A 113,920-nucleotide genomic window follows, 5' to 3' on the forward strand; every position below is an offset into this window, starting at 1 on the left:
CAGTGCTGTCACCGTAATTCAGAACTTGCCGCGGTCATCGCGATACTCGCGATCCGAGCCACAGTCCCGCAGCAGCGCCGACACCACTGAGCAGTACGCCCGAATATGAGAGCATGTCGCCGCCCCACAGCTCGGGAATCAACCCGCCCATCGTCGAGCCGATAAAGATACCGATCCAAATGGGCGATCGCATGTGTGCAGTGTACCCCACCCCTCTACCTTTATTTGACTTCCATCGGAGAGGCAAAACTATCCGGAATTAGGGACAGCGCGCTCAATTGACGTTGTCCGCCAAGCGTGGACCGACGTGGGCCCCAGCAGGCCGAATTGCGAATGGGGATTACGGTGTGACTGCACCCAATTGCACGCTCGGGATTACGGTCACGCTCGGCTAGCCGCTCCCGTCGCCAAGGCAAGGCGCGACCACGCGCGCGTGATCGTCCGCTATGGCCTGCCCGGCGAACAGGGCAACCGCATATGGGAGCGTTTCCCCAGTGGCCATCCTTCGAGACGCCCGCCGTTGGCGGGCCCTCAGGATGAGGACCGAATGTGCGGCCGTCCCCTTTTCCGAGCACCGATGCCGCTTAGCCTCATCCTGAGGAGACCGCTAAGCGGTCGTCTCGAAGGACGAGGCGCGCACTCAGGTCGTGCAAAATGCCATGCGCGATCGTCCTGCGCCGGCGAGATGGCCGGCCTGATGAACCGGGATGCAGCGTGACGCGACGAATGCCTGGAAACGAGGTCTTTCGCCGTGAACTGGTTCAAACGATATGTCGTCGGCTGCCCGATCGCGGTGCTGTTCTTCGCCGCAGTCGATAGCCTAGAGCATCCGGACCAGGGCATGCGCTATGGCGCCATCCTGCTGGCGTCTGCCGGCTGGCCTGTCGTCGCCGCGATGGTCGTGGGCAGCACCATCGGCGACGTCGTGCATGACGTCCGTCAAGGCAAGGCAGGATGAGCGGCCATGTTTGACGCCTTGTTCAGCCTGGTGTTCGACATCGTCCTCAGTGCGGTCGGGACCGCCATCGTCAAATTGTTCGGTGTGGACAACGCCGCCGAAGTCGCGACTGTCATCATCGGCATCGGCTTGATCGCGATTGGCTTCGTGGCCGCTGTGTGGGGGCACTGAAGCGGGACGTTTCGGCAAGGTGCATCCGCGAGCTACCGTGACGCCGGTCTGCGTCCCGTGATGGATCGGGACACGAAATCGCCGCCTGCAACTAGGCTGCGATCCGTTGCACGACCGGCGCCGCCGTCGTCAGCAGCTTCAGCACTTCGGCATGCTCGAGGTCGGGAACCGCAATCGCCGTGTGGCTGTAGGCCGCGTACGTGCGTGATTTCGCGATTTTGTCGAGGATTTCTTTGCCCTTGATGACGTGGAGGCCCATGCCGTCTCCGGACGGGAAGATCGCCAGCACCACGTCATAGGCGCCGATCACGGCCCTGAGCGCCTCGGCCTTGTCTTCGGCGACATCGACAAACACGCGAACATCGGCTGCGAGTTCACGCAGCTCGTCAAAATCCAGCACTGTGGGGTACTCCAACGCAACGATACTGAATGGAGAGTGGATGCGTTGGGTTACCAGAGTCTGAACAATGTCTGTCGAGTCACAAGTTTCACGACGAGGTGACGAAGCTACCTCACGGGAAGGTAGCTCACTGGCTCAGTCACTTCGCTAAGTCACTTGGCGTAGCCCTGGGAGCGGAGCCACGCGATCTTGCGATCTCCGTTCATCCAGTCGTCGGCATCCGCCTTGCTGGTGAAGCCTGAGATTTCGCGCTGTTCGTGGTCGGGGTAATCCGCCAGAATTTTCCACTCGCCGTCTGCAATCCGGACGGCTCTGAAGGTCACTTTTGTTTTTGCCATGCAGCATTATGCAGGAAAAGGTTCGAAAAGAGAACCCATATTGCAGTCATCGTGCTAACCCGCCTCCCGCCAGCGTATCGGAAGCACGCCATCCTCCCTGAAGCTGCCGAGGAAGCCGAATCGATCGGCGTCCGGATTGCGGCGGGCTTCGATCGTGTTGCCGAGGATCTGCACGACATCGCTCTTATCATAAGCCGGCCAGGAGGGCAGGCCGGGCCCATTGGGATCGCCGCGCATCGCGAAGTTCACCCAATAGTCCATCATGGTCGCTGAGAGGGCGCGGTCGGCTTCGGCCGGCGGCGTGGTGCTGCCGATCACCCGCTGCGGCGTCAGCGTACCGAACACGAAGGGGATCTCGGTGACGTGCGAGGCGATCGGCGTATAGGGCGAGGTGTAATTGAAGTGGTAGCCGTAGACGGGCGCGCGATCGCTTGCCTGATGCAGCCGCAGCCACTGCCAGCATTGCTCGCCAACGACCATGTCGCCGGTGAGCGCGGCGGCCGACGCTTTTGCTCGTGCGTCGGTGTTGGCGGTGTAAAGCCTCAGGAAGTCCGTCAGTCGCTCCTTGCCGAACATGTTTTCGGCGGCAGCACGAAAGGCTCGAGCGGAGTGCGCGGGGAGGGATTGCGACATGAAGGGGAATCCTTCCGCGCTGTTCCAGCCGGCCAGCAGCGGGATGTGCATCTGATCGCCGCGCGAGAAGCGGCGCGCGGGCACATCAGGCACGACGTGATGATCGATGCTCGGCGAGAACGCCTCGGTGACGTGGTCGCGCTCGAAATTCCAGAGAGCTGCCGCATTCAACTGCTCGGCCGGCATCGCGCGCAAGGCTCTGATCGACGCTTCGCCTTGCCGGCGCGTGAAGGCGAGGCCGCGCGCGCGAGCTTCGTCAAAACTCTGCAGCGGCCCGTGCCGGCCATCCCAGAATGCGCCGCTCTCGCCGATCGCTTTGTGGAATAGCCCGCGTGCGAGCGGCGACGCCATCAGAATCCCGACAGCCATGGCGCCGGCGGATTCGCCGAACAAAGTGATGTTATCGGGGTCACCGCCGAACGCGGCGATATTGGATTGCACCCAGCGGAGTGCTGCGAGTTGATCCTGCAGGCCGTAATTGCCGGATGGCGCGTCGGCATCGAGATCGGGATGGGCGAGAAAGCCGAGGACGCCGAGGCGATAATTGAAGCTGACGACGACGACACCCTTGGCCGCCAGCAGACTTCCGTCGGTGGCGGGATTGGCCGACGAGCCGAACTGAAAGCCGCCGCCGTGGATCCACACCATCACGGGCCGCTTCTCGTCAGCCTCTCTCGCGGCGGTCAAAACGTTGAGAGTGAGGCAATCCTCATCGCGCGGTCCCGGTCTCGGATCATTCTCGAGCGACGAGAGCGACGCCGGGCCGAAGGCCAGCGCATCGCGCTCGCCAATCCACGGCATCGGCGGCTGTGGCGCGCGCCAGCGCAGAGGTCCAACCGGCGGTGCTGCGTAGGGGATGCCTTTGAACGCAAGCACGCCGCCGGCATCGCGTGGCTCGCCGCGCACCAGGCCGGCTTGCGTGCGAATGGTTCGGCCCGGTTGGGCTGCTGTTGGGATGATCGAGCCATGCACGGTCGCGTCTCCTTATCTAAGGGCGACCTGAGATCTATCGACTTTGCAGGTGGATGAATTTATACATAATTGCATCCGATCGCTAAAAACCGTCAATGATCAGGCAAAAGCTCCAATACCCCTGGCTCGAGCTGGATGTGGATGACCGCGCCGCGCCGGTCATTGCCGTGCGCGTCGATGCCGACGGGACCAAAGGGGAGGTGCCTGATCACAGGCATCGCAAGGGACAGCTCGTGGTGTCGCTCGGCGGCGGCGTGATCTGTCGCGTTCCGAGCGGGCTGTGGATGGTGCCGCCGCATTGCGCGGTCTGGATTCCAAGCGACATGCCGCACAGCAATCGCGCGACTGCGAATGCAAATCTGTTCTTCGTCTACATCGAGGCGGAACTGGTCGGTCTGCCGGGTCGCTGCTGCACGATCTCGATCTCGCCGTTGCTGCGCGAATTGATCGTCGAGCTGTCCGATGGCGCGCAGCATGACGAGGCGAGGCGGGAGCGCCTGATCGGCGTGCTGCTCGGCGAGCTGCCGCTGATGCCCGTGCAGCAATTGCATCTGCCGCTCTCGCGCGAGCCGCGATTGAAGCGCATTGCGATCGCGTTGGCGGACAATCCCGCGGATCGGCGCACGCTGGCGCAATGGGCCGATCACGTCGCGCTCAGCGAGAGCAGTCTTGCGCGTCTCGTCGCGAAGGAGACGGGGCTGACGTTCGGACGCTGGCGTCAGCAACTGCATCTGATCGTCGCGATCAGGGAGCTTGCTGCAGGTGCGAGCGTGCAGCAGGTGTCCGCCGATCTCGGCTATGAATCAGTCACGGCCTTCATCACGATGTTCAGGAAGGCACTGGGAAAGTCGCCGGCCAAATATCTCAGCAGTGTGTCTCGGGAGACCTAGTCGCGCGCGGGCGCGGATGCATCCCGCAAGGTTGGCGAACTCTCTAGGGATGCTGCGGAATTCGATTTGTCGCCGCTGCAGACGCCAGGATCCGGCGGAAACATTACGGAACCGAGTTCGAACTGCTGCTTGCGTTTTCGGCCTCAATGGGTTCTAAGCCCGGCTGCTTCGTGGCCGACAGGCATGAACAGACGCGCGGCCCGCGTGGTTTTACCGCTTCCCGGACAAAGCTACGTCGCAGTTCGCGCGCACCCAATTCAGAGGAAGTCCAGACATGGCAAAGATGACCAAGACCCAATTGATCGATGCAATTGCGGAAGGCACGCAGCTTGCGAAGAACGACGTGAAGTCGGTCATCGAATACATGGCGACCGTCGGCTACAAGGAGCTCAACGAGTCCGGTGAGTTCGTCATTCCCGGTTTCGTGAAGATGTCGGTCGTCAACAAGCCTGCGACCGAAGCCCGCATGGGCGTCAATCCCTTCACCAAGGAGCCGATGCAGTTTGCTGCGAAGCCGGCGAGCAAGTCGGTCAAGGCCTCGCCGCTGAAGGTCGCCAAGGACTCGGTCTGATCCCAGTCGACAAAAAGGGGAAAACCCCGCCTGGGGGAAGCGGGGTTTTCTGATGGGGGTGAAGCCTGGGGGAAGCTTCATTTATTAGACGCGCCAGCGCTGAAAAAGTTCATCGCGCAGAGACAAGATCGTGCGCGGCGATCCCCGCAAAATCATCGCCCGATCTCCAAAAAGAAAAACCCCGCGCTTGCGCACGGGGCTCTCTTGCTGACGGCGTTGGGATTTCAGCGCCTGGCCGTCAGCGATCTGCCTAACTTAAGGTTGAAAATCCAAAAAGCAACAGCGCCGCGGTGACGGAGTATGTTCGTCCATCGCGGCGCCGGCATGCGACTGGGCGCTGAAATCCCCAGCCTCCATGGGTCCCCGGCGCGCCGAAAAGGTTCAACGCGACATCACAGGAAATTTCGCGCGAGGACTGGACTTGTTGTTCTCATTTTGTTCTAGTGAGTCACCCGCTTTGGAGGTGACTCATGACCGTCGAGAAACAGCGCGAAGTGATCCGGCTCTGGAACCAGCTCAGGAAGGTCGAGGGCCCGGCCGCAGAAGAACTCCGCATCCAGATCCTGGAATGCTTTTCGGAGAAGGGCAGCGCAGAGAAGGGCCATGCGAAGCGCGCGGCTTGAGTGATTTCGTCGCGCGGTCATCGTCGTCTCTGACGGTGCTTCGTTTCATCGATCGTTAGGAATCGTTTCGCACGGTTTTCCTCGACTCCGATTCGTTCTTTGGGAACGAAATGGAGTCGAAGCCCGAACAAAGCCGGTCGCTGGACGGCGACTAGCTGCAGTTCGTTGTCTCGACGCTTCCCATGCGCCGCGCTATCGTAGCAGGCCACGGCGGTCGCATCGATGAAGAACGGGCTCTACTCCATCCACATCCACATGCTCGACGGCGTGAAGGGCCGCGACAGCGGCGTGTTGATCTTGCGCGATGGCGTGCTGCTCGGCGGCGGACCGTACTTCTGGTCGCGCGGCTCCTACACAGTCGGCAACGGCACCTGGAAGGGCGAACTCGCCACCAACCAGCATTCGCCGTTCGCCGATCCGCTTGTCAGGCCGCTTTTCGCCGGCACCGAGGCGACCAGCGGTTTTTCGGGAACGTTCAGCGAGGAGGGGGCCGAGGTGTTCGGCACGGTGCTGGTTGCCGGCCATCGCAGCCTCGGTTTCCGCGCGTCGCTGAAGTGGCTGGCGGAGATCTGAGGCGCCTGCAAATTCCTAACGGAAGCTTGCAGCGATCGCGATAACCCTATTCGGTTAGGTTAAAAGCCCAATCGCGTTGCGCTTGCTGTGCGTTGGGATAGGTGTCTGGCAAAGACAACAAGAAAACCGATTTTTGCCAATGACCCCGTTTTTAGAACCGTCATTTTATCAGGGCGACCGCCAGACCTATCGACGCGTCGCCGTCGTAGGCCTGCTGTTCTGTCTCGCTTTCGTGGTGATCAGTTTTTCGCTGCGGCCGCAGGACGAAGACACGCGCGTCGCGGTCAAGGCCGACCGTCTGGTGCGCACGGCGGGACAGCCGCCGCACGCGAACTGAACTCCCGTCACTGTAGATCGTCCGCACCCGTCTGCTGACACGAGGAACCGCGCGTTGCGAGGGCGACGAAGCCGGCATAGCCGGAGATATTAAGCAGGATATCGAGCCACACCGGCATGTTGAGCCTCCTGGTATCCGAAGGCGAGATCAACACGCAGTCCGCGTGCCCGTTCCCCGCGCGCCTATAATGTGCCGCTCAAAGCGGCGAGGTGGGATCGAGCCGCCGGCCCAGCGCTGCAACCGACTGCGCCGAGGGCGAGTCCTTGAGGAACTCGGCAATGGCGCGGGCGAGCTCGCCGTCGCTCATCGGCGTCGGCGGTGGGCGCAGCGCGCCGACACCGAAGTTGCGGACGATCTCGTCGTAATGCTGCGCGTTGGATTTGGGAACAAGCCTGCGAATGCGGGCCAGCAAAGCGGATAGCGGCAATCTCTCCTCCTCGACCTCCGCCCCGTTGGCAGCGCTTGAGTTCTGCTGCCATTTTGTCTTTTGAAACTGAAAACCCCGCCAGCACCGCGGAGATGCTGACGGGGTCTTCGTGCTGTCGCCTCAACCCGGATGGCGGAGGCTTCCGCACTTGCAGGTCCAATCCGCTCCTCCCGATATCGTTCCCCTCGCGACGCGATTTTTTTCGCGGTGCGCGGTTCCACGTCCGGCGAACCATCGCGCGCCGGCGACGTTGTTTCCCGGATATGAAGGAGGAGATCATGAAGAAGACTCTCGCAGTTCTTGCCACCGTCGCAGCCGTCGGCGCGACCGCGGTCGCAGCACCTGCGCAGGCGCGCGGCATCGGCCCGGGTCTGGCGTTCGGTCTGGCCGCCGGTGCGATTACCGCAGGCGCCATCGCAGCGTCCCATCCGTATGGCTATTACGGTCCGGGCTACGGCTATTATGGCGGCCCCGCTTATTACAGCCCCGGCCCGTACGCCTATTACGGCGGCCCGTACTACCATCGCCACTACTACCGTCACTGGTAACGGCTGAGGAATCGAAAAGCCCGGAGCGATGCTCCGGGCTTTTTTCGTGGGCGCAGGGCTTGCGCGATAGCTCACGGCCAGAGCGAGGGCCGTTCCACCTTGCGGGCGTTCTCGAGCGTCGAGACGAAATACTCGTCGCGCTCGCGCTTGAATTTTTCCTGCGTGGCACGGAAGGCGGCGACACGGGCGGCGATCTCTTCGCGTTCGCGGATCTTTCGTTGTTCGTCTTCGGTCATGTCAAATCTCCCCACTTGAATATGTGTCCACTTCTGAACTCAAGCACTGCCGCCGCAATCACGTTGAGTCGCGTCAACATATGCATTGGCGCTTCTGATTGGGGCGTCAATGGGGAGGAGGCATTGCAGGATTGTGATAAGCGAAGGTCGGAAAAAATTGCCGCCCCATCGCCGCTCCCGACTTGCGCGGCGGTGGATAACAGCGTCAACAATCTTGTCGCTTGCAGATGTTGCAGCGAGCGCGACGGCAAATCAGGAGGCGGCGAGTGATTGCATCAGACCTTCAGAGCGGTGTTGAACGGCTCGGCGACATGATCGCAAGCGCCAAGATCATCGTGCCGTTCACCGGCGCCGGCATCTCGACCGAATGCGGCATCCCCGACTTCCGCTCGCCGGGTGGAATTTGGACCCGCAACCGTCCGATCCAGTTCGACGAGTTCGTCGCGAGCCAGGAGGCGCGCGATGAATCCTGGCGCCGGCGCTTTGCGATGGAGGAGGTCTTTGCCGCAGCGAAACCCGGACGCGGCCATCGCGCGCTCGCCTCGCTGCATCGCGCCGGCAAGATTCCCGCGGTCATCACCCAGAACATCGACAATCTGCATCAGGCCTCGGGCTTCGCCGCCGATCGCGTGATTGAACTTCACGGCAATACTACTTACGCGCGCTGCATCGGATGTGGGCAGGCCTACCAGCTCGACTGGGTGAAGCAGCGCTTCGATCGGGACGGCGCCGCGCCCAACTGCACCGCATGCGACGAGCCGGTCAAAACCGCAACGATCTCGTTCGGTCAGGCGATGCCCGAGGATGAAATGCAGCGCGCAACCGAGCTGTCGCAGGCCTGCGATCTCTTCGTCGCGATCGGTTCCTCGCTGGTGGTGTGGCCGGCAGCGGGCTTTCCGATGATGGCGAAGAACGCCGGTGCACGTTTGGTGATCATCAATCGCGAGCCGACCGAGCAGGACGACATAGCCGACCTCGTCATTCGTCACGACATCGGCGAAGCACTCGGGCCCTTTGTCGGGAATTGAGGCATCAATTTGATTCGCGCCTGTGCAAGCTGTTCATAGGTTCCGGCGAATCTCTTTTTTGTCTATGCCTCGCAACCGGGAGTGTTATCTTTTGATTCGAAAGATTCGCGTCGATTGAGAAGATTCTCTGAAGGTTCTCTAAAGACGCGTGATTCGACGCCGCCATTGAGGCGGGTTGCATGGCATGTGTGGGGTCCGGGGTTATGGGGTCGTCGGACGGATTTGAGTCCAAGAAGCTGGGAGTTCCCGCAGCCGGCGAGCACGGCGGCGGTCGCGACAGCGCGCTCAGTCCCTTCACCGGGTTAGGTGAGGGCAGCGCCAACCTCGTCGAGGTTCATGGCGTCATCAAATGGTTTGACGCCTCAAAGGGCTACGGCTTCATCGTTCCCGACAATGGATGGCCCGACGTGCTCCTGCACGTTACCGTGCTTAGGCGCGACGGCTTCCAGACCGCGTACGAGGGCGCCCGGATCGTTGTCGAGTGCATCCAGCGCGCCAAGGGCTATCAGGCCTTCCGCGTCGTCTCGATGGACGAATCGACCGCGATCCATCCCGCGCAGATGCTGCCGCCGCGCACCCACGTCACGGTGACCGCGACCAGCGGGCTCGAGCGGGCCCAGGTGAAATGGTTCAACCGGCTGCGCGGCTTCGGCTTCCTGACCTGCGGCGAGGGCACCCCCGACATCTTCGTGCACATGGAGACGCTGCGCCGCTTCGGCATGACCGAGCTGCGGCCGGGTCAGTACGTGCTGGTCCGCTTTGGGCCGGGCTCCAAGGGCATGATGGCCGCCGAGATCCATCCCGAGACCGGATCGCCGGGTCTCCAGTCGCACTAGCGGCTTCCCATTTTCGTATTCGTGAGCAGACGCGCGCGGCCCCGGGGTCGCGCGCTTCTGGCTTTTGTCACGATCGCCGCGTATGGATTGTCGCAGTCCCACGCCTTTGCGCCCGTCCCGAGTGCCATCCCATGAAGCTTGATCGAAACATTGTCTGGTCCCTCGCCAGGGGCTGGCTTGCCGCCGTTCTCGTCGTTGTCGGCTTTGCCGTCGCAAGTGCGCCCGCCGGAGCCGCCAGCTTCCAGCCGCTCGAGATCGTCACCAAGAACGGCGTGCAGGTGTTCTCGGTGGAGATCGCGACCACGGACGAGGAGAAGCAGACCGGGCTGATGTACCGCAAGGAATTGGCCGACGGCAAAGGCATGCTGTTCGACTTCAATCCCGAACAGGAAGTCTCGATGTGGATGAAGAACACCTATGTCTCGCTCGACATGATCTTCATTCGTGCCGACGGGCGCATCCTGCGCATCGCAGAGAATACCGAGCCGCTCTCGACCAAAATCATTTCGTCGGGAGGTCCCGCCCGGGCCGTCCTCGAGGTGGTGGCGGGAACAGCGCAGAAATACGGCATCCGTCCCGGCGACCGCGTCGGCCACCCCCTGTTCGGCAGCAAATAGGTCCGGAAATGGGAGCTGGCGGCGGGGCGATTGCCGCCTTGCTGGCGCCTCCCGAAGCGTGTATCGACGGGGCTCGCCGGACATTCGGGGTATAGCGCAGCCTGGTAGCGCGGCAGTTTTGGGTACTGCAGGTCGTTGGTTCGAATCCAGCTGCCCCGACCAGTCCCGGGCTTGGACCCTCTTCATCCCCTAGAGATCTAAAAGCGCGGATGTCCGTACGCCGCCGCTGGCATTGGTCCGGCGGCCTGAGCATTACCGCGACAACTCGTCCACGACACAACCTCCGCGTCAGCCTCGCGTGATTTACCTCTGCGCGGGCAATGGGGAATGTTCGGACATGTTCAAAACTCTCTGGGTCGTGGCGCTTCTCGCTCTGGCTGCGACGACCGCATCTGCGGCTGATTATGCGCTGCAGGCGCCTCCGCTGGCGCCGCTCACCTTCAACTGGACCGGCTGCTACATCGGAGGTCATCTCGGCGGCGGTGCAAGCGAAGATCGCACGACGGTTGATTTCGGCGCGGCCGGCTTTATCGGCGGCGGGCAGGCTGGCTGCGACCATCAATTCGCATCGAACTGGGTGGTCGGCGCCGAAGGCCGGGCCGCATGGTCGAGCCTTTCGAGCCAACACGCCAGCAATGTCAGATTTCCTGCGCTCGGCAACCTCGTGGTGCCATCGCAGTTCGGCCTCAAGAACGATTTTCTCGCCTCGGTCACCGCACGGTTCGGCTACGCCTATGGCTCAGGCTGGCTGTTCTATGGGCGAGGTGGCGTCGCCTGGACTCACGAGAAGATCGATGATGCGTATATCAGTCCGGCCACTGGTTTTGCGGTCGATCCAAGCGCATCCGTCATGCGGACCGGCTGGACATTGGGTGCGGGTGTGGAATGGGCGTTTGCGTCAAGCTGGTCGGCCAACGTCGAATACAATTACCACGACTTCGGCACGAAGGGCCCGATACAGCTGATCAGCCCGGTCGAAGGCATCACCGTGGCCCATCTCAAGGACACGATCCATGCCGCGACGATCGGCCTGAACTACCACTACTGATGTGATCGGAAGCGGCCGGCATATTGCAGCCGGCCAGCTCAGGGGTCAGGACAGCAGCCACTCGCCCAGGCGCCAGGCCAGCCAGCCCAGCGCGCAGATCCATCCCACCATCGCGATCGCCGCGATCCCAAGCCCGCACAGTGCAAACAGCGACGTCCGGGGCTCCTCTGCCTCGGACAGTTTCTCGGTCGTCTCAACTTGGCTCACAGCATCCCCTTGGCCGACGGCCTGCTGTTCATTGGTCTCCGTTCGCTCGCGAAAATTCACCGGCCGCGCTCCAACTCACACGGACGTGAGACCATCCGGCCGTCCATGCCGGCGCGCTTACGTCCGCACCGGACAGTCGGGAAGCTCATGCAACTCGTTGCAGCAAAATAGGTTGCTGCTGTTCGGCCGGAAATCGATGTCGATCGGCGGGTACCCTTCTCGATGCACATGGGCACGCACACCTTTTGCGAGTGTGCCTCCCGGGTAACACCTCGAATCTGGAAAGAGTGGTAGTTTTTCCGCAACCATTCTTGGGGGACATCATTCAATGAAAAAATTGCCACTCGCGATCGCCATTCTGGCGATGAGCGCCAGCAGCGCGCTCTCTGCCGATCTTGCCGCGCGTCCGTACACCAAGGCGCCGCCGATGATCGCAGCGATATACGACTGGAGCGGCTTCTACATCGGTATCAACGGCGGCGGCGGTTCCGCGCACACCTGCTGGGACCTCGTGTTCCCCGGCGGCTCCATCCCCCAGGGGTGTCACAATTCCACCGGCGGCACCGTCGGCGGCCAGGTCGGCTATCGCTGGCAATCAGCCAATTGGGTCTTCGGTCTCGAAGGGCAGGGCAACTGGGCCGACTTCTCCGGCAGCAACATCACGCCGGTCGGTGGCAATCCCTTCGGTGGCGGAAGCATCCGGACCCGGATCGATGCGTTCGGGCTGATCACCGGCCAGGTTGGCTATGCCTGGAACAACGTCCTTGCCTACGTTAAGGGCGGCGCTGCGGTTGTGAGCGACAAATACGATGTGTTCTTCGCCGGTGCCGTGGCCGATACCGGCAAGGAGACGCGCTGGGGTGGCACGGTTGGTGCTGGCCTCGAGTTTGGCTTTGCGCCGAACTGGTCGGTGGGCGTCGAATACGACCACATCTTCCTGAACAGCAAGGACACCACGCTGGCGGCAGTCCCGGCCGGCGCTGCGAGCACCATTCATGTTCGCCAGGACGTCGACATGGGCCTGGTGCGCCTTAACTATCGCTTCGGCGGCCCGTTGATCGCGAAGTACTGAGGCGCGCGGGGCGGCGGTTTGAACGGCGGCCGCCCCGACCATCAGTTCCTGTTTCCTCGCACTGAAATTTCGTCGCGATCCTGACGCCTGAATTTGGCGCCTGCCGCGTTGAAGGGGAGAGCAGGCGCTCAAGCGGCGCCGCACTCAGCTTTCTTCAGGCGAGGTTCTCATGTCGATCAGTGCGATTGCTTCATCTTCCGCGGCGGTGACGGCAACGCCGTCAACATCAGCGAATTCGTCCTCGGCGGCTTCGTCGACGTCGGCAACATCATCGACGTCTGCGACGTCGTCGACATCAGCGGCCTCGTCGACGTCTGCGACGTCGTCCGCGCAATCGGCGGGCGGAAGCTCAGGCTCGGGCGGCAGCGGCGGCTCGTCCAAGACGGTCGTCAGCGAGGTCTCGACCACCGTGAACGGGATGACGACGACGACGATCACCTATTCCGATGGGACGACCGAGGTGGAGACAACCCCCGCCAGCTCGCAGGCCAGCCAGGGCAACCAGCCGGGACAGACCTACAATTCGCAAGGTGCGCTGAGCTCCAGTGCCAACGCGAACAGCGCGTCGGCCGCGAGCAGCGGGGTCTGAACGCTGATCAATCACTGACCGGAGGGCGCGTTCAAACGCGACGCCGAACCCCTCAGCGTTTGTTCTTTGATGGACGCGATCTCTGTGCGATTTTTGCTGGAGTTAAAACAGGTTATCCCGCGCAGAATTACCAAAGCTTCATCGAACCTTTGGCCGTCACCACAGACATAACAGTGTTGGGGATTTCAGCGCCCAATGTCTAAACGGACGCCGCCAAGCGATGATATTCCGCTTGCGCGGCGTTGCGCTTTTGAGGGCTCAGCCCGAGGCATACCAGCCGGCCGGAAACGGGATCAGCGGCCAGACCGGATAATTGTCGTTGGCAGCCCTCGTCGACCTCTCGTGGGGCGGCCTGGCAACGGGTATCGCGGGCGATGAAACCATCGCCAGATGCAAATGCGCAAATTGCAAATTCATGATCATCGACCTGCAGTCAGTCGTTTGAAAAATTCAGCTTGAAATCAACCAGGCGCGCTTTCGGAAACGGCGCACTCATTCTCAAATCGCGCATGCATCTTAGAAAAGATAGGCAGGCGTTTCAACCGGCAAGGCGGCGGTCTGTGGGCAAGTGTGGGCCAGGTAAGGTTGATCGGTTAGGTTAAGCACGAGCCGTCGTTGCGGCGGTTTTGAAGGCTGGTATCAAACCGGTCCCGGCACGCGACGATGCCGCATCTGCGGCTCACACGAGATCACATTCGTCGCGGCGTTTCGTTTCGCGCGAGTTGTCCGCCATGACTTTCGATCTCACCTCCAAAACACTTCGCCAACGGTCGAACTGGACCGAGATCTGGCACCTCTGGACCGTGATCGTGCCGCGCCGCTCAATCAACGGGCAACTCGTCTACGGCAAGGTCTGGCGCCGTCACGACGGCCGTGACTGGATCTACAAGAAGTTCACCGAATACGACGGCGAGGCGGCGGCCTGAGGCTTCCGCCGCCGCGTGTCTCAGGCGGCCTTTTTCAAGCAGCCTTTTTCAAGCTGCTTTGGCCGCCGGGGTAGCCGCGGGCTTCGCCGGCGGCGGTTTCAGCGGCTTGTCCTGCCGCTTCGACCACGAGATGTAATAGGCGACCGTCGTCATGATCGCGATGCCAGCGATGGAGACGAAGAGCTGCGCGAACAGCGAACCCGAGCTCATCGACAACTCGAAATGGCCGACGAAGGACAGGAACACGCCGACGCAGAACACGGCGAGCGATTGCTGGCCGCAGACGATCACCGGATCGAAGATCTTCCACTCCAGGCCCGGCCACTCCTTCGGCACGAAGCGGATCACCAGGATCACGATCACGACGAAGTGGATGAAGCGGTAGGGCGCGAGGTTGGTCTTGTCGTTCGGATTGAACGTCGAGAACAGCCATTCCGGGAACATGCCTCCGAGGGTGGGGAAGCGGCCGGCCATGGTCATGATCAGCGCGAACGCGAGATAGCCAAGACAAAGCCACAACGTGATCGGCGAGTTGATCAGCTTGCCCGAGCGGCGCGCGCCGCCCATCGCGCACCAGGCGCCGAACACGAACAGCACCTGCCAGCAATACGGGTTGAAGTACCACTGGCCGGCCGGGTAGGCGTTCAGGTTCAGGCTGAAGTGACGCGCCGTCAGCCACAGGATGATGGAGAGCACCATCGTCAGGTCGGGCTTGCGCAGCATGAACCACAGCACCGGCGGAAACAGGCCCATCAGCACGATGTAGAGCGGCAGCACGTCGAGATTGAGCGGCTTGAAGCGCAGGAACAGGCCCTGGCGCAGCGTCTCGGTGGCGTTGTCGACGAGGCCTGCGACGTTGAACTCGTTGATCATCTCGGAATCGCCGAAGCGCAGCGCCAGATAGCTGATCGAGGCGATGTAGATCACGAACAGGATGATGTGGGCGACATAGAGCTGCCAGACCCGCTTGGTGAGACGGGTGGCGCCGACGATGAAGCCGCGCTCCAGCATCATGCGGGCATAGACGAACGAGGCCGTATAGCCGGAGATGAAGACGAACAGGTCGGCGGCGTCGGAAAAGCCGTAATTGCGCGTCGTGATCCAGTTCACGACGTTGTCGGGGATGTGGTCGAGGAAGATCGCCCAGTTGGCGATGCCGCGAAACAGGTCGAGCCTGAGGTCACGGCCCTTCTCGGGCAGCGTGGCGTTGATGTTCAGGAAGGCCATGCGACGGGAGCTCTCGAAGGGGACGGATACGCTGATGTCGGCGAGGCAGATGTTGGCAAGATTTGGCCGCCGGGCGGGATTCCCGGGCGGACGGCGGGTACGCAATTGTCACAGTGCAGCATAATGACTATACCCGTCGGTGAGGGACCCGGGGGCCCGGAATCACCGATCAGTTCCCGAAAGGTGTCTCTATACTATGCCCGCGGTTTCCACCAATCGCTACCGTGACGCATTAAAATCGAACGAAAAGACCAAGAGGCCGGACCGCCAATGACCGCACGCATTTTCAAGCCCGCCAAGAACGCGATGCAATCCGGCCGGTCCAAGACCAAGGAATGGCAGCTCGATTACGAGCCGGAGCAGCCGCGTGCGGTCGAGCCGCTGATGGGCTGGACCTCGTCCGGCGACATGAAGCAGCAGATCACGCTGCACTTCCACACCAAGGACGAGGCGATCGCCTATTGCGAGCGCAAGGGCATCGCCTACCAGGTGATCGAGCCGAAGGAATCGCTGCACCGCCAGGTCGCGTATGCCGACAACTTCTCCTTCCGTCGCGGCGAGCCCTGGACGCACTGAGGCTTAACGTCGTCCGTCCCCGCGGAGAGCCCTTGGCACCCATTCCGCCGCATGCTTCGCTGGTCCGCGTGAGGGGACCATGACGAGGTGGGGGGATGGCCGGGCGTGACCAGCTCGACGGCGTCGATCTGAAGATCTTATCCGAGCTGCAGCAGGACGGGCGGGTTCGCAATAACGAACTGGCGCTGCGCGTCGGCGTGTCTGCGCCGAACTGTCTGCGGCGGCTCAAATCGCTGTTCAGCCGCGGCGTGATCCGCGCGGTGCGTGCCGTCATCGACGAGCGATTGCTCGGCTATGAGGTGATGTCGTTCGTCTCGATCCAGCTTGGCAGCCAGGCCCAGCCGGTGCTGGAGGCGTTCGAGGGATCGATCGCTGCGATCCCGCGCATCCAGCAGTGCTGGCGCATTTCGGGCGAAACCGACTATCTCCTGAAATGCGTCGCGCCGAGCGTCGAGAGCATGCGCCAGCAGCTGCTGCATTTTGCCGCCATGCCGAACGTGAAGAACGTGCGCAGCTTTCCGGTGCTGGGTGTCGCGAAGGACGTGCCGCTGCCGCTGCAGGAGATCGCGGCTGCGGTGCCGGCAGGATAGGACGGCGACTGCGCCCTTCAGCGATACCGGCCGCGAAATTCGCGCGGCGAGGCGCCGGTCCAGCTGCGGAAAGCCCGCGAAAAACTCTTTTCGTTGCGGAAACCGGCGATCTCCGCGATCCGCTTGATCGGCGTGCGGCCGCGCATCAGCTCCTGCTTGGCGAGCTCGAGCTTGGCTTCCTCCTTGAGGTCGCGCAGCGAGGTGGCTTCCTCGCGGAGCCGCCTGTGCATGGTGCGGGTGGAGAGCGCGAGCTCGCTTGCGACATCCTCCGCGCCGAGAATGCGTCCGCGCGCCGCGCGGAGCACGCGCCTGACACGCTCGACCAGCAAACGGTCGCGGCGATAGGGCAGCACGGTCAGCCGCAGCGCGCCCTTGAGCATGCTGTCGAGGTCGGCGGCGCTGCGGGTTAGCGGCAGCGAGAGATAATGCTTGTCGAAGACGATGCGGGCACCGTCAGCATCGAAGCGGAATTGTTTGCAGAAGATGGTCGGATAGACCGAGACGTGTCCGGGCTCGGAATAGGGAAACTCCGCCGCACGCAGCGCGATCGCGGAATCCACCGCCCAGCAGGAGAAGCCGAGCACATAGCGGAGCAGGGTGACGAGGCAGAATTCGCGCAAGGGTCCGAGATCGCGCTGCTCGCGAAGGGAAATGGTCGCGGTCTCGCCGCTGACCGCAAGTTCGAACAGCACGTCCTCTGTCAGCAGGCGATGATGCCGGCACCACCGCTTCAGCGCGACCTCGAGAGTGGGCGCGGTGATCGAAGCGCGGCACAGCATGCCGTAAGTGCCCCAAGGCAGCTTCCGCGAGAACCAGCCGAGCGCCTCGTCGTCGAGCTCGCGCATGGCGTGGCCCGCCAACGCCTCGAATTGCGCCGCGGTGACCCGCCCGTCGGTCGATCCGATGAGGTCGGACAGGACCTGCCCCTTGCTCAGGGCCTCGGCCGGATCCCGCCCATAGCGGGCATAGGCCGCGACCACGCCGCGGACAAAGGCGGCGGGGGTCATGGCGCGGCGGGGCGTCGCGGTTGCGGCCTGAAAGGGCATCGGGAGTCCTTTGGAAAATCCTCGCCAAACTTGGCGGAAAATGCAACCTTTTCGACCGCCACGGCGCCCGGGCGAGGGTAGGTTCGGGGCCGATAAGAAATCCGGAGGGAATCGCCTTGAACATCCCGAGCATCGACTTCGATCTGGGCGAGGACATCAGCATGCTGCGCGACACCGTGCGCGCCTTTGTCGAGGCGGAGGTGGCGCCGCGCGCGGCGGAGATCGAAAAAGCAAACCTGTTCCCGGCCGATCTCTGGAAGCGCTTTGGCGATCTCGGCCTGCTCGGCATGACCGCGCCGGAGCAATACGGCGGCTCCAACATGGGCTATCTCGCCCATATCGTCGCCATGGAGGAGATTTCGCGCGGCTCGGCCGCGGTCGGGCTGTCCTACGGCGCGCACTCCAACCTCTGTGTCAACCAGATCCGCCGCAATGGCAATGACGCGCAGCGGCAGCGCTATCTGCCGAAGTTGATCTCAGGCGAGCATATCGGCGCGCTCGCGATGTCCGAGTCCGGTGCCGGATCGGACGTGGTCTCGATGAAGTTGCGAGCCGACAAGCGCGGCGACCGCTACGTCCTCAACGGCTCTAAGATGTGGATCACCAGCGGCGGCGATGCCGACGTACTGGTCGTCTACGCCAAGACCGATCCGGACGCCGGCCCGCGTGGCATGACCGCCTTCCTGATCGAGAAAGGCTTCAAGGGTTTCACCCACGGCCAGCATCTGGACAAGCTCGGCATGCGCGGCTCCAATACCTATCCGCTGTTCTTCGACGACTGCGAGGTGCCTGAGGAGAACGTGCTCGCCGGCGTGGGCGAGGGCGTCAAGGTGCTGATGTCAGGCCTCGACTATGAGCGCGCGGTGCTCTCCGGCGGCCCGCTCGGGATCATGGCGGCCTGCATGGACGCGGTGGTGCCCTACATGCATGAACGAAAACAGTTCGGCCAGCCGATCGGCGATTTCCAGCTGATGCAGGGCAAGCTCGCCGACATGTATTCGACCTGGCAGGCCACGCGCGCCTATGTCTACGCCGTGGGAAAGGCCTGCGACCGCGCCAATCACGCGCGCAGCTTGCGCAAGGACGCCGCGGCCGCGATCCTCTATTCCGCCGAGAAGGCGACGTGGATGGCGGGCGAGGCGATCCAGGCGCTGGGCGGCGTCGGCTACACATCCGAGTTTCCGGTCGGCCGGCTCTGGCGCGATGCCAAGCTCTACGAGATCGGCGCGGGCACGTCCGAAGTGCGCCGCATGCTGATCGGCCGCGAGCTGATGGCGGAAACGGCCTAAATCCTCCACGCAACCACGTCATAGGAAACGCGGGACCACATGCCGCTCCATTCCAGCATCGATCCATCTTCATCTGATTTTGCGCGCAACTCCGACGCCATGCGCGCGCTCGTCGCCGATTTGCGTGAAAAGCTCAGCCAGGTTGCCGGCGGCGGCGGCGAGGCTTCGCGAGATCGCCACACGTCGCGCGGCAAGATGCTGGCGCGGGAACGCGTCGATCTTCTGGTCGATCCCGGGACCTCGTTCCTGGAGCTGTCGCCGCTGGCGGCCCACGGCCTCTATGGCGGCGACGTGCATTCGGCGAGCATCGTCACCGGCGTGGGACGCATCTCGGGCCGCGAATGCGTGATCGTCGCCAACGATGCCACCATCAAGGGTGGCACCTATTATCCGATGACCGTGAAGAAGCATCTGCGCGCGCAGGACATCGCGCGGCAGAACAATTTGCCCTGCGTCTACATGGTCGATTCCGGCGGCGCCTTCCTGCCGCTGCAGGACGAGATCTTTCCGGACGAACGGCATTTTGGCCGCATCTTCTACAACCAGGCGCAGATGTCCTCAGCTGGCATCCCACAGATCGCGATCGTGATGGGTTCCTGCACCGCCGGCGGCGCCTATGTGCCGGCGATGTCGGACGAGAGCATCATCGTGCGCAATCAAGGCACCATCTTCCTCGGCGGCCCGCCGCTGGTGAAGGCCGCGACCGGTGAGGTGGTGACCGCGGAAGAGCTCGGCGGCGCCGACGTGCACTCGCGGCAGTCGGGTGTGACCGATCACTACGCCCAGAACGATGCGCACGCGATCGGCATCGCCCGCCGCATCGTCGGTACGCTGAAACCATCGACGCGGCCGAACCTTAACATGCATCCGCCGCGCGATCCGTTGTTCGCTGCGGAGGAGATCTACGGGGTGGTGCCGGTCGACGGCCGCAAGCCGTTCGACGTACGCGACATCATCGCGCGCGTGGTTGATGGTTCCGAATTCGACGAGTTCAAGAAGCTTTACGGCACGACGCTGGTGTGCGGCTTCGCGCACATCTGGGGCTATCCCGTTGGCATCATCGCCAACAACGGCATCCTGTTCAGCGAGAGTTCGCTGAAGGGCGCCCATTTCATCGAGCTGTGCTGCCAGCGCGGCATACCCCTGGTGTTCCTGCAGAACATCACCGGCTTCATGGTCGGCAAGAAATATGAGGCCGGCGGCATCGCGCGCGATGGTGCGAAACTCGTGACGGCTGTGGCGACCGCCTCGGTGCCGAAATTCACCGTCGTGATCGGCGGCTCCTACGGCGCCGGCAATTACGGCATGTGCGGCCGTGCCTACGCGCCGCGCTTCCTCTGGATGTGGCCGAATGCGCGCATCTCGGTGATGGGCGGCGAGCAGGCCTCGATGGTGCTGAGTCAGGTCCGCCGCGACAACATCGAGGCCAAGGGCGATAGCTGGTCGAAGGAAGCGGAAGACAAATTCCGCGAGCCGATCCGCGCGCAATATGAGAGCCAGGGGCATCCATATTACGCGACCGCGCGTCTTTGGGACGACGGCGTGATCGACCCGGCCGACACGCGGCTCGTGCTTGGCCTCGGCCTCTCAGCGGCGTCGAATGCGCCCATTGAACCTACGAAATTCGGCCTGTTCAGGATGTGATGCGATGGACCGCTCAAAGCTCTACCGCCGTTTTCGCACGCTCCTGATCGCCAACCGCGGCGAGATCGCCTGCCGCGTCATCCGCACCGCCCGCGCCATGGGCTTGCGCACCGTCGCGGTCTATTCCGAGGCCGACCGCGACGCGATGCATGTCGCGCTCGCCGACGAAGCCGTGCTGCTCGGGCCTGCGCGGGCCCGCGACAGCTATCTCAATGTGGAGCGGCTGATCGAGGCTGCGCGCAAGACCGGGGCGGAGGCCGTCCATCCCGGCTACGGCTTCCTGTCCGAGAACGCCGAATTCGCACAGGCCTGCCTCGATGCCGGCCTCGTCTTCGTCGGCCCGACCGCCGAGATGATGACCGCGATGGGCTCGAAGTCCGGCTCGAAAGCGCTGATGGAGAAGGCCGGCGTGCCGCTGGTGCCCGGCTATCACGGCGAGGCCCAGGATGACGCCACGCTGTCGAAGGCTGCGGACAAGATCGGCTTCCCCATCCTGGTGAAGGCCTCGGCCGGCGGCGGCGGCCGCGGCATGCGCATCGTCCGCTCGGCGGCCGAGCTTGCGCCCGCGATTGTCAGCGCCAAGCGCGAAGCCAAGGCCGCGTTCGGCGACGATCGCATGCTGATCGAAAAATATGTCGACAATCCCAGGCATATCGAGGTGCAGATCATCGGCGACAGCCACGGCAATCTGCTGTCGCTGTTCGAACGCGAATGCACCTTGCAGCGCCGCCACCAGAAGGTGATCGAGGAGGCGCCGTCGCCGACCCTCAATGCCGCCCAGCGCGAGACTGTTTGTGCCGCCGCGCGAAAAGCGGCGGGCGCGGTGAACTATGTCGGCGCCGGCACCATCGAGTTCGTCTCCGACGGCAAGGACGTGTTCTTCATCGAGATGAACACGCGTCTCCAGGTCGAGCATCCCGTGACGGAGCTGATCACCGGGATCGACCTCGTGGAGTGGCAGCTGCGCGTCGCCTTCGGCGAGGCGCTGCCGCTGAAGCAGGACGAGATCAAGCTCAACGGCCACGCCGTCGAGGCCCGCGTTTACGCGGAAAACCCGACCAAGAACTTCATGCCCTCGGTCGGCAAGATCTCGACCTGGCGGCTGCCTGCGGAGACCGGTGGCTTGCGCATCGACGCCGGCTATCGAGAGGGCGATACGGTCTCGCCGTACTATGACGCCATGCTCGCTAAGATGATCGCGTGGGCGCCAACGCGCGATGTTGCGATCGACCGGCTCAACCGTGGGCTGGAAGATTCGGACGTCCGTGGCATCGTCACCAACATTCCGTTCCTGTCGGCGCTGATCACGCACCCGAAGGTGCGGGCGAATGCGATCGACACCGGCTTCATCGAGCGCGAGCTGGCAGCCCTGACCTCGGGAGCGCCGGCGCCCGGTGAGTTGGAGCTGTGCGCTGCAGTCGCCGCGATCGTCAATGACGAGCGGCAGGTCGCGCAAGGGGAGGCGAAATCGCCGTGGCAGACCTTTGGCTGGATGCCCCTCGGCCGTCGCCAGCGCAGCTTTGCCTTCCGCGTCGGCCACGGGCCCGAGCTGAAAGTGACGTTGAATTACGGAAGCGGACCGTCAACGCTGGTGATCGGCGAGCGCGAGCTGGCGTTCACGGTTGCGCGGAAGGATGGCGGCTTCGACCTGACGCTCGACGGTGTGAAATCCTCCGTCGCGGCCGTGATCGACGGCCACGAGCTGTACTTGCGCACGCGCAATGGACGCTTCGACCTGCACTGGGTCGATCCGTTCGGCGGCGAGACCGAGGAACAGGCCGGCGCGGACAAGATCGCAGCCCCGTTGCCGGGCACGGTCGTTGCCGTGCTGGCCGAGGAGGGGGCGAAGCTCGAGAAGGGCGCGCCGATCCTGACACTGGAGGTCATGAAAATGGAGCAGACGCTGCGCGCGCCCTATGCCGGCGTGCTGAAGTCGATCAAATGCAAGGTCGGCGACATCGTCCAGGAGGGCGTCGAGCTCGCCGTGGTCGAGGCTTCCGGGGAGTGACATGAGCGATCCCGTCCGCATCATCGAGATGGGGCCGCGCGACGGCCTCCAGAACGAGAAGACGCCCGTCAGCGTCGAGGCCCGCATTGCCTTCATCGAGGCGCTGGTTGGAGCCGGTCTCGATACGGTCGAGGTCGGCGCCTTCGTCTCACCCAAGGCGATTCCGCAGATGACGAGCTCGGATGCCGTGCTGCGCGGCGTTAGCCACGTGAAGAACGCCGAATTCCACGTGCTGGTGCCGAACGAAAAGGGCTATCACGCCGCGCGCGCCGCCGGCGCAAACGTGGTCTCGGTGTTCGCGGCAGCCTCCGAAGGCTTTTCGCGCGCCAACATCAACTGCACGGTCGCGGAGTCCATCGAGCGGTTCAAGCCGGTGCTGGCGCGCGCCAGGGCCGATGGCGTCAAGGTGCGCGGTTATATCTCCTGCGTGCTCGGTTGTCCCTTCGACGGCGAGATCAAGCCGAAGGCGGTTGCCGATCTTGCGACCACGCTGTGGGAGCTCGGCTGCTACGAAATCTCGCTCGGCGACACCATCGGCGTCGGCACGCCTGACAAGGCCAAGGAGATGCTGCGCGCGGTGGCCGCCGAGATTCCCGCCGCGAACCTCGCGATGCATTTCCACGACACCTATGGCCAGGCGCTCGCCAATCTCTACGCCGGCCTGGAGGAGGGCGTCCGCGTGATCGATGCCGCCGCGGGCGGCCTCGGCGGTTGCCCCTATGCGCCAGGTGCCACGGGCAATGTCGCGACCGAGGATGTCGTCTACATGCTCGAGGGCATGGGGATCAGGACGGGGGTGGATATGGAGAAGCTGCTGGCGGCGACGAACGAGATGAGCGGAGTACTTGGCAAACCGCCGGTGAGCCGCGTCGCGACAGCGCTGAATGCGAAGAAGAAGCGGGCCAGTTCGTAGGTCTCGTAGGGTGGCCAAAGGCGCGTCGCGCCGTGCCCACCATTCAGGGGTGCGATCGTTGAGAGATGGTGGGCACGGCGCTAAGCGCCTTTGCCCACCGTACGGCAGTGTGCCTACCTGCTCCCGTCCGGCCCCATCACCAGATCCGGCAGCCAGGTCGAGATCTCCGGCACGAGGCAAAGCAGCAGCACGGCACCCATCATCAGCAGCACGAAGGGCAGCGTGCCCCAGATCACTTCGCTCAGCGAAATGTCCGGCGCGACGTTGCGGATGACGAAGATGTTGAGGCCGACGGGCGGATGGATCAGCCCCATCTCCATCACAATGGTCATGACCACGCCGAACCAGATGATGTCGAAATTGGCCGCACGTAGCGGTGGCAGGATGATCGGCGCGGTCATGAGAATGATCGAGACCGGCGGCAGGAAGAAGCCGAGCACGACCACCATGACGAGGATCGCAAACAGCAGCCCCCAGCGCGGCAGATGCATCGCGACGACAGATTCGGCCGCCGATTGCGAGATGTGGAGATAGCTCATCACATAGGAATAGAGCAGCGACATGCCGATGATCATCATCAGCATCGTCGATTCCCGGATCGTCGACTTCATGATCGGGCCGAGATCTTCCGGCCGCCAGACGCCGTAGATCGCGGCGATCAGCGCCAGCGCCAGCAGGCCGCCAAGGCCGGCCGTTTCCGACGGCGTGGCATAGCCGCCATAGAGCGCGGCCATGACGCCGGTGAGCAGCAGGACGAAGGGGAGCACCCTCGGCAGCACGCTGAAGCGCTCGGCGAGCGTATATTCGTCGCGGGCGAGGATCGCCGCTTCCGGGCCGCCGTTCTTATAGGCGGCCTCGGCCGCGGCATATTCCTGGCGGAAGCGGATCACGGCATAGAAGCCGAACAGCGAGACCAGCAGCAGGCCGGGGCCGATTCCGGCGAGAAACAGCCGTCCCAGCGACTTTTCCGCGGCGACCGCGAACAGGATCATGGTGATCGACGGCGGCAGCAGGATGCCGAGCGTGCCGCCGGCGGCGATGATGCCGGCGGCGAAGCCGCCGGAATAGCCGCGCTTGCGCATCTCGGGAATACCGGCCGAGCCGATCGCCGAGCAGGTCGCGGGTGAGGAGCCCGCCATCGCCGCAAACAGCGCGCAGGCGAAGACGTTGGCGACGCCGAGGCCACCGGGCACGCGATGCAGCCAGGCGTGCAGCGCCGAATAGAGATCCTGGCCGGCCCGCGACTTGCCGATCGCCGCGCCCTTCAGGATGAAGAGCGGGATCGACAGCAGCGTGATCGAGGCCATCTCCTCGTAGACATTCTGCGTCACGGTATCGAGCGATGCCGCGGGCATGTAGATGCCCATGAACACGACCGCGACGGCGCCAAGGGCAAAAGCAATCGGCATGCCCGAAAACATCACGAGCAGCGTCGCGACCCCGTAAGCGATACCGATACCGAAAACGCTCATGGACGCTTGGCTCCCGCGAACGGCAGCGCCAGCTGCACGAGGATCTGGACGCAGAGCAGGCTCATGCCAAGCGCCATCAGTGAATAGGGAATCGCGAGCGGCGGCGACCACATCGAGTTCGAGACCTGACCGTCGACATAGGCCTCATGGGCCAGCGTCCACGACTTCCAGGCGAAGAAGGTGCAGAACAGGAACGTCACGGCGTCGACGATCCAGAGCCGGATCCTGTTCGCGAGCGGCGACAGCAGGCCGACAAAGGCCTCGATGCCGATGTGGCCGCGGTTCTGCTGCACATAGGCCGCCGTCATGAAGGTGGCGCCGACCAGCAGGAACACGGCGGCCTCGTCCTGCCAGTAATTGGCGGCCTTGAACAGCGCGCGGCTCAGCACGCTGTAGCTCAGGATGGCGCAGGCGGCGACCAGCGCCAGTGCCGCGAACGCGACGATGATGCGGTTGAGGATGGCGAGGCCGCGATCGAGTGCTGCCGCAAGTCCGGTCCTTGCGGCAGCATTCGCCGTGTCGTCACGATCCCTCAGCGGACCGTGGCTCATGCCGCGACGTCGGAGGCGAGCTTGAGCAGGTTGGCCGCGGTCGCGGTCTTGGCGCCGTAGTCTTTCCACGCGGTGTCGCGGGCGATGTCGCGCCACTTGCCGACCGTCGCGGCATCGAGCACCGAGACCTTTGCGCCGGCCTTCTCGTAGACCTTTGCGACCTCGACGTCGTCATCCTGCGCGCCCTTGCGGCCGAAGGTCTCGAGCTCGGTGCCGACCGCGAGCAGGACGTCCTGCTGGTTCTTCGGCAGCTTGTCGAAGATCGACTTCGACATCATCAGCGGCTCCAGCATGAACCAGTAGGAGGCGCCCGCGCCCGAGGTCAGCGCCTTCGCGACCTCTTCGAGGCGGAACGAGATCAGGCTGGTGGAGGAGGTGATGCCGGCATCGCAGGCGCCGGTCTGCATCGCCGCGTAGAGTTCGTTCGAGGGCACCGACAGCACCGAGGCGCCGGCGGTCTGCAGCACCATGTCCATCTCGCGCGAGCCGCCGCGCACCTTCATGCCCTTGGCATCTTCGGGCGACACGATCGCCTTGGAGCGGCTGGCGACGCCGCCGGCCTGCCAGACCCAGCTCAGGAGGATGATGCCCTTGTCGGCGAGGAAATCGGTGAGCGCCTTGCCGACCGGCTCCTTCTTCCAGCGCATGCCCTGGTCGTAGGTGGTGACGAGACCCGGCATCAGGCCGATATTGGTCTCCGGCAATTCGCCGCCGGCATACGGCATCGGATAGAGACTGATGTCGAGCGCGCCCTTGCGCATCGCGGAGAACTGGGCGTTGGTCTTGATCAGCGAGGAGTTCGGATAGATTTCAGCAGCGATGTCGCCATTGCTGCGCTTCGCCACTTCGGCGGCGAACATGCGGCAGAGCCGATCGCGGAAATCACCCTTGTCGATGGTGCCGCCCGGGAATTGGTGCGAGATCTTCAGCGTGGTCGCGGCATGCGCGGTACCAACGCCGAAGCGAAGAATGGCGGGTGCTGCGACGGCGGTCGCGAGCAGGTTTCGACGCGTGAACATGGAGTATCCCCTTGGACGGTTCTTTGAACGGCTCTTGTTTGACGTGATCTGGGCGGTCATGAGACCGGCGCGAAGGCCCATCCTAGCCGGTCTTTGACCCGAACTTCTCTCATCTGATAGTTCGAGACCGAATGCCGCGGCAAGTGTTGGCCTTGCTGCGCTGCACACGCCGGGCCTCACGGTTCCCATTGTTAATGCTGTGCCTCAGGCGACGATCACGCGGGGGCGACCGATGACATACGAAAAAATAGCAACGTCGCGTAACAAGCATGCGCGTCGATCCGTCGAGATTGTGTAGCGGCACAAGTCGCTGACAAACACCATCTCGAAGGGATTATCTCTCATGACCATTCGCACCCGCATCGTGTTCGGCGTCACGGCCGCCGCTCTCTCGCTTGGCCTGGCGCTGTCGCCGGCCGCTTTCGCCCAGGACAAGATGGGCAAGGACGACGGCATGATGAAGAAGGACACGATGTCCAAGGACGGCATGAAGAAGGACACCATGTCCAAGGACGACGGCATGAAGAAGGACACGATGTCGAAGGATGGCATGAAGAAAGACGACGGCATGAAGAAGAACTGATCTCATGCCGTCGTGCCGGGCGCCTCGACGGGGCGAGCCCGGCATGCGCTCATCCGGTTTCGGTCGAAGGCCTGTCATCGTACGCGCGCGTTCGCGCGGACGCAGCTGGTCCGTACCGTCAGGATTTGACCTGAAGCACGTGCGCTTCAGGTCAAATTTTGTTGAAGGTCACTTCCGCTTGGCCTTGCGGGCGGCGTAACGGGCGTCGCGCTTGGCCTTTTGCTCGGCCTCGAGCTCGGCTGCCTTGGCAGCGGCTTCCTCGGCCTCACGCGCGATCCGAGCGGCTTCGAGCGCTGCGGTCTCTTCCTCGCGACGCTTCTGCTCGGCCTTTTCTGCCTCGCGCGTAGCCTTTGCCTCGGCGCGCTTGGCTGCAAGAGCCTCGCGCTCGGCACGCTTCGCCAACACCGCGGGATCATCAGGCCCGGGCTGCGATTTGAACTTGTTCAAAAGATTTTTGCGCGCTTCCTGCGCCGCCTTTTGCCGGTCTGAAAACCCGGGTTCCCTAAATCCACTCACGGGCCTTGCCTTCCTCGCTTTCAATCCTACATCGGTGACTGTTGGTACGTCGGCTGGGCATAGCAGGCACCACGCGACGCAGATGCGTGTACATGCACGCGCGCCGCAACGCCACCCATAATCGCAGCCGATCAGGTCAACGAAAATCACTTACCCAGTCGATCCTTCGTAGCCCGGAAAAACTGCCGAATTGTGATGCCCTTCATAAAGGGCACCCAGCGGCGGCGCCTAGCGTCCGCCCCAATACGAGACGGAGCACGGGCATGATCTATTTCCGGCTGAGCCTGAAAGCCCTTGCAGTGACAATCGCAGCAGTGGCGGTCGCGGGCGCGGTGTTGCTGGCCGCCCGCCCACAGCCCATCGAGAGCGCTGTTCTGGGGGCGGCATGGGAGTGCACCCAGACCGCGTTCATCCTGACAAGCTGCGCGCCGCGCGTGCAGCAGGCGGTCCCGGCGGTCGAGACCTCGCGCAAGGAGGCGCTGAGGTCGACCAGGGGCTGAGCGGCCAGGCGCTGAGTGGGATGTGACGCGACGTCGCAGAGGTGATAAAGGGCCTCACCGAGCGACAGGGTCCCCATGTCCGAACCTAAGTCCAAGCCTGACCCCACCAAGAAGCCCAACTCCTCGCCAAAGTCCCAATCCGGCGACAGCCGCCGCGGCGCGATCGCGGGTCTGATCATCGCCGCTGTCATCCTTGGTGTCGGCCTGTGGCTCGCCCGCGACCTCACCGCGGCCAGCAAGCTGCAGGATTGCCTGATGTCGGGGCGCAGCAATTGCAATGTGATCGAGCCGGCCCGCTAGACACTTTCTGCAATGTGTCGGGACGAAAAATTGCCGTGATCTGAATCATTTGTAACGGGACATAGCCGATTGGCCGGGCCAGTTTGGCAGGTCAGTCATGTCGGTCGGCATCACCCAGGCGCGACCCGAATCGTCTATCGCGCGTGGACTACGGCAATTGCGAAAGTTGAGGGGGTAAGCACGCATGAGTGCGTCCAGCCGCATGAAGTTCATCATTCCCATGGTTTCGGCCATGTCGTTGCTGGCGGTGTCCGCGCAAGCGCAGGAGGCAGGGCCGCCGAAGGGCGTCGGCCAGCCGCCAGGGCAGGGCGCAGGTAGCCCACCCCCGGCCAATCAGAACATGCGCAAGGGTCCTTCGCCGCAGCAGGCCGTACACCCCGGGCCTCAGCCTGGCGGCCAGGCCCACGTGGGCCCAGGTCCTGGAGGAGCTCCAGGAGCAGGTCCCGGACCGCATGGCCCCGGACCGCGTAATGCCGGTGGCCCGCCGCCGGGACCCGGTCGCTACATGGCACGCGGTCCCGCACCGGCGCGCGACTGGGGCGGACACGGCTATCGCGGCAATCTTGCCTGGGACGGCGGACGCTGGCGCCACGAGGTCCACAACGGCCGCTCCGGCTGGTGGTGGGATGTCGGCGGCGTCTGGTACTATTATCCGCAGCGGATGGACGGGCCACCCGCCTACATCTCAGAGGACTTTGCCGACGATGTGCCCGTGGCCTACGCGCCGCCGGGTCCGCCGGTCGCCTATGAACCGCCGCCTCCACCACCTCCGGCCCCCGACCCCGGTGCGAGCGCGCTGGGTGGGGCCATCGTCGGCGGCGTGCTCGGCGGCCTGATTTCCGGGCGCGCTTCGGGTGCAGCGGCTGGCGCCGTGATCGGTGGCGCCACCGGCGCGATCGCCGGTGCGACGGCTGCCGCGCGCCCAGGCTACTATGTCGCCGAGGGCGTTTGCTATTACCGCTATCCGAGCGGCCAGTATGTGCAGGCCGATCCGCGCGCCTGCTACTGAACTTCTCAAAGCGCAATCCAACATGAATGAGGCGGGCCCGGTGCCCGCCTCATTTGCGTTTGCTCCTGTGTGGAGACGAGGTCTAACGACGTTGCGGCGACGCACAACAACTGTCCCAACTTTTCTCTGGCGCTCCCCGCCGCAACGCGCCTTCATCAAAGAAAAAACGAAGACGCGAGTCGCGGGGATAGGAACATGCTGGATGCGATCCAGATCAGCCTGGCGCTATGGGCCATGATCGTTTGCGGAGGGATCAAGGCGGTGCAACTGGTGCACTACCTGTTCTAACGCGTGCGATCGCGTTGCGCTCAGGAGACGAGCCAGGTCAGGAACGCCATCGCGGCCCAGACCAGGCCGCCGATCCAGGCTGTCATCACCAGGACGATGGCGGCGAGAAGGGAGAGACCGAACAGGTCGGTCTTGCGCGATGATGCGTGAGCCCGTGCTGCGGCTTCGGCCTTTCGTGTCATGAGCAGAACAGCCATCCTTCCCGTGTCGCGTTCTTGCGGCGCGTGAGGCACTGTCTAGCGAACGCGCCGGAAATCGGCTGTGATGCAATTCACAGATCACCAGAATGAAAGCCGGCCTCACCGGTTTGTGCACGCGGCGCTCAGAACACGAAGGCCGGCGCTATCAGGTTTCGCGCTTTCTGACGTAACGTCGTCGGCGAAAATCGAGATCGCGCGGGGCCCGGTCGCACGTCAAATTCATCGCGGTAATATCGTGCGGAAGCGCGTACGCCGGTGCGACTTTCGTCCTCCGCAATCATACGGACGAAATTGCCACGCACTTGTCCATATCTGCCGGTTAAACTTGGCCGCATGTGTACCAAGTACGATCCACAGCATGAAGCCGAGGCGGCGATGAAGCGCGCCGCGGCGTCCGAAGGCCCCGACCGGCAACGACTGATCGAGCTGGCTCTGGCCTGGCATCAGCTCGCTCGCGATCGGCGTGACGACGAGCGAAGGGACTGACTTTCGTCTGACAGACAAGTTCGCCTGGTTCGGGTCTTGGCACCGGTCATGAGAAAGCCCCGTGCTCGGGGGGACAAGCACGGGGCCCTTCAAAGCCGACCGGGGGCTGGCAGGTCGGCACCACTCTGTTTCGTCGCAGACAACTTGGCGGTCGTAGTCTCGTTCCGCGTGCCGTCGTATTTTGTTGAACGCCGCGACCGATGCGTGTCGGCTTTGATTTGCGAAACGCGCCGTTAAGACATGCGCGGTGCTGCGTATTGTGGTCGCGATTCGTGCTTTGGGAACGGAGCGGAGTCGGACCGTGAACAAACGGAATGCTGACCCTTCAGGGCCCAAGTTCAGGCCAAAGCTGGAATCACTCGACCGCCGATGGCTGCTTCTGGTGGCCTCGACGCGCCCAGGCCTGAACCGCGGAGGCGAGCTGATGCTGGCTCATGGCGGCATCCGCAATGGACGCCTGCGCCATCTCGATCCGCTTTGTGATCACGCTGGAGTTGACGTCCACGATTGCGTCGAGCGCGAGAAACGATATCGCAACAATCGCCACCGCGCAGGCGATCCCCATTCTCGTCAATTCGGCTCGCGGCATCGACAGTCCCTGATCGGGCGCACGTCGCCCGCCGCCGATACATAGGGCGCACCCGCACGGTTCAAAGACCGGGGCAAGGTTACCCACGCATTCGTGAAAGACGACAGATTTGCAATGAGGGGATGGGGGCGCCGTTAATGATGAACGCCGGGGCACGTCGACAAGACTGAGGCTGGCGATCCCAGCAGGACTCGAACCTGCAACCCGCGGAGTAGAAATCCGCTACTCTATCCAGTTGAGCTATGGGACCGTCTGGGCCACCCCGGTTTGGGGGCTGGCTGTCATATATCATGCCAATATGAAAAATCTGGTGTTTCGCCAAGCCTGAACCGAACCGTTTTCCCTCGAGCCGCGACAAAGCGGAACGGCGGAGTGTCAGGGTGCCGGGTTGAGCGGCAGCGTACTGGACGATGGATCACATCGCCGGGGGCGCTGACTAGCTTCCGGGATACGGCCGCCGGACGACGGGTCCGATATTGCTGCGCCTCAGGACGGCGTGCGCGGCGATATCTCGATCGGTCTCCTCTGGGCGTGCCTTGCCATGGCGAATGCGACGTTTTGCACCTTGGGTTCCATCGCCTTGAGTCTGTCACCCTTTCCGCGCAGTTTAGCGCCGCCGCGGCGTTCGTCCACGATTTCCGGGAGTCCCTTCATGATCGGTCTGGTTCGCGCCGTCACACTCTGCGCCACGCTGGCGCTTGGCCTGAGCACCGTGCTAGCCGCGGACAAGGCGTTCAAGCGCGACGATCTCGCTGATTCCGCCATCAAGCTGGAGGCGCAGATCAAGAGCGAGGCCGGGCCGGTCGCCAAGACCGGGGCGACCTTGCGCACGGACGCCGATGCCGCCTTCAGGCGCAACGATTACCGCACCGGGCTCTCGGTGCTCGGCCAGATCGCCGCCGTCACGCCCGATGACGCCGGCAACTGGCTGCGGCTCGCAAAAGTCATCTTCCAGATCACGCCGAAGAGTTCGAGCGAGCAGACCTTCCTGCTGGAGCGCGCCTCGACCGCTGCCTACATCGCCTATCAGCGGGCCGGCAATCCGGGCGAGGAGGCGGACGCGCTCGCCGTGCTCGGCAAGTCGCTCTCCGAACGAAAACTGTGGCGGCCGGCGCTGGACGCGTTGCGGCTGTCGCTCGACATGCGCGAGGTCGCCGACGTTCGCGGCAGTTACGAGAAGCTGCGCGACGAGCACGGTTTTCGGCTGCTCGACTATACCGTGGACTCGGATTCGGCTAGCCCGCGTGCCTGCTTCCAGTTCTCGGAAGAGCTCGCCAAGCGCACCGACTTTGCGCCGTTCCTGGCGCTCGCGGGCCAGGACAAGCCGGCGCTGTCGGCCGAAGGCAAGCAGCTCTGCGTCGACGGGCTCAAGCACGGTGAGCGCTACAACATCAATTTGCGTGCGGGCCTGCCGTCGACCGTGAAGGAGGGCCTGCCGAAATCGGCCGAGTTCAACATCTATGTGCGCGACCGCAAGCCGTTCGTGCGCTTCACCAGCCGCGCCTATGTGCTGCCGCGGACCGGCCAGCGCGGCATTCCCGTGGTCAGCGTCAACACGCCGGCGGTTACCGTCGACGTGTTCCGGATCGGCGATCGCAATCTGATCAACACGGTTGTCGACAGTGACTTCCAGAAGACGCTGTCGAAATACCAGCTCAGCGATCTCGGCGATCAGCGCGGCGTCAAGGTCTGGTCCGGCGAACTCGCGACCGCGATGAATCTGAACCAGGATGTCATCACCGCGTTTCCGGTCGATCAGGCGCTGGGCGAGCTCCAGCCCGGCGTCTATGTGATGACGGCGGCGGCCAAGGGCCCGGGCAGCGACGACGACTCCCAGCTCGCAACCCAATGGTTCATCGTCTCGGATCTCGGCGTCACGGCCTATTCTGGCAATGACGGCATCCATGTCTTCGTCAATTCGCTGGCCTCGACCGACCCGGTCGGCAAAGCCGAGGTGCGGCTGGTCGCCCGCAACAACGAGATTTTGGCGACGCGCAAGACCGACGAGTCGGGCCACGTGCTGTTCGAAGCGGGGCTGGCGCGCGGCGAGGGCGGCTTGTCACCGGCGATGCTGACTGTCACTGGCGAGAAGGCCGACTACGCCTTCCTCAGCCTGAAGACCTCGGCCTTTGATCTGTCCGACCGCGGCGTCGCGGGTCGCGCAGTGCCATCAGGCGCTGACGCCTTCGTCTATGCCGAGCGCGGCGTCTATCGCTCCAGCGAGACCGTCTATCTGACCGCGCTGCTGCGCGACGGGCAGGGCAATGCCGTCAATGGCGGGCCGCTGACCCTGGTGATCGAGCGCCCCGACGGTGTCGAATTCCGCCGCGCCGTGCTGTCCGACCAGGGCGCCGGCGGTCGCTCGCTTGCCGTACCGCTCAACTCGGCCGTACCGACCGGTACCTGGCGGGTGCGCGCCTTCACCGATCCGAAGGGGTCGTCGGTCGGCGAGACCACCTTCATGGTCGAGGACTACGTCCCCGATCGGATCGAATTCGACTTGTCTGCCAAGGACAAGCTGATCAAAGCTAACGCTCCTGTGGAGCTTAAGGCGGACGGTCATTTCCTCTATGGCGCGCCGGCCTCGGGCCTCCAGCTCGAGGGCGATCTACTGGTCGCGCCTGCGAGCGAACGCCCGGGCTTTGCCGGCTATCAGTTCGGCGTCGATGACGAGCAGACCACCTCGAATGAGCGCACGCCGCTGGAGAATCTGCCGGAGGCCGACGCCAACGGCGTTGCGACCTTCCCGGTGACACTGGAGAAGCAGCCGGCCTCAACCCGTCCGCAGGAAGCGCAGATCTTCGTCCGCATGGTCGAGACCGGCGGTCGCGCCGTCGAGCGCAAGCTCGTGCTGCCAGTCGCGCCCGCGACCGCCCTGATCGGCATCAAGCCGCTATTCGGCGACAAGAACGTCGCGGAGGGCGACAAGGCGGAGTTCGACATCGTGTTTGTCTCGCCCGAGGGCAAGACCTTGCCGCGCGACGGCCTGCGCTACGAGCTGCTGAAGATGGAGTCGCGCTACCAATGGTATCGCCAGAACAATTACTGGGAGTACGAGCCGGTCAAGTCGACCTCGCGCGTTTCTGACGGCGACGTCACGATCGCTGCCGACAAGCCGTCGCGCGTTTCGCTCAGCCCCCAGCCCGGCCGCTACCGGCTCGACGTGAAGTCGAACGATGCCGACGGCCCGGTAACCTCGGTGCAGTTCGACGTCGGCTGGTATTCCGACGGCAGCGCCGACACGCCGGACCTGCTGGAGACCTCGATCGACAAGCCGCAATATGCCTCCGGCGATATCATGACCGTCTCGGTCAATGTCCGCTCCGCCGGCAAGCTCACCGTCAATGTGCTCGGCGACCGACTGCTGACGACACAGACCATCGACGTCAAGGAAGGCACCGCACAGGTGAAGCTCCCGGTCGGCAAGGACTGGGGCACCGGCGCCTATGTGGTGGCAACGCTGCGCCGTCCGCTCGATGCGGCAGCCCAGCGCATGCCGGGCCGCGCGATCGGCCTGAAATGGTTCGGCATCGACAAGCAGACGCGGACGCTCCAGGTGAAGCTGACGCCGCCGGCGCTGATCCGGCCGAATGCGATGCTGAAGATCCCGGTCAAGCTCGACGGGCTCAATCCGGGTGAGGACGCCAAGGTCGTGATCGCTGCCGTCGATGTCGGCATTCTCAACCTCACCAATTACAAACCGCCGGCGCCGGATGACTATTATCTCGGCCAGCGCCGCCTCAGCGCAGAGATCCGCGATCTCTATGGGCAGCTGATCGACGGCATGTCGGGCACGCGCGGCCAGATCAAATCCGGCGGTGACGCCGGCGCAGCCGAGCTCCAGGGCTCGCCGCCTGCGCAGAAGCCGCTCGCGCTCTATTCGGGCATCGTCACGGTCGGCGCCGACGGCAGCGCGGAAGTCAGCTTCGATATTCCGGAGTTCGCCGGCACCGCGCGCGTGATGGCCGTGGCATGGACCGCGACCAAGCTCGGCCGCGCCAACACCGACGTCGTGATCCGCGATCCCGTCGTGTTGACCACGACCCTGCCGCGCTTCCTGCTCAACGGCGACCACGGCACGGTCAATCTCGAGATCGACAATGTCGAGGGGCAGGCCGGCGACTACGTCATCAACGTCAAGACGGGTGGACCCGTTAAGATGACCGGCAATCCCGCCACCACCGTCAAGCTCGCCGCCAAGCAGCGCAATTCGTTCTCGCTGGCGATCGACGCGACCGCGGCGGGGCCGGCGACGCTCGACGTCGACATCAAGGGCCCGAACGGCTTGGCGCTCGCGCGTCACTATGCGCTCGACGTCAAGGCGGCAACGCAGGTGCTGGCACGGCGTTCGATCCGGACGCTGGCGAAGGGTGAGAGCCTGACGCTGACCTCGGACATGTTCTCCGACCTCGTGCCGGGCACCGGCAGCGTCTCGGTCTCGGCGAGCCTGTCGACCGCGCTCGATGCGGCGACGATCCTCAAGGCGCTCGACCGCTATCCCTATGGCTGCTCGGAGCAGATCACGAGCCGCGCCATGCCGCTGCTCTATGTCAACGACCTCGCGGCCGGCGCCCATCTCGCCATGGACACCGAGGTCGACCAGCGTATCCGCGACGCCATCGAGCGGCTCCTGGCGCGCCAGGGCTCGAACGGCTCGTTCGGCCTGTGGTCGGCCGGCGGCGACGATGCCTGGCTCGTTGCGTACGTCACGGACTTCCTCACCCGCGCCCGTGAAAAGGGTTTTGTGGTGCCGGACGTGCTGTTCAAGAACGCGCTGGATCGTATCCGCAACTCGGTCGTCAACGGCAATGAGCCGGAGAAGGACGGCGGGCGCGATCTCGCCTACGGCCTCTACGTGCTCGCCCGCAATGGCGCTGCTCCCATCGGCGATCTCCGTTATCTCGCCGACACCAAGCTGAACAACCTCGCAACGCCGATTGCGAAGTCGCAGCTCGCGGCGGCGTTGGCTCTGGTCGGAGACCGCAACCGTGCAGAGCGGGTCTATGGCGCGGCCCTCGACAGCCTCGCGCCAAAGCCGGTGCTGGAATTCGGCCGCACCGACTACGGCTCGCAGCTGCGCGATGCCGCTGCTCTCGTCTCGCTTGCGAGCGAAGGCAACGCGCCGAAGGCGACGCTGACGCAGGCGGTCTTGCGGGTCGAGACCGCGCGCGGGCTCACGCCCTACACCTCGACGCAGGAGAATGCGTGGCTGGTGCTGGCCGCCCGCGCCCTGGCCAAGGAAAACCTCTCGATCGACGTCGACGGCCAGAGCGTCAAGACCGCGCTCTACCGCAGCTACAAGGCGGATACGCTGAGCGGCAAGCCGCTGAAGATCACTAACACCGGCGACGCGCCGGTGCAGGCGGTGATCTCGGTGTCGGGCTCGCCGGTCACGCCGGAGCCCGCGGCGTCGAACGGCTTCAAGATCGAGCGCAATTACTTCACGCTCGACGGCAAGCCGGCCGACATCAGCAAGGTCAAGCAGAACGACCGTTTTGCGGTGGTGCTGAAGATCACCGAGGCCAAGCCGGAATACGGTCACATCATGGTGTCCGACTATTTGCCGGCGGGGCTGGAGATCGACAACCCGAAGCTGGTGTCGTCGGGCGACAGCGGCACGCTGGACTGGATCGAGGACGGCCAGGAGCCGGAGGACACCGAGTTCCGTGACGACCGCTTCACCGCTGCGGTCGACCGCGCCTCGGATTCCAAGGCGGTCTTCACCGTCGCCTATGTCGTGCGCGTGGTTTCGCCCGGCAAATACGTGCTGCCGCAGGCCTATGTCGAGGACATGTACAATCCCTCGCGCTACGGCCGCACGGGAACGGGATCCGTCGAGGTGCGGGCGGCGAAGTGAGTAGCGAGATGAGCGATGTGCTGAGCAGCGGCGTGGATGGCCGGGTCAAGCCCGGCCATGATGGAGGACGGGGCAGGGGACATCGTCTCCTCTCTGTCGCCGCGCTCGCGTTCATCCTTGCCATCATCGGCTTCGTCGGCTGGGTCTACTCCCTCGGCCCGCTGCCGCTCGACGAAGCGCGCCGCATCTCCACCACCATCATTGATCGCAACGGCAAACTGCTGCGCGCCTACGCCATGGCCGATGGGCGCTGGCGGCTTCCGGTCGATGCCAAGGTCAACGTCGATCCGACTTACCTGAAGCTGCTGTTCGCCTACGAGGACCAGCGCTTCTACACACATGACGGCATTGATCCGCTGGCGCTGGGCCGCGCCGCGGTGCAGCTCTCGACGCGCGGGCATATCGTGTCCGGCGGCTCGACCATCTCGATGCAACTCGCCCGCCTGATGGAGCCGCGGCAGCAGCGCTCGCTCTACGCGAAGCTGCACCAGATCGTGCGCGCGATCGAGCTGGAGCGGACGCTGAACAAGGACGAGATCGTCAACCTCTACCTCGCGCTCGCGCCCTATGGCGGTAATCTCGAAGGCATCCGTGCCGCCTCGATTGCCTATCTCGGCAAGGAGCCGAAGCGGCTGTCGTTGGCGGAAGCCGCGCTTTTGGTCGCGCTGCCGCAATCGCCGGAGACGCGCCGGCTCGATCGCTATCCCGAAGCGGCGCGTATCGCACGCGACCGCGTGCTCGACCGCATGGTCGAGGAGCATGTGGTCAGCGTCGACGACGCCAAGCAGGCCAAGGCCGTGCCGGTGCCAAAGCTGCGCAAGCCGATGCCGATTTTGGCTCCGCACGCGTCCGATAGCGCGCTCGCAACGGTGAAGGATGCGCCGGTCATCAAGCTAACGCTGGACTCCAATCTCCAGAAGGTGCTGGAGCCCTTGGCGCGCGACCGCGCTATCGCGCTGGGCCCGAACATTTCGGTCGGCATCATCGTGGTCGACAACGAAAGCGGCGATGTGCTCGCGCGTGTCGGCTCGGCCGATTATTTCGATGAGAGCCGGGCAGGGCAGGTCGACATGACCCGCGCTATCCGCTCGCCGGGCTCGACGCTGAAACCGTTCATCTATGGGCTCGCCTTTGAGGACGGTTTTGTCCACCCCGACAGCCTGATCGACGACCGGCCGGTCCGCTTCGGCTCCTACGCGCCGGAAAATTTTGACATGACGTTCCAGGGCACGGTGCCGGTGAAGAAGGCGCTGCAATTGTCGCTGAACGTGCCGGCGATCGTGCTGCTCGACCGCGTCGGCTCGAGCCGGCTGGCCTCGCGGCTGCGGCAGGCGGGAGGCAACCTCATTCTGCCCAAGGACGAGGCACCGGGGCTCGCCATGGGGCTCGGCGGCGTCGGCGTGACGCTGCAGGACCTCGCCCAACTCTATGCGGGCTTCGCCCGGCTCGGCACCACCAAGCCGCTGCGCGAGGTCATGGCGGCCACGGACGACCGCGAGCCGCTGCGGCTGCTGGACCCCGTCGCGGCCTGGCAGGTCGGCAATGTCCTGCTCGGCACCCCACCGCCGGAGAACGCCGCCCACAACCGCATCGCCTTCAAGACCGGCACCTCCTACGGTTATCGCGACGCCTGGTCGGTCGGCTTCGATGGCCGCATGACCGTCGGCGTCTGGGTCGGCCGGCCGGATGGCGCCCCCGTTCCCGGCCTGATTGGCCGCATCGCCGCGGCGCCGATCCTGTTCGATGCCTTCGCGCGGACCGGCAAGACCCTGACCCCATTGCCGAAGCCGCCCAAGGGAACCCTGGTTGCCAGCAACGCGAAGTTGCCGTTGCCGCTGAAGCGGTTCCGCCCCGTGGGAGAACTCGTCCGGACCGGGGGCGAGCGGGCGCTCCACATCCAGTTCCCGGTCAATGGCTCCCGGATCGACGTGGATCGCTCCGCCGGGGCTGACGCTGCCGCCATGCCCGTCAAGGTCGCCGGCGGGGTGCTGCCGATGACCGTCATGGTCAACGGTACGGCGCTCGGCGAGATCGACGGGCGGCGCCAGCGCCTGATCGATCCGCCCGGCCCGGGCTTTGCACGGCTGACCGTGATCGACGCCACTGGCGCCGCGGACACAGTTGTGATTCGAATTCAATGACCGTGCCTTAAGCGGTTGTGGCGATGGCGGTTTCAGCGTAAGCGGAACCAATGGCCGAGACCTACCCAACGCCTCGTTTTGGAGCGCCGCGAGAGCCGAAAACGCCCGTGAATCCGGGCAGCCGGCTCGCGCTGATGCTCGACTTTGTCACCGGCAGCCACGCCCGCGCCGTGGCCTTCCTCGTGCTGTGCGCGCTGCTGCTGTTCCTGCCCGGTTTCTTCACGATTCCGCCGGTCGATCGCGACGAGGCGCGCTTTGCCCAGGCCACCAAGCAGATGGTCGAGAGCGGCGACTATGTCGACATCCGCTTCCAGGAGGACGTGCGCTACAAGAAGCCGGTCGGCATCTATTGGTTGCAATCCGCGGCCGTCGAAGTCGCGACTGCACTGAAGCTGCCGAAGGCCGAACTCCGGATCTGGGTCTACCGGCTGCCGTCGCTGTTGGGGGCGATCGGCGCCGTGCTCATGACCTATTGGGCGGCGCTCGGCTTCGTCACGCGGCGCGCCGCGGTCCTTGCCGGGCTTCTGATGTGCTCCTCCGTGCTGCTCGGCGTCGAGGCGCGGCTCGCCAAGACCGACGCGATGCTGCTGTTCTGCGTGGTCGCGGCGATGGGCGCGATGGCACGCGCCTATCTGTCCTGGCAGCGCGCCGAGGACGAAACCCATCCGCCCTGGAGCTGGCCTGCGATCTTCTGGACCGCGCTCGCCGTCGGCATCCTGATCAAGGGCCCGCTGATCCTGATGTTCGCAGGCCTGACGATCGTCGCGCTCGCGATCCAGGATCGCGATTCCTCCTGGCTGTGGAAGCTGCGCCCGGTCTGGGGCCTGATGTGGATGCTGGTGCTGGTGCTGCCCTGGTTCGTCGCGATCTTCTGGCGCGCGGGCGATGCCTTCTTCGCCGACTCCGTCGGCGGCGACATGCTGAGCAAGATCGGTGCGCAGGAATCCCATGGCGCGCCGCCCGGTCTTTACCTGGCGCTATTCTGGATCACCTTCTGGCCGGGCGCGCCGCTCGCGGCGATGGCGGCACCTGCGGTGTGGCGGGCGCGGCGCGAGCCCGGCGCGCAGTTCCTGCTGGCCTGGCTGATCCCGTCCTGGATCGTGTTCGAGGCGGTGCTGACCAAGCTGCCGCATTACGTGCTGCCGCTCTATCCCGCGATTGCGATTCTCACCGCGGGCGCGCTAGAGCGGAATGTGCTGTCGCGCTCCTGGCTGGCGCGCGGCTCGGCCTGGTGGTTCGCGATCCCCGCGGGCGGCTCGATCATCGCGGTCGTCGGCGCCGTCATGCTGACGCGGCAGCCGGCCTTCGTGGCCTGGCCGTTCATCGCGGCCTCGCTGATCTTCGGCCTGTTCGCGTGGTGGCTCTACGACAACAACCGCGCCGAACGCTCGGTGCTCAACGCGCTGGTCGCGGCGCTGATGCTGGCGGTCGTGGTCTACGGCATCGTGCTGCCGTCGCTGACACCGCTGTTTCCGAGCATCGAGGTCGCGCGCGCGCTGCGCAACGTGACCTGCGTCGGGCCGAAGGCGGCGTCGGCCGGCTATCACGAGCCGAGCCTCGTCTTCCTGACGGGTACCCAGACGCTGCTGACCGACGGATCGGGAGCCGCCGATTTCCTCAGGCAGGGAAGCTGCCGGTTTGCGCTGATCGAGCAGAAGTCAGAGCGCAGCTTCGTGCAGCGTGCCGAGGCGATCGGACTGCGCTACAAGGTCGGCACGCGCATCGACGGCTATAATTTCTCGCAGGGACGCGCGATCTCGATCTCGATCTTCCGCTCCGAGGGCACCGAATAAGATGCCTGGTTCGACCACCATCGCGCCGTATGCAAGCTACCCCGCTCAGCTGCTCGGGGTCGCGGGACGCGCGCTGGCGCAGCTTGTGCGCACGCCTTCGCATTCGCGCCGCGACGCGGCGGCGCGAAAACTGGCGCGGCATTCGCTGTGGCTCAGCGCGGCGGGCGCCGCTCTAGTTATTGTGCTCATGGTCGTGTTCGATGGGACCGAGATCCAGCTGATGCCCGCGCGCGGCACGCCGGCGCTCTGGCCGATCCGCATCCTCACCGATTTCGGCAAGGACGAGAATGTGCTCTCGGTGCTGGGTGTCGCGCTCATCGTCGTGGCGCTTGTTGCGGCAGGCCTGCACGGCACACGCCGCGCGCTGGTGCTCGGCTTCGGCACCCGGCTGCAATATCTGTTTCTGTCCGTTGCCCTGTCGACGTTCGTCACCGATATCCTGAAATATCTCATTGGCCGCGGACGTCCATTCGTCGGCGGTAAGGCCGATCCGTTCAACTACATTCCGTTCGAGGGCACGGGGGCATATGCCAGCCTGCCGTCAGGGCATGCGGCGACGGCCTTCGCTCTTGCCTTTGCAGTCTCGGCGCTCTGGCCACGCCTGCGCGTATTCATGTTCACTTACGCAATCGTGATCGTGCTGACGCGCCTGGTGCTGCTGGCGCATCACCCGAGTGACGTCACGGCCGGTGCGCTGGTCGGCATGGTAGGCGCCATGGCCGTCCGCTACTGGTTCGCGGCGCGCAGGCTCGCTTTTGCCATCCGGGCCGACGGCACCATCGTGCCGCTTCCGGGACCGCTTCCCAGGCGCCTCAAAAGGGTTGCCCGCGGGGCATCTGCCCCATAAAAGCGGCTGCTTCCCGGGGCTCCCGGTTCCCCAGGTCGCAGGCCAATTCCAACCACGAGCTTCGATTTGTCGTCGTCCCAGCCTTCGGTTTCCATCGTCGTCCCCGTGCGCAACGAAGCCGACAACATTGCGCCTTTGATCGACGAGATCACGGCCGCGCTCGATGGCCGCTGGGCCTATGAGATCATCTATGTCAACGACGGCTCGACCGATGCGACCGGCGAGCGGCTCGCAGCGATCATGACGCAGCGGGACAATCTGCGGCAGCTGCGGCATGCCAAATCGGGCGGCCAGTCGGCGGCGGTGCGCAGCGGTGTGCGCGCGGCCCGCGGCACGATCGTGGCGACGCTCGATGGCGACGGCCAGAACAATCCAACCTTCCTGCCGGACCTGATCGCGGCGGTCGAGAAGGGCGCCAATGTCGGGCTTGCCGCGGGCCAGCGGGTCGGGCGCAAGGACACCGGTTTCAAGAAACTCCAGTCGCGCGTAGCAAACGGCGTCCGCAATGGCATCCTGAAGGACGGCACGCGCGACACCGGTTGTGGGCTGAAGGCATTCCGGCGCGAGGTCTTCCTGACGATGCCCTATTTCGACGGGTTGCATCGTTTCCTGCCGGCATTGGTCCGCCGCGAAGGCTTTGACATCGCCTATGTCGACGTGATCGACCGGCCACGCCATTCCGGCGTGTCCAACTACGGCTTCTTCGACCGGCTGTGGATCGGGATCTTGGATCTCGCCGGCGTGTGGTGGCTGATCCGCCGCAAGAAGGCGACGCCAGAAGTGACTGAGGTAAAAGCATGATCATTCAATTCGGTCAGGCGCTGAGCAACTATCTCTACGACGTCTTTGTCGCCAAGTTCGATTTCTGGCTCGCCTTCGGCCTGGTCGCGCAACTGTTCTTCACCGCGCGCTTCCTGGTTCAGTGGATCGCGAGCGAACGCGCCGGCAACAGCGTGGTGCCGATGGCGTTCTGGTTCTGCTCGATGGGCGGCGGGTTGATGACGCTGGTCTACGGCGTCGTGAAGCGCGAGCCCGTCATCATCCTCGGGCAGGCGCTGGCGACGATCATCTACATCCGCAACATCATGCTGATCATCAAGAACCGCGGCCGGACGGCGAAGACGCTGGACCGCTGATCCCCGATTAGACCGCAAACCTCCCAAAAGCTGTTCCAAACCGATCCAAAACAGCGCTTGCTATTTCAAGACCGATTGGTTCATATATCGCCATGCGCCACCAATCTCCCGTGCAGTTGCCGCGTGGGCGGCCCCGAGGTTTCGACGTCGAGGCCGCGGTCGAACGCGCGATGGATGTGTTCTGGTCGCGCGGCTATCACGCCACGGCGCTGCCGGACCTGCTTCGCGCGACGAAGCTCTCGCGTGGCAGCCTCTACGCTGCCTTCGGCGACAAGCATTCGCTGTTCCTGCGCGCGCTTGATCGCTACATTGCCATTGCCTTGACACGGATGGATATCGAACTCGACCACCGCAGAGAGCCGGTCGACGGCCTACGGGCCTACCTTGCCGGCTACGTTGACCGCAACAGCGGTGCCAATGGCCGGCGCGGATGCCTGCTGGTAGCCACAGCCATGGAACTGGCTGGCCGTGATGCCGACGTTGATCGTCGCATCGGGAGCTTTTTCAAAGCCATGGAGGCTCGGGTGGCTGGTGCACTTTCCCGTGCGAAGGCGGCAGGCAAGTTGGCTGATGGTGTCGAGCCTTCGAGTGCCGCCCGAATTCTCGTCTGTTTCGTCGAGGGCCTGCGGGTGGTCGGTAAAACGGCACCGACACGGATCATTTCGCAAGCGACCGTTGACGCTTTTCTCGACCGCTTCATCAGGTAGACAAACCATGGACGTTTCCGCTGTTCGCGCGCCTATATCTAGACCGAATGGTCTTGAAAAGAACGACTCCATGTCCGCCATTCAAATCGTCTGCGCCGTGGTCGTCCCCTTGCTCTGGGGTTATCAATTCGTGGCCATCAAGGTGGGCGTTATGGAGTTTCCACCCCTCTTCTTCCTCGCGCTGCGCTTCCTCGCCATCGCGCTGCTGCTTGTTCCCTTTGTCAAAAGGCCCGCACGTCAACAATTCGGCCCTATCGCAGCCATTTCGTTTTTCCTTGGTGGACTGAACTTCGGGCTCTTCTATGTTGGCCTCGGCCTCGGCTCGGGAAGCATGTCGGCCGTCGCAATTCAGCTCGCCACGCCCTTCACCGTCTTGTTAGGTTGGCCGCTGCTCGCGGAGCGGCCGTCTCTCACCACGTCCGCTGGAGTGGTGCTTGCATTCGTCGGCGTGGTCGTGCTGGCAGCGGGGCCTGGTCTGACGGCAAACGCGCTTCCGCTGCTGCTCGTGGTCGGAGCCGCTTTCGCGTTCGCCGTGTCCAATGTCCTCACAAAACGCTACGGCCCTTTTGATCCCCTGATGCTGATGGGCTGGTCGTCGCTGCTGACGGTGCCGCAGGTCATGGTGATGTCGCTGCTGCTCGAATATGGACAGATGGCGAGCCTTGGCACGGCCGATGGACGTGGCTGGCTGGCGCTCGCCTACACGATCTTCATCGGTGGCATCGTCGGCTTCGGCCTATGGTTCTGGCTGATCGGGCGCTGCTCGATGGGCCGGGTCGCGCCCTTCGGCCTGCTGCTTCCGGTGTTCGCACTGATGTCGAGCGTGTTGTTCCTCGGCGAGCGCATCACGCCAAAGCTGATCGTCGGCGGACTGCTTGCGATCTCCGGCGTCGCCATCACGCAAGTCAAACCGCGCGTCGCGTCTTAGCCGCTAACGGGGCAACGCCGTGGCACCTGAGGCGGGCAGGGTGCTCGTCTCCGCCTCGGCCCGGCGATAGGGTTGGCCTGCCGCGTCCAGCACGGGATAGGCGACCGAGCAGATATGCGAGTGGATGCGGCGCAGATCGCGCAGCACGTCCAGATGCAGCGACGTGGTCTCGATGGTCTCGGGGCGGCCCTCGCGCAGGCGGTCGAGATGGCGTTCGACGGCGGCGAGCTCGGTGTTCTTCAGCGCCGTCTTTTCCACCAGCAGCTTGCGGGCCTCGTTGGCATCGCCCGACATGAAGACGCCGAAGGCAATCCGCAGCGAGTCCATCGTGCGCTTATGGAAGGCGGCGAGTTCCTCAGCGCCTTCGGCCGAGAACTGGAAGCGGCGCTTGATCTTCTTGGTGGCGAGCTCACTCAGATTCTTGTCGATGATGTCGCCGATATGCTCGAGGTTGATGGCGAAGGAGATGATCTCCATCGCGCGCCGGCCCTCGCTCTCGTCAAGGCTGCCGCGGGTCAGCTTGGTGACGAAGAGCTTGATGGCCTCGTCGAGACTGTCGACGACATTGTCCGTCTTCGAGACCTGGTCGACCAGCGAACGGTCGCCGGTCATCATCGCGGCCATCACCTTGCGCAGCATGGTTTCAACGAGATCGCCCATGCGCAGCGTCTCGCGGGCCGCGTCCGCAAGCGCGAGCGAGGGGCTGTCCAGCGCGGTCTCGTCGAGATAGCGCGGACGGGCCGGGTCGGTTTCCCGCACACGATCCGGCAGGAGTTTCGTCAACAGCCGCGACATGGTGTCGAGCAGACCGATGAAGATGACGGCGGTGCCGACGTTGAAGGCGATGTGGAACGCCGCAATCATCTTGGCGAGATCAGGCTGCCAGGCATGCATGTGGCTCGCGATCGTGCCCAGGAACGGCAGGACCAGCGCAATGCCGACGACGCGGTTGACGAGATTGCCGACCGGCAGGCGATAGCTCGCGGGATCGTCGCGTTTTGCGCCCTCGAACACGGGGTTGACGGCGCTGCCGAGATTGGCTCCCAGCACCAGCGCCAGTGCTGCGTCGGGTGTGATGAACTGCGAATAGGCCAGCGACATGATCAGCAGCACGCTGGCGACGCTCGAATGCACCGCCCAGGTAAGAAGCCCGGCGACGATGATGCACAGAACGGGGTCGCCCGTTATCGCGGACATCACGACACGGACACCCGGGGCGTTCTCCGCGGGCGCCAGCGTGTCGAGCAGAATATGCAGCGACAGCAGCATCAATCCGAGGCCGATGCAGAGACGGCCGATGTCCTTGATCCGCGAGCGCGGGCCGGAGCGGAAGGCGACGAGGCCGAGCACGAACAGCACCGGCGCAACGGCTGCGATGTTGAACGACAATGCCTGGACGATCAGCGTCGTGCCGACATTGGCCCCAAGCATGATGGCGAGCGCGGCGACGAGGCTGAGCAGGCCCTCGGCAGCAAAGGAGCTGGTCAGCAACGCGGTCGCCGTGCTGCTCTGAAGCAGTGCGGTGAGGCCCAGGCCGGCCGCAAAGGCGCTGAAGCGGTTGCCGAGGGCCTTGCCGAGCAGGCGTCGCAGGTCGGGGCCAAATGCGCGCAGGATGCCGCTTTGGACCATATGCAGGCCCCACAGCAACAGCGCCACGCCGCCCATCAGATCGAGCAGAACCAACGTTCCCATGCTCCGTGTCCGGATGAGAGTCGAAGGGATAAGGCTAGCGCCAAACGCCAGCGGATTAAACCCTTTGTTGGCGCGTCGTCGTTAACGCCTGCGGTCCTTGCTCGTTCCCAAGGCGAAATGCCTTCTGAGCAGGCTCACACTGCCGCTTTGAAGGCAGCGAAGCCGCGATCGAGATCGGCCTTGAGGTCGTCGGTGCTCTCGAGCCCGATATGAAGTCGCAGCGTCGGGCCGCCGGGCGCCCATTTCGTCGCCGTGCGATAGTCGTTGCAGTCGAAGGGAATCGCGAGGCTCTCGAAGCCGCCCCAGGAAAAGCCCATGCCGAACAGCTTGAGCGTGTTGAGCATGGTGTCGACGGCCTTCTGCGGTGCCGGCTTCAGCACGATGCTGAACAGGCCCGAAGCGCCGGTGAAGTCGCGCTTCCAGATGGCATGGCCCGGATCGGTCTCGAGCCCCGGATGCAGGACGCGCGCGACCTCGTGCCGGCCCGCAAGCCAGCGCGCCATGTCGAGGCCGGAGCGATGATGCTGCGCAAGTCGCACTGACAGTGTGCGCAGGCCGCGCAGCGCGAGGAAGACGTCGTCGGGGCCGGCGCAGACGCCGAGCAGGCGGATGCCTTCGGTAATCTGCGGCCAGGCCTTGGCGTTGGCCGAGATGGTGCCGAACATGATGTCGGAATGGCCGCCGATATATTTGGTGGCGGCCTGCATGCTGATGTCGACGCCCTGCTCGAGTGAGCGGTGATAGAGCGGCGTCGCCCAGGTGTTGTCGTCGATCACGAGCGCGTCGCGCGCATGCGCTACCTCGGCGATGGCGCGGATGTCGGGCATCTCGAACGATTGCGAGCCAGGCGCCTCGACCAGCACGGCGCGGGTGTTGGGCTTGAACAGCTTCTCGATGCCGGCCCCGATCAGCGGATCGAAATAGGTGGTCTCGATGCCAAGGCGGGCCAGCATGCCGTTGCAGAAATTGCGCGTGGGACGATAGACATTGTCGCAGACCAGGATGTGGTCGCCGGTCTTCAAGACCGCGAGCAGGGTGGTCGAGATCGCCGACAGGCCCGACGGCACGATACCGACGCCGGCACATTGCGGCCCCTCCAGCGCCATCAGCGTATCCTGGAACGCCCGGGTGGTCGGGCTGCCGTGGCGGCCATAGGTGAACTCGCCGCGATGGGCGTGCAGGTCCTCGGCGGTGGGATAGAGCACGGTCGAGCCGTGGAACACCGGCGGATTGACGAACCCCCTCTGCGCCTTGGTGTCGCGGCCGGAGGTGACCAGCCGGGTTTCGGCGTGCTGCTGTGCGGGGTGCGAGGAATCCATGCGTCTGCTTTCAAAAAGCGTTTCCGCCGGGCGCGGATCGCGCGGTCGGGGCGGCTTGGAGGCCACTGACGCTAATAACAGAACACAGAAGAGTCCCGTCAACCCCTTGACCCGGCTCGCCAGTCGTTCTGTGATGCGCGCAAGCGTTTTCTGGAATGCAAAAAACCCCTGTGGCACAGGGGGTTCTGCGATTTTCGAGGGGGAGAACGGAAGGGGCCTAAAATCCGCTGGGCACCACATGGGCACCAGTCGAACCGTTTTAGCGGATTGTACCGGCCTGAACGTGGATGAACGGGTCTGAACCGCTTGACACCGGGTTGGTGCCGTTCTGTGATGCGCAGGTGCTATTCAGTCGCCGCATGTTGAGGGGCCTGCCGCGACCTTCGATCCATCGTCCGACCGGACCTTGCGCCACAGCCATAAGTGCGGGCGCCTGCGGCGAGGATTTAAGGTATGGCCTCCCAGCATCGGCGAGTGTTCGGCAAGGTTTTCCAGCATGACTCTTGCAAGGCTAAACCCTGGCAGAGACACCGTTCCCGACCTTGAGATGACTTTGAAAGGCTTGAAGCCCATGAAACGCGTAACCCTGGCTCTCTCTCTTGCTCTCGCCGCCGGCCTATCTGCCCAGGCCGCCGATGCGCAAACGCTCAAGACCATCAAGGACCGGGGCACGCTGTCCTGCGGCGTCAGCCAGGGCCTGCCGGGCTTCTCCTCGCCCGACGACAAGGGCAACTGGACCGGGCTCGACGTCGACGTCTGCCGCGCCATTGCGGCGGTGGTCTTGAACGATCCGACCAAGATCAAGTTCGTGCCGCTGTCTGCCAAGGATCGCTTCACGGCGCTCCAATCCGGCGAGATCGACGTGCTGTCGCGCAACACCACATGGACGGTTTCGCGCGACACCTCGCTTGGCGCCAACTTCACCGGCGTCACCTATTATGACGGGCAAGGCTTCATGGTGAAGAAGTCGCTCAAGGTCAATTCCGCGCTGGAACTGAACAGCGCCTCCGTCTGTGTGCAGACCGGCACCACCACCGAGCTGAACCTTGCTGATTACTTCAAAGCCAATAACATGAAGTATGAGGTGATCGCGTTCGGCACGATCGACGAAGCGGTCAAGGCCTACGAGTCGGGGCGCTGCGACGTCTTCACCGACGATTCATCCGGACTCTATGCCAGCCGCCTGAAACTGACGAATCCCGCCGATCACATCGTGCTGCCCGAGATCATTTCGAAGGAGCCGCTGGGTCCGATGGTGCGCCACGGCGACGATCAATGGTTCGACGTGGTGAAATGGACGCTGTTTGCAATGGTCACGGCCGAGGAGCTCGGCATCACCCAGAAGAACGTCGACGAGATGGCGAAATCCGACAAGCCAGAGTTGAAGCGGGTGCTCGGCACTGACGGCAATCTCGGCGAACAGCTTGGTCTCACCAAGGACTGGGTGATCCGGATCGTAAAGGCGGTCGGCAATTACGGGGAGTCGTTCGATCGCAATGTTGGCGACGGCTCGCCGCTTAAGATCAGCCGCGGCATCAACAGTCTCTGGACCAAGGGCGGCCTGCAATACGCGCCGCCGATCCGCTGAGCGGCAAAGCCAGGCTGCGCCGATGGGCGTCGAGGCCCGAAAACCGCCAACCCAGATCGCGCTGAAGCTGAGGCGCGCGCTCGGTGGCAAGGCAGGCTGGAACGGCGTCGCCGTCCAGCTTGTCTTTGGCGCGATCCTGGCCTGGATTGCCTATGAGATCATATCGAACGCCCGTACCAACCTGGAAACCCAGCACATCGCCGCTGGCTTCGGGTTCCTGCAAAACAGCGCCAGCTTCGACGTCAATCAGACCCTGATCTCCTATTCGGGGTCCGATACCTACTTCCGCGTCTTTGTCGTCGGCGTCTTGAACACGCTGCTGGTCTCGGTGATCGGCATCTTCTTCGCCACTCTGATCGGTTTCGTCGTCGCGCTCTGCCGCTTGTCGCCCAACTGGCTGGTGTCGCGCGTTGGCGGTCTCTATGTCGAGGCCATCCGCAACCTGCCGCTGCTGTTCCAGATCCTGTTCTGGTACCTGGCGGTGCTCGCGGCGCTGCCCAATCCGCGGCAGAGCGTTTCGATCCTCGGCTCCTTCTTCCTCAACAATCGCGGCGTGATCGTGCCGTCACCGCTGGCTCAGCCCGGCCTTGTTCCATTCCTTGCCATGCTGGCGCTTGGTCTCGTCGCGTCGCTGGTGTTGCGCAGCTACGCGCGGCGGGCGCTGTTTGCTCAAGGCCGCGTGATCCGGATATGGCCGTACGTGCTGACATTGCTCGTCGGATTGCCGCTCGTCACGATGCTTGTGTTCGGTCTGCCTTTCTCGTTCGAATTTCCGCAGCTGAAGGGGTTCAATTTCGCCGGCGGCGCGCGGATCATTCCGGAACTCGTCGCACTGACGGTGGGATTGTCGACCTATACGGCGGCCTTCATCGCCGAGATCGTGCGCGCCGGCATCCAGTCCGTTCACAAGGGACAGATGGAGGCGGGATCTTCGCTGGGTCTCAGCCGCGGCACCGCGTTGCGGCTGATCGTGGTGCCACAGGCGATGCGCGTGATCGTGCCGCCGCTGACCAACCAGTACCTCAACCTGACCAAGAATTCCTCACTCGCCGTGGCCATTGGCTATCCTGATCTCGTGTCGGTATGGGCCGGCACGTCGCTGAGCCAGACGGGCCAGGCAATCGAGATCATCGCCACGACGATGGGTGTCTACCTCCTGATCTCGCTCTTCACCAGCGCCGTCATGAGCATCTACGGCTGGCGCCTGAACCGGAGCCTCGGCGCATGACCGACATCACCGCGTCATCCTTCGTTCGTGAGGATCTGGTCGCTGAGCGCCCGGCGCCGGTCAAGACCGCCGGCTTTCTCGGCTTCGTGCGTACGCGCCTCTTGAACTCGCCGACCAATATCCTGCTGACGATCCTTGGCCTGTTGCTGATCTGGTACACCGTTATTCCCACCATCAAGTTCCTGCTGGTCGATGCAGTTTGGAGCGGCAAGGATCGCACGGCCTGCCTCGCCGAGAATGCCGGCCATCCGGTCGGCGCCTGCTGGCCCTTTATCCAGGCCAAGTTCCCGCAGCTTTTCTACGGCTTCTATCCCGAGGCCGAACGCTGGCGGGTCAACCTGACCTTCGCACTTGGCGCAGTGCTGCTCTTGCCGCTGCTCATTCCGCGGCTGCCGGCCAAGGGGTCGAATGCCGGGCTATTCTTCTTCGCCTTTCCCGCGGTCGCATTCTTCCTGCTGCATGGCGGCGGCATCACCGGCTTCGGCGTGAGCTGGGTCGCGGGCCTCCTGCAATTGTTCGCCGACAGCATCAGCGGAGTCGGTGAGGTTCTGGTCGGTCTGAGCAAGGCTTCGGCCGCCGGGCCGCTGCTTTGGGCGATCGGCGGCGCCATCGCGCTGGTCGGCACGTTGCTGCACTGGGTGATCTTTCCACTCATTTGGCTGCGCGATCAGATGCAAGCGGCAGGACAGGGGCTCTGGCTCGACTTCCTGATCACTGCGGTGATCGTATCGGTGATCCTGTTCATGCTCGGCGGTGGCGCGCGCGCCGGTTCGCGGCCACTGATCGCCAGCCTCGCCACGTTCGCCGGAATTGCGGCGGTGATCAAGCTGATGGGGCTCGACCACGGCGGCATGCCGATTGTCGACACGCGGCTATGGGGCGGGTTGCTGGTGACGCTGGTCATCGCGATCACCGGCATCGTGGCGTCATTGCCGATCGGCATTGCGCTGGCGCTCGGCCGACGTTCGACCATTCCCCTGATCCGGATATTCTCGATCACCTATATCGAGTTCTGGCGCGGGGTGCCGCTGATCACAGTGCTGTTTTTCGCGACTTACATGCTGCCCTTGTTCCTGCCGGGCAACTTCACCGTCGACGGCCTGGTGCGCGCGCTGATCGGCGTTTCCCTGTTCACCGGCGCCTATCAGGCCGAGAACCTGCGTGGCGGTCTGGCAGCGGTGCCGCGCGGACAGGAAGAGGCAGCCTCCGCGCTCGGTTTGTCCTGGTGGAAGACCACCTCGCTGATCGTACTGCCCCAGGCGCTGCGCCACGTCATTCCCGCCATCGTCAACAGCTTCATTTCGCTGTTCAAGGACACTTCGCTGGTCTCGATTGTGGCGCTATTCGACCTTCTCGGCTCGCTGCGGGCCTCATTCGCCGATCCGGTCTGGACCACGCCGTCGACCGCCTTCACCGGATTTGCGTTCATCGGTATCATCTACTTCATTTTCTGCTTTGGAATGTCGCGCTATTCGCTCTTCGTCGAGCACCGCCTCAACGCCCACCGCCGCAACTGATCGAGGCCACCATGTCCGCTGATCCAATCGTCAACATTTCCGGCCTCAACAAATGGTACGGCGAGTTTCACGTGCTGCGCGACATCGACCTCGAGGTCACCAAGGGTGAGCGCATCGTGATCTGCGGGCCCTCGGGGTCTGGCAAATCGACGCTGATCCGCTGCATCAATGCGCTTGAGGAATTCCAGGAGGGCGAGATCGTCGTCGACGGCATCGAGCTCGGGCCCAACCTCAAGCATGTCGACGCGGTGCGCCGCGAAGTCGGCATGGTGTTCCAGAGCTTCAATCTGTTCCCGCATCTGACCGTGCTGGACAATTGCACGCTGGCGCCGATCTGGGTGCGCAACATCCCCAAAAAGGATGCCGAGGAGACCGCGATGAAATTCCTGGAGCGGGTCAAGATTCCGCACCAGGCCAACAAGTTTCCCGGCCAGATGTCCGGCGGTCAGCAGCAGCGCGTCGCGATCGCGCGCGCGCTAACCATGAATCCGAAGGTGATGTTGTTCGACGAGCCCACCTCAGCGCTTGACCCCGAGATGGTCAAGGAGGTCCTCGACACCATGGTCGACCTGGCCGAGGAGGGCATGACCATGCTGGTCGTGACTCACGAGATGGGCTTTGCCAAGGAAGTCGCCAACCGTGTGGTGTTCATGGACGCCGGCCAGATCATCGAGGCCAACACGCCGAGCGAATTCTTCGCCACCCCGCAGCATGCCCGCACAAAGCTGTTCCTGAGCCAGATCCTGCGGTGACGCCAGTTCTGGTGCGACTATTGTGCTGAGATGACCCCGTAGGCGGTGCCGTAGCGGTGGGCAAAGCGCAGCGTGCCCACCATTTCTGTCTGCGCGGCGAGATGGTGGGCACGGCGCAAGGGCGCCTTTGCCCACCTAAGGCACCGGTGAACCCGTAAAATTTTACGCAATTCCGACGCAAGCCAACAACCATGCCGCGAGCGACACCCCGGCGCTTCACGCGTCCGAAAGCTCTTTCTGAACATCTGGCGATAAATGGGGGTGTGTCAAATGCTCGGCTTCGTGTTCGGCCTCAATGCCCGTCTCGGGCGCCTGCATTTCTTCCTGGCCTCGATCGCGCTGGCGATCGTGATGACCGCGATCTGCTTTGCAATCGCGATGGCCGTGCTGCGCACGACATCACCGAGCATGGTCCGCTCCGAAGACCTCACCCATAACTGGGCCATCATCGGTGCGATGGTGTTCTTCGGGCTTGCGAGCTTCACGCTGCAATCGATGCGCATCCGCGACATCGGCTGGGATCCGGTCTGCGTGATCCCGGCCTGGATCGCGCTCATGATCGTCGACCACGTGGCGGCAGGCCGGTTTCCGGCCTGGGCGATCGGCGGGGAGCATCAGGGCACGATAGTCGGCGGGCTGGTCAATCTCGCTCTGCTGCTGGCGCTCACCTTCTGGCCGAGCGCCGTGAGTGAGGCTTACACAAATCCCTTCGAGCCGCCCGCGCGCGCAATCACCAAGGTCTCGGCATCGGATGCACGCATTGCGCGCGTATCGCAAGGCGCGCGTCCGACCTGGAGCTAGGTGCCTGGAGCTGAGAGCCCGGAGCTAGACGAACGGCAGCTTGATGTTGCTGCGCTTCTCCAGCCATTCCGGCACCGGCAGGTTCTTGGCGCGCATGAAGTCGGCGTTGAACAGCTTTGACTGATAGCGGCTACCGGAATCGCAGAGAATGGTGACGATGGTCTTGCCGGGCCCGAGCTGCTTGGCGAGCCGCATCGCGCCGACGATATTGATGCCGGTCGACCCGCCGAAGCACAGGCCTTCGTGCTGGAGCAGCTCGTAGATCACCGTGACAGCTTCGGCATCGGGAATGAGATAGGCGTCATCGACCTTGGCGCTCTCGACGATCGCGGTTTTCCGGCCGAGCCCAATGCCTTCCGTGATGGAATCGCCGGGCGTTGCCTTGGCTTCGCCGGTCCTGAAATATTCAAACATTCCGGCGCCATGCGGGTCGGCGCAGGCGATCCGGATGTCCTTGTTCTTCTCTTTCAGATAGCGGCTGATGCCGGCGAGCGTGCCGCCGCTGCCGACCGAGCAGACGAAACCGTCGACCTTGCCGCCGGTCTGCTCCCAGATCTCGGGGCCGGTCGAGTCGTAATGCGCCTTGGCATTGTCGAGGTTATTCCACTGGTCGGCGAACAGCACGCCGTTCGGCTCGGTCTTGCGCAGCTCGTCGGCAAGACGGCGGCCGACATGCTGGTAGTTGTTCGGATTGGAGTAGGGCAGCGCCGGCGATTCCAAGAGCTCCGCGCCGCACAGCTTCAGAAAATCCTTCTTCTCCTGGCTCTGCGTCTCCGGAATCACGATCAGCGTGCGATAGCCGCGCGCGCTCGCGACCACCGCAAGTCCGATGCCGGTGTTGCCGGCGGTCGCCTCCACCACGAGGCCGCCCGGCTTCAGCTCGCCGCGCTTCTCGGCCTCCTGGATCATCCATTTGCCGGCGCGATCCTTGACGGACTGGCCGGGATTCATGAACTCGGCCTTACCGAGAATGGTGCAGCCGGTCAGTTCGGAGGCGCGCTTAAGCTTGATGAGCGGGGTGTTGCCGATGGCTTCGACAACGTCGTTTTTGAAGGTCATGTCAGGCAATTACCGGCTGGATGCGTGAAGTCATCGAGACCCTAAAGTAGGGTCGCCGGCCTTACAAGCGACCCCTTGCAAGGCAAGGGCGCAAACTCTTTATTGCTGCTTTGCGAAGATAACCTGCCGGACATCGATATTGCCGGAAAGGAATCCGGCCTCGCAATAGGCGAGGTAGTACTCCCACAGCCGCCGGAACCGGTCGTCAAAGCCCAGCGGCACGAGCCCCGGCCAAGCCGCGCGAAAATTATTTCGCCAGGTGGCGAGCGTCTTGGCATAATCTTGCCCGAAGATGCGCTCGCGGATGACCGGGACGCCGAATTTGTCCCCGAGCGATTTGAGCACCGCCGGCGAGGGCAGCATGCCTCCGGGAAACACGTAGCGCTGGATGAAGTCGACCTCGCGCCGGTAGCCCTGGAACAGCCGGTCCTGGATTGTGATGGCCTGGATGCCGGCCAGTCCGTCCGGCAGCAGCCGGTCGCGCAGCTGGGCGAAATAGCGCGGCCAGAACTGCTCACCGACAGCCTCGATCATCTCGATCGAAGCGATCCGGTCGTAGCGATCCCGCTCGTCGCGATAGTCCTGCAGCCGGATCTCGACCTTCTCGGCGAGGCCCGCCTCGTGAATGCGCCTGCGCGCGAAGTCGCGCTGCTCGGTCGAGATGGTGAGGCCGACGACGCGTGCGTCAAAAGTCTTGGCGGCGAATTCGGCGAAGCCGCCCCAGCCGCAACCGATCTCGAGCAGCTTCTGGCCTGGCCTCAGGTCGAGCGCTTCGGCGAGGCGGCGATATTTGTTGGTCTGCGCGGCCGTGAGGTCGGTGGTCGATTCTTCGAACAGCGCGGATGAATAGGTCATGCTCGGATCGAGCCAGGCCGAGTAGAACGCATTGCCGATGTCGTAATGGGCGTGGATGTTGCGCCGGGCCTGGCGGCGGGTGTTGCGGTTGAACCAGTGCTGCACCATCTGGACGAACCGCATCAGCGGCTTGTCGCGCAACATCGCCTGGATCAAATCGTGGTTGACGCAGAACAGGTAGAGAAACTGGGTCAGGTCCGGCGTGTCCCAATCGCCGGCGAGATAGGCTTCCGCAACGCCGATGTCGCCGCTGTTGATCATGTGCGAAGCAACGCCGTAATTGTGCAGGCGCATCGCTGCACTCGGGCCCAGCTCGTGACCGCCAAGCCGGATCACGCGGCCGTCGGGCAGAGTGACGTCGAGCGTGCCGCGCCGCAGTCGCGACCCGAAGCTCAGCGCCAGGCGAACGATGCGCGGCAGGTCGGCGAGCGTTGTCTCCACATTCTTGGGCGTCACCGAGATGGCATTCGACATCGGAAAATCCATAAACTGAACGGATAATGTCCGACCGCGAACTGGCCGCGCCCAACTGTCCCTTTCGCCAGACCCGAGCGCGCCCTGCATGCGGTCAGCGACTGGTAATATAAGTATGGGATTTGCCGGCCGCCAAGGTGGTTTCTGACCCACGCTGCTCTGCGGTATCCAGTCGCGGCACCATCCGTGCCCCCTTCAGCCAAAGCCGCAGCGCTTCCCAATGGATCGCCGCCATCACCTTGAGGCTCACGAACGGCAGCGCGACGAACGATCGCAGCAGGGCGCGCGAGGTCAGGGCGCGGCGGCGACCGCTGAAGGTCGCCGCGAGCAGCGAGCCGTCGCGGTCGGTTTCCAGAATGCGCAGCTTGACCGTGTCGGACGGCGGCAATACGCGAAAATGATAGCGCATCGCCATCGGCATGAAGGGCGAGACATAGAACAGCTTTTCGTGCTGCTGCCGCAGGCCGGCCTCACTCCATTCGCCCGGCTGCACCGGCAGGACGTACGGATGAATCTCACCAAAAGTGTTGCGCACCTCGTAGATCACCAGCGCCAGCTCGCCGCCGGCGCGATAGCAGAAATAGACCGAGAGCGGACTGAAGCCGTAGCCGAGCAGGCGGGGATAGCAGAGCAGTGCGACCCGGCCGCCATTGAGGTCGATGCCGTGCACGGCGGCGCAGCGCTCCGCATAGGCGCGCAGCGAGGAGCCGTCGCGCGGGCCGTGGTCCTTCTCGTGAAAACTGTAGAGCGCGGCGCGGTTGACGCCGAACAGCGCCGTCTGCCGGTCGGCCTCACCGAGCCGGGCGAGATCAATCAGAAGGCTCATGACGCGGTAGCTGAAGCGATGGCCCATCGGCTTCAGGCGCGCATGCATGACGTCGCCGAAATAGAGCGAGGCGGCATCGGCCGCGGGAAGGGCTCTCGTCTCCATCGCGCTACTCCGCGGCCTCCGCGAGCTCGACCGGCGCCGTGCGCCAGGGCGCGGTCGCCCCGAGCGCCTCGGCGACCCCAAGGCCCGAGCGCAGGCCATCCTCGTGAAAGCCATAGCCGGTCCAGGCACCGCAGAACCAAATGTGCCGCTGCCCCTGGATCTCGCCAAGCCGCTTCTGTGCGACGAAGGCGGCCGCATTGTACTGCGGATGCTCGCAGAGATATTGGCCGAAGGTGAGCTCCGGCGCAGGCTCGAACGGCGGGTTGAGGCTGACGAACAGCGGCTTGCTGGGATCGATGCCCTGGAGGTTGTTCATCCAGTAGGTCACCGCGACGTCGTTCATCGCATTTCCCTCGCGCTGCCAGCGCAGGAAATTCCACGACGCCCAGGCGTGCCGCCGCTTCGGCATCAGCCTGACGTCGCGATGCAGATAGACCTTGTTCGGGGAATAACCGATCTCGCCGAGGATCTCGCGCTCGCGTGGGTCTGCGTCGGACAGCATCGCGAGCGCCTGGTCGCTGTGGGCGGCGATCACCACATGGTCGAATGCCTCGCGTCCGCCGTGGCTGTCATGGACGACGACGCCATGAGTGCTCCGCTCGACCGACGTGACGGCGCAGCCGAGCCGGATGCTGTCCTTGAACCCGGCCTGGAGCCGCTCGACATAGCGCTGGCTGCCGCCTTTGACCGTGCGCCAGACCGGTCGATCGTAGTGCAGCAGGCGATGGTTGCCGAAAAAAGTGACAAAATTCTCGGCCGGAAAGTCGAGCATCTCGTTTGCGGGGGCCGACCAGATCGCTGCGCCCATCGGGGCGAGATAGTCGGTCAGCAGCCGTTTGGAGAAGTGCCGTTGCTGGAGATAATCGCCGAGCGTCAGTCCGCTCAGCTGGCCGTTGCGCAAATCGTCGACGCTTTGCCGGCCGAATTTTGGGATCTCCGCGAGCATCCGCAGGTAGGACGGGGAGAGCAGGTTGCCAGCTTGCGCAAAGAGGCCGGCCGCCGTCTCCCGCCAGTCATTGCCGCCGCCGCGCCATTCGAAACGGCCGCGATCGGCCGAGACGGCAAAGCTCATGCAGCTCGCGACCGTCTCGACGCCGAGATGGGCGAACATTGCGGTCAGGTCGGAATAGTTGAGCTCGTTGTAGACGATGAAGCCGACGTCGACCGCGACCGCCGTGCCCTGATAGTCGATGGTGACGGTGTGGCTGTGGCCGCCGGGGCGCAGCTCGCGGTCATAGACCGTCACCGGATAGCGCTGCGAAAGCGTCCAGGCCGCCGCGTTGCCGGCGATGCCCGTTCCGATGACCGCGATGCGCATGTGTGAAAGCGTCCCTGCCTCGTGTGAAACAAGCTACGGTGCGTTGCGGCGCAGGTTTCAGTGGAGCAAAGGCGGCCTTCGCTGGTCTCGCGGCCAGTGTGGCCGCAATATCACATGAAATCTTGGTAAGCTTGAACGCGCTTCGGAATGGCGCAACAAATCAAAAAGCCGCTGCGAGACAGTGGTTTTTTGTATTTTCGTTGCCCATATCCGGGTGCGGTCGGGTGTGCTTTTCGCAGGTGCGGGACTGTCCCGCAGTTCCGCGCCCGGCTAGGATGAAATTCAGGTTGCGCAGAAAGCATCACGCTGTGAACGAGCTACAGAAAGGCCCCCAGCCGTCAGCCCGCGAATCGGCTAATCCGGCCGCGCGGTGGCGGCGTGATCTGCCCGGCAGGGGGTGGATGTGACACAGCGGGTTCCGGCCGTCGCCAAGCGGAAATTCCTCGGGTCTGCGGCCCGAACGCTGCGGGCGGTCGCGGTGGTGTGCCTGGCGTCGAGCTCGGGCGCCTGCGTGCTGACCCAGGACCTTCCTGATCCCGCGCTCGATGTCCCCATGCAATACAAATACGCCGGCAAGGCGGATGCGCCGCCGACGCTGGATTGGTGGCGCGGCTTTCGTTCGTCGGAGCTGGCGCAACTGATGGAAGAGGCGCAGACCGTCAATCTCGACATCGCCGCCGCCGTCTCCCGCATCGTCGAGGCGGACGCCCAGGCGCGCCAGGCGGGCGCGGCGCTGTTGCCGAGCCTGTCGGGGAGCGGATCGGAGACGTATTCGCGCACATCCGGCTCGAGCGCTTCGGGCCTGACCAACGGCGGCCGTGAAGTCGTCAATTACTCCTCGTCGCTCAGCGCCAGCTACCAGCTCGATTTCTGGGGCCAGAACCGCGACGCGCTGCAAACGGCGGAGGAGACCGCCAACGCCAACCGCTTCGACCGCGACACGGTCGCCCTGACGACGCTCGCAGCCGTCGCGAACGCCTATTTCCAGGTTCTGTCCTCGCAGGATCGCCTGCGCACCGCCCAGCGTAATATCGCCAGCGCCCAGCGCATCCTCGATGCCATTCGGGAGCGCCGCAAGGCCGGCACCGGGACCGATCTCGACGTCGCCCAGCAGGAGAGCGTGCTGGCCAACCAGAAGGCGCTGGTGCCGCCGCTACGCCAGACGCTCGACCAGAACGCCAATGCGCTCGCAGTGCTGGTGTCGCGGCCACCGGAGAGCGTGCGGCTCGCGGGGGGCTCGCTGGACCGGATCGCGATCCCGCGCGTCACGCCCGGCCTGCCGTCGGAGCTCCTGACGCAGCGGCCCGACATCCGCCGGCAGGAGGCGCAGCTTGCCTCGGCGACGGCCAACATCGGCAATGCGCGTGCGCAATTCTTCCCGACCATCCAGCTCACCGGCAATGGCGGCTATCAGAGCTCGGCGCTGGTCTCGCTGTTCCAGCCGCACGCGGCGTTCTTCCAGCTGGTCGGCAGCGCGACCCAGCCGATCTTCGACGGCGGCAAGATCCTCGGCAATTTCGAATACGCCAAGGCGCGGCAGGAGGAGTTGCTCCAGACCTACCGCAAGACCATCGTCCAGGCCTTTACCGACGTCGACAATGCGCTGTTCTCGATCAAGCAGACCACGATCAAGCTGCAATTGCAGCGCGATGTCGTCAACGCCTCGCGGCGCGCTTTCGACCTCGCCGAGCAGCAGCTGCGCGCCGGCACGGCCGACATCGTGACCGTGCTCAACACCCAGCTGACGCTATTCCAGGCCGAAGATGCGCTGTCGCAGGCGCAACTCGCACGCCTTCTAGCCATTGTCAGCCTGTATCAGGCGCTTGGCGGCGGTTGGGAGCCGCGAATGGAGAAACCGGTCAATGCTCTTTAAGCCGGATACGAAGGACAACGCGAAACAGGGTACGGCGAAGAAGTCGGGCGGCCGCGGCTTCGTCATGACCCTGATCACGCTCGCGATCCTCGGCGGCCTCGGCTATCTCGGCTGGACCGTGATGCACCAGCAGCCGCAGCAGCAGGGCAACGGCCGCAACCAGCGGCCCGATCTGCCGGTGCCGGTGCTGGCGGCGACGCCCAAGGTCCAGGACGTGCCTGTCTATCTCGACGGCGTCGGCGCGATCCGTGCCCTCAACACGGTCACCGTGCGCTCGCAGGTCGACGGCAAGCTGATCGCCGTGAAGTTCACCGAAGGCCAGGACGTCAAGAAGGGCGACGTGCTCGGTGAGATCGACCCGGCGCTCTACCAGGCGACCTATGACCAGGCAGTCGCCAAGAAGGCCCAGGACGAAGCCCAGCTCGCCAACCAGCGCATCGATTTGACGCGCTACGAGCAGCTTGCGGCCTCCAATGCCGGCTCCAAACAGCAGGCCGACACCCAACGCGCCGCGGTCGCGCAGACCGAGGCGCTGGTCAAGGCCGACCAGGCCTCGATCGACAATGCCGCGGCGACGCTGAGCTACACCAAGATCGTGGCGCCGCTCTCGGGTCGCGCCGGCCTGCGCCAGGTCGACCAGGGCAATATCATCCACGCCGCCGACACTGTCGGCCTCGTGGTCATCACGCAATTGCAGCCGATCGCGGTATGGTTCAGCCTGCCGCAGCAGCAGATCATGCGCGTCAATGCGGCCGCGGCCAAGGGCGCGCTCGCGGTCGACGTGTTCGGCAATGACGGCGTCACCGTGATCGACACCGGCAAGCTCACCGGCATCGACAACCAGGTCGACCAGACCACCGGCACGCTCAAGCTCAAGGCCGAATTCCCCAACGCCAATTACCAGCTCTGGCCCGGCCAGTTCGTCAATGTGCGGCTCAAGGTCGAGACCTTGTCGCAGGCGCTGGTGGTGCCGACATCAGCAGTGCAGCGCGGACCAATCGGGACGTTCAGCTATATCATCGGTGAGGGAGACATCGTCTCGGCCAAACCGGTGACAGTGACGCAGCAGAACGAGCATGACACGGTCATCGCGAGCGGTCTGTCGCCGAACGATCGGGTCGTGACCACAGGCTTCGCCAATCTGTCCGACGGCTCCAAGGTGATCGTCGGCCGCGACGAGCAGACGCCATCGGCCGACCTCGCCCCGCGCAAGCGCACGCGCGCGCCGGATGGCCAGAAGAAGGATGGTCAGGCCAAGGACGGCCAGAAGGACGGGCAAGGCAAGGACGGCGAGCACCGCGCCAAGCGGAGCAGCAGTGAGGGCGACCAGAAGGGCCAGACCGGCCCGGCGCCGGGGCCGGGGGCTCAACCATCGGGACCTGGAGCCAAGCAGCCATGATCCCGACAACAGCCGCCTGAGCGGCAGGCGCATATCATGGGTGTCTCTGAACCCTTCATCCGCCGGCCGATCGCGACCTCGCTGCTCGGCATAGCGCTGCTGATCGGCGGCGCGCTCGGCTATTTCGCGCTGCCGGTCTCGGCGCTGCCGCAGGTCGATTTCCCGACCGTGCAGGTGTCGACGCAGCTGCCGGGCGCGAGCCCCGACGTGATCGCCTCGCTGATCACCGCTCCGTTGGAGCGTCAGCTCGGCCAGATCCCGTCGCTGACGGCGATGAACTCGACGAGCTCGTTCGGCGTCAGCCAGATCTCGCTGCAGTTCGACCTCAACCGCGATATCGACGGCGCGACGCAGGACGTGCAGGCCGCGATCAACGCGGCCGCAGGCGTGCTGCCCAAGACGCTGCCTTATCCGCCGACCTACGCCAAGGTGAACCCGGCAGACGCGCCGGTGATGACGCTGGCGCTGCGCTCGGACACGATCTCGCTCCGGGCCATGAGCGATATCGCCGACACGCTGCTGGCGCAGCGGCTGAGCCAGATTTCCGGCGTCGGTCGTGTCTCCGTGCTCGGCGGACTGAAGCCGGCCGTGCGCATCCAGGCGGATCTGGCGCGGCTGGCGGCCTGCGGCATCGCCATGGAGGATCTGCGCAACGCGATCGCGAACGCCAACGTCTCCGGACCCAAGGGCTCGCTCGACGGCGCGCAGCAATCCTACATCATCGCGGCCAACGACCAGATCGCCGCCGCCGACGCTTACAGGCCGATCATCATCGCCTATCGCAACGGCTCGCCAGTCACGATTGGCGACGTCGCGCAGATCGTCGACGGGCTCGAGAACGACCGCACCGGCGGCTGGTACCAGGGCACGCCCGCCGTCATCATCGACATCCAGCGCCAGCCCGGCGCCAACGTCATCGACGTCGTCAGCCAGATCCGCGCCGAGATCCCGAAGGTCCAGCGCGCGATCCCGGCCGGCGTGCACCTGACCATCGTCTCCGACCGCACCGTCACCATCCGCGCTTCCGTCCACGACGTGCAGTTCACGCTGATCCTCAGCGTCGTGCTGGTGACGCTGGTGGTGCTCTTGTTCCTGCGCTCGCTGCGCGCGACACTGATCGCCGGCGTCGCGCTGCCGCTGTCGCTGATCACCAGCTTCGGCATCATGTATTTTGCCGGCTTCAGCCTCGATAATCTGTCGCTGATGGCGCTCACGATCGGTACCGGATTCGTGGTCGACGACGCCATCGTCATGATCGAGAACATCGTCCGCCACATGGAAAATGGCGACAGCGCGATGACTGCCTCGCTCAAGGGCGCGAGCGAAATCGGCTTCACCGTGATCTCGCTGACGGTGTCGCTGATTGCGGTGTTCATCCCGCTGCTGTTCATGTCGGGCCTGGTCGGCCGCATGTTCCGCGAATTCGCGCTGACCTTGACCATCGCGGTCGTGACCTCGGCCGTGGTGTCGCTGACGCTGACGCCGATGATGTGCTCGCGCCTGCTCAAGCACGCCCATGAGGAGTTCGCGGTTCCGGGGCTTGCCGCCGTCAGCCGCTTCATCGACCGCACCGTCGAATTCTACCACCGCACGCTGCTCGTTGTGTTGCGGCACCAGCGCACCACGCTGGTCGTGACATTTGCCACGCTGATCGCGACCCTGGTGCTCTATGTCGTCGCGCCAAAGGGTTTTCTGCCGCTGCAGGACACCGCATCGATCACGGCAGTGACGGAAGCAGGTCCCGACGTGTCGTTCGGCGAGATGCAGAAGCGGCAGGCCGAAGTCGCCGACGCCATCAAGGCCGATCCTGACGTGACCGGTGTGGTCTCGGTGATCGGTGCGGGCTCGGTCAATCCGACCACCAATGTCGGCCGCCTCGTCATGAGCTTGACGCCTCGCGGCGAGCGGCGCGACGATGTCAGCGTGGTCATTGCCCGGCTGAAGGAGAAGGTCTCGGGCATCCCCGGCATGACCGTCTACTTCCAGCCGGTGCAGGACGTGCAGATCTCGACGCAGTCGAGCCGCTCGCAATACCAGTACACGCTGACCGGCACGGATGCGGCCCTGGTCTCCGAATGGGCGAAGAAGCTCGTCGACGAGATGCGGCGCGATCCCCTGTTCCGCGACGTCTCCTCGGAGGCGCAGGAAGGCGGCCTGCGCGCGCAGCTCGATGTCGACCGCACCCGCGCCGGCCAGCTCGGCGTCAGCCTGCAAGCCATCACCGACACGCTGAACGACGCCTTTGCCCAACGCCAGATCTCGACCATCTACGGCCAGGCCAACCAGTACCGCGTAGTGCTCGAGGCGCTGCCGATGTACCAGCGCGATCCCTCGATCCTGTCAAAGCTGTACCTGCCGGGCGGCGCCAGCAGCTCGGTCGTCGGCGCGCCCAACGCGCAGGTGCCGCTGGATGCAGTGGCGACGCTGAAGCGCACCACGGCGCCGCTTGCGATCTCGCACCAGGCGCAATTTCCGGCGATTTCGCTGAGCTTCAACCTCGCGCCGGGCGCAGCACTCGGCGACGCCGTCGATGCGGTGAAGGCGATCGAGACCCGGATCGAGATGCCGAACAGCATCGTCGGTGTTTATGCCGGCGACGCCGCCGAATTCGCCAAGGCGCTCGCCGGCCAGCCCTGGCTGCTGCTCGCCGCCGTGATCACGATCTATATCGTGCTGGGCGTGCTCTATGAGAGCTACATCCACCCGATCACGATTCTCTCGACGCTGCCATCGGCCGGCGTCGGCGCCATCCTGGCACTGATCCTGTTCGGGCAGGACCTCTCGGTCATCGGCCTGATCGGCATCATTCTGTTGATGGGCATCGTCAAGAAGAACGCGATCATGATGATCGACTTCGCGCTGGAGGCAGAGCGCGGGCAGGGCATGCCGGCCGATGAGGCGATCGTGCAGGCGTGTCTGTTGCGCTTCCGCCCGATCATGATGACGACCTTGGCCGCACTGTTCGGCGCGCTGCCGCTGGCGATCGAGAGCGGCACCGGCGCCGAGCTGCGCTTTCCGCTCGGCATCTCCATCATCGGCGGCCTGCTGCTGAGCCAATTGCTGACGCTCTACACCACGCCGGTGATCTACCTCGCGCTCGACCGCATCAACCGCCGCCTCGAGCAGGCGTTGCCGCCGCCGGAGCCCGACGCGCCGCCGGCGGCCAGCGCGACCGAGGGGATGCAGTGATGGCATCGATCTCGGAGCCCTTCATCCGCCGCCCCGTAGCAACCACGCTGCTGTCGATCGGGCTGTTCCTGCTGGGGGGCGTCGCCTACGAGTTTCTGCCGGTCGCCTCAGTCCCGAATGTCGACTTCCCCGCCATCTTCGTCTCGGCGAGCCGTCCCGGCGCCGACCCTTCCGTGATGGCCGCAACCGTGGCCGCGCCGCTCGAACGGCGGCTCGGTGAAATCGCGGGCATCAACCAGATCACGTCGACGAGCTCTCTCGGCACGGCGAACATCCAGCTCCAGTTCGACATCGGCCGCAACATCGACAAGGCGGCGCGTGACGTGCAGGCCGCCATCAACGCCGCGCTGGTCGACCTGCCGAGCGACCTGCCGGCGTTGCCGCGCTTCCGCAAGGCCAACACCGCCGGCGCACCCGTCTTCGTGCTGGCGCTGACCTCCAAGACGCTATCCGCCAGCGCCATCTACGACGTTGCCGATACCGTGCTGGCGCAGCGCATCTCGCAGGTGCCGGGCGTGGGCGACGTGACAGTGTCGGGCGCCGACCAGCCGGCGGTACGGATCCAGCTCAACCCGGTGGCTCTGTCGAATGCGGGGATTGCGACCGACGACGTGCGCACGGCCATCGTCAACGCCAATCCGCTCGGTCCGGTCGGCATCTTCAACGGCGAGCGCCAGAGCGAGACGCTGTCGCTGAACAAGCAGATGCGCACGGCCGCGGAGTTCCGCGACATCGTCATCAAGAGCTCGAACGGCAATTTCGTCCGGCTCTCCGACGTCGCAGATATCGAGGACGGCGTCCGCAACGCGCGCTCGATCGCCTGGTTCAACAAGCAGCCGGCGGTGCTGATCCAGATCACCAAGCAGGGCGATGCCAACGTGATCGACACCGTCGACCGGGTGAAGGCGCTGATCCCCGAGTTGAAGCAGTGGATCCCGGCCGGCGTCGACGTTTCCACGCTGGTCGACCGCACCAGCACGATCCGCGCCAGCGTGATGGACATGCAGTGGACACTACTCGCAACCGCCGTGCTGGTGATGGTCGTGGTGTTCGTGTTCCTGCGTCGTGTGACGCCGACGATCGCGGCCGGCATCTCGGTGCCGCTGGCGCTGGCGGGCACCTGCGCAGGGATGTGGGTCGCGGGCTTCTCGATCGACAATCTATCGCTGATGGCGCTGGCGATCTCGGTCGGCTTCGTGGTCGACGATGCCATCGTCATGATCGAGAACATGTTCCGCAATCTCGAGCATGGCATGCGGCCGATGGAAGCGGCCCTGGAGGGCGCCAAGCAGATTGGCTTCACCGTGGTCTCGATCAGCCTGTCACTGATCGCGGCGTTCACGCCGCTGATCTTCATGGATGGCATCGTCGGCCGCCTCTTGCGCGAATTCTCGCTGACGCTGACCTTCGCGATCGTCGTCTCGACCCTGGTGTCGCTCACGGTCACGCCGATGATCTGCGCGCAATACATCGGGCAGACCACGTCAGGTTCCGCAACGCTGTTCGACCGTCTGATCGAGGGCTCGCTATCGCGAATCGTCTCGTTCTACACCCGTACCTTGCGGGCGGTGCTGGAGTTCCCGCTGCTGACGCTGCTGGTGTTCTTTGCCACTATCGGCCTGACGGTGATGCTCTACATCAAGGTGCCCAAGGGCTATTTCCCGACGGACGATTCCGGCTTCGTCATCGGCGCGACGCGCGCCTCCGCCGACATCTCGTTCCAGTCGATGCTGACGCTGCAGCAGCGCCTCGCCGACATCGTGATGCAGGATCCGGCGGTGGCCGGCATCGGCTCGACCGTCGGCAGCGGAGGCGGGGGCCCGGGGGCTGCGACCTCGAATCGCGGCACCATGTTCATCAGCCTGAAGCCGCCGGAGGAGCGCGATCACGTTTCGACCCAGGTCGTGATCGACCGGTTGCGGAAGGCACTGTTCCCCGTGCCCGGGATTCGCCTCTTCATGTTCGCAGCTCAGGACGTTCGCGCCGGCGGCCGGCAGAGCGATTCCGACTACCAGTATACGCTTGCCTCGACCGATCTCGATCTGCTCCAGAAATGGGCGCCGATCGTCGCCAAGCGCATGGAGACGGTCGAGGGCATCACCGACATTTCCAGCGACCGCGATCCCGGCGGACTTCAGCTGACATTGAACATCGACCGCCAGAAGGCAGCAGCGCTCGGGGTCAAGGTCCAGGACATCGACAACGCCCTGAACAACGCCTTCTCGCAGCGCCAGATCGCGATCATCTACACCCAGCGCAATCAGTACATGACCGTGCTGGAGATCGATCCGAAATTCCAGGTCGATCCGTCCAATCTCGAGCGCATCTACGTCGCCGGCGCTAACAACGTTCAGGTGCCGCTCTCCACCGTGGTGCACGCGACGCGCGGGCTTGCGGCACTCGCGGTTTATCATTCGCAGTCGGTGCCCTCGACCACGGTGTCGTTCAATCTGCTGCCCGACGTGCCGCTCCAGGCCGCAACCCAAAACATCCAGCGCGCGGTCGACGAGCTGCACATGCCCGAGGGCATCCGCGGCAGCTTTGACGGCAACGCCGGCGATTTCGCCAAGACCAGCGGGCGTCAACCGCTCTTGATCCTCGGCGCGCTGGTGGCGATGTATATCGTGCTCGGCGTGCTCTATGAGAGCCTCGCGCATCCGCTCACGATCATCTCGACGCTGCCTTCGGCAGGCCTCGGCGCGCTGCTTGCGCTCCAGATCACCAACACGCCGCTGACGGTGATCGCCTTTGTCGGCATCATCCTCTTGATCGGAATCGTCAAGAAGAACGGCATCATGATGGTCGACTTCGCGCTCGATGCCGAGCGCCAGCGCGGCCTGTCGTCAGCCGAGGCGATCTTCGAGGCCTGCCAGGCGCGCTTCCGTCCGATCCTGATGACGACCATGGCGGCGCTGTTTGCCGGCATTCCACTGGTCGTCGCGACCGGTCCCGGCACGGAGCTGCGGCGCCCGCTCGGCATCACCATCATCGGCGGCCTGTTCGTCTCGCAGATCCTGACGCTGTACACGACACCCGTGATTTACCTCTTGATCGACCGCCTGCGCCGGCGGTCCGAGCCGCAGCCACTGGCGGCGCCGGCGGAATAGGTTGTTGCAGCGCCGCTTCAAGCGTATAGCGGCGGAATGTCGAACTCAGTTGAAACCACGGCGGTCGTACCCGAGCCGATCCCCGAATGCCCGCACTGCCAGAAGCCGATGCAGCTGTGCATCTGCGACAGTGTCACGCCGATCAAGAGCCGGCTGGGACTCCTGATCCTCCAGCATCCGCAGGAGCAGGACAGGGCGCTCGGCACGGCGCGGCTGCTTGCCAAACATTTTGCAGGCGCGATCGTGCGGGTCGGCCTGTCCTGGCCGAGCCTCTCGAAGGCGCTCGCGCAGCCTGTTGAAAACGCCTCGCACTGGGCCGTGCTCTATCTCGGCTCGGCCCGCGCCGCCGACCTCGATGTGGAGGGTGAGATCGTCGCGCTCAACCGCAAGGGCGAGGTTGCGGACAACCAGCGCGCCATCCTCGGCAAGCTCGAAGGTGTGGTGTTGCTCGACGGCACCTGGAGCCAGGCCAAGGCGCTGTGGTGGCGCAATCCCTGGATGCTGAAATGCCAGCGTGTGATCCTCAACCCGGCGCAGCCGTCGCGCTACGGGCGGCTGCGCAAGGAGCCTCGCAAGGACGGACTGTCGACCATCGAGGCAGCCGCGACGCTGCTGGCCGGCCTCGAGCGGCGCCCCGACATCGCCGAGACGCTCAACGCGAGCTTTGAACGGCTGTTGACGCGCTACCGCGAGGTTCAGGCCGAGATGCCGGAACTGGCGCCAAAGCCGGCGCCGAAAGGGCGGCGACGCGATTTCCGCCGCGGCAAACGATCCTGACGTGAGCCGATCTCGTCCGTACGGTTGATTGCCCCGCCGGGAGCGGGCAGATACAGACCGTCCGACCGGGCCGGAGCAGAGGGGGCAGCCGAATTCTGAGCGCAGCGAAGGAGATCCTGGCCCAGGCAGCGCAGTTCGATCGTTGGGGCACGCTCGCCCTGATGGACATCTCGCTGCGCTATCGGCGCACCGTGATCGGTCCGCTCTGGATCACGTTGACGCTGGCGGCGACGATCGTCAGCGTCGGCACGGTCTACGCCGCGCTGTTCAAGCAGGACATCGCCGGCTTCCTGCCGCCTTTCGCGGTCGGCCTGATCGTCTGGACGCTCATCGCCACGACGCTCCAGGAGGGCTCCAACATCTTCGTGGCCTCCGGCCATCTCATCAAGGCTGTGCCGGCGCCGTTGATCGTACACGTGCTGCAGATGATCGCGCGCAACGTCCTGATCTTCGCCCATCATCTCCTCATCGTCGTCATGCTCTATGTCGTGATGCCATGGCCGCTGCACTGGACCATGCTGCTCGCGGTGCCCGGCTTTGCGATCCTGCTCATCGTGCTGCTCGGTGGCTCGGTCGCGCTCGGCATGCTCTGCGCGCGCTTTCGCGACATCGGCTCTGCGATCGTGAGCGGCCTGCAATTCGTCTTCTTCCTCACGCCCGTGATCTGGACCGAGGACAGCGTGCGCGGCACCACGTTCGCCTGGCTGACGCGAGTCAATCCGTTCGCGACGCTGCTTGATCTCATACGCAAGCCGCTGCTGTCGCAGCCGATGGATGCGGAGCAATGGCTGCTCGGCCTCGTTTACGCAATTGTCGTCGCCGCCATTGGGCTGGGGTGCTACGCAAAATACCGCCGCCGTGTGGCGTATTGGCTGTGAGGGGCGGGATGAGCACCACGGCCCATATCGTGCTGCGCAACGTCTCGGTCAATTTTCCGGTGCTGTCGTTCCGCGACCGCTCGCTGCGCAGCCGCTTCGTTCGCGCCGTGACGCTGCGCCGCGAGGCAGGCCGTCCGCACATCGTCACCGCGCTTGATGGTATCGACCTCGACATCCGTGCCGGCGATCGCGTCGCCATCGTTGGTGCGAATGGCGCCGGCAAGACCACGCTGCTGCGGGTGCTGGCCGGCATCTACCATCCGACCGCAGGCGGCATCGACGTGCTCGGCCGCTGCCTGTCGCTGTTCGACCTCTCGGCCGGCTTCGACGAGGAGGCGACCGGCTACGAGAACATCATGCGCCGCGGCCTCGTGATCGGTGCGCGGCGCACCGAGATCGACGCGCGGCGCGCGGAGATCGCTGAATTCACCGAGCTTGGCGACCGGCTCGACTTGCCGCTGCGCACCTATTCCAGCGGCATGATGCTGCGCCTGATTTTTGCGGTCGCCACCGCCGTCGAGGGCGAGATCGTGCTGCTCGACGAATGGATCGGCGTCGGCGACCAGCAGTTCCGGAAAAAAGCGCGGCAGCGGCTCGACGAGATCGTGGCGCGTGCCGGCATCCTGGTGCTGGCCTCGCACGACGTCGACCTGATCCAGAGCACCTGCAACCGCGCCATCCTGCTCCAGGAGGGGCGCATCACCGCAGCCGGCACGACCGAGGAGATTCTCGCCCGATACCTCGGGGCTGCGAAGGCGTAACTGCCCGGTCGGGGTTGCCTAAACTCATGATCCCCTATATTGCTCCGCCCTCGTTGGGGCCACGTGGCGGAGTGGTTACGCGCCGGTCTGCAAAACCGTTTACTCGGGTTCGAGTCCCGACGTGGCCTCCATCACAACCTTCTGATCTTCCAGCACAAATTAGGATTCGACGCGCGTTTCGCGGCTCACGCGGACGGAGCCGGCTGACCCGGGTCCACCGGGTTTGCCCGGGGCTTGTTGGAAACCCGCGATTCAGGCCCGATGGCATAGACTTCGCATCTGCGAAGGCATGCAGTCCCAACCATCGAGCGCTGGAGCACACGTGGGCGAGATCGTCCGATTTATCCCGAAGTCCGAGCTGGAGCGGGCCCGCCTCATTGCCGAGGCGCGCGCGATCTATGACAGCATCTTCCCGCCGGCCGCACCCGACCGGGCGCGGCAGGACGACGAGGACAGCGTCAAGAGTTGATCGCGAGCCCCCGGGGCCCGCAATTATGTCGGGCTAAGAGGTCTCAGCAGGCGGCGTACCAGCCGTCCGGAAAGGGCACGAGGGGCCAGGCACCCTCATTGTCATTCGCGGCCTTGGGCGTCGCGAAAAAGCTCCACGAGCGGGGCACGAATTCCTCCTCCGGCGCGGGCGCGAGATCTTCATTGATCATGGCGTCGCGGACGGCTTCCAGCATCAAGTTGAATTCGGCTTCGCTCATCACACCCTCCGGAACGCGGATGGCGCACTGTCGCAAAGCCGGCTTGTTTCCCGATTGACCCGATCGTTCGCATTTTAACGATCGGGCGATCGAGATCCGTTTGGTTAGCGATTCCTGAAAATCCCCGATGGAACCTTAGGCGTCTCCAGGCAGCGGCCAGTGTGAAAGAGATCACATCCGGCGCGATTTATTCCTCCTACCCATGTGCACACACCGGCCAGCGCGGGCCGGGCGAGCAGGGCAGACAGGAGACTGGTCATGAAGGCGAGGTTCTTGCGGTTTGCGGGTGTCAGAAGCCGGGCGCGTCGCGCCTCGACGGTCGGGCTGTTCCTGACGCTGTTTGCCACCGCCGCCCAGGCGCAGCAGGGCACGCCGGAACAGCGCCGGGCCTGCACCCCCGACGTCTACCGGCTCTGCGCCGGCGAAATCCCCAACGTCCGGGCGATCACAGCGTGCCTGCGCCGTAACCGATCAAGCTTGAGCGAGGCTTGCCGCACCGTGTTCGATCAGGCAGGCGGCTGACGTAGCGGGCATGTGGGTTTGTGCGCAGCAAGTGGCCCGCGCGGGCTCGCGAATCCGGCATAGTCGGGCTGTGGATATGCTGCGGACAGGCTGTGGAGAGCCGTGACGTGCCGCGGACGCTGAAAGCAGATGCGTCTTCCGGTCGTCATATCTCCGTCAAGGCGCCTCACCAAATGATTCCCTTGGCCGTGCAAATTGCGGCTTGATCCGGCATCATGTGGTTCTCCCGAATTCGGAATCCCGCATTGGCGGCGCTTCGTGCTGCGAACAGTTTTTGTGCAGCCGCCTGCCCAAATCGCAGGCCGCGTTCATCCAATTTTTTGTACGCCCGCGGACAAGCTTTTCGGTTCGCTTCCCACCTAGGCTCGCTCCCGAGATCTGGAACATGGCCAATGCCATGACAATTCGAAGGAGCTGGAGATGGAGAGACGGGTATTGCCCCAGACGCGGGGGATGTCGCGCGCGTTGCCATGGCGCAAGGTCGCGCTCGGCGCGACCATCGCTGTCGGCTTGGTCGCAGCCGCTCCGCTGAGCGCGCAGGCCGCCGCGCCTGCCGCCTGCGCCGCGCTCCAGGAGAAATATCCGGACTGGAAGGGCAAGACGCTCGTCAATGCCATCAACCCGCACACGCCGGGCTATGAGACGATCGATCCGAAAGACCCCAACAAATATATCGGCTTCGACATCGATCTCGGCGAAGCCATCGGCGAATGCCTCGGCTTCAAGCTCACCTACAAGCCGGTGACGTTTGCGGCGCTCTTGACCACGCTGGCCGCCGGACAGGCCGACATCGTCATCTCCGACATCTACGCCACCAAGGAACGGGCCAAGGCGGCCGACTTCATCACTTACTCGAAGGTGTTCGACGGTGTGCTGGTCGCCAAGGGCAATCCGAAGGGCATCAACGGCATCAATATTTCGATGTGCGGCGCGGCCGCGGCCGAGAACACCGGCTATGTCGAGGTGCCCCTGATCCAGGCGCTGATCCCGGAATGCAAGAAGGCCGGCAAGGCCGAGCCGACCATCCAGCTCTATGACAACAACGCCAACTGCATCCAGGCGATCCTCGCCGGCCGCGCCGATACCTATGTCAACGACGTCAACACTGTCGACAGTGCGGTGAAGGCTTATCCGGACAAGCTGGAGAAGGCGATCGCGGTGACGATTCCGTATTCGGTCGGCATCGCCGTTCCCAAAGACAAGCCGAAATTCCGTGACGCAGTGCTCGCAGCCCTGATCGAAGTGCAGAAGGCCGGCACGCACATGGAGCTCCTGAAGAAGTGGGAGCTCGATGTGAACAATTTCAAGGAGCCGGACATCCTCACGGCTGACTGATGTCGCTCTTCCTCCACTATCTAAGCATGCCGTATCTGCTCGAGGGCATCGAGCTCACCCTCGAGGTGACTGCCCTCGGGCTCGGCGGTGGATTGATCCTCGGATTGATCCTCGCCGGCATGCAGCTGTCCCGCTTCTGGCCCCTGGCGGCGATCGCCAGGGCTTACACCGTGATCTTCCGCGGCACGCCGCTGATCCTGCAGATGGTGTTTGCCTACGACGCGCTGCCCCATATCGGCATCAAGCTGCCGGCGGTGCTGGCCGCCGGCCTCGCGCTCGCCTGCAACGAGGCGCCGTTCATCGCCGAGATGTTGCGCGCCGGCGTACTCGGCGTCGATCGCGGGCAGGTGACGGCCGGCCAGGCGCTCGGCATGACGCCCCGGATTCTGATGTGGCGGGTGATCGCGCCGCAGGCCATCCGCACCATGATCCCCGCCTTCGGCAACGAAGCCGTGAGTGCGCTGAAAAACTCCTCGCTTGCCTCCGTCGTCGCGGTGCAGGAGCTGACACTGCGTTCGACCCAGCTCGCATCCTCGACCTTCGACTTCTTCTCGATCTTCTTCGCCTCGGGCTTGCTGTACCTCGTGCTGACCTTCGCTATCAGCGTCATCCAGCTTTTCGTCGAATGGCTGCTCGATCTCGATCGCACCAAGGGCCGCCAGCGCAAGCTCGCCGATTACCTGCCGTGGCGTCGTGTCGATCTCACGACCAAGCTCGAACTCACCGAGGCGACTGTCGCCGATCCCGAGCCGGTGCAGACCGAGCCTGCCGACACGCCGCCGCTGGCGCTGACCCGCGAGGAGCGTACCCGGCGGGCGGCGACGATCGCGCGCAACAACATCGCGGTAGAGACCAAGGACCTCACCAAGAGCTACGGCGCGCAGAAAGTGCTTGGCGGCCTCGATCTCACGGTGCGCGTGGGCGAGGTGGTGGCGCTGCTCGGGCCCAGCGGCTCCGGCAAGAGCACGCTGCTCCGCTGCATCAACCATCTCGAAAGCTGGGACGGAGGCACCGTGCGCGTCGGCGGCCGCCGCCTCGGTTTCGACGACGACGGCAAGCTGCTGTCGCCGCGGGCCATCGCCAACGAGCGGGCGACCGTCGGCGTCGGCATGGTGTTTCAGCAGTTCAACCTGTTCGCGCACCTGTCGGCGAAGGAAAACGTCGCCGGTCCGCTGCGCTGGGTCCACGGCATGACGCGCATCGATGCCGACCGCCGCGCCACCGAGCTGCTCGACCGCGTCGGTCTCTCACATCGCGCCGATGCGCTGCCGCGACATCTCTCGGGCGGCCAGCAGCAGCGCGTCGCCATTGCCCGCGCGCTGGCGCCGAACCCGAGCGTGCTGCTGCTGGACGAGCCGACCTCGGCGCTCGACCCCGAGCTCGTCAACGAGGTGCTGGAGGTGATCCGCCGTCTCGCCATCGACGACGGCCTGACCATGATCATCTCAACCCACCAGATCCGCTTCGCCGACGAGGTCGCCGACCGCGTCGCTTTTTTAAGCGGCGGCGCGATCATCGAGGAAGGGCCAGCGCACGAGGTGCTCTCTAATCCCCGCAACCCGCTGACCGCGCGCTTCCTCAGCGTGATGGAAGCCGACAAGACTCCGGAGGCGGTGCGATGAACGTCGCCTCCTCAAGGTTCAAGACTCCCGAAGAGGCCAAGTCAGAAGAGTTAAAGTCATGAAGCATTTCACGCTGCCGGTTTCGCCCAAAACCGTTCACTGGGGCTATTTCTCCAAGGCCGTCGCACCTGCCTTGACGCTGCGCTCGGGAGATCGCGCCACCATCGAAACGCTCACCCATCACGCCAATGACGATTACGAGCGTATGATCCAGGGCGATCCCGGCGCGGAGAGCGTGTTCCAGTGGACGCGCGAGCACAAGGCGGTGGCGCGCCGCGGCTCCGGTCCGGTCGAAGGTCCGTTCATTCGGGGCGCAGGTGAGGGGATCGGTGTTCATCTGTTGACCGGCCCGGTCGCGATCGAAGGCGCCGAGCCCGGCGACATTCTTGAGGTGCGCATCCTCGACGTCCGGCCGCGGCCGAGCTGCAGCGCCTGCCACGCCGGGCGCTGTTTCGGCTCCAACGTCGCGGCGAACTGGGGCTTTCACTATCACGATTTGATCGAGGAGCCGAAGCCGCGCGAGGTCGTGACCATCTTCGAGCTCGACACCTCAGGCGAGCCCTACGCGAAGGCCGTCTACAACTACGTCTGGACGCCGCAGACCGATCCTGACGGCATCGTGCATCCGACCATCGATTATCCCGGAGTTCGCGTCGATCACGCCACCATCAGGAAGCGCGAGAACATCCTCGCAAGCGTGAAGGTGCCGGCGCGGCTGCATTTCGGGACCATGGGTCTCGCGCCGTCGGAGGCTGATTTCGTCAGCTCGATCCCGCCGAGCTACACGGGCGGCAATATCGACGACTGGCGGATCGGCAAGGGCGCGCGGATGTTCTATCCGGTCGCGGTTCCAGGCGCTTATTTCTCCGTCGGCGATCCCCATGCAGCCCAGGGCGACAGCGAGCTCGGCGGCACCGCGATCGAGACCTCGCTGACCGGAGACTTCGAGTTCATCCTGCACAAGAAGGCCGACCTCGCCGGCACCAATCTCGAAGGCCTCGACCATCCGATGCTGGAGACCGATCAGGCCTGGTCGTTCTACGGCTTCACCTATCCGAATTATCTCGCAAGCCTCGGCGCCGACGCGCAAACCGAGATTGCCAATCACTCGAGCCTCGACCGTGCGATGCGCGATGCGTTCAGAAAACTGCGCCGGTTCCTGATGACGGTGCACGGCCTCAGCGAGGACGAGGCGATCTCGCTGCTGTCGGTCGGAGCCGATTTCGGCGTCACCCAGGTGGTCGACGCCAATTGGGGCGTCCACGGCACGATCCGCAAGAACATTTTCCGGTGCGACTAATGCGTTGAGGGACATTTCGTTTTTGAGATGAACAGGTGAGGAGCGGAGATCATTTGCGGCCCGTCGCTGCGACGGATGATCGCGTGCGTCTGGCACAGAGGTTGCTTCGATCGACTGCAATCTGGGTCGATCCGATGAGTTTCCGGCCGTTTACGAGCGAGTCCTACGCGCAAGACGACCGCCCCGAAGCCTGGCGGGACGTGCTGGCCGCTGTCGGCCTGCAACCGGCGGCCAGTCATTCTTTCTATGACGGACACGCGACGGCTTCGCATCGTCATGCCGCCGGCGTCGCACTGACGCGCATGGCCGCGGGAGCGCAGAGCATTGCCCCTCTATCGCAGGCGAACGAGGATCTGCCGATCGCCTTGATGCCGGTTGAGGACGGCATGGTGCTGAAAAGCGCCGGCGGCCATCGCATTGTTCCCGTCGGCCATCTCGTGCTGCTGCCGCGCGGCGGCGACTGGAGCATCGTCTTCCAGCGCGACATGCGCGCCATCGTGCTGGCTGTGACCTCGGAGGCGCTGCATGGGCGCCTCTCGGGCAAGCCGCGACTCCGCGAGCCCCGCGTCGTTCCGCCGGGCGGATTTGCCGACGTCTTCGCGCGCCTGCTGGACGCGACCGCCCGCACGCTCGATACTTTGAGCGATGTCGAGTGGAATGCGGTTTCGCAGGCACTGGTCGATCTCCTCCTGACGCTCGCGCACCAGTTGGCGGCCTCGACATCCGACGCCGGATCGAGTGCGACGCAGGCTGCGCTGCTGCACCGGATCTGCCAGACCATCGAGCGCCGCCTCGACGATCCCGATCTGGTGCCGGCGCGCGTCGCACAGGCTGAGGGGATTTCTGAGCGCTATTTACAAAAGCTGTTCGAGACGGTCGGCGACAACTTTACCCATTACGTCCGCGAGCGACGTCTCCAACGCGCCTGGGCCGACCTGTCGAACCCGGCGGAAGCGCATCGCTCGATCTCCGAAGTTGCCTACGCCTATGGCTTTGGCGATTCCGCGCACTTTAGCCGCGCCTTCCGGCATCGCTTCGGCCTGCCGCCGCGCGAGTTTCGCCAACAGGAAGCCGAGCGGGCAACCTCGCAGCATGGCGTTACCGGTCAGCGCGGCTGGCCGCAGGATGCGCTGGCGCAGCCCCGCGCGCATCAGACCGGCGCGGAGGCGCGCAGCAATGTTTTCCAGGCTGACTCGGATGAGCCGAGAACGGCCGGGCGCAAGCACCATCATCTTCCGATCGAAGCGAGCCGCGTCCACTGGGGCTATTTCAGCCGCTCGCTCTCGCCGCAGGTCGAGATAGCCTCGGGCGACACCATCACCATCGAGACACTGACGCAGCATGCCTCCGACGATCCTGAACGGATGATCGCCGGCGATGCCGCCGCCGAAAGCGTGTTCGGCTGGACCAAGACCGGGAAGAACGTGGATCGCCGCGGCGCGGGACCAATGGACGCCAGCGTGTTCGGCCGCGGTGCCGGCGAGGGGTTCGGCGTGCACATCTGCACGGGGCCGGTGGCTGTGAAAGATGCCCAGCCCGGCGACGTGCTGGAGGTGCGCATCCTCGACATCGTGCCGCGCGCGAGCCGACATCCGAAACACGCCGGCCGCGTCTTCGGCTCTTCGGTCGCGGCCTGGTGGGGCTACCATTACGACGAGTTCCTCTCAGGACCCAAGCCGCGCGAGGCGGTGACGATCTACGAGATCTTTGATGAGGCGGACGCGCCGCACGCCCGCGCGCTCTATTCCTACCGCTGGGAGCCGCAGACCGATCCGTTCGGTGTCGTGCACGCGACCTATGACTATCCCGGAATTCCGGTCCTGCCCGGCACGGTGAAGCGCCGCCACGACGTGCTCGACGGCATCCGCATTCCCTTGCGGCCGCATTTCGGCGTGATCGCGGTGGCGCCGCGCGAGGTGGATTTCATCGACTCCGTGCCGCCGTCCTATTTCGGCGGCAATCTCGACAATTGGCGGCTCGGGAAGGGGGCAACGGTCTATCTTCCCGTCTCCGTGCCCGGCGCGCTGCTGTCGGTCGGCGATCCTCATGCCGCGCAAGGCGACGGCGAGTTGAGTGGTACGGCGATCGAATGCTCAATGACCGGCACGTTCGAGGTGATCCTGCACAAGAAGGCCGATCTGGCTGGCCAACCGTTTGCCGATCTCTCCTATCCCCTGATCGAGACCGAGACCGATTGGGTGCTGACAGGCTTCAGCCATCCCAATTATCTCGCCGAGTTTGGCGCGCAGGGCCAGAGCGAGGTCTACGCAAAATCCTCGCTTGATCTCGCCATGAAGGACGCGTTCCGCAAGATGCGGCGCTTCCTGATGAACGTCAAAGGCCTCAGCGAGGATGAGGCGATCGCGCTGATGTCGGCCGCGGTCGATTTCGGCGTAACCCAGGTCGTCGACGGCAATTGGGGCGTGCACGCCATCATCAGCAAGCGTCTGTTTCAGGACGCGCCTTAAATCCAGGGATAGCCTAAGTGAAATTCCACATGATCAGCGGCGGACCGAAGCCGGTCGCGCCCTTCAGCCACGCCGTCGAGACCGACGGCTTTGTCTTCGTCACCGGTCAGATGCCGGACACCCCCGAGACGCCAGGTGTGCTGCCCGAGGGCATCGTCGCGCAGACCCGCGCGGTGATGGAGAATCTGAAAGTGGTTCTCGCCGGCCTCGATCTCGGCCTCGAGCACGTCGTAATGGCGCGGATTTATCTGACGCGCTTCAAGGACGATTATGCGGCGATGAACGAGACCTATCGCACGTACTTTGCCGAGGGCAGGCTGCCGGCCCGCACCTGTGTCGGGGTTACCGGACTCGCTTATGATGCGTTGATCGAGATCGACCTGGTGTGCCGGCGGCCGTGACCCTGCGCATCCGCGATGCGGATCCGTGTCTGCGCAGTGAGATGCGAGTGGGTGGAGCACCGCGGATGCTCTTTGCTCCGTCATTGCGAGCGAAGCAATCCAGAATCTTTCCGCTGAGGCAGTCTGGATTGCTTCGTCGCGAAGGGCTCCTCGCAATGACGGCGCGGAGAGGGCGGCGCGTCAAACCTCAGTCGCGTGTTCCAGTCGGCGTCTACTTTTCCGTAAAATTGCAACCTGCGCATGCAAGAAGTCTTGATCCGCGGTGAACTAGAGGTGATGGGCCGCCTTGAACGTTGCCCCGGACGACAGCGACTAACCCTTAGAGTGCATCAGGATCAGTGGAACGTGATCGAGCTTCCCCCTTGTAAAGCACCAAAATGGTGCTTTAGTGCTTTCCATGAGCTCGTCGCCCCGACATGCGCCATCGGCGCTGCGTTACAGGCTAGCCCCTGACCCGGCCGCCAAAGCCGCGATTGAGGCGACGTTTAGCGCTTATGACCGCATGATGGAGATCCTCGACGAGGTCGCGCGGACCCATAATGTGGGCTCCAACGTCGTCCTGCTGCATGCCCATGCCTATGACCCCATCCGCAAGGAAACCGCGCTGCCGTCGCGGCTGGTGACGCTAGGCCTGCGCGACCGTGCCGATTATCGCGCGGCTCAAGGCCGCCGCCTGCCGCTCGACGACAAGCTCGCCAAGATCAAGGGCCCGGCCACCATTTCGATTTCGACCGTGCAGGGGCGCTTCAGCGTGCCCTTCGACTACGCCGGCTACGCGGAGGGCTGGGGGCAGAGCGCGCCCGCGCACCTGATCCGTACCGACGACGGTTTCGAGGTTCACTACGGCGTCACGCCGAACAATCTGCCAGAGGAGGAGAACGCTATGGATACCATCGCTGCCGCTCCCGAAAACTTCCTGTCCCGGGTCGGACGTCTGATCGCCGGCATCGCCTATGACGCGATCGAGCAGGCGGAAGGCAACAACAAGCTTGGGGTGGTCGGACAGGCCATCCGTGAGATCGAGCGCGCGGAGAGCGAGGCGCGCGATGCGCTCGCGGCCGCGCGCGCCGAGGAATACCGCCTCAACGCGCGCCGCACCGAGATCGAACGCGAGATGACCGATCTCGCCGCCAAGATCGAGGGCGCGATCGCGGATAACCGCGACGACCTCGCCCGCGCCGGCATCGCGCGGCAGATGGATCTGGAGGCGCAATTCGAGGTGCTCTCCCGCGCCATCGACGAGAACAACGAGAAGATCGAACAATGCGTAACGTCGCTGCGGGCGGTGCTCTCGGCGCTCCAGGACGCCGAGCAACGCCGCGTCGATCTCGAAAAGAGCGAGGCGGCAGCCAGCCACCAGGCCTCGACCTCGCCCCGCAAGCGTGGCGGCACGTCCGCGGCGGGGAAGGCGCTGCGCGCGGGCAGGGCGGTGGCGCGCGTCACCGGCGTGCCGCCGGGCATCCCGTATTCCAGCGACATCGACGAGCTCAGCACGTTGCATCGCGACAAGGAGATTGCAGCGAGGCTGGCGCGGTTGAAGTCGCGCTCCTGAGGTTCGTGTCATGAGCGCATTGCTCGAACACGTCATGTCGCCCGAGGTCAGGCCGTTCGCGATCGCGGCGGCCATGATCCTCATCGTCGGCGCGCTCGAAGTGGTCACGATGCTGGTCGGTGCCTCGCTCAGCGAGATGCTCGGCACCAGCATCGATTTCAGCCATCCCAGCGACAATGGCGTGATCAACGCCATCTCCTGGATCAATGTCGGCGGCGTGCCGCTGCTGATCTTCCTGCTGCTGGCGCTCGGCGCCTTCTCGATTACCGGCTTCCTGATCCAGGACGTCGCGCGGATGGTGGCCGGTCCCTTGCCGGCCTCGATCGCTTCGCTCGTGGCGGTCGTCGTCTCGGTCCCGCTGGTCCGCGCCGCCAGCAGCGGGATCGCGCGGGTCATCCCCAAGGATGAGAGCTACGCGATCGGCCTGGGCGATCTCGTCGGCCGCGTCGGTGAGGTCGTCGTCGGTCCGCTCGACCAGGGACCGCCCGGCCGCGTCAGCGTCGCCGACGTCCACGGCAACAGGCATTTTGTCTCTGCGGTGGCAGCTCCCACGTCATCGCCGCTGCCGCAGGGAACCCTGGTCCTCCTGGTCGACCGCGTCGACACCCGCTTCGTGGCGGTCAAGGCCGACGATGAACTCAAGCCGTCGAAGCCGACTCTAACAAGCCACCTCTAAGCAGCTAGTCAGTCACTTTTGGAGAAAGTCATGTTTGACATTGCAGTCCCGGCCATGATCGGCGTCGCGCTGATCGTCGTCTTGGGCATCATCTTCACCATTCTCTACAAGCGCGCCACGCGCGACGAGGCCTTCGTGCGCACCGGCCTCGGCGGCAAGAAGGTGGTGCTCGACGGCGGCGCCATGATCCTGCCGATCTTCCACTCCTACGCCAGCGTCAATCTGAAGACGCTGCGGCTCACCGTCGAACGCAAGGAGCGGGAATCCCTGATCACCAAGGACCGCCTGCGCGTCGATATCGTCGCCGAGTTCTACGTACGTGTCCGTCCCGACGATGAGAGCATTGCGCTGGCGAGCCAGACGCTGGGCGCGTTGACAAATGACGCCGAAGCCCTGCGTAACCAGGTCGAGGCCAAATTCGTCGACGGCCTGCGGTCGGTCGCGGCTACCATGTCCATTCTGGAGCTGCAGGAAAAGCGCAGCGATTTCGTCAAGCACGTGCAGGCGACCGTGGAGTCCGACGTGAAATCCAACGGCCTCGAACTGGAATCGGTGTCGCTCACCAAGCTCGACCAGACGGATGTAAAATTCTTCAATCCGGAAAACTTTTTCGACGCCGAAGGCCTGACCCAGCTGAAAACCGTCACCGAGACGCGCCGGCGCGACCGCAACTCGATCGTGCGCGACAACGAAGTGGCGATCGCCCAGAAGGATCTCGAGGCGCGCCAGCAGACCCTGACGATCGAGCGGACCAAGAAGGAGGCCGAGCTGTCTCAGGAGCGCGACATCGCCAACAAGACCGCCAGCACCCGCGCCGAAGTCGCAACCGCGACGCAAACCGCGCGCCTGACCGAAGAGAACGCCCGCATCGATACCGACCGTGCGGTCGCGGAGAAGGAGGCCGGCGCCAAGCAGGTCAAGGAAACCGCGGTCATCGAGTCGGACCTCGCCATCAACAAGCGCAAGACTGATGCGCAGCGCGAGATCCAGATCGCGACGCAGGAGAACGAGATCCAGATCGCATCCAAGAGCAAGCAGACTTCGGAAGCTGTCGCCGAGGCCAAGACTGCTGAGGCGCTCGCCGTCTCCGCGGAGGAAAAGGTCGTCACGGCACGTGCCGTCGAGGTCGCCGATCGTTCCCGTCTCACCCAGGTGCTCGCAGCGCGCACCGAGGCCGAGCGCAAATCGACCGAGCTGATCGTCGCGGCAGAAGCCGAGAAGAAGGCGTCGCTCGACCGCGCCGAGGCCGTCAAGACGTTGGCCACGGCCGAAGCCGAGTCCAACAAGATCAAGGCGGTCGGTGTCCGCAACATCGGCGAGGCCGAAGCAGCAATCATCACCCTCAAGAACGAGGCGCAGAACAAGCTCGGCGCCAACGTGATCGACTTCGAGCTCGCCAAGAAGCGGATCGAGACGATGCCGTCGGCGCTGGCCGAGATGGTCAGGCCGATCGGAAACCTGAAGGACGTCCGCATCCTGCACACCGGCGGCGCGTTCGGCGGCAATGGCGTCGGTGGTGGCAATGTCGGCTTCGGCGAGGGGCTCGCCGGCGAGCTCCTCAAGGTCCACGCGCTGCGTCCGATGATCGACGAGATTCTGCGCCAGAGCGGCTTTGCACCGGGCGACGATCCCGTGAAGACGCTGGTTGGCGCTGTTACCGGCAAGGCCAATGGTGCCGCGGTAACGCCGCCAGCCGTGCCTGCGCCGGAAAAAACAAACACCGCTGATCTATGAATGCCGGTTCATTGCTGCGGAGAATTCGAATCGATATGAACTGGCTCGTTGCGCGTCTCGCGTCGCGCAATGAGCCGGAGCGCGGATCGAGGGTGTGTCGAACCTCTCGATCGCGCTCCGGATGAACCCTTCAAGGCAACGCCATTGGTTGCCGCGGCGCCTGCGCCGATCGACGTCAGGCGCCGGAGCCTGTTTCGATCCGGAGAATTTCACATGAAGTTTTTTCTGTCTGGACTAATCGCGATCGGACTTGCGATCGTAGCTGCTCCGTCGTCGTTCGCCGCCGATGCCCGCAACGTCACCGTCGTCAACGAGACCGGCTATGCCATCAAATTCCTGGGCTTCAACGCACCGGATGATGGCCTGGACGAATGGGACAACGAGCTGGACAAGGTTTTGCAGAACCAGGCCTCGACCTATGTCGAGTTCGAGGAGGATGACGAGGGCTGCGTCTGGAACATCCGCGTCGACTGGCAGAACTATGACGAGTCGGTGCTCTGGATGAACGTCAATCTCTGCAAGATGACCGCGCTTCGGCTGCGCTACGACCCCGGCACCAAGACCACGTCCTTCATCGCCGAGTAATATCGGTCCGGGTGGTCAGGAGGAGGGGCCGGCAAGAAACTTCAAAATGGCCCATCCTCGACGCTTTGCGAAGGATGGCGAATTCGTCCTTTGCAAGCGCAACCGGCTTTGTTATACGCAGCCGCGCGCGAACGACTGGTTCGCCTTTTCCTCGGTAGCTCAGCGGTAGAGCATCCGACTGTTAATCGGATGGTCGCTGGTTCGAATCCAGCCCGGGGAGCCAAATTCCGCTGCATTTTCAATTATTTGCCGACGTTCGCTGATGCGACGCACGATGCTGCTCGATCAGCTTCTCGGCCGCGTTACGCTTGGGCCCAGCAGAATCGCGTTCAAGTGGATGTGTGTGGCCGCGGCACAGCCGCCATGCAGACGGCACCAAATCGACTTAATTCAAATCGAGCTTGATAGGGCCGGACTCTTACGGAGCTGATTCCCATGCCCGACATCCAGATCGACCGCGCCCACCTGGCCCCCTCGATTCTGCCGGCCGATATTCCTGAGCTGAGCGACGATGAATGCCTGGCCTGTCTCGCTCGCGCGGTCGAGACCCCCGATTCGGCGCGGCTGGACGAAGTGGCGGCCCTGATCGGCCGCCTTGCGGTGGCGATCGAATAGGCCATCTCGCCTCCGAGGCCTGCGTTGCGTAGCCGTTGATTCACCGGCCAACGGACGTGTTGCGTTTTCGCGGAGCCTGCTCCAAATATGCCGCCAAGTTTCGTCCGCGGCATCGTCCGCCTTGCAGGGTCCGCAAATGTCCGGTTTTTCGACCGCGCGCCTAAAAATGGTCGATGGCCAGGTGCGCACCAATGATGTCACCGATCGCCGCATTCTCGATGCCATGCTCACGGTTCCCCGCGAGGCCTTCGTGCCGGCGAGCCGGCAGGCGCTGGCCTATCTCGACCTCGATCTCGATGTGAGCGAGGGTGGCGCCAAGCGCTTCCTGATCAAGCCGCAGCTGATCGGCAAGCTGCTCCAGGCCGCCGAGATCGGCGAAGGCGACAACGTGCTGGTCGTCGGCTGCGCCACCGGCTACCTCGCCGCGCTGACCGCGAAGCTTGCGCGTCAGGTCACGGCAACGGAGAGCGATCCGGCTCTGGCGGCGAAAGCCAAGGACGCCTTCGCCGCAATCGGGGTCAGCAACGTCACCTGCAAGGCCGCCGCCTGTGCCGAGGGCGATCCGGCTGCCGCGCCCTATGACGTGATCATCCTCAACGGCGCGACCGAAGTGACGCCGGACGGACTGTTCGGCCAGCTCAGGGAAGGCGGACGCCTGGTGGGGGTCTCGGCCGAATCCCGGCCGTCGCGGGCCATGATCGTGACCCGTACCCACGGCGAATTCGGCCATCGGCCGCTGTTCGATGCCGCAGCCCCGGTGCTTCCCGGGCTGGAACGGGCCGCCGCCTTCGTCTTCTGATGGCCAAAACCCCGTTAAAATCCCGTTCTAAATCAGAAGTGTGGCCGGGATGCTGCACGTAAAGAGTTTCCACTGAGAACCACCCAGAGGGTGTTCCGTCGCGCTCGGCCGCGTCCTATGTTGCTGCGGGGCAACGACTCCACTTGGATACGGTAACCAGGCTCGCGGGCACGAGCCTGACGTGAGAATGAACGGATTTTCAAGGATGCATGGGGTGAAGTTCTTCACCGGAGCAGCGGTTTCGGTTCTCCTGGCGGCGCTTGCCGGGCCGACGCCTGCATTGGCGGATACGATCGAGGCCGCGCTGGTGCGCGCCTATCAGAACAATCCGCAGCTCAACGCACAGCGCGCCCAGGTGCGCTCGACCGACGAGAACGTGCCGCAGGCGCTGTCGGGCTATCGCCCCAAGGTCAATGTGACCCTGGGCACCGGGTATCAATATCAGGATATCCAGGCGGCGCAGAAGGACAGGTCGATCCATAACCCCGATCCACTTCAGTCCAACAGCGCCAGCCTGACCGTCAGCCAGACGCTCTATAACGGCAACATCACGGCCAACAGGACGCGCAATGCGGAAGCTCAGGTGTCCGGCCAGCGTGAGGCGCTGCGCGCTCTGGATCAGTCAGTGCTGCTCAGTGCAGCAACGACCTACATGGATTTTCTGCGGGATGCGGCCACCCTCGAAGTCCAGCGGAGCAACGTCCGCGTGCTCGAACAGACCCTCAAGCAGACCCGTGATCGGTTCAATGTGGGCGAAGTGACGCGCACCGACGTTGCGCAATCCGAAGCTCAGTTGGCCGCCGGTAAGACGCAGGCACTCACGGCTGAATCGAATCTCACGACGACGCGCGCGAACTTCCGCCGAATCATCGGGAACGAGCCGACGAACCTCGCGCCAGGTTCGCCGGTCGATCGTTTCCTGCCCGCGACGTTAGCCACTGCCGTTAATCTCAGCCTGGTGGAGAATCCCAACGTCACGGCCGCGATGTACGGCATCGACGTCAACTATCTCCAGGTCAAGATAGCCGAAGGCGCGTTACTGCCGACGGTCACGGTCCAGGCCGGTGTCAGTACGGCCTATCAGCAGAGCCTGCAGGTTTTCCGAACGAATACGGCGTCGGCTCTCGCGACAGTCACGGTGCCGATCTTTCAGGGCGGCGCAGAATATTCGCTGATCCGCCAATCGAAAGAGAACCTGGCGCAGCAGCGCCTGAATCTTGAAAATACGCGCGACCAGACCCGCGCCAACGTCGTGCAGGCCTGGGGCCAATTGGAAGCCGGCAAGGCGCAGGTGCAGTCCGCGCAGGCCCAGGTCACGGCCTCCGAGATCGCGCTGAACGGTGTGCGCGAGGAAGCCAAGGCCGGCCAGCGCACCACGCTCGACGTACTCAACGCGCAGCAGGCGCTGGTGAATGCGCGCGTCGCGCTCGTCACGGCGCAGCACGACCGCGTGGTGGCGTCCTATTCGGTGCTCAGCGCGGTTGGCCGCCTTGCACCTCAGGTGCTCAGCCTCAACACCACCGTCTACGATCCGAGCGTGCACTACCAGCAGGTCCGCGACAGCTGGGTCGGCGTGCGTACGCCTGACGGACGCTGATTGCCGTAGTTCTCCGGTCGGTCTCGCAAACAGACGAGTCCGACCGGTGCTTTGCTTGCAATCATCAAAATCCCTGACATAGCCTTGCCAAGAAGCTGCGGGTCGATTCGCCCCGCATCCAATGTTGCATGCGTAATGCTTGAGTGACGGGGCAGGGGCGCGCCGCCTCACGTTGAGCCGTGATCTGGGGACAAGTCTGGCTGCCGTGACGAAAATGTCGGGGCACACATCCGGAACCGGCCAATCCTGTCGTGCTTGGTGTAAAACAACGCATGCGAGGGCGTTGATGATGTGGAGTCGGAGATGACGCAGCCTGCAAAGGTCACAGAACCCTCCATGGAGGAGATTCTGGCCTCGATCCGGCGCATCATTGCCGACGACGAGGCCAAGCCGCCGCCGGCAGAGGCTGCCAGGCCCGCGCCGGCGCCCGCCGCACCAAAGCCCCCGGCGATGGCCGACATTCCACCATCCAAGGTCGCGCCTGCAAAACCTGCCGCCGAAAAGCCTGAGCCACCGCCGGCCGCGAAGCCTGCGCCACCGCCACCACCCGCGCCTGCGGCGGATGCCGGCCCCAACAACCAGGACGACATCGACGCGCTGCTGGCGGGGCTCGATACGGCCACGGCTGCGCCCGAGATCCGTGCGCCGGAACCCGAGCCTGAGCCCGAACCCGACGTGCTCGAATTGACCGACGAGATGGCGATGGACCCGGAGCCGACGCCCGCGCCACCGCCGCCGACTTTCCGCAGGGTCGAGCCGCGCGACGATCTCGAATTCGCCGAGGCGCCGCCGCCTCGTCCGACACCCGCGCCGTCCTATGCGCCGGTGGACTTTGACGCGCCGCCGCTGCCGCCGCAGCAGCCGATCCTGGCCCAGTCGACCGTCTCGGCGGTCGAATCCGCCTTCAACTCGCTGGCCCACACGGTACTCAGCAGCAATGCGCGGACGCTGGAGGATCTGGTCAAGGAGATGCTGCGTCCGATGCTGAAATCCTGGCTCGATGACAATCTGCCGGGCCTCGTCGAACGCATCGTGAAGGCCGAAATCGAGCGGGTCTCGCGCGGCGGCAGGTAGGGCGGGCCGCACAGCCCCGATAAAGCCCTGCTCCTGTGTCACATTCGGCCTGCGGAGCGGGCCGGAAAGCCCTTTTGCCGCTGAGCTTTCCGTTGACTTGAACCCCGCACGCGGCTTTCTAGCGCCCCATGATCGAGAAAAACTACCAGCCCGCCGATATCGAAGCCCGCATGTCCGTCGTGTGGGAGGACAGCCTCGCCTTCAAGGCCGGCCGGCCCGACCGACGCGACGCCGTGCCCTTTACCATCGTGATCCCGCCGCCGAACGTGACGGGCTCGCTGCACATGGGCCACGCCCTCAACAACACGCTCCAGGACATCCTGTGCCGCTTTGAGCGCATGCGAGGCCGCGACGTGCTGTGGCAGCCCGGGACCGACCATGCCGGTATCGCCACCCAGATGGTGGTCGAGCGGCAGCTGATGGAGCGCCAGCAGCCCGGCCGTCGCGAGATGGGCCGCGAGAAATTTCTGGAGCGGGTCTGGCAATGGAAGGCCGAGAGCGGCGACACCATCATCAACCAGCTCAAGCGCCTCGGCGCTTCCTGCGACTGGTCGCGCGAACGCTTCACCATGGACGAGGGCCTGTCCAAGGCCGTCATCAAGGTGTTCGTCGAATTGCATCGCGACGGCCTGATCTACAAGGACAAGCGGCTGGTGAACTGGGACACCAAGCTCTTGACCGCGATCTCCGATCTCGAAGTGCAGCAGACCGAGGTGAAGGGCCACCTCTGGTATCTGCGCTATCCGATCGAAGGCAAAACGTTCAGCCCCGAGGATCCCACGACATTCATCGTGGTCGCCACGACGCGCCCGGAGACCATGCTCGGCGATACCGGCGTGGCCGTGCATCCGGAGGATGAGCGCTACCAGAAGCTGGTCGGCAAGAACGTCATCCTGCCGCTGGTCGGCCGCAAGGTTAAGATCGTCGCCGACGACTATTCCGATCCGGAAAAGGGCTCGGGCGCGGTGAAGGTGACGCCGGCGCACGATTTCAACGATTTCGAGGTGGGCAATCGCCATGGCCTGCGCCGCATCAGCGTGCTCGACAAGGAAGGCTGCCTCGATCTCCTCGACAACGAGGATTATCTGAAGGGCCTGCCGGAAGGCGCCTCGCAATTCGCCGAGGAGTTCAACAAGGTCGACCGCTTTGCGGCGCGCAAGCGCATCGTGGAGCGGCTGGAATCGTTCGGCTTCGTCGAGCGCATCGAGCCGCACACCCACATGGTGCCGCATGGCGACCGCTCGAACAGCGTGATCGAGCCGTATCTGACCGATCAGTGGTACGTGGACGCCAAGACACTCGCAAAACCCGCGATGGCGGCGGTGCGTTCGGGCGAGACGTCGTTCGTCCCGAAGAACTGGGAAAAGACCTATTTCGAGTGGATGGAGAACATCCAGCCCTGGTGCATCTCGCGTCAGCTCTGGTGGGGCCATCAAATCCCGGCCTGGTACGGTCCCGACGGCAAGGTGTTCGTCGCCGAGACCGAGGAAGAGGCCGTCAGCCACGCGCTCGGCTACTATGTCGAGCAGGAAGTCATCACGGTCGAGCAGGGCCGCGAGATGGCGCTCGACCGCAACAAGCGCGAAGGCTTCATCACCCGCGACGAGGACGTGCTCGACACCTGGTTCTCCTCGGCGCTGTGGCCGTTCTCGACGCTCGGCTGGCCGGAAGACGCGCCCGAGGTGCAGCGCTACTACCCGACCAACGCGCTGGTGACGGGCTTCGACATCATCTTCTTCTGGGTCGCCCGGATGATGATGATGGGCCTGCACTTCATGAAGGAGGTGCCGTTCTCGACCATCTACATCCACGCCCTCGTCCGCGACGAGAAGGGCGCCAAGATGTCGAAGTCGAAGGGCAACGTCATCGACCCGCTCAACCTGATCGACGAGTACGGCGCGGACGCGCTGCGCTTCACGCTGGCGGCGATGGCGGCGCAGGGCCGCGATATCAAGCTCGCCACCAGCCGCGTCGAGGGCTACCGCAATTTCGCAACCAAGCTCTGGAACGCGTCCCGCTTCGCGGAGATGAACCATTGCGCCGTGCCCGAGGGTTTCGAGCCGGCAAAGGCCAAGGAGACGCTGAACCGCTGGATTGCGCATGAGAGCGCGCACACCACGCGCGAGGTGACCGAGGCCATCGAGGCCTATCGCTTCAACGACGCCGCCGGCGCGATCTACCGCTTCGTCTGGAACGTCTATTGCGACTGGTATGTCGAGCTCGCCAAGCCCGTGCTGCTCGGTCCCGACAGTCCGGCCAAGGACGAGACCCGCGCCATGGTCGCCTGGGCGCGCGACGAGATCCTGAAGCTGCTGCATCCCTTCATGCCGTTCATCACCGAAGAGCTTTGGGAGGTGACGGCCAAGCGCGACGGCCTGCTCGCGCTGGCGCCATGGCCGCTGAAGCCGTCCGGTCCGACGCCGGAGCAGCTTGCGATGCTTGCGGCTGCGGCCGGCCCGACTGATCCGCTGATCTCACCTGCGTTCGTCATGCCGATCTTCGACCATGCCGACTTCACCGATCCCAAGGCGGAAGCCGAGATCGGCTGGGTGATCGATCTGGTCACGCAGATCCGTTCGGTGCGCGCCGAGATGAACATCCCGCCCGCGACGCTGACGGCGCTCGTGCTCGCGGGTGCCTCGGCCGAGACCAGGGAACGCGCACCGCGCTGGACCGACGTCATCAAGCGCATGGCGCGACTCTCTGACATCTCCTTCGCCGACCGCGCGCCCGATGGTGCAGTTCAGCTCCTCGTCCGCGGCGAGGTGGCTGCGCTGCCGCTGAAGGGGGTGATCGATGTTGCGGCCGAGCGCACGCGTCTCGACAAGGAGATCGCGAAAGCCGACGCCGACATCAAGCGCGCGGAGTCCAAGCTGGCGAACGAGAAATTCGTCGCCAACGCGGCCGAAGAGGTCGTCGAGGAGGAGCGCGAAAAGCGCGAGGCGGCGCTGGCCCGCAAGGCCAAGCTGCTTGAGGCGCTCGAGCGGCTGAAGCAGGCGTCCTAGAGCGTTTTCGAGCGAAGTGGATCCCGGTTCGCGTAAAGAAAACGCGTCATTTCGGAAACGGCTTGCTGAGGAATTTCGAGCCCTTGACGCCATAGCGCCAGGGCAGCTCGACGGCTTTGGTGATGCCGATCCGGATGCCGGTCGCGACTTCGACGTCTGCCGTCCGCGCATGCAGCGCGATCGGCGGGCGGTCCAGCGGCAGGGTGTTGTGCGCGATGGTGATGCCGAGCGCTTCCGTCAGCTTGCCCGGGCCCGAGCACAGCGCATGCACATCGACAGCATGGCGGCGCCGGCGCATCGCGGCCAAGCCATGCGTCGGCTCCAGCGCGCGGATCAGGACGGCTGCAGCCGAACCTTCCTCCTCGCAGACGAAGTTGATGCACCAGTGGATGCCGTAGGAGCGATAGACATAGACATAGCCGGGCCGGCCAAACATGATCTGGTTCCGCGGCGTCGGGCCGTTGTAGGAGTGCGCCGCCGGCTCGGTATGATGATAGGCCTCGACCTCGACAATGATTCCACCGATGCCGTTGACCAGCATGGTCGCCCCGATCAGATCGGGCGCGACCTCGCGCACGCTGCGCGCAAAAAAGGCACGCTTCAGCGCTTTGCCGAGCCGCGGTGTGGAAGTGTTCGAGGTTGGAGCCATTCGAGGTGAGAATCGCCTGAGAACAGAGCAGGATATTGCCCATATCTGCCATGTTCCCTGAAGAGGCGCGAGCCGGGTTGCGGCAGGCAACCAGACCGACTAGGTAGGACCTGAACAGACCGGACAGATCATGGTCGTTATTGTCGATACCATCACGAACCCGTTGCGCCCGCGCCACCCCGAAAAGGTGAACCGCCCAGATTCCGCTTCGCCGCCGAAGCCGGACTGGATCCGCGTACGCGCCCCGAATACCCGCGGCTATGCCGACACCCGCAACATCGTGCGCGCCAATGGCCTGCACACGGTGTGCGAGGAGGCGGGCTGCCCGAATATCGGCGAGTGCTGGGACAAGAAGCACGCGACCTTTATGATCATGGGTGACACCTGCACCCGGGCCTGCGCCTTCTGCAACGTCAAGACCGGCATGCCCAATGCGCTTGATGCGGCCGAGCCGCAGAATGTCGCCGAGGCCGTCGCCAAGCTGGGCCTCGCCCACGTCGTCATCACCTCGGTCGACCGCGACGATCTCGCCGACGGCGGCGCCGAGCATTTTGCAGAGACCATCCGCGCAATCCGCGCTGCATGCCCCTCGACCACGATCGAGATCCTGACGCCCGACTTCCTCCGCAAGGAAGGCGCGCTCGAGGTCGTCGTCGCGGCGCGGCCGGACGTCTTCAACCACAATCTCGAGACCGTGCCGTCGCGTTATCTCACGGTGCGGCCGGGCGCGCGCTACTTCCACTCGATCCGGCTGCTGCAGCGGGTCAAGGAGCTCGATCCCACCATCTTCACCAAGTCCGGCATCATGGTCGGCCTCGGCGAGGAGCGCCACGAGGTGCAGCAGGTGATGGACGATCTGCGCTCGGCGGACGTCGACTTCCTGACCATCGGGCAATATCTCCAGCCGACCCGCAAGCATCACGCCGTGATGCGTTACGTGCCGCCGGACGAGTTCAGTTCTTACGAGAAAGTCGCCTACACCAAGGGCTTCCTGATGGTGTCGGCGAGCCCGCTCACCCGTTCGTCGCATCATGCCGGCGAGGATTTTGCGAGACTGAAGGCCGCGCGGGCCGCGACCGCCCGCTGAACCGCTATGCCCAAATTTTCAAGCAAGCGCCGTGTTCATCACAGCGCACCCAAGATGTTTGATCTGGTCGCCGATGTCGAGCGCTACCCGGAATTCGTGCCGTTATGCAGCGCGTTGAAGATCCGTCAGCGCATGGCAAAACCCGACGGCACCGAGGTGCTGGTCGCCGACATGACGGTGTCGTTCAAGCTGGTCAAGGAATCCTTCACCAGTCGCGTGACGCTCGATCGCGCCAATCTGAAAATCCTGGTCGAATATCTGCAAGGTCCGTTCAGTAATCTCGAAAACCGCTGGACGTTCGAACCCAAAGGCGATGACGTCTGCGATGTCGGTTTCTTCCTCGCCTATGAATTCAGGAGCCGCATGCTGGCGATGCTGATGGGCTCGATGTTCGACGCAGCGTTCGCGCGCTTCTCCACTGCGTTCGAGAAGCGCGCCGATGCGATTTACGGCCGTCCGAAGCTGGCGTCGACCTGATCAATCCACCGCCTTCACCACATCCGGCGGCTGCGAGGCGTAATAGGCCGCGGCGGCCTCGATTTCCTGCGGCGTCATGGCGCGGGCGATGTTGCGCATCTGCTGGCTGATGTCATTGCGCCGCTCGCCTGAGGCAAACGCCTGGAGTTGCGCCTTCATATAGGCCTCGGACTGCCCCTCCAGCCAGGGGCTGCCGGTCTTGTTGTCGAGGCTGCCATGGCAGGCGCCGCAGGGCGCGATGCCGCGCATGGGCGCGCCGTAGATAACGATGTTGGGTTTTGGGAGCTGCGGCGTCGGGTGATAGGCGGGCAGCCGCGGCAGATAGGCGTAGTAGTTTGAGAGGTCGGCGATTTCCTCCTCCGTCAGGTTGACGGCGAAGGGTGACATCACGGCATTGCTGCGCGCGCCGGAGCGGAAATCGTGCAGCTCCTTGTAGATCACGGCGGCATATTGGCCGGCGAGGTTCGGCGAATCCGCGCGGCTGATGCCGGTTGGCCCGTGGCAGATCGCGCAACGCTGGGCCAGCGTCGCGCCTCGGCCGATCGCCTCCTGGCTCGGACGCGACAGCGTATGCGAGGTGAGCACGACCTCCGAGAGACCTTTGTTTTGCTCCGGCGCCGGCACGCTTGCGGCACGCTGCGGCACGCCGGCGGCGCTGCAGATCGCATCCCAGACGTTTGCAAACTGAACCCAGGGCTGCGCGAAGGGTAGCACGACGAAGCCGGCAATCGCCGTCACGATCAGGATCGCGGCGGTGATACCGACGCCCCGCGTGAAATGAGGATTGTTGAAGGTGAAGAGGTCGCGGGTGCTCATCACTGCGCTCCCACATAGACGGCCGGCACCGACGTACCTGCCGTGGTCGCGAGGTTGAGGATCGGATAGCCGTAATTGGTGATGGTCAGCACAATCATCAGCGCCACCCACAGCGCATGCGTGTTGAGCGCAACCGGCACGGTCGCCGGCTGATGCACGGCAATCGCGAAACGATAGGGACCGGCGTCGATCTGCGGTGCGCGCATGCCCCGTGCCAGGATGACGATGAACATGATGCCCGAAGTCAGCAGGATGAAGCCGCCAATTGCGGAGAAAGTCACGGAGAGCGCCTGCGGCGCGATCGCGGGATCGCCGAAGTCGAAATAGGCCATGCGGCGCGGCATGCCGAGAATGCCGACCCAGTGCCACGGGAAGGTGGTGACGATCATGCCGACGAACCACAGCCAGAGCTGGGTGCGGATCAGGCGGACGTCAATCAGCTCGCGGCCCGTCAGATGCGGCCACAGATCATAGGCGATCGCAAAATACATGATCACGATGGCGCCGCCGAAGATCAGGTGGAAATGGCCAGTGATCCACTGCGTGTTGTGAATGGACGCATCGAGCTGATAGCTCATGTTGATGAGCCCGCCGGCGCCGCCGAAGCCGAGCATGACGAACGAGAATGCCAGAGCCAGCATCATCGGATTGTCCCAGGGCAGGGCCCTGATCCAGCCGAACAGGCCGCGGCCGCCGCGCAAGCGCGCGGCGATCTCCACGGACGCGCAGATCGTGAACACGGTCAGCAGTGTCGGCAACGCCACCAGCGCGGTGAAGGCCGAATGGACGAACTTGAAGCCGGCGCCGACCTGCGGATCGGCAAACGTGTGGTGCATGCCGATCGGCATCGCCACCACCAGGAACAGGATGAACGAGATCCGCGCCATGCTGTCGGAATAAACCCGGCCGCCGATCGCGCGCGGCACGATGGTATAATAGGCGATGTAGGTCGGCATTAGCCAGAAATAGACGATGGCGTGCAGCGTCCAGGAGAAGAAGATGCGGGCGAGGCCGGCGTCGATCGTGTTCTTCAGCCCGGCCGCGACGGGGATGATCTGCAGCAGCAGCTCGAGCGCCGCACCCACGGCAGTCCAGGCCCACAGATACGAGCCCGCGACATTGGCAAACATTGCGAGCGGCACCGGCGCGCCGGGATGGGCCTTGCGCCAGACGCGCAGATTGATCGCCATCAGCGCGACCCAGATCCAGGAGCCGACCACGACCAGCACGACGCCGAGATAGTAGAAGAGGTTGCCGATCAGCGGTGGATAGAACGTGTAGAGCACCGAGGCGCGGCCGAGCGCGATCGGGATCACCGCCATGACGCTGCCGATGACGATCAGCCAGAAGCCGGTCCAGGCCCAGCGCACGCCGACCAGACGCTGCTCCAGCGCGGACTCGCTGATGGCATAACCAAAGCCCATCGCGACCAGGGTCGGGAACACATAGCCCATCACCGTGCCATGCGCGGTCAGCGAGCGGTAGTAGAGCTCGGGGTTGGAGAGCCAGGTGCCGATCGGGCTGCGGATGAACATCTGCCAGGCGCCGAGCGTGAGGGCGACGCCAAACACGGCGAAGGCAAACCAGAAATGGGCGAGAATGAGCTTCCTATTGACCAACACAGCTCAGCCTCCCGCCAGATTTCGCGCGATTGGCGAAGTCGGCCTTGTCGATCACCTTGACCTTGCCCCACATGCCCTCATGGCCGAAGGAGCAAAACTCCTGGCAGGGCATCAGATAGTCGCCGGTCTCCGCAAAGCGCATCAGCTGCTCGGAGATGTAGCCGGGCACCAGCATGGTGTTGACGTTGGTGCCCTGGATCAGGATGCCGTGCACGACGTCGGCGCTGGTGGCGCGCAGCGTAATCGGCGTATCCACGGGGACCACGATGCAGGCCGGCGTGAAGGAATATTGCTGACCGATCGCGCGCACCGTGATATTGCCATTGGCCTCCAGCACGCTGCCGAGATTGCTCTCGACGAATTCGCCGGAAAGATGGATCCGCGACGGATCGGTGATCTCGACACGCGGCTGCGGCATGGTCGCCTGGTGGATGCCGGCGAAGGCCGCGAGCAGCGCCATGCCCACGACGATGATCACGGCAATGGTGGCCCAGCGCCGCTCGACGCGGGCCGCGACCTCGACGCTGCGATGAGTTTCCTCTGCGCTCATTGCAGCGGTCCGCGCGGCAGGAAGACGAAGAGATAGAACGCAAACCACATCGCGACCACGCAGGCCGTGGCGATGCCGGCCAGCACAATCGCGCCGGACGGTCCTTGCGCGACGACCTCCTCGACGGCCTGGTCGGCGGTGGCTGGGCTGGTCGGCGGATCGGAGTTGAACATGACGCCTCTCAGTTCAGCGGTGCGGAGCGCAGCTCGTTGGCCTCGCGCGCCGAGACCGGCGTGCCGCGATTGCCCCAGGCGGTGCGGATGTAGGAGACGACGGCGGCGACCTCATTGTCGGAGAGGAGGCCGGCAAACGGCGGCATGCCATAGGGCATCGGATTGCCCTTGGTGCCCGGCGGATAGCCGCCATTGAGCACCATGCGGATCGGGTTGACCGCCGACTGCATCTCGATCGACTGGTTGTTGGCGAGCGGCGGCCAGTGCGGCGGCTTGCCTTCGCCCTGCGTGCCGTGACAGCTCGCGCAGTTCTTGTCGTAGACGGTCTTGCCGAGGCTGATCAGCAGGCTGCTCTCGGTGTTCGGCAGTGCCGAGCTCGCCGGCGGCGGCGACGAGGCCTCCGCGATGCCCTTGAGGTACACTGCCATCGCCTTGGTGTCGGCGTCATCGAGATATTGCAGGCTGTTGTGCACGACCTCGGCCATCGGGCCGTAGACCACGCCGCGTGCGGAGACGCCGGTCTGAAGCAGATCGGTGATGTCCTTGATGCTCCAGTCGCCGAGGCCTGCCTCGCGATTGGAGGTGAGCGAGGGCGCGTACCAGTTCTGCATCGGAATCAGGCCGCCCTTGAAGGCGTCGGATTGCGAGGTGCCGCCGAGTGCGTTGATCGGCGAATGGCACATGCCGCAATGGCCGAGGCCTTCAACCAGATAAGCGCCGCGATTCCATTCGGCCGATTTGGTCGGATCGGGCTTGAACTCGCCCTCGCTGAAGAACAGCGTGCGCCAGCCGAGGATGAGCTGGCGATTGTCATAGGGGAAGCGCAGCTCGTGCGGCTTGTTCTTCTGGTTCACCGGTGGGATCGAGCGCAGATAGGCAAAGATCGCGTCGCTGTCGGCGCGTGTCACCTTTGTGTAGGACGCAAACGGCATCGCCGGATAGATCAGCCCGCCATCCGGGAAACGGCCATTGTGCATGGTCCGGTAGAAATCGTCCGCGCTCCACTTGCCGATCCCGGTCTCCGGATCGGGCGTGATGTTGGAGGTGTAGATCGTTCCGAACGGGGTCGGCATCGGGCGCGCGCCGGCAAACAGGCGGCCCTCCGCCGCGGTGTGGCAGGCGGTGCAATCGCCGGCGCGGGCGAGATATTCGCCGCGCGCTATGATGTCACTGGTCTTGTCCTGTGCCTGGGCCACCGTGGTGAACGCGGCGAGTGCGAGCAGTGTGATCGACAGTTTGAAGCCCATCATCCGCCTCGTCAGTTGGGCTGGCTGCCGCAGCCGAAGGGCAGCGCGTAGGTGCCTTTCGGGACGGGAGCAGGATTAGCGGGGGCAGGGCGCGTCGCAAGCCAGGCGGCGACCGCAGTGACGTCAGCCTCGGTCAGATGGCCGGCGACGAGCTGCATGCAGTCGGGCGATTTCGCCGTGCGGGTGCCGTAGCGCCAGGCGCCGAGCTGGGCGCTGACATAGGCGGCGCGCAAGCCGAGCAGGCCGGGGATGCCGGGCTGCATGCCCGTGAGCCCCGGACCATGGCAGCTCACGCAGGCCGGAATATTGCGGTTCGCATCGCCGCTGGTGGCGAGCAACTCACCTTGCGCCAGCACATCCTTGCTGACTTCGCTCGGCGCAGGCTGCGGCAGTGGCGGGTGCTCGCTGGCAAAATACTCCGCCATCGCCTCCAGATACGGATCGGGCAGAAACTCCAGCAGATAGTTCATCGGCGGGTATTTGCGCCGACCGCTGCGGAAGGCGAGGAGCTGGTTGTAGAGATAGCCGGCCGGCTTGCCGGCAAGACGCGGGAAATAGACGTCGCTGGTGCCTTCGCCCTTGTTGCCGTGACAGGGCGTGCAGGCTTCCACCCGTGCCGCCATGGTATCCGGCGGTTGGTTGGCCGTTTGCGCGGCCGCGCCATCGGAGGCGGCCAAAGTGACGATCAGTGCGGCCGAGGCCGCGGCGCGAGCGAGCACTGAGCCGCCCTCCACAATGCTGGATCGGTTGATTTCGGATCGCAACGTAGAGCGGCATTATTGCGCCAATATTTTTCCGCGCAAGCGTGCATCGGCGTGATGACGTTTGGTCGCGCCGCTACGCCGCACATGATGATCGATCCGGACAAATTTGCGTGCAATTTGAAAGCCAAACATGACGCTGCAGTCTCGCGACGCATTGCGCACGAGCTTTACGTCCTTACAAATTCGGTCAGTGGAATCTTTTCGCGCGCGGATTGAGCCCGCAGGGAATTGTGGGTCGCGAAGTGCCCGCAAGCTGGCCCCAATCAATCATTCGCGCAGCGATGAGCGACGGTGACAAGTGCAGTTTGTGCCAAAACGCGGAGGAGTGACGGAACACCCCTTGCCGTGGACGGCACATCTGCACTGGCTGCATTTCGCGACGGAGGCAACTACAGTCCGAGTCGGGCGCAGGGCTTGTGTAGCGGGACCAGAGACATGGCGCGCTGGAAGCAGTCGTGGAGCGACGACGACCTCAATCGGCTCAGGAAGCTTGCAGGGACCAAGCCAATCACGTTGATTGCGAAGGAGCTCGGTCGGACCACGGGAACTGTGCTCGCGAAGGCGATTGAGCAAAAGCTTCCTGTCATCCCTCAGATCGAGCGAACCTCCCAAGGATCAAACCCGCCTTGAATGTCGAATTCCTGCCGAGGACGGGGCGCCCGGATTGCGCTTCGCTCCATCCGGGCTACGGGGACCTCAACCGCGCGGCGACCGCGGCGGCCGTCGCTTCGCAGTGTGGCGTCGCGGCGTTCGTGTCACGCGGGGACGCAGCCTCGTTGCGGCGGCGGCGCGGCGCGGCTTGGCCGCGGCTTGCGGGCCGCGGGCGAGCTCCATGAGCATGCGCAGCGCCTCGACCACCGACCGCTGGCGTACGGCGGTGCGGCCGATCGCGCCAAAACGTTGCTCGCGATGGATGATGCGGCCGTCACGCGCGGCAGCGGCAAAATGCACGAGGCCGACCGGCTTGCCCGGGGTGGCGCCACCGGGGCCGGCAATGCCGGTGATAGCAACTGCGAGATCGACGCCGGCACGCTCCAGCGCGCCGATCGCCATCGCGGTCGCGGTCTCCTTGCTGACCGCGCCGAAATTGGTGAGCGTGCCGGCCTCGACCCCCAGCATCGCGCGCTTGGCGTCGTTGGAATAGGTGACGAAGCCGCGGTCAATGACGTCAGAGGAGCCGGGGATATCGGTCAAGGCGCCGGCGACGAGGCCGCCGGTGCAGGACTCGGCAGTCGCGATCGTCAGCTTGCGCATCCGGCACAAATCGAGCAGCGAGCGGGAGAGGGCGCGTGCGTCGCTGCCGGCCATGACCTAGACACTCCAGGGAAGGCGGATGGTGGCGCTCGCAGTGGCCGCGATGCCTTCCTCGCGGCCGGTGAAGCCGAGTCGCTCGCTGGTCGTCGCCTTCACGGCGACGCGGGAGATGTCGACGCCGGAGATCTCGGCGATGCGCGCGCGCATGGTGTCGCGCAAGGGTCCGATCTTCGGCCGCTCGCAGATCATCGTGACCTCGAGATTGGCGATGCGGCCGCCGCGTGCCGTGACGCGCTCGATGGCATATTTCAAGAACTGATCGGAGGAGGCGCCCTTCCACTTGGCCTCGCTCGGCGGAAAGTGCGAGCCGATGTCGCCGTCGGCGAGCGCGCCGAGGATGGCGTCGACCAGCGCATGCAGGCCGACATCGCCGTCGGAATGGGCCAGGAAGCCTTTCGTGTGCGGCACGCGCACGCCACAGAGCATGAGGTGGTCGCCCTCGCCGAAAGCGTGCACGTCATACCCCGTGCCGGTCCTGATGTCGCCGAGCAGGCTGGCCAGGCGCGCTTCCTCGCGCACGAAATCTTCGGGGGTGGTGAGCTTCATGTTGGCAACATCGCCTTCAAAGGTCGCAACCGTCAATCCCGCCCATTCGGCGATCGCGGCATCATCGGTGAAATCGCTTCGTCCGTCCTTTGCCGCGCGACGATGCGCTTCGAGGATGACATCGAAACGAAAGGATTGCGGCGTCTGCGCGATTCGCAAGGAAGCCCGATCCGGCGTGTCCTCGACATTGCCGTCCGCGCTCGTCACCTTGATCGTGTCGGTGACGGGGACGACGGGGATCGCCGCACCGGTGCGGCTTGCCGCTTCGATCGCACGCGAGATCACACCGGCCGAGACGAAGGGACGCGCGGCATCATGGATCAGGACGATGTCGGGCTTGTGCCGGACGAGCGCTTCGAGACCGGCGAGCACCGAGGCCTGGCGCGTCGCGCCGCCATTGGTCGGCGCCTCGTGCTTCAGGCCTGCGACCGCTGCCGTGAACATGGCGCTGTCGTCGGGGTTCACCACCGGCTGCACGGCGAACAATTCGGAATGGGTGCTGAAGGCTTCCATGGCGCGGTAGATCACGGGCACGCCGCCGATCTCACGATATTGCTTCGGCCCGCCCGCGCCTGCGCGCAGGCCACGACCGGCCGCGACAAGAACAACTGCGGTGCGCTGTGATTTCGCCATAGGACTCAAATATTCAGCTGTTAGGGAATGCGTCGGGCGTGGGGTGATTGCCGGCATGCCTCTAGCACGGCAGGCCCGCAAAAAAAGGGGGTTTCCCCGGATTGTGGGATTCAGCATTTTGCTGCACTGCACTTGAAAGATTTGCAGAACTGTCTAAACTGTAGGCATGACGCTTGACTGCACAAGAATTGTGCGCAAGATAGGCCATGGCAGGCGCGATGAGGCCCTGTCCACTCAACGAGACCCCTGTGACCGGCTCGGCAAGATCAGGCTCTAAGCCGTTGAAAATAGGCGATATTGAAATCGCTACCCCGGTCTTCCTGGCACCGATGTCGGGAGTGACGGACTCACCCGTTCGCCGGCTCGCCGCCGAACTCGGGGCGGGTCTGGTCGTCTCCGAAATGACGGCCAGCGATGAGCTCGCCAACGGTCACCGCATGTCGCGGTTGCGCTGCGAAGCGACCGGGGTCGGACCGCATGTGGTCCAGCTCGCCGGCTGCGAGGCGCATTGGATGGCGGAGGGTGCCCGGATCGCCGAGGCCGAAGGCGCAGACATCATCGACATCAACATGGGCTGTCCGGCCCGCCACGTCACCGGCGGCCAGTCCGGCTCGGCCCTGATGCGCGATCTCGATCACGCCGTCAGCCTGGTCGAGGCAACGATTGCCGCCGTGAAGGTGCCGGTGACGCTGAAGATGCGGCTCGGCTGGGACGATCGCACCCGCAACGCGCCGGAGCTCGCGCGTCGCGCGGAGGCCGCCGGCATCAAACTCGTCACCGTGCATGGCCGCACCCGCTGCCAGTTCTACAAGGGCGAGGCCGATTGGGACGCGATCCGCGCGGTGCGCGAAGCCATCTCCATTCCGCTCGTCGTCAATGGCGACATCACGACTTACGAGAAGGCGCTCGCGGCGCTTCAGGCCTCCGGCGCCGATGCCGTGATGATCGGCCGCGGCGCGCAGGGCCAGCCCTGGCTGCCCGGCGAGATCGGCCGGCGCCTGAATGGCGGGGCGACGGAAGCCACACCATCGCTCGCAACGCAGCTGCATTATGTCCGCACGCTCTATGAGGGCGTCTGTGCGCTCTATGGTCTGCGCGTGGGCCTGAAGCATGCGCGAAAACATCTCGGCTGGGCGCTCGATGTCGCGGCCGATGCGAGCGGCGCGCCGGTCGCGACGCTGAAGGCCTGGCGCCAGAAGATTTTGACCTCCGAAGATCCGGGCCTCGTCCACCAGTCCCTGCAGGATGCCTTCGACGATTTCGCATGGAGCGCCGCTGCATGAGCTCAGCCGCTGACCATCGCCGGCCGATTCTGTCCGAGAGCGACGCGATCCTGGACGCCTTGCCCAATCCCGTGCTGATGATCGGGCCGGACGGCAAGATCGTCGCCGCCAATATCGCGACCGAGGCGTTCTTCGATATCTCGACGCAGTTCTTGAAGCGGCAGGCGCTGAAAGAGCTGGTGCCGTTCGGCAGCCCCTTGCTGGCGCTGATCGACCAGGTGCGCTCGTCGAACTCGCCGGTCAACGAATACAAGGTCGATCTCGGCACGCCGCGCATGGGCGGCGACCGCCAGGTCGATCTGCATGTCGCGCCACTCACCGAGCGGCCCGGCCACATCGTGGTGATGCTCCAGGAGCGCTCCATCGCCGACAAGATGGACCGGCAGCTGACCCATCGCAGCGCTGCGCGCTCGGTGATAGCGCTAGCAGCGATGCTCGCGCATGAGATCAAGAATCCACTTTCGGGCATCCGTGGCGCAGCACAGCTTCTGGAGCAGCAGGCGTCCTCCGAAGACCGCATGCTGACGCGGCTGATCTGCGACGAGGCCGACCGCATCGTGACGCTGGTCGACCGCATGGAGGTGTTCGGCGACGAGCGGCCGGTGGTGCGCGGCCCCGTCAACATCCATTCGGTGCTCGACCACGTGAAGCGGCTGGCGCAGTCGGGCTTTGCCCGCAACATCCGCTTCATCGAGGACTACGATCCGTCGCTGCCGCCGGTGCTTGCGAACCAGGACCAGTTGATCCAGGTGTTCCTCAATCTGGTGAAGAATGCCGCCGAAGCGCTGATCGACGTCCCCGACGGCGAGATCCAGCTCACCACCGCATTCCGGCCCGGCGTGCGCCTGTCAGTCCCCGGTCAAAAATCCCGGGTATCCCTACCGCTTGAATTCTGCGTGAGGGACAATGGACCAGGCGTGCCGGACGATCTTCTGCCCAATCTGTTCGATCCCTTCGTGACCACCAAGCAGACCGGCTCGGGCCTCGGTCTGGCACTGGTCGCCAAGATCGTCGGCGATCACGGGGGCATCATCGAATGCGAGTCTCAGCCGCGCAAGACCACCTTCCGCGTGCTGATGCCGATGTATTCCACATCGGTGAAACATGCCGATCACAGCAGTCGCGACGGCTCTGCCGGGAAGTCGTCGTCTGCATCACAGGGGGCAAAATGAGGATTAACGATGCCCGCAGGTAGCATTCTCGTAGCTGATGACGACACCGCCATCCGCACGGTTCTCAACCAGGCGCTTTCCCGGGCCGGGTATGAAGTCAGGCTGACCGGCAATGCCGCGACGCTGTGGCGTTGGGTCAGCCAGGGGGAGGGCGATCTCGTCATCACCGACGTGGTGATGCCGGACGAAAACGCCTTCGACCTGTTGCCGCGGATCAAGAAGATGCGGCCGAATTTGCCGGTCATCGTCATGAGCGCGCAAAACACTTTCATGACGGCGATCCGGGCCTCCGAGCGTGGCGCCTATGAATATCTGCCAAAACCCTTCGACCTGAAGGAGCTGATCGCCATCGTCGGCCGCGCACTCGCGGAGCCCAAGGAGCGGATCGCGACGCCGGACGACGACTCCGAGATGGAGGCGATCCCGCTGGTCGGCCGCTCGCCGGCGATGCAGGAAATCTACCGCGTGCTCGCGCGGCTCATGCAGACCGATCTCACCGTGATGATCACGGGCGAGTCCGGTACGGGCAAGGAGCTGGTGGCGCGCGCGCTGCATGATTACGGCAAGCGCCGCAACGGCCCGTTCGTTGCGGTCAACATGGCGGCGATCCCGCGCGACCTCATCGAATCCGAGTTGTTCGGTCATGAGCGTGGTGCCTTCACCGGTGCCAACACCCGTGCGTCCGGCCGGTTCGAGCAGGCCGAGGGCGGCACGCTGTTCCTCGACGAAATCGGCGACATGCCGATGGAGGCGCAGACCCGCCTGCTGCGCGTGCTGCAGCAGGGCGAATACACCACCGTCGGCGGCCGCACGCCTATCAAGACCGACGTGCGCATCGTCGCGGCCTCCAACAAGGATCTGCGCGTGCTGATCCAGCAGGGGCTGTTCCGCGAGGATTTGTTCTTCCGCCTCAACGTCGTGCCGCTGCGGCTGCCCCCTTTGCGGGAACGCATCGAGGACTTGCCGGATCTGATCCGTCACTTCTTCGCGCTGGCCGAGAAGGACGGCCTGCCGCCGAAGAAGCTCGATTCGTTGGCGCTGGAGCGGCTGAAGCAGCATCGCTGGCCCGGCAACGTGCGCGAGCTTGAAAACCTCGCCCGGCGTCTCGCCGCGCTCTATCCGCAGGACGTGATCACGGGCTCCGTCATCGACGGCGAACTCGCGCCGCCCTCGGTCAGTCCGGGCGCTGCGGTCCAGCAGGGCGTCGACAATCTCGGCGGCGCGGTCGAGGCCTATCTCTCATCGCACTTCCAAGGCTTCCCGAACGGCGTGCCGCCGCCGGGCCTCTATCACCGCATCCTCAAGGAGATCGAGGTGCCGCTGCTCACGGCCGCGCTCGCCGCCACCCGCGGCAACCAGATCCGCGCCGCCGATCTGCTCGGCCTCAACCGCAACACGCTGCGGAAGAAGATCCGGGATCTCGATATCCAGGTGTATCGGAGCGGGGGCTAGGCCCTCGGAACGGACGAGTGGCTCAGCTCCCCCTACCAAAGGTGAGCTGAGCCTGTCCGGATCGCGCTGGCCTGTGTGGTCCGCGCGGTGAAGTGAAGCGCGAACCGGGCTGAAATGTTCCTCGGGAACGTTCGAATTCGTCATTAGGCCGCAGAGCGCAGCGTCGCACCTATCTGATCAGGCGCGCTGCGACCGGCTCGATGTTGGCCATCTGCGCCGTCTGGTCCTGCCTGCTCGGGCCATTGACCAGCAGGTCAGAGGCCACGATCAGCAGCAGCACCGCCGATACCATGATCGCGAGAAATATCCTGTCCATGCCGGGTCAAGCCGGAATGGCCGGATTCTGTTCCGGGCAATGTGCGCGGACGCAACGATACATGAGCCAGACATGTTCTGGAACTCACGATCCGGGCGTGGTAGGGAACCACCGAAATGAGACCTTTTGACGCAGGCGCGGCAAGCGTGCGCGCCCTGCGGAAGGTGGCCAATGAGTTGCGTCCGTATCGTCGCGTTTGCCGCAGCCGGCTTCGGTCTGATGCCGGGGCCTGGCCTGGCGCAGTCGGTCGACATCCCGCTCGGCTACACCATCAACACCGGCGCCAATTACGGCTTCAACAACCCCAATCCGGCGCTCGTCCTGACGATCAATGTCGGCGTCAACGGCGGCGCGGCGCAGACCTACGCCTTCGATACCGGATCGTCCGTGTTCCTGGCGCCGAGCAGCGTCTACGCCGGCGGGGCCCCGACGGTGCTCGCGACCGGCGTCAACGTCGAGACTTATGGTACTTCGCCCACCAGCGCGTTCACCGGAGATCTCTATCAGATCTCCGCATCGGCGCTGAAATTCTACGCGACAGCGGGTGCAACGTCCGGCGGCATATCGCTTGGGACGACAGGCAATTACAACGTCGCCTCGTACACCTCGTATTCGTTGTCGAGCGGCGGCGCCACCAGCTCGCAACCGTTCGGCGCGTCGGTCGGCGTGTTCGGCGCCTCGGCGCTCGCCTTCACCAAGACCGTAGCGGGATCGGCGATTGGCCTCGGCAGCGTGATCGGCCAGACCAACGTTGCGAACACCACGGCCGGTTACATGGTGGCGGCCAATGGCCAGAGCCTCGCCGCGCTCAATGCGCAGCTCAACACCAGCATTCCCGGCGGCCCGGTCACGAGTGCGCAGCAATCGATCCAGACCGTTCCGCAGTCGATCACAAGCTGCAACCCTTGCGTGACGGTCGGCCTGACGCCGGCGCTGATCGCACAATTCCAGTCCGTCAACACGGTCGCTGCGGGCAGCAACGGCATCAGCTTTCCGAACTCCAATGTGCTGAGCATGGGCAAGTTCGTGCCGCTTAATTTCTCGGTCGGCTTCCGCGCGCCGTTCAGCCTCAATGTCTCCCTGGATACCGGATGGACCGACTTCGCAGTGTCATCCGGCAGGGGAGCTCCGCCGACGCTGACCGTCTCGGCCAACAGCAACGGCACGCAGGAGACGTTTAACATCGCTTCCGCTCGCGGCGTGCCGTCGCCTTACGCGCTGGCGAATTCGAGCGCCGACATCCTGGGCATCGGGTTCTTCGTGCAGAACTCCGTGCTCTACAATCTGGCCGGACAACAGGTCGGCTATTCCCCGAATTTCGTCACCGACGCCAACATCGCCACGACCCAGCCGCTCGTCATCGACGCGAATTTGGTGCCGCTGGGGCTCGCCGGAGTGATTTCAGGTCCCGGCGGCCTGTCGATCGCGGCCGGCGGCTCGGCGACGCTCAGCGGCACCAACACCTATACCGGGCCGACAAATGTGTCGGGGGACAGCGCCTATCTGGCGCTGGTCGGCCCAGGCAGCATCGCGCCATCGAGCGGCGTCAATGTGTCGGCCGGCGGATGGTTCGACGTATCGGGCGCGAGCACGGCCGCCACGATCAAATCGCTGTCCGGTGACGTCGACGGCCTGGTCTGGCTCGGCGCCAATTCACTGGCGCTGTCGGCCGCAAGCGGCGTATTCGCGGGAACGATCGTCGGCACCGGCGGCCTCGAGCTGTTATCCGGACACCAGACGCTCTCCGGCATCAACGGCTACACCGGGATGACCGTAGTCAGCGGCGGAACGCTGACCGTGAACGGAACAATTGCGAGCTCGTACCTGACGCTCGTCGGTCCCGGCGCGACCCTGGCGGGCACCGGAACGATCGGCCTGTTGAGCGTGCTGGACGGCGGCACCTTCGCGCCCGCATGGGGCATGCCGGCGCGCACGATGAATGTTGCGGGCGACCTCATCCTGTCGTCAGGAGCGAACTATGCCGTGCAGTTGGGTGCGAGCAGCGCGGCCTTCGCCAACGTCAGTGGTAACGCCTCGCTCGCGGGAACACTGGCCATCAGTCCCGCACCCGGCAGCGCGCTCATCAGGCAGTATGATCTCCTGCACAGCGGCAGCCTGGGAGGTACCAGTTTCGGAGGGATCACGACGTCGCTGCCGGGCTTCTCCACAAGCCTGAGCTATTCCGCGACCGACGCCACTCTCACGCTCGATGCCGCACTCTTGGCGCAGGCGCAAACGTCCGGCATCGGGGCCAACGGTCAGCGTATCGCAAAACTGCTCGACGCGAGCTTCAACACCACGGGCACGACGTCGGCAGGTTTCTCGCCGCTCTACACGCTGACCGGCCGCAACCTCGGCAATGCCTTGACGCAGGCATCAGGCGAGGCAGGGACCGGCGTCCAGCAGACCAGCTTCAACGCGATGGATCAGTTCCTTGGCCTGCTCATGGATCCCGGCGTCGGCGAGCAGGGCGGAACGCGCTGGTCCGCGACTTCAACATCGAATTTTGCCGGCGCGGACGACGAGCTCGCCTATGCCGCGACGTCACGCACGCGACGTGCCAGCGAGCGCGACGCCTATGGGCTGATGGCCAAGGCACCCCTGCGAACGAATTATGATCCGCGCTGGAGCGTGTGGGCGTCGGGCTTTGGCGGCTCGCAATCGAGCGATGGCAATGCCGCAGTCGGCTCGAACGCTGCGACCAGCCAGGTGTTCGGCACGGCGGTGGGCGCCGACTATCTGCTCTCGCCACGCACGGTCATGGGCTTTGCGCTCGCAGGTGGGGGCACCAACGCCAGCGTCGCCAACTCCGGAGCGGCGCGCTCCGATCTGTTCCAGGCCGGCGCGTTCGTTCGGCACAAATCGGGGGCGGCTTACATTTCCGCCGGATTCGGCTATGGCTGGCAGGACATCACCACCGACCGCACGGTGACGGTGTCCGGCGTCGACCGCCTGCGGGCGGAGTTTCACGCCAATGCCTGGTCAGGCCGTGTCGAGGGCGGCTATCGCCTCGCCATTTCCTCATTGAAGGGTTTTGGCATCACACCCTATGCGGCCGCCCAATTCACCACGATCGCGCTGCCGGCTTATGCCGAATCCGCGGTGTCGGGGGCGGGGACGTTTGCGCTGTCCTATTCGGGGCGCAACGTCACCGACAGCCGTAGCGAGATCGGCGTCCGCACCGATCAAACTTTCGCAATCCGGAACGGCCTGCTGACCGTCAATAGCCGGTTGGCCTGGGCACATGATTTCGATCCGGACCGCTGGGCGGCGGCATCGTTTCTGGCGCTGCCTGCATCGGGCTTCACTGTCAGCGGCGCGGCGCAGGGCCGCGACGCGGCACTCACCTCGCTCGGAGCGGACATCAACTGGCTGAACGGCTGGTCCGCCCGCGCCGGGTTCGAGGGTGCGTTCGCCGATGTCAGCCGTTCCTATGCCGGTAAAGGACTGCTCCGGTACGCGTGGTAGCCCTGCATCCTCTGTGGATGCGCCGGTCCGCCGCGGAGAAGACGCCGCGGAATTGTCGCAATTCGGCAACAATGTGGTACGAATACATCAGTACCCGCCCATCGCGGACCCCTTTTCAGCACCCCATTGCCGGAATGACCAGCGCAGATACCTCGGCCGCATCCTTTGACACGGCCCCAGCGGAAGAGCCCCGGCGTTGGTCGGTGCGGCGCTGGCTGGTGCCGTTTGCGGTCGCGCTGGCGCTGTTATCGGGCCTCCTGACCTTCCTGGTCCTGACCGGCCTCACCAGGATCGATCCGACTCCCGAAGTGGTCCGCTCGTTCTACCTGATCAATGCGGGCACGATCCTGCTGCTGGTCGGCATCATCGTGCGCGAGCTCTGGCAGCTGATCCTGGCGCGGCGGCGGGGCAGGGCGGCGGCGCGCCTGCATGTCCAGATCGTCAGCCTGTTCTCGATCGTCGCGGTGCTGCCGGCGGTGCTTGTTTCCGTCGTCGCCAACGTCACCCTCGAACGCGGTCTCGACCGGCTGTTCTCGGGACCGACCAAGGAAGTCATCCAGAACTCGCTGGATATCGCGCGGGCCTATATGCAGGACCATGCGCAATTGATCCGCGGCGACATCATCGGCATGGCCAATGATATCGCCCATGCAAGGCCGCTCTACGACCAGGATCGCCGGTCGTTCCGCGAGCTGCTGACCGCCAGCGCCGGCTCCCGCAATCTGCCGGGCGCGATGATCATCGACAAGAACACCAATATCCTGGAGTCCGCCGACACCGGCATGCGACTGGCCTATTCGCCGCCGGCGCCGGACTTCCTCAGCAACGTCAACGAGAATGAGCCCGAGATCGCGGTGCTGCCGGATGCGAGCTTCGTCGCGGCGGTGATCCGCCTGCGCGCCTTCAGCGACACGTTCCTGTACGTCGCCCGCCCGCTCGATCCGAAGGTCGTCAGTCAGCTCAAGCAGACCGAGATCAGCGTCGCCGAATACGCCCAGATCGAGTCACGCCGGCTCGGCATCCAGGTGGCGTTTGCGCTGATGTTTGCGGTGATCGCGCTGACCATCCTGATGGCCTCGGTGCTGATCGGCCTCAACTTCGCCAACTCGCTGGTGGCACCGATCCGGCGGTTGATGAACGCGGCCCACACCGTGTCGACCGGTGACCTCCATGTGAAGGTGCCCGTGCATCAGTCCGAAGGCGATCTCGCCCAACTCGGTGAGACCTTCAACAAGATGACGCAGGAATTGCGCAGCCAGCGCGACGAGCTCGTCAACGCCAGCGACCTCATCGACAGCCGCCGCCGCTTCATCGAGGCCGTGCTGTCCTCTGCAAGCGCCGGCATCATCGGCGTCGACACCTCGGGCAGCGTCGGCATCCTCAACCGCTCCGCCGAGAAGCTGATCGGGCATTCCGAGGCCGAGACGCTCGGCCATCCGCTCTCCGACGTGCTGCCCGAGCTCGACGAGATGATGAAGACGTCGCGGGAAGGGACCCAGCGCCTGGTGCAGGGCCAGATCACCATCACGCGCGACGGCACCGAGCGAAATCTCTCGGTGCGCGTCAGCGCCGAGAAGAACCAGCCGCACGACAGCTACATCATCACGCTCGACGACATCACCGAACTGGTGTCGGCGCAGCGCACCTCGGCCTGGGGCGACGTCGCGCGCCGCATCGCCCACGAGATCAAGAACCCGTTGACGCCGATCCAGCTCTCCGCCGAGCGCATCCGCCGCAAGTTCGGCAAGGACATCACCGAGGCCAAGGACAAGCAGATCTTCGAGCAGTGCACCGACACCATCGTGCGCCAGGTCGACGACATCAGGCGCATGGTCGACGAGTTCTCGCGCTTTGCGCGGATGCCGAAGCCCGTGATGGAAGGTGAGGATGTCGCCGACACCGTGCGGCAGGCGGTGTTCCTGATGAAGGTCGCCCATCCCGAGATCGATATCGAGGCCGAGTTCAGGGACGATCCGCTGCGCGCCCAGTTCGACCGGCGGCTGATCTCGCAGGCGGTCACCAACATCGTCAAGAACGCCACCGAGGCGATCGAGCAGGTTCCGCCTGAGGAGCTTGGCAAGAACGGTGGCAAGGGCCGCATCGACGTCGTGGTGTCGCGCGAAGGCGAGGACGTGCTGATCGACGTGATCGACAACGGCATCGGCCTGCCCAAGGTCGCGCGCTCGCGGCTGCTCGAGCCCTATGTGACGACGCGCGCCAAGGGCACCGGCCTTGGCCTTGCCATTGTCGGCCGCGTGCTGGAAGACCATGGCGGCCGCATCGAGCTGAAGGACGCCTCCGATTTCCGCGAGGGCCAGCGCGGCGCCTGGATGCGGATGCGCTTTGCGATCTCCGGCGAGGCCAAGAAGGCCGAGGGAGCCGAGGAGGCGCCGGCAGCCAAAGCACCGGTGAAGGACGCAGCTGCGGCGGATATCAAGGCAACGGCTGCGGATTCCGTCACGGCGCGGGAAACAAAAGAGCCGGCGGGCGAAACCAAAGAGCCCGCTGAAAAGACCAATGATTCAACGAAAATCGAAGCCTCAACAGGCATCTGACAAGACAGGCGCGACCCATGGCAAGTGAAATTCTGATTGTCGATGATGAGGCCGATATTCGGGATCTCGTTGCGGGCATCCTCGAGGACGAGGGTTTTGTCACGCGAACGGCGCGCGACAGCGACTCGGCGCTGACCGAAATCGCCAATCGCCGGCCGCACCTCGTATTCCTCGACATCTGGCTGCAGGGCTCCAAGCTCGACGGCTTGCAGCTGCTGGAGCAGGTCAAGAAGGACAATGCCGATCTGCCTATCGTGATGATCTCCGGCCACGGCAACATCGAGACCGCGGTCGCCGCGATCAAGCGCGGCGCCTATGATTTCATCGAAAAGCCGTTCAAGGCCGATCGCCTCATCCTGGTCGCCAACCGCGCGCTGGAAAACTCGCGGCTCAAGCGCGAGGTGAAGGAGCTGAAACAGCTCGCACCGAGCGCAAGCTCGCTGGTCGGCCGTTCGCCGAGCATGAACCAGCTGCGCCAGACCATCGAGCGCGCGGCCAAGGCCAACAGCCGCATCCTGATCGTCGGTCCCGCCGGCGCCGGCAAGGAGCTGACCGCACGCACGCTGCACACCGCCTCCGGTCGCGCCGACGGTCCCTTCGTCGTGATCAATGCCGCCGCGATCACGCCCGAGCGCATGGAGCATGAGCTGTTCGGCGTCGAGCAGTCCAACGGCGAGCAGCCGCGCAAGCCCGGCGCGCTCGAGGAAGCCCATGGCGGCACGCTGTTCATCGACGAGATCGCGGACATGCCGCGCGAGACCCAGAACAAGATCCTGCGCGTGCTGGTCGAGCAGTCGTTCCAGCGCGTCGGCGGCGCCGGCAAGGTGCAGGTCGACGTGCGCATCATTTCCTCCACCGCTCGCAACCTCGAAGAGGAGATCGCGGCCGGCCATTTCCGCGAGGACCTCTATCATCGGCTTTCGGTGGTACCGATCCGCGTGCCCGCGCTCTCGGAGCGGCGCGAGGACATTCCGGAGCTGATCGACTATTTCATGGAGCAGATTTCGGCCGGCAGCGGCCTGCCCAAGCGGCAGATCGGGCAGGATGCGATGGCGGTGCTGCAATCGCATGTCTGGCCGGGCAATGTGCGACAGCTCCGCAACAACGTTGAGAGAGTCATGATTCTGGCCGCTGGCGGACCGGAGGTCATCATCACCGCCGATATGCTGCCCCAGGATGTCGGCTCGATGGTGCCGGCGATGCCGACCAGCAACAATGGCGAGCACATCATGGGCCTGCCGCTGCGCGAGGCCCGCGAAGTGTTCGAGCGCGACTATTTGATTGCCCAGATCAGCCGTTTTTCAGGAAATATTTCTCGCACGGCTGAGTTTGTTGGCATGGAACGTTCGGCGCTGCACCGGAAGTTGAAGGCGCTCGGCGTCGGCTAACGCCCGACGTCGCGGCCAGAGTTGAGGGATAAGCGAGAAAAATCATCTATTTCCGTAGTTTTTCGGAGAAAACGGACGGGCCCTGCCGCGTCAAGCGGCTTGCCTAATAAGCCGACCTGTCCTCTAATCGAGCAGCTGTTCCTACGAGGGGGATCTCATGAGGGACGGCAACCGGGAGAAGGCCTCAATTTTGAAAACAGGGTCACGACCGGCGCAATAAAAAGAAACTCAAAGCGAGAAAAAAACAATGGCGGCAGACCGCGCACAAAACCTGCAGGACACCTTCCTCAATCACGTTCGCAAAACCAAAACGCCACTGACGATCTTTCTGGTCAACGGAGTGAAGCTCCAGGGCATCGTGACCTGGTTCGATAATTTCTGTTTGCTGCTTCGGCGCGACGGTCATTCGCAGCTCGTCTACAAGCATGCGATCTCGACCATCATGCCGGGCGCTCCGATCCAACTGTTCGAAGGCGGCGAGGATCAGCCGGCTTGAGAGTGATCTGATTGGAACCCCGGAATTTCGACGGGGATGCCGACCGTCCGCGGTCGGCTGGGGCTAAGCAAACGGGGCGGGTGCTCGTCATCGGCCCCTATTTGCGAGTGCGCGCAGGCGGTGCCGACGCGCAATCGGAGAGTCATATCCAGCGCAACGCAGAGGCCCGGCTCGACGAAGCCGCCGGCCTCGCGCGCGCCATCGATCTCGTCATTGCGGACGCCATCATCGCGCCGATCAGCCAGATCCGGCCCGCGACCTATATCGGCAAAGGCAAGGTCGAGGAGATCGCCGCGCTGGCCAAGAGCCTCGACGTCGAACTCGTGGTGATGGATTGCGCACTGGCGCCGATCCAGCAGCGCAATCTCGAGAAGGAGCTGCATGCCAAGGTGCTCGACCGCACCGGGCTCATCCTCGAAATCTTCGGCCGCCGCGCCAAGACCAAGGAAGGCTCGCTCCAGGTCGAGCTCGCGCATCTCAATTACCAGCGCTCGCGCCTGGTGCGATCGTGGACCCATCTCGAACGCCAGCGCGGCGGTTTCGGCTTCATGGGCGGTCCCGGCGAGACGCAGATCGAGGCCGACCGCCGCCTGATCCAGGAGCGCATCTCCAAGCTCGAGGGCGAGCTGAAGAAGGTACAGGCGACGCGGCGGCTGCACCGCGCCGGCCGCCAGCGGGTGCCGTATCGCGTCGTCGCGCTGGTCGGCTATACCAATGCCGGCAAGTCGACGCTGTTCAACCGCCTGACCCGCGCCGACGTGCAGGCCGCCGACATGCTGTTCGCCACGCTCGATCCTACCTTGCGCGCGCTGACGCTGCCGCATGGCGGCAAGGCGATGTTGTCTGACACCGTCGGCTTCATCTCCAATCTGCCGACGCAGCTCGTCGCCGCCTTCCGCGCCACGCTGGAAGAGGTGCTGGAGGCCGACGTCATCCTGCATGTCCGCGACATCTCGCATGAGGATGCCGAGGCGCAGCAGAGCGACGTCGACGCGGTGCTGCGCCAGCTCGGTATCAATCCAGATGACTCAGGCCGCATCATCGAGGTCTGGAACAAGATCGACCGCTACGATGCCGAACAGCGCGAAGAGCTTTTGAACATCGCAGCGCGCAGGCCCGAAGATCATCCGGCCATGCTGGTCTCCGCCGTGTCAGGCGAGGGGATCGATGCACTGCTTGCCACAATCGAGGAACGCCTGGCTGCCACGCGGACCACGCTCGACCTCTCCATCGACGCCGCCGACGGCGCCGGCATCTCCTGGCTGCACCGCAATTCCGAGGTGCTCGCGAAAGAGCTGCACGACGGCCGCTTTGACATGACCGTGCGGGTGGACGAGACCAAGCGGGATATCGTGGTGAACAGGTTTGATGCGGTGCCGCGTCTGTCGGCGTGAGCTCTGGGCTATTACCTCAACAGATCGAGGCTCATGAACTGGTTGTGCGGGCTCGCCTGATAGTCGGCGAATGGCGCACACGAGACGAAGCCGGCGCTGCGGTAGAGCGCGACGGCAGGTTCGTGCAGCGGCGCCGTGCCGGTCTCCAGGTTGAGGCGCGTATATCCGCGCTTACGGCCCTCGGCGATGATGTGGTTCAGAATCGTGCGCCCGGCTCCGGTCCGCCGCGCGGTCGGCGCTGCGCGCATCGACTTCACTTCGCCATGCGTCGCATCCAGCTGCTTCAGAGCACCAAAGCCAGCCAGCACACCGTCCTGCCAGGCGGTCCAGAACGTCACGGACGCAGCCGAAAGACCACTTGCGTCGAGCGCTTGCGCGTTCGCCCATGACGCTCTGCAACTCTCGCAGATGGTGCGCCAACAAGTCAGCGACATGTGGCGCCCTTGGATCGTCCTGCCTGATTTCCACCATGCCCTCGAACTTGAGACTAGTCCTCGTCCTCGACCCATAAGCAACCGCTGCTGGACTCACCGACGACCAAAACACCTATATCAAACGTGGCGTTCGTTGCGAGATTCCATTGGTGCAGGCCGGCTCGGCAGTTCGAAAAGAAGCGAAGCCCCTGGCCGTCGAAGAGCTGAAGAAATTGTTGCCAGAGAGCCGCCGCGCGAGCAGGGCTCAAGATCTCAGTGTCGTAGGCAAGATCGCGGCTCAAGATGCCGATTGCAATCGAGGCCGCTTCGGATTCGTCTCTCGAAATGTAGACGTCAGCCTGATCCAATAGTCCAAAGCC

104 protein-coding genes and 4 tRNA genes are annotated in these 113,920 nt (G+C 64.4%); 73 read left to right on the forward strand and 35 right to left on the reverse strand.

The features are described from left to right. Positions 1–751 precede the first annotated feature (751 nt). Both FXB40_RS02395 and FXB40_RS47590 read left to right on the forward strand, forming a co-directional pair. Positions 752–958 carry a hypothetical protein gene (locus tag FXB40_RS02395; protein WP_148770624.1) on the forward strand — a complete coding sequence of 69 codons (207 nt, stop codon included), beginning with the start codon at positions 752–754 and terminating at the stop codon, positions 956–958. 6 nt (positions 959–964) lie between these two features. Then, on the forward strand, positions 965–1,129 hold the full coding sequence (locus FXB40_RS47590) for a hypothetical protein (RefSeq protein ID WP_187436606.1): 165 nt from the start codon (positions 965–967) through the stop codon (positions 1,127–1,129). Between the two features lie 91 nt (positions 1,130–1,220). On the opposite strand, the gene FXB40_RS02400 is transcribed toward FXB40_RS47590, so the two are convergent. The 3 genes from FXB40_RS02400 to FXB40_RS02410 form a co-directional block, all read right to left on the reverse strand. After that, a complete protein-coding gene (locus FXB40_RS02400; protein WP_148770625.1) occupies positions 1,221–1,529 on the reverse strand; it encodes a hypothetical protein in 309 nt (102 codons plus the stop codon). A gap of 152 nt (positions 1,530–1,681) precedes the next feature. After that, positions 1,682–1,867, reverse strand: a complete 186-nt coding sequence (locus tag FXB40_RS02405) for a hypothetical protein (protein WP_148770626.1) — start codon at positions 1,865–1,867, stop codon at positions 1,682–1,684. Positions 1,868–1,921: 54 nt separating this feature from the next. Next, a complete protein-coding gene (locus tag FXB40_RS02410) occupies positions 1,922–3,472 on the reverse strand; it encodes a carboxylesterase/lipase family protein (protein ID WP_148770627.1) in 1,551 nt (516 codons plus the stop codon). A gap of 98 nt (positions 3,473–3,570) precedes the next feature. Here FXB40_RS02410 and FXB40_RS02415 point away from each other — a divergent pair, with 98 nt between their 5' ends. The 5 genes from FXB40_RS02415 (at position 3,571) to FXB40_RS02430 (ending at position 6,466) form a co-directional block, all read left to right on the forward strand. Beyond that, on the forward strand, positions 3,571–4,362 hold the full coding sequence (locus FXB40_RS02415; protein ID WP_148770743.1) for an AraC family transcriptional regulator: 792 nt from the start codon (positions 3,571–3,573) through the stop codon (positions 4,360–4,362). A gap of 274 nt (positions 4,363–4,636) precedes the next feature. Further along, a complete protein-coding gene (locus FXB40_RS02420; RefSeq protein WP_027531020.1) occupies positions 4,637–4,933 on the forward strand; it encodes an HU family DNA-binding protein in 297 nt (98 codons plus the stop codon). 470 nt (positions 4,934–5,403) lie between these two features. Beyond that, positions 5,404–5,556, forward strand: coding sequence for a hypothetical protein (locus tag FXB40_RS47595; RefSeq protein ID WP_187436607.1), 153 nt, complete (start codon positions 5,404–5,406; stop codon positions 5,554–5,556). A 222-nt stretch (positions 5,557–5,778) separates the two neighbouring features. Then, positions 5,779–6,129, forward strand: a complete 351-nt coding sequence (locus tag FXB40_RS02425; protein WP_148770628.1) for a GrlR family regulatory protein — start codon at positions 5,779–5,781, stop codon at positions 6,127–6,129. A 139-nt stretch (positions 6,130–6,268) separates the two neighbouring features. Next, entirely contained in the window at positions 6,269–6,466 is a 198-nt protein-coding gene (locus tag FXB40_RS02430) for a hypothetical protein (RefSeq protein ID WP_148770629.1), read from the forward strand. Positions 6,467–6,662: 196 nt separating this feature from the next. Here FXB40_RS02430 and FXB40_RS02435 read toward each other — a convergent pair whose 3' ends face one another. Further along, positions 6,663–6,893 (reverse strand): hypothetical protein, encoded by a 231-nt coding sequence (locus FXB40_RS02435; RefSeq protein WP_148770630.1) that lies wholly within the window; start codon positions 6,891–6,893, stop codon positions 6,663–6,665. A 278-nt stretch (positions 6,894–7,171) separates the two neighbouring features. Here FXB40_RS02435 and FXB40_RS02440 point away from each other — a divergent pair, with 278 nt between their 5' ends. After that, positions 7,172–7,441 carry a hypothetical protein gene (locus tag FXB40_RS02440; RefSeq protein WP_148770631.1) on the forward strand — a complete coding sequence of 90 codons (270 nt, stop codon included), beginning with the start codon at positions 7,172–7,174 and terminating at the stop codon, positions 7,439–7,441. Positions 7,442–7,512: 71 nt separating this feature from the next. On the opposite strand, the gene FXB40_RS47600 is transcribed toward FXB40_RS02440, so the two are convergent. Then, the gene (locus FXB40_RS47600) at positions 7,513–7,677 is read right to left on the reverse strand and encodes a hypothetical protein (protein WP_164988584.1); all 165 of its coding nucleotides are present in this window, start codon (positions 7,675–7,677) and stop codon (positions 7,513–7,515) included. 266 nt (positions 7,678–7,943) lie between these two features. On the opposite strand from FXB40_RS47600, the gene FXB40_RS02445 reads away from it, so the two are divergent. The 5 genes from FXB40_RS02445 (at position 7,944) to FXB40_RS02465 (ending at position 11,206) form a co-directional block, all read left to right on the forward strand. Beyond that, a complete protein-coding gene (locus FXB40_RS02445) occupies positions 7,944–8,705 on the forward strand; it encodes an SIR2 family NAD-dependent protein deacylase (protein WP_187436608.1) in 762 nt (253 codons plus the stop codon). Between the two features lie 203 nt (positions 8,706–8,908). Further along, entirely contained in the window at positions 8,909–9,541 is a 633-nt protein-coding gene (locus FXB40_RS02450) for a cold-shock protein (protein ID WP_187436609.1), read from the forward strand. Between the two features lie 131 nt (positions 9,542–9,672). Further along, entirely contained in the window at positions 9,673–10,158 is a 486-nt protein-coding gene (locus FXB40_RS02455) for a DUF192 domain-containing protein (protein WP_148770632.1), read from the forward strand. Positions 10,159–10,243: 85 nt separating this feature from the next. Then, positions 10,244–10,320 (forward strand) — tRNA-Pro (locus FXB40_RS02460). A 175-nt stretch (positions 10,321–10,495) separates the two neighbouring features. Beyond that, entirely contained in the window at positions 10,496–11,206 is a 711-nt protein-coding gene (locus FXB40_RS02465; RefSeq protein WP_148770633.1) for an outer membrane protein, read from the forward strand. A 45-nt stretch (positions 11,207–11,251) separates the two neighbouring features. Here FXB40_RS02465 and FXB40_RS02470 read toward each other — a convergent pair whose 3' ends face one another. Then, positions 11,252–11,473 carry an RNA-binding protein gene (locus tag FXB40_RS02470; protein WP_148770634.1) on the reverse strand — a complete coding sequence of 74 codons (222 nt, stop codon included), beginning with the start codon at positions 11,471–11,473 and terminating at the stop codon, positions 11,252–11,254. A 268-nt stretch (positions 11,474–11,741) separates the two neighbouring features. Here FXB40_RS02470 and FXB40_RS02475 point away from each other — a divergent pair, with 268 nt between their 5' ends. Continuing rightward, positions 11,742–12,485, forward strand: a complete 744-nt coding sequence (locus tag FXB40_RS02475; RefSeq protein ID WP_148770635.1) for an outer membrane protein — start codon at positions 11,742–11,744, stop codon at positions 12,483–12,485. Positions 12,486–12,629: 144 nt separating this feature from the next. Here the strand turns inward: FXB40_RS02475 and FXB40_RS47605 are convergent, their stop codons facing one another. After that, the gene (locus FXB40_RS47605; RefSeq protein WP_187436610.1) at positions 12,630–12,923 is read right to left on the reverse strand and encodes a hypothetical protein; all 294 of its coding nucleotides are present in this window, start codon (positions 12,921–12,923) and stop codon (positions 12,630–12,632) included. 882 nt (positions 12,924–13,805) lie between these two features. Here FXB40_RS47605 and FXB40_RS02485 point away from each other — a divergent pair. After that, positions 13,806–14,000 carry a hypothetical protein gene (locus FXB40_RS02485; RefSeq protein WP_148770637.1) on the forward strand — a complete coding sequence of 65 codons (195 nt, stop codon included), beginning with the start codon at positions 13,806–13,808 and terminating at the stop codon, positions 13,998–14,000. 48 nt (positions 14,001–14,048) lie between these two features. On the opposite strand, the gene FXB40_RS02490 is transcribed toward FXB40_RS02485, so the two are convergent. Continuing rightward, positions 14,049–15,227: an OpgC domain-containing protein gene (locus tag FXB40_RS02490; RefSeq protein WP_148770638.1), complete on the reverse strand. Its 1,179-nt coding sequence runs from the start codon at positions 15,225–15,227 to the stop codon at positions 14,049–14,051. Between the two features lie 270 nt (positions 15,228–15,497). Between FXB40_RS02490 and FXB40_RS02495 the strand changes: the two genes are divergently transcribed. Beyond that, positions 15,498–15,803, forward strand: coding sequence for an ETC complex I subunit (locus FXB40_RS02495; RefSeq protein ID WP_148770639.1), 306 nt, complete (start codon positions 15,498–15,500; stop codon positions 15,801–15,803). Between the two features lie 95 nt (positions 15,804–15,898). After that, positions 15,899–16,393 (forward strand): Lrp/AsnC family transcriptional regulator, encoded by a 495-nt coding sequence (locus FXB40_RS02500; protein WP_148770640.1) that lies wholly within the window; start codon positions 15,899–15,901, stop codon positions 16,391–16,393. A 17-nt stretch (positions 16,394–16,410) separates the two neighbouring features. On the opposite strand, the gene FXB40_RS02505 is transcribed toward FXB40_RS02500, so the two are convergent. Next, positions 16,411–17,439: an AraC family transcriptional regulator gene (locus FXB40_RS02505; protein WP_148770641.1), complete on the reverse strand. Its 1,029-nt coding sequence runs from the start codon at positions 17,437–17,439 to the stop codon at positions 16,411–16,413. A gap of 161 nt (positions 17,440–17,600) precedes the next feature. Here FXB40_RS02505 and FXB40_RS02510 point away from each other — a divergent pair, with 161 nt between their 5' ends. From FXB40_RS02510 to FXB40_RS02525, 4 genes are read left to right on the forward strand one after another with little or no spacing between them, the layout of a single operon-like run. Next, complete coding sequence (locus FXB40_RS02510) at positions 17,601–18,728, forward strand: isovaleryl-CoA dehydrogenase (RefSeq protein WP_148770746.1); 1,128 nt, start codon at positions 17,601–17,603, stop codon at positions 18,726–18,728. A 39-nt stretch (positions 18,729–18,767) separates the two neighbouring features. Continuing rightward, entirely contained in the window at positions 18,768–20,372 is a 1,605-nt protein-coding gene (locus FXB40_RS02515; RefSeq protein ID WP_148770642.1) for a carboxyl transferase domain-containing protein, read from the forward strand. A 4-nt stretch (positions 20,373–20,376) separates the two neighbouring features. Continuing rightward, positions 20,377–22,380 carry an acetyl/propionyl/methylcrotonyl-CoA carboxylase subunit alpha gene (locus FXB40_RS02520; protein ID WP_187436612.1) on the forward strand — a complete coding sequence of 668 codons (2,004 nt, stop codon included), beginning with the start codon at positions 20,377–20,379 and terminating at the stop codon, positions 22,378–22,380. Position 22,381: 1 nt separating this feature from the next. Next, positions 22,382–23,293, forward strand: coding sequence for a hydroxymethylglutaryl-CoA lyase (locus FXB40_RS02525; RefSeq protein ID WP_148770644.1), 912 nt, complete (start codon positions 22,382–22,384; stop codon positions 23,291–23,293). Between the two features lie 113 nt (positions 23,294–23,406). Here the strand turns inward: FXB40_RS02525 and FXB40_RS02530 are convergent, their stop codons facing one another. Genes FXB40_RS02530 through FXB40_RS02540 form a run of 3 tightly spaced genes read right to left on the reverse strand, consistent with a single transcriptional unit; the run spans position 23,407 to position 26,335 of the window. Next, positions 23,407–24,765: a TRAP transporter large permease gene (locus tag FXB40_RS02530; RefSeq protein ID WP_148770645.1), complete on the reverse strand. Its 1,359-nt coding sequence runs from the start codon at positions 24,763–24,765 to the stop codon at positions 23,407–23,409. Further along, positions 24,762–25,316, reverse strand: coding sequence for a TRAP transporter small permease (locus FXB40_RS02535; RefSeq protein WP_148770646.1), 555 nt, complete (start codon positions 25,314–25,316; stop codon positions 24,762–24,764). The genes FXB40_RS02530 and FXB40_RS02535 overlap by 4 nt, the downstream gene beginning before the upstream one ends. After that, positions 25,313–26,335 carry a TRAP transporter substrate-binding protein gene (locus tag FXB40_RS02540; RefSeq protein ID WP_148770647.1) on the reverse strand — a complete coding sequence of 341 codons (1,023 nt, stop codon included), beginning with the start codon at positions 26,333–26,335 and terminating at the stop codon, positions 25,313–25,315. The genes FXB40_RS02535 and FXB40_RS02540 overlap by 4 nt, the downstream gene beginning before the upstream one ends. Positions 26,336–26,678: 343 nt before the next feature. Between FXB40_RS02540 and FXB40_RS02545 the strand changes: the two genes are divergently transcribed. After that, positions 26,679–26,918, forward strand: a complete 240-nt coding sequence (locus FXB40_RS02545; protein ID WP_148770648.1) for a pentapeptide MXKDX repeat protein — start codon at positions 26,679–26,681, stop codon at positions 26,916–26,918. Between the two features lie 168 nt (positions 26,919–27,086). On the opposite strand, the gene FXB40_RS02550 is transcribed toward FXB40_RS02545, so the two are convergent. Next, positions 27,087–27,434: a DUF6481 family protein gene (locus FXB40_RS02550; RefSeq protein ID WP_148770649.1), complete on the reverse strand. Its 348-nt coding sequence runs from the start codon at positions 27,432–27,434 to the stop codon at positions 27,087–27,089. Positions 27,435–27,697: 263 nt separating this feature from the next. Here FXB40_RS02550 and FXB40_RS02555 point away from each other — a divergent pair, with 263 nt between their 5' ends. The 3 genes from FXB40_RS02555 to FXB40_RS02565 all read left to right on the forward strand — a co-directional run bounded on the left by FXB40_RS02555 (position 27,698) and on the right by FXB40_RS02565 (position 29,243). Continuing rightward, positions 27,698–27,934, forward strand: coding sequence for a hypothetical protein (locus FXB40_RS02555; protein WP_148770650.1), 237 nt, complete (start codon positions 27,698–27,700; stop codon positions 27,932–27,934). 75 nt (positions 27,935–28,009) lie between these two features. Next, positions 28,010–28,234: a hypothetical protein gene (locus FXB40_RS02560; RefSeq protein WP_148770651.1), complete on the forward strand. Its 225-nt coding sequence runs from the start codon at positions 28,010–28,012 to the stop codon at positions 28,232–28,234. A 184-nt stretch (positions 28,235–28,418) separates the two neighbouring features. Next, positions 28,419–29,243, forward strand: a complete 825-nt coding sequence (locus tag FXB40_RS02565) for a hypothetical protein (RefSeq protein ID WP_148770652.1) — start codon at positions 28,419–28,421, stop codon at positions 29,241–29,243. A 308-nt stretch (positions 29,244–29,551) separates the two neighbouring features. Here FXB40_RS02565 and FXB40_RS47610 read toward each other — a convergent pair whose 3' ends face one another. From FXB40_RS47610 to FXB40_RS02575, 3 genes are all read right to left on the reverse strand, one after another. Further along, positions 29,552–29,728, reverse strand: a complete 177-nt coding sequence (locus FXB40_RS47610) for a hypothetical protein (protein WP_187436630.1) — start codon at positions 29,726–29,728, stop codon at positions 29,552–29,554. An 844-nt stretch (positions 29,729–30,572) separates the two neighbouring features. Then, positions 30,573–30,806 carry a hypothetical protein gene (locus tag FXB40_RS02570; RefSeq protein ID WP_148770653.1) on the reverse strand — a complete coding sequence of 78 codons (234 nt, stop codon included), beginning with the start codon at positions 30,804–30,806 and terminating at the stop codon, positions 30,573–30,575. 173 nt (positions 30,807–30,979) lie between these two features. Further along, positions 30,980–31,056 (reverse strand) — tRNA-Arg (locus FXB40_RS02575). Positions 31,057–31,458: 402 nt separating this feature from the next. Between FXB40_RS02575 and FXB40_RS02580 the strand changes: the two genes are divergently transcribed. From FXB40_RS02580 to FXB40_RS02615, 8 genes are all read left to right on the forward strand, one after another. Beyond that, on the forward strand, positions 31,459–36,663 hold the full coding sequence (locus FXB40_RS02580) for an alpha-2-macroglobulin family protein (RefSeq protein WP_148770654.1): 5,205 nt from the start codon (positions 31,459–31,461) through the stop codon (positions 36,661–36,663). 8 nt (positions 36,664–36,671) lie between these two features. After that, positions 36,672–38,804: a penicillin-binding protein 1C gene (gene pbpC, locus FXB40_RS02585; protein WP_246207307.1), complete on the forward strand. Its 2,133-nt coding sequence runs from the start codon at positions 36,672–36,674 to the stop codon at positions 38,802–38,804. 50 nt (positions 38,805–38,854) lie between these two features. Next, a complete protein-coding gene (locus tag FXB40_RS02590; RefSeq protein ID WP_148770655.1) occupies positions 38,855–40,597 on the forward strand; it encodes an ArnT family glycosyltransferase in 1,743 nt (580 codons plus the stop codon). Position 40,598: 1 nt separating this feature from the next. After that, complete coding sequence (locus tag FXB40_RS02595) at positions 40,599–41,444, forward strand: phosphatase PAP2 family protein (RefSeq protein ID WP_148770656.1); 846 nt, start codon at positions 40,599–40,601, stop codon at positions 41,442–41,444. A gap of 66 nt (positions 41,445–41,510) precedes the next feature. Next, positions 41,511–42,245 carry a glycosyltransferase family 2 protein gene (locus FXB40_RS02600; RefSeq protein ID WP_148770657.1) on the forward strand — a complete coding sequence of 245 codons (735 nt, stop codon included), beginning with the start codon at positions 41,511–41,513 and terminating at the stop codon, positions 42,243–42,245. Next, positions 42,242–42,580: a lipid-A-disaccharide synthase N-terminal domain-containing protein gene (locus tag FXB40_RS02605; RefSeq protein ID WP_148770658.1), complete on the forward strand. Its 339-nt coding sequence runs from the start codon at positions 42,242–42,244 to the stop codon at positions 42,578–42,580. The genes FXB40_RS02600 and FXB40_RS02605 overlap by 4 nt, the downstream gene beginning before the upstream one ends. 170 nt (positions 42,581–42,750) lie before the next feature. Beyond that, positions 42,751–43,287, forward strand: a complete 537-nt coding sequence (locus tag FXB40_RS02610; RefSeq protein ID WP_488226136.1) for a TetR/AcrR family transcriptional regulator — start codon at positions 42,751–42,753, stop codon at positions 43,285–43,287. A gap of 70 nt (positions 43,288–43,357) precedes the next feature. Next, positions 43,358–44,215: a DMT family transporter gene (locus tag FXB40_RS02615; RefSeq protein ID WP_148770749.1), complete on the forward strand. Its 858-nt coding sequence runs from the start codon at positions 43,358–43,360 to the stop codon at positions 44,213–44,215. A 3-nt stretch (positions 44,216–44,218) separates the two neighbouring features. Here the strand turns inward: FXB40_RS02615 and FXB40_RS02620 are convergent, their stop codons facing one another. Both FXB40_RS02620 and metC read right to left on the reverse strand, forming a co-directional pair. After that, positions 44,219–45,907: a Na/Pi cotransporter family protein gene (locus FXB40_RS02620; protein WP_148770659.1), complete on the reverse strand. Its 1,689-nt coding sequence runs from the start codon at positions 45,905–45,907 to the stop codon at positions 44,219–44,221. Positions 45,908–46,041: 134 nt separating this feature from the next. Next, positions 46,042–47,226, reverse strand: a complete 1,185-nt coding sequence (gene metC, locus FXB40_RS02625; RefSeq protein WP_148770660.1) for a cystathionine beta-lyase — start codon at positions 47,224–47,226, stop codon at positions 46,042–46,044. 571 nt (positions 47,227–47,797) lie between these two features. On the opposite strand from metC, the gene FXB40_RS02630 reads away from it, so the two are divergent. From FXB40_RS02630 to FXB40_RS02650, 5 genes are all read left to right on the forward strand, one after another. After that, positions 47,798–48,814 carry an amino acid ABC transporter substrate-binding protein gene (locus FXB40_RS02630; protein WP_148770661.1) on the forward strand — a complete coding sequence of 339 codons (1,017 nt, stop codon included), beginning with the start codon at positions 47,798–47,800 and terminating at the stop codon, positions 48,812–48,814. 22 nt (positions 48,815–48,836) lie between these two features. After that, positions 48,837–50,042 carry an amino acid ABC transporter permease gene (locus FXB40_RS02635; RefSeq protein WP_148770662.1) on the forward strand — a complete coding sequence of 402 codons (1,206 nt, stop codon included), beginning with the start codon at positions 48,837–48,839 and terminating at the stop codon, positions 50,040–50,042. Continuing rightward, positions 50,039–51,559 (forward strand): amino acid ABC transporter permease, encoded by a 1,521-nt coding sequence (locus tag FXB40_RS02640; RefSeq protein ID WP_148770663.1) that lies wholly within the window; start codon positions 50,039–50,041, stop codon positions 51,557–51,559. Before FXB40_RS02635 ends, FXB40_RS02640 begins: the two co-directional genes overlap by 4 nt. Before the next feature lie 11 nt (positions 51,560–51,570). Further along, on the forward strand, positions 51,571–52,311 hold the full coding sequence (locus FXB40_RS02645) for an amino acid ABC transporter ATP-binding protein (protein ID WP_148770664.1): 741 nt from the start codon (positions 51,571–51,573) through the stop codon (positions 52,309–52,311). Positions 52,312–52,581: 270 nt separating this feature from the next. After that, complete coding sequence (locus FXB40_RS02650) at positions 52,582–53,112, forward strand: DUF805 domain-containing protein (RefSeq protein WP_148770665.1); 531 nt, start codon at positions 52,582–52,584, stop codon at positions 53,110–53,112. Between the two features lie 24 nt (positions 53,113–53,136). Here FXB40_RS02650 and FXB40_RS02655 read toward each other — a convergent pair whose 3' ends face one another. From FXB40_RS02655 to FXB40_RS02670, 4 genes are all read right to left on the reverse strand, one after another. After that, positions 53,137–54,171 carry a cysteine synthase A gene (locus tag FXB40_RS02655; RefSeq protein ID WP_148770666.1) on the reverse strand — a complete coding sequence of 345 codons (1,035 nt, stop codon included), beginning with the start codon at positions 54,169–54,171 and terminating at the stop codon, positions 53,137–53,139. 99 nt (positions 54,172–54,270) lie between these two features. Next, a complete protein-coding gene (locus tag FXB40_RS02660) occupies positions 54,271–55,500 on the reverse strand; it encodes an SAM-dependent methyltransferase (RefSeq protein WP_148770667.1) in 1,230 nt (409 codons plus the stop codon). 94 nt (positions 55,501–55,594) lie between these two features. Beyond that, a complete protein-coding gene (locus tag FXB40_RS02665) occupies positions 55,595–56,431 on the reverse strand; it encodes a DUF1365 domain-containing protein (RefSeq protein ID WP_148770668.1) in 837 nt (278 codons plus the stop codon). Between the two features lie 4 nt (positions 56,432–56,435). Next, positions 56,436–57,749 carry an NAD(P)/FAD-dependent oxidoreductase gene (locus FXB40_RS02670; RefSeq protein ID WP_148770669.1) on the reverse strand — a complete coding sequence of 438 codons (1,314 nt, stop codon included), beginning with the start codon at positions 57,747–57,749 and terminating at the stop codon, positions 56,436–56,438. A 397-nt stretch (positions 57,750–58,146) separates the two neighbouring features. On the opposite strand from FXB40_RS02670, the gene FXB40_RS02675 reads away from it, so the two are divergent. From FXB40_RS02675 to FXB40_RS47615, 9 genes are all read left to right on the forward strand, one after another. Then, positions 58,147–59,622 carry an efflux transporter outer membrane subunit gene (locus tag FXB40_RS02675; RefSeq protein WP_148770670.1) on the forward strand — a complete coding sequence of 492 codons (1,476 nt, stop codon included), beginning with the start codon at positions 58,147–58,149 and terminating at the stop codon, positions 59,620–59,622. After that, complete coding sequence (locus FXB40_RS02680; RefSeq protein ID WP_148770671.1) at positions 59,612–61,021, forward strand: efflux RND transporter periplasmic adaptor subunit; 1,410 nt, start codon at positions 59,612–59,614, stop codon at positions 61,019–61,021. The genes FXB40_RS02675 and FXB40_RS02680 overlap by 11 nt, the downstream gene beginning before the upstream one ends. Positions 61,022–61,057: 36 nt before the next feature. Further along, positions 61,058–64,210, forward strand: a complete 3,153-nt coding sequence (locus FXB40_RS02685) for an efflux RND transporter permease subunit (RefSeq protein WP_148770672.1) — start codon at positions 61,058–61,060, stop codon at positions 64,208–64,210. After that, on the forward strand, positions 64,210–67,317 hold the full coding sequence (locus tag FXB40_RS02690; protein ID WP_148770673.1) for an efflux RND transporter permease subunit: 3,108 nt from the start codon (positions 64,210–64,212) through the stop codon (positions 67,315–67,317). The genes FXB40_RS02685 and FXB40_RS02690 overlap by 1 nt, the downstream gene beginning before the upstream one ends. Before the next feature lie 36 nt (positions 67,318–67,353). Then, the gene (locus tag FXB40_RS02695; RefSeq protein WP_148770674.1) at positions 67,354–68,094 is read left to right on the forward strand and encodes a tRNA-uridine aminocarboxypropyltransferase; all 741 of its coding nucleotides are present in this window, start codon (positions 67,354–67,356) and stop codon (positions 68,092–68,094) included. A gap of 161 nt (positions 68,095–68,255) precedes the next feature. Continuing rightward, the gene (locus FXB40_RS02700; RefSeq protein ID WP_246207310.1) at positions 68,256–68,972 is read left to right on the forward strand and encodes an ABC transporter permease; all 717 of its coding nucleotides are present in this window, start codon (positions 68,256–68,258) and stop codon (positions 68,970–68,972) included. 8 nt (positions 68,973–68,980) lie between these two features. Next, on the forward strand, positions 68,981–69,733 hold the full coding sequence (locus FXB40_RS02705; RefSeq protein WP_148770676.1) for an ABC transporter ATP-binding protein: 753 nt from the start codon (positions 68,981–68,983) through the stop codon (positions 69,731–69,733). A gap of 57 nt (positions 69,734–69,790) precedes the next feature. Next, positions 69,791–69,864: transfer RNA gene (locus tag FXB40_RS02710), tRNA-Cys, on the forward strand. Between the two features lie 191 nt (positions 69,865–70,055). After that, positions 70,056–70,202, forward strand: a complete 147-nt coding sequence (locus FXB40_RS47615; RefSeq protein WP_187436614.1) for a hypothetical protein — start codon at positions 70,056–70,058, stop codon at positions 70,200–70,202. A gap of 43 nt (positions 70,203–70,245) precedes the next feature. Here FXB40_RS47615 and FXB40_RS02715 read toward each other — a convergent pair whose 3' ends face one another. Then, positions 70,246–70,440 (reverse strand): hypothetical protein, encoded by a 195-nt coding sequence (locus FXB40_RS02715; RefSeq protein WP_148770677.1) that lies wholly within the window; start codon positions 70,438–70,440, stop codon positions 70,246–70,248. Between the two features lie 258 nt (positions 70,441–70,698). Between FXB40_RS02715 and FXB40_RS02720 the strand changes: the two genes are divergently transcribed. The 16 genes from FXB40_RS02720 to FXB40_RS02795 all read left to right on the forward strand — a co-directional run bounded on the left by FXB40_RS02720 (position 70,699) and on the right by FXB40_RS02795 (position 89,725). Further along, complete coding sequence (locus FXB40_RS02720) at positions 70,699–70,962, forward strand: hypothetical protein (RefSeq protein WP_148770678.1); 264 nt, start codon at positions 70,699–70,701, stop codon at positions 70,960–70,962. A 453-nt stretch (positions 70,963–71,415) separates the two neighbouring features. After that, positions 71,416–72,297: an ABC transporter substrate-binding protein gene (locus tag FXB40_RS02725; RefSeq protein WP_187436629.1), complete on the forward strand. Its 882-nt coding sequence runs from the start codon at positions 71,416–71,418 to the stop codon at positions 72,295–72,297. Next, a complete protein-coding gene (locus FXB40_RS02730) occupies positions 72,297–73,919 on the forward strand; it encodes an amino acid ABC transporter permease/ATP-binding protein (RefSeq protein WP_148770680.1) in 1,623 nt (540 codons plus the stop codon). Before FXB40_RS02725 ends, FXB40_RS02730 begins: the two co-directional genes overlap by 1 nt. A 58-nt stretch (positions 73,920–73,977) precedes the next feature. Then, a complete protein-coding gene (locus tag FXB40_RS02735; protein ID WP_148770681.1) occupies positions 73,978–75,219 on the forward strand; it encodes an acetamidase/formamidase family protein in 1,242 nt (413 codons plus the stop codon). Positions 75,220–75,353: 134 nt separating this feature from the next. Beyond that, positions 75,354–77,687 carry an acetamidase/formamidase family protein gene (locus tag FXB40_RS02740; protein WP_187436615.1) on the forward strand — a complete coding sequence of 778 codons (2,334 nt, stop codon included), beginning with the start codon at positions 75,354–75,356 and terminating at the stop codon, positions 77,685–77,687. Between the two features lie 17 nt (positions 77,688–77,704). After that, the gene (locus FXB40_RS02745) at positions 77,705–78,088 is read left to right on the forward strand and encodes a RidA family protein (RefSeq protein ID WP_148770683.1); all 384 of its coding nucleotides are present in this window, start codon (positions 77,705–77,707) and stop codon (positions 78,086–78,088) included. A gap of 388 nt (positions 78,089–78,476) precedes the next feature. Further along, complete coding sequence (locus FXB40_RS02750) at positions 78,477–79,640, forward strand: PspA/IM30 family protein (RefSeq protein ID WP_148770684.1); 1,164 nt, start codon at positions 78,477–78,479, stop codon at positions 79,638–79,640. 10 nt (positions 79,641–79,650) lie between these two features. Then, on the forward strand, positions 79,651–80,316 hold the full coding sequence (locus FXB40_RS02755; protein WP_148770685.1) for an OB-fold-containig protein: 666 nt from the start codon (positions 79,651–79,653) through the stop codon (positions 80,314–80,316). Between the two features lie 30 nt (positions 80,317–80,346). Continuing rightward, positions 80,347–82,050: a flotillin family protein gene (locus tag FXB40_RS02760; RefSeq protein WP_148770686.1), complete on the forward strand. Its 1,704-nt coding sequence runs from the start codon at positions 80,347–80,349 to the stop codon at positions 82,048–82,050. 213 nt (positions 82,051–82,263) lie between these two features. Further along, on the forward strand, positions 82,264–82,635 hold the full coding sequence (locus tag FXB40_RS02765; protein WP_148770687.1) for a hypothetical protein: 372 nt from the start codon (positions 82,264–82,266) through the stop codon (positions 82,633–82,635). Positions 82,636–82,783: 148 nt separating this feature from the next. Beyond that, positions 82,784–82,858, forward strand: a tRNA-Asn gene (locus FXB40_RS02770). Positions 82,859–83,070: 212 nt separating this feature from the next. Further along, positions 83,071–83,250, forward strand: a complete 180-nt coding sequence (locus FXB40_RS02775; RefSeq protein WP_148752283.1) for a hypothetical protein — start codon at positions 83,071–83,073, stop codon at positions 83,248–83,250. Between the two features lie 136 nt (positions 83,251–83,386). Then, positions 83,387–84,049 carry a protein-L-isoaspartate O-methyltransferase family protein gene (locus FXB40_RS02780; protein WP_187436616.1) on the forward strand — a complete coding sequence of 221 codons (663 nt, stop codon included), beginning with the start codon at positions 83,387–83,389 and terminating at the stop codon, positions 84,047–84,049. A gap of 205 nt (positions 84,050–84,254) precedes the next feature. After that, positions 84,255–85,646, forward strand: a complete 1,392-nt coding sequence (locus FXB40_RS02785) for a TolC family outer membrane protein (RefSeq protein ID WP_148770688.1) — start codon at positions 84,255–84,257, stop codon at positions 85,644–85,646. A 303-nt stretch (positions 85,647–85,949) separates the two neighbouring features. Next, positions 85,950–86,720 (forward strand): PopZ family protein, encoded by a 771-nt coding sequence (locus tag FXB40_RS02790; protein WP_187436617.1) that lies wholly within the window; start codon positions 85,950–85,952, stop codon positions 86,718–86,720. Between the two features lie 128 nt (positions 86,721–86,848). Beyond that, positions 86,849–89,725 carry a valine--tRNA ligase gene (locus FXB40_RS02795; RefSeq protein ID WP_148770690.1) on the forward strand — a complete coding sequence of 959 codons (2,877 nt, stop codon included), beginning with the start codon at positions 86,849–86,851 and terminating at the stop codon, positions 89,723–89,725. A 46-nt stretch (positions 89,726–89,771) separates the two neighbouring features. On the opposite strand, the gene FXB40_RS02800 is transcribed toward FXB40_RS02795, so the two are convergent. Then, positions 89,772–90,374, reverse strand: a complete 603-nt coding sequence (locus FXB40_RS02800; protein WP_148770691.1) for a DNA-3-methyladenine glycosylase — start codon at positions 90,372–90,374, stop codon at positions 89,772–89,774. Positions 90,375–90,504: 130 nt separating this feature from the next. Here FXB40_RS02800 and lipA point away from each other — a divergent pair, with 130 nt between their 5' ends. Together lipA and FXB40_RS02810 are read left to right on the forward strand one after the other, a co-directional pair. Beyond that, the gene (gene lipA, locus FXB40_RS02805; RefSeq protein WP_148770692.1) at positions 90,505–91,461 is read left to right on the forward strand and encodes a lipoyl synthase; all 957 of its coding nucleotides are present in this window, start codon (positions 90,505–90,507) and stop codon (positions 91,459–91,461) included. A gap of 6 nt (positions 91,462–91,467) precedes the next feature. After that, positions 91,468–91,938, forward strand: coding sequence for a type II toxin-antitoxin system RatA family toxin (locus tag FXB40_RS02810; RefSeq protein ID WP_148770693.1), 471 nt, complete (start codon positions 91,468–91,470; stop codon positions 91,936–91,938). On the opposite strand, the gene FXB40_RS02815 is transcribed toward FXB40_RS02810, so the two are convergent. From FXB40_RS02815 to FXB40_RS02850, 8 genes are all read right to left on the reverse strand, one after another. Then, complete coding sequence (locus tag FXB40_RS02815; protein WP_187436618.1) at positions 91,939–92,754, reverse strand: c-type cytochrome; 816 nt, start codon at positions 92,752–92,754, stop codon at positions 91,939–91,941. It lies immediately after the preceding gene. Continuing rightward, positions 92,754–94,376 (reverse strand): b(o/a)3-type cytochrome-c oxidase subunit 1, encoded by a 1,623-nt coding sequence (locus FXB40_RS02820; RefSeq protein ID WP_148770695.1) that lies wholly within the window; start codon positions 94,374–94,376, stop codon positions 92,754–92,756. The genes FXB40_RS02815 and FXB40_RS02820 overlap by 1 nt, the downstream gene beginning before the upstream one ends. After that, positions 94,363–94,926, reverse strand: coding sequence for a cupredoxin domain-containing protein (locus FXB40_RS02825; RefSeq protein WP_148770696.1), 564 nt, complete (start codon positions 94,924–94,926; stop codon positions 94,363–94,365). The genes FXB40_RS02820 and FXB40_RS02825 overlap by 14 nt, the downstream gene beginning before the upstream one ends. Further along, positions 94,923–95,099, reverse strand: coding sequence for a hypothetical protein (locus FXB40_RS47620; protein WP_187436619.1), 177 nt, complete (start codon positions 95,097–95,099; stop codon positions 94,923–94,925). The genes FXB40_RS02825 and FXB40_RS47620 overlap by 4 nt, the downstream gene beginning before the upstream one ends. A gap of 8 nt (positions 95,100–95,107) precedes the next feature. Further along, the gene (locus tag FXB40_RS02830) at positions 95,108–96,346 is read right to left on the reverse strand and encodes a cytochrome c (RefSeq protein ID WP_187436620.1); all 1,239 of its coding nucleotides are present in this window, start codon (positions 96,344–96,346) and stop codon (positions 95,108–95,110) included. Between the two features lie 11 nt (positions 96,347–96,357). Further along, a complete protein-coding gene (locus FXB40_RS02835) occupies positions 96,358–97,065 on the reverse strand; it encodes a c-type cytochrome (RefSeq protein WP_148770698.1) in 708 nt (235 codons plus the stop codon). 741 nt (positions 97,066–97,806) lie between these two features. Then, positions 97,807–98,418 carry a CinA family protein gene (locus tag FXB40_RS02845; protein WP_148770700.1) on the reverse strand — a complete coding sequence of 204 codons (612 nt, stop codon included), beginning with the start codon at positions 98,416–98,418 and terminating at the stop codon, positions 97,807–97,809. A 3-nt stretch (positions 98,419–98,421) separates the two neighbouring features. Further along, positions 98,422–99,603: a bifunctional 2-C-methyl-D-erythritol 4-phosphate cytidylyltransferase/2-C-methyl-D-erythritol 2,4-cyclodiphosphate synthase gene (locus FXB40_RS02850; RefSeq protein ID WP_148770701.1), complete on the reverse strand. Its 1,182-nt coding sequence runs from the start codon at positions 99,601–99,603 to the stop codon at positions 98,422–98,424. A 281-nt stretch (positions 99,604–99,884) separates the two neighbouring features. On the opposite strand from FXB40_RS02850, the gene dusB reads away from it, so the two are divergent. Genes dusB through ntrC form a run of 3 tightly spaced genes read left to right on the forward strand, consistent with a single transcriptional unit; the run spans position 99,885 to position 103,510 of the window. Continuing rightward, positions 99,885–100,886: a tRNA dihydrouridine synthase DusB gene (gene dusB, locus FXB40_RS02855; protein ID WP_187436621.1), complete on the forward strand. Its 1,002-nt coding sequence runs from the start codon at positions 99,885–99,887 to the stop codon at positions 100,884–100,886. After that, on the forward strand, positions 100,883–102,058 hold the full coding sequence (locus FXB40_RS02860) for a two-component system sensor histidine kinase NtrB (RefSeq protein WP_148770702.1): 1,176 nt from the start codon (positions 100,883–100,885) through the stop codon (positions 102,056–102,058). The genes dusB and FXB40_RS02860 overlap by 4 nt, the downstream gene beginning before the upstream one ends. Positions 102,059–102,067: 9 nt before the next feature. Then, a complete protein-coding gene (gene ntrC, locus FXB40_RS02865) occupies positions 102,068–103,510 on the forward strand; it encodes a nitrogen regulation protein NR(I) (RefSeq protein WP_148770703.1) in 1,443 nt (480 codons plus the stop codon). Positions 103,511–103,679: 169 nt separating this feature from the next. On the opposite strand, the gene FXB40_RS47625 is transcribed toward ntrC, so the two are convergent. Continuing rightward, positions 103,680–103,826 carry a hypothetical protein gene (locus tag FXB40_RS47625; protein ID WP_187436631.1) on the reverse strand — a complete coding sequence of 49 codons (147 nt, stop codon included), beginning with the start codon at positions 103,824–103,826 and terminating at the stop codon, positions 103,680–103,682. A 171-nt stretch (positions 103,827–103,997) separates the two neighbouring features. On the opposite strand from FXB40_RS47625, the gene FXB40_RS02870 reads away from it, so the two are divergent. From FXB40_RS02870 to hflX, 5 genes are all read left to right on the forward strand, one after another. Beyond that, positions 103,998–107,294 carry an autotransporter family protein gene (locus tag FXB40_RS02870; protein ID WP_148770704.1) on the forward strand — a complete coding sequence of 1,099 codons (3,297 nt, stop codon included), beginning with the start codon at positions 103,998–104,000 and terminating at the stop codon, positions 107,292–107,294. A 134-nt stretch (positions 107,295–107,428) separates the two neighbouring features. After that, positions 107,429–109,849 carry a sensor histidine kinase NtrY-like gene (locus FXB40_RS02875; RefSeq protein ID WP_187436622.1) on the forward strand — a complete coding sequence of 807 codons (2,421 nt, stop codon included), beginning with the start codon at positions 107,429–107,431 and terminating at the stop codon, positions 109,847–109,849. Between the two features lie 17 nt (positions 109,850–109,866). Beyond that, complete coding sequence (gene ntrX / locus FXB40_RS02880) at positions 109,867–111,237, forward strand: nitrogen assimilation response regulator NtrX (protein WP_148770706.1); 1,371 nt, start codon at positions 109,867–109,869, stop codon at positions 111,235–111,237. 247 nt (positions 111,238–111,484) lie between these two features. Continuing rightward, positions 111,485–111,733, forward strand: a complete 249-nt coding sequence (gene hfq, locus FXB40_RS02885; RefSeq protein ID WP_007591126.1) for an RNA chaperone Hfq — start codon at positions 111,485–111,487, stop codon at positions 111,731–111,733. Positions 111,734–111,744: 11 nt separating this feature from the next. Continuing rightward, a complete protein-coding gene (hflX, locus tag FXB40_RS02890) occupies positions 111,745–113,127 on the forward strand; it encodes a GTPase HflX (RefSeq protein ID WP_187436623.1) in 1,383 nt (460 codons plus the stop codon). 11 nt (positions 113,128–113,138) lie between these two features. On the opposite strand, the gene FXB40_RS02895 is transcribed toward hflX, so the two are convergent. Both FXB40_RS02895 and FXB40_RS02900 read right to left on the reverse strand, forming a co-directional pair. Further along, the gene (locus tag FXB40_RS02895; RefSeq protein ID WP_246207312.1) at positions 113,139–113,465 is read right to left on the reverse strand and encodes a GNAT family N-acetyltransferase; all 327 of its coding nucleotides are present in this window, start codon (positions 113,463–113,465) and stop codon (positions 113,139–113,141) included. Between the two features lie 149 nt (positions 113,466–113,614). Further along, on the reverse strand, positions 113,615–113,908 hold the full coding sequence (locus FXB40_RS02900) for a hypothetical protein (protein WP_148770708.1): 294 nt from the start codon (positions 113,906–113,908) through the stop codon (positions 113,615–113,617). Between the last annotated feature and the right edge of the window lie 12 nt (positions 113,909–113,920).

The organism is Bradyrhizobium rifense (assembly GCF_008123425.1).
Lineage (GTDB): Bacteria > Pseudomonadota > Alphaproteobacteria > Rhizobiales > Xanthobacteraceae > Bradyrhizobium > Bradyrhizobium rifense.

What these genes read in the sequence shown, in the direction of transcription:
- FXB40_RS02560 (WP_148770651.1), top strand. Translation starts at nt 28,010, where the DNA reads ATGTCCGAACCTAAGTCCAAGCCTGACCCCACCAAGAAGCCCAACTCC.
- FXB40_RS02515 (WP_148770642.1), top strand. Translation starts at nt 18,768, where the DNA reads ATGCCGCTCCATTCCAGCATCGATCCATCTTCATCTGATTTTGCGCGC.
- FXB40_RS02450 (WP_187436609.1), top strand. Translation starts at nt 8,909, where the DNA reads ATGGGGTCGTCGGACGGATTTGAGTCCAAGAAGCTGGGAGTTCCCGCA.
- FXB40_RS02875 (WP_187436622.1), top strand. Translation starts at nt 107,429, where the DNA reads ATGACCAGCGCAGATACCTCGGCCGCATCCTTTGACACGGCCCCAGCG.
- FXB40_RS02530 (WP_148770645.1), bottom strand. Translation starts at nt 24,765, where the DNA reads ATGAGCGTTTTCGGTATCGGTATCGCTTACGGGGTCGCGACGCTGCTC.
- FXB40_RS02800 (WP_148770691.1), bottom strand. Translation starts at nt 90,374, where the DNA reads ATGGCTCCAACCTCGAACACTTCCACACCGCGGCTCGGCAAAGCGCTG.
- FXB40_RS02780 (WP_187436616.1), top strand. Translation starts at nt 83,387, where the DNA reads ATGTCCGGTTTTTCGACCGCGCGCCTAAAAATGGTCGATGGCCAGGTG.
- FXB40_RS02720 (WP_148770678.1), top strand. Translation starts at nt 70,699, where the DNA reads ATGAAGGCGAGGTTCTTGCGGTTTGCGGGTGTCAGAAGCCGGGCGCGT.
- FXB40_RS02845 (WP_148770700.1), bottom strand. Translation starts at nt 98,418, where the DNA reads ATGGCCGGCAGCGACGCACGCGCCCTCTCCCGCTCGCTGCTCGATTTG.
- FXB40_RS02705 (WP_148770676.1), top strand. Translation starts at nt 68,981, where the DNA reads ATGAGCACCACGGCCCATATCGTGCTGCGCAACGTCTCGGTCAATTTT.
- lipA (WP_148770692.1), top strand. Translation starts at nt 90,505, where the DNA reads ATGGTCGTTATTGTCGATACCATCACGAACCCGTTGCGCCCGCGCCAC.
- FXB40_RS02725 (WP_187436629.1), top strand. Translation starts at nt 71,416, where the DNA reads ATGTCGCGCGCGTTGCCATGGCGCAAGGTCGCGCTCGGCGCGACCATC.
- FXB40_RS02455 (WP_148770632.1), top strand. Translation starts at nt 9,673, where the DNA reads ATGAAGCTTGATCGAAACATTGTCTGGTCCCTCGCCAGGGGCTGGCTT.
- FXB40_RS02520 (WP_187436612.1), top strand. Translation starts at nt 20,377, where the DNA reads ATGGACCGCTCAAAGCTCTACCGCCGTTTTCGCACGCTCCTGATCGCC.
- FXB40_RS02680 (WP_148770671.1), top strand. Translation starts at nt 59,612, where the DNA reads ATGCTCTTTAAGCCGGATACGAAGGACAACGCGAAACAGGGTACGGCG.
- FXB40_RS02605 (WP_148770658.1), top strand. Translation starts at nt 42,242, where the DNA reads ATGATCATTCAATTCGGTCAGGCGCTGAGCAACTATCTCTACGACGTC.
- FXB40_RS02440 (WP_148770631.1), top strand. Translation starts at nt 7,172, where the DNA reads ATGAAGAAGACTCTCGCAGTTCTTGCCACCGTCGCAGCCGTCGGCGCG.
- FXB40_RS47590 (WP_187436606.1), top strand. Translation starts at nt 965, where the DNA reads ATGTTTGACGCCTTGTTCAGCCTGGTGTTCGACATCGTCCTCAGTGCG.
- FXB40_RS02790 (WP_187436617.1), top strand. Translation starts at nt 85,950, where the DNA reads ATGACGCAGCCTGCAAAGGTCACAGAACCCTCCATGGAGGAGATTCTG.
- FXB40_RS02540 (WP_148770647.1), bottom strand. Translation starts at nt 26,335, where the DNA reads ATGTTCACGCGTCGAAACCTGCTCGCGACCGCCGTCGCAGCACCCGCC.
- FXB40_RS02495 (WP_148770639.1), top strand. Translation starts at nt 15,498, where the DNA reads ATGACCGCACGCATTTTCAAGCCCGCCAAGAACGCGATGCAATCCGGC.
- FXB40_RS02730 (WP_148770680.1), top strand. Translation starts at nt 72,297, where the DNA reads ATGTCGCTCTTCCTCCACTATCTAAGCATGCCGTATCTGCTCGAGGGC.
- FXB40_RS02420 (WP_027531020.1), top strand. Translation starts at nt 4,637, where the DNA reads ATGGCAAAGATGACCAAGACCCAATTGATCGATGCAATTGCGGAAGGC.
- FXB40_RS02795 (WP_148770690.1), top strand. Translation starts at nt 86,849, where the DNA reads ATGATCGAGAAAAACTACCAGCCCGCCGATATCGAAGCCCGCATGTCC.
- pbpC (WP_246207307.1), top strand. Translation starts at nt 36,672, where the DNA reads ATGAGCGATGTGCTGAGCAGCGGCGTGGATGGCCGGGTCAAGCCCGGC.
- FXB40_RS02405 (WP_148770626.1), bottom strand. Translation starts at nt 1,867, where the DNA reads ATGGCAAAAACAAAAGTGACCTTCAGAGCCGTCCGGATTGCAGACGGC.
- FXB40_RS02775 (WP_148752283.1), top strand. Translation starts at nt 83,071, where the DNA reads ATGCCCGACATCCAGATCGACCGCGCCCACCTGGCCCCCTCGATTCTG.
- FXB40_RS02765 (WP_148770687.1), top strand. Translation starts at nt 82,264, where the DNA reads ATGAAGTTTTTTCTGTCTGGACTAATCGCGATCGGACTTGCGATCGTA.
- FXB40_RS47625 (WP_187436631.1), bottom strand. Translation starts at nt 103,826, where the DNA reads ATGGACAGGATATTTCTCGCGATCATGGTATCGGCGGTGCTGCTGCTG.
- FXB40_RS02510 (WP_148770746.1), top strand. Translation starts at nt 17,601, where the DNA reads ATGCTGCGCGACACCGTGCGCGCCTTTGTCGAGGCGGAGGTGGCGCCG.
- FXB40_RS02610 (WP_488226136.1), top strand. Translation starts at nt 42,751, where the DNA reads ATGGATGTGTTCTGGTCGCGCGGCTATCACGCCACGGCGCTGCCGGAC.
- FXB40_RS47620 (WP_187436619.1), bottom strand. Translation starts at nt 95,099, where the DNA reads ATGTTCAACTCCGATCCGCCGACCAGCCCAGCCACCGCCGACCAGGCC.
- FXB40_RS02525 (WP_148770644.1), top strand. Translation starts at nt 22,382, where the DNA reads ATGAGCGATCCCGTCCGCATCATCGAGATGGGGCCGCGCGACGGCCTC.
- FXB40_RS02425 (WP_148770628.1), top strand. Translation starts at nt 5,779, where the DNA reads ATGAAGAACGGGCTCTACTCCATCCACATCCACATGCTCGACGGCGTG.
- FXB40_RS02630 (WP_148770661.1), top strand. Translation starts at nt 47,798, where the DNA reads ATGAAACGCGTAACCCTGGCTCTCTCTCTTGCTCTCGCCGCCGGCCTA.
- FXB40_RS02870 (WP_148770704.1), top strand. Translation starts at nt 103,998, where the DNA reads ATGAGTTGCGTCCGTATCGTCGCGTTTGCCGCAGCCGGCTTCGGTCTG.
- FXB40_RS02660 (WP_148770667.1), bottom strand. Translation starts at nt 55,500, where the DNA reads ATGTCGAATGCCATCTCGGTGACGCCCAAGAATGTGGAGACAACGCTC.
- ntrX (WP_148770706.1), top strand. Translation starts at nt 109,867, where the DNA reads ATGGCAAGTGAAATTCTGATTGTCGATGATGAGGCCGATATTCGGGAT.
- metC (WP_148770660.1), bottom strand. Translation starts at nt 47,226, where the DNA reads ATGGATTCCTCGCACCCCGCACAGCAGCACGCCGAAACCCGGCTGGTC.
- hfq (WP_007591126.1), top strand. Translation starts at nt 111,485, where the DNA reads ATGGCGGCAGACCGCGCACAAAACCTGCAGGACACCTTCCTCAATCAC.
- FXB40_RS02545 (WP_148770648.1), top strand. Translation starts at nt 26,679, where the DNA reads ATGACCATTCGCACCCGCATCGTGTTCGGCGTCACGGCCGCCGCTCTC.
- FXB40_RS02825 (WP_148770696.1), bottom strand. Translation starts at nt 94,926, where the DNA reads ATGAGCGCAGAGGAAACTCATCGCAGCGTCGAGGTCGCGGCCCGCGTC.
- FXB40_RS02485 (WP_148770637.1), top strand. Translation starts at nt 13,806, where the DNA reads ATGACTTTCGATCTCACCTCCAAAACACTTCGCCAACGGTCGAACTGG.
- FXB40_RS02580 (WP_148770654.1), top strand. Translation starts at nt 31,459, where the DNA reads ATGATCGGTCTGGTTCGCGCCGTCACACTCTGCGCCACGCTGGCGCTT.
- FXB40_RS02570 (WP_148770653.1), bottom strand. Translation starts at nt 30,806, where the DNA reads ATGCCGCGAGCCGAATTGACGAGAATGGGGATCGCCTGCGCGGTGGCG.
- FXB40_RS02640 (WP_148770663.1), top strand. Translation starts at nt 50,039, where the DNA reads ATGACCGACATCACCGCGTCATCCTTCGTTCGTGAGGATCTGGTCGCT.
- FXB40_RS02430 (WP_148770629.1), top strand. Translation starts at nt 6,269, where the DNA reads ATGACCCCGTTTTTAGAACCGTCATTTTATCAGGGCGACCGCCAGACC.
- FXB40_RS02555 (WP_148770650.1), top strand. Translation starts at nt 27,698, where the DNA reads ATGATCTATTTCCGGCTGAGCCTGAAAGCCCTTGCAGTGACAATCGCA.
- FXB40_RS02650 (WP_148770665.1), top strand. Translation starts at nt 52,582, where the DNA reads ATGCTCGGCTTCGTGTTCGGCCTCAATGCCCGTCTCGGGCGCCTGCAT.
- FXB40_RS02670 (WP_148770669.1), bottom strand. Translation starts at nt 57,749, where the DNA reads ATGCGCATCGCGGTCATCGGAACGGGCATCGCCGGCAACGCGGCGGCC.
- FXB40_RS02735 (WP_148770681.1), top strand. Translation starts at nt 73,978, where the DNA reads ATGAAGCATTTCACGCTGCCGGTTTCGCCCAAAACCGTTCACTGGGGC.
- FXB40_RS02475 (WP_148770635.1), top strand. Translation starts at nt 11,742, where the DNA reads ATGAAAAAATTGCCACTCGCGATCGCCATTCTGGCGATGAGCGCCAGC.
- FXB40_RS02850 (WP_148770701.1), bottom strand. Translation starts at nt 99,603, where the DNA reads ATGGCGAAATCACAGCGCACCGCAGTTGTTCTTGTCGCGGCCGGTCGT.
- FXB40_RS02590 (WP_148770655.1), top strand. Translation starts at nt 38,855, where the DNA reads ATGGCCGAGACCTACCCAACGCCTCGTTTTGGAGCGCCGCGAGAGCCG.
- FXB40_RS02615 (WP_148770749.1), top strand. Translation starts at nt 43,358, where the DNA reads ATGTCCGCCATTCAAATCGTCTGCGCCGTGGTCGTCCCCTTGCTCTGG.
- FXB40_RS02635 (WP_148770662.1), top strand. Translation starts at nt 48,837, where the DNA reads ATGGGCGTCGAGGCCCGAAAACCGCCAACCCAGATCGCGCTGAAGCTG.
- FXB40_RS02685 (WP_148770672.1), top strand. Translation starts at nt 61,058, where the DNA reads ATGGGTGTCTCTGAACCCTTCATCCGCCGGCCGATCGCGACCTCGCTG.
- FXB40_RS02645 (WP_148770664.1), top strand. Translation starts at nt 51,571, where the DNA reads ATGTCCGCTGATCCAATCGTCAACATTTCCGGCCTCAACAAATGGTAC.
- FXB40_RS02620 (WP_148770659.1), bottom strand. Translation starts at nt 45,907, where the DNA reads ATGGGAACGTTGGTTCTGCTCGATCTGATGGGCGGCGTGGCGCTGTTG.
- FXB40_RS02700 (WP_246207310.1), top strand. Translation starts at nt 68,256, where the DNA reads ATGGACATCTCGCTGCGCTATCGGCGCACCGTGATCGGTCCGCTCTGG.
- FXB40_RS02695 (WP_148770674.1), top strand. Translation starts at nt 67,354, where the DNA reads ATGTCGAACTCAGTTGAAACCACGGCGGTCGTACCCGAGCCGATCCCC.
- FXB40_RS02505 (WP_148770641.1), bottom strand. Translation starts at nt 17,439, where the DNA reads ATGCCCTTTCAGGCCGCAACCGCGACGCCCCGCCGCGCCATGACCCCC.
- FXB40_RS02785 (WP_148770688.1), top strand. Translation starts at nt 84,255, where the DNA reads ATGCATGGGGTGAAGTTCTTCACCGGAGCAGCGGTTTCGGTTCTCCTG.
- FXB40_RS02830 (WP_187436620.1), bottom strand. Translation starts at nt 96,346, where the DNA reads ATGGGCTTCAAACTGTCGATCACACTGCTCGCACTCGCCGCGTTCACC.
- FXB40_RS02535 (WP_148770646.1), bottom strand. Translation starts at nt 25,316, where the DNA reads ATGAGCCACGGTCCGCTGAGGGATCGTGACGACACGGCGAATGCTGCC.
- FXB40_RS02810 (WP_148770693.1), top strand. Translation starts at nt 91,468, where the DNA reads ATGCCCAAATTTTCAAGCAAGCGCCGTGTTCATCACAGCGCACCCAAG.
- FXB40_RS47595 (WP_187436607.1), top strand. Translation starts at nt 5,404, where the DNA reads ATGACCGTCGAGAAACAGCGCGAAGTGATCCGGCTCTGGAACCAGCTC.
- FXB40_RS02465 (WP_148770633.1), top strand. Translation starts at nt 10,496, where the DNA reads ATGTTCAAAACTCTCTGGGTCGTGGCGCTTCTCGCTCTGGCTGCGACG.
- FXB40_RS02690 (WP_148770673.1), top strand. Translation starts at nt 64,210, where the DNA reads ATGGCATCGATCTCGGAGCCCTTCATCCGCCGCCCCGTAGCAACCACG.
- ntrC (WP_148770703.1), top strand. Translation starts at nt 102,068, where the DNA reads ATGCCCGCAGGTAGCATTCTCGTAGCTGATGACGACACCGCCATCCGC.
- FXB40_RS47600 (WP_164988584.1), bottom strand. Translation starts at nt 7,677, where the DNA reads ATGACCGAAGACGAACAACGAAAGATCCGCGAACGCGAAGAGATCGCC.
- FXB40_RS02500 (WP_148770640.1), top strand. Translation starts at nt 15,899, where the DNA reads ATGGCCGGGCGTGACCAGCTCGACGGCGTCGATCTGAAGATCTTATCC.
- FXB40_RS02760 (WP_148770686.1), top strand. Translation starts at nt 80,347, where the DNA reads ATGTTTGACATTGCAGTCCCGGCCATGATCGGCGTCGCGCTGATCGTC.
- FXB40_RS02595 (WP_148770656.1), top strand. Translation starts at nt 40,599, where the DNA reads ATGCCTGGTTCGACCACCATCGCGCCGTATGCAAGCTACCCCGCTCAG.
- FXB40_RS02815 (WP_187436618.1), bottom strand. Translation starts at nt 92,754, where the DNA reads ATGAGCACCCGCGACCTCTTCACCTTCAACAATCCTCATTTCACGCGG.
- FXB40_RS02665 (WP_148770668.1), bottom strand. Translation starts at nt 56,431, where the DNA reads ATGGAGACGAGAGCCCTTCCCGCGGCCGATGCCGCCTCGCTCTATTTC.
- FXB40_RS02715 (WP_148770677.1), bottom strand. Translation starts at nt 70,440, where the DNA reads ATGAGCGAAGCCGAATTCAACTTGATGCTGGAAGCCGTCCGCGACGCC.
- FXB40_RS02655 (WP_148770666.1), bottom strand. Translation starts at nt 54,171, where the DNA reads ATGACCTTCAAAAACGACGTTGTCGAAGCCATCGGCAACACCCCGCTC.
- FXB40_RS02490 (WP_148770638.1), bottom strand. Translation starts at nt 15,227, where the DNA reads ATGGCCTTCCTGAACATCAACGCCACGCTGCCCGAGAAGGGCCGTGAC.
- FXB40_RS02860 (WP_148770702.1), top strand. Translation starts at nt 100,883, where the DNA reads ATGAGCTCAGCCGCTGACCATCGCCGGCCGATTCTGTCCGAGAGCGAC.
- FXB40_RS02565 (WP_148770652.1), top strand. Translation starts at nt 28,419, where the DNA reads ATGAGTGCGTCCAGCCGCATGAAGTTCATCATTCCCATGGTTTCGGCC.
- FXB40_RS02755 (WP_148770685.1), top strand. Translation starts at nt 79,651, where the DNA reads ATGAGCGCATTGCTCGAACACGTCATGTCGCCCGAGGTCAGGCCGTTC.
- FXB40_RS47610 (WP_187436630.1), bottom strand. Translation starts at nt 29,728, where the DNA reads ATGGCTGTTCTGCTCATGACACGAAAGGCCGAAGCCGCAGCACGGGCT.
- FXB40_RS02740 (WP_187436615.1), top strand. Translation starts at nt 75,354, where the DNA reads ATGAGTTTCCGGCCGTTTACGAGCGAGTCCTACGCGCAAGACGACCGC.